This window comes from Asanoa iriomotensis (assembly GCF_016862515.1).
Lineage (GTDB): Bacteria > Actinomycetota > Actinomycetes > Mycobacteriales > Micromonosporaceae > Asanoa > Asanoa iriomotensis.
Window position 1 is genome coordinate 1 of the sequence record NZ_BONC01000022.1, and the last position, 109,433, is coordinate 109,433.

Annotated in this window: 95 protein-coding genes, 1 tRNA gene and 3 pseudogenes; 32 read left to right on the forward strand and 67 right to left on the reverse strand. The window is 71.4% G+C overall.

The genetic code is table 11. The features are described 5' to 3' along the window. Together Air01nite_RS17080 and Air01nite_RS17085 are read right to left on the reverse strand one after the other, a co-directional pair. On the reverse strand, nucleotides 1–603 hold a 603-nt coding region (locus tag Air01nite_RS17080; RefSeq protein WP_203703442.1), incomplete at its 3' end, for a recombinase family protein. 55 nt (nucleotides 604–658) lie between these two features. Further along, nucleotides 659–988, reverse strand: a pseudogene (locus Air01nite_RS17085) (SAM-dependent methyltransferase); the annotation flags it as partial. Between the two features lie 146 nt (nucleotides 989–1,134). Between Air01nite_RS17085 and Air01nite_RS17090 the strand changes: the two are divergent. Next, nucleotides 1,135–1,326: a hypothetical protein gene (locus tag Air01nite_RS17090; RefSeq protein ID WP_203703443.1), complete on the forward strand. Its 192-nt coding sequence runs from the start codon at nucleotides 1,135–1,137 to the stop codon at nucleotides 1,324–1,326. Nucleotides 1,327–1,377: 51 nt separating this feature from the next. On the opposite strand, the gene Air01nite_RS17095 is transcribed toward Air01nite_RS17090, so the two are convergent. Continuing rightward, nucleotides 1,378–1,451, reverse strand: a tRNA-Pro gene (locus Air01nite_RS17095). Nucleotides 1,452–1,568: 117 nt separating this feature from the next. Between Air01nite_RS17095 and Air01nite_RS17100 the strand changes: the two genes are divergently transcribed. Then, on the forward strand, nucleotides 1,569–2,459 hold the full coding sequence (locus Air01nite_RS17100; RefSeq protein ID WP_203703445.1) for a PLP-dependent cysteine synthase family protein: 891 nt from the start codon (nucleotides 1,569–1,571) through the stop codon (nucleotides 2,457–2,459). Between the two features lie 116 nt (nucleotides 2,460–2,575). Here the strand turns inward: Air01nite_RS17100 and Air01nite_RS17105 are convergent, their stop codons facing one another. Together Air01nite_RS17105 and Air01nite_RS17110 are read right to left on the reverse strand one after the other, a co-directional pair. Beyond that, nucleotides 2,576–3,910, reverse strand: a complete 1,335-nt coding sequence (locus Air01nite_RS17105; RefSeq protein WP_203703447.1) for a serine hydrolase — start codon at nucleotides 3,908–3,910, stop codon at nucleotides 2,576–2,578. Nucleotides 3,911–3,994: 84 nt separating this feature from the next. Beyond that, the gene (locus tag Air01nite_RS17110) at nucleotides 3,995–5,197 is read right to left on the reverse strand and encodes an acyltransferase family protein (protein ID WP_203703449.1); all 1,203 of its coding nucleotides are present in this window, start codon (nucleotides 5,195–5,197) and stop codon (nucleotides 3,995–3,997) included. Nucleotides 5,198–5,512: 315 nt separating this feature from the next. Here Air01nite_RS17110 and rho point away from each other — a divergent pair. After that, a pseudogene (gene rho / locus Air01nite_RS17115) lies at nucleotides 5,513–6,656 on the forward strand (transcription termination factor Rho); the annotation flags it as partial. Between the two features lie 89 nt (nucleotides 6,657–6,745). Here rho and Air01nite_RS17120 read toward each other — a convergent pair. Beyond that, a pseudogene (locus Air01nite_RS17120) lies at nucleotides 6,746–7,708 on the reverse strand (FAD-dependent oxidoreductase); the annotation flags it as partial. A 30-nt stretch (nucleotides 7,709–7,738) separates the two neighbouring features. Then, complete coding sequence (locus Air01nite_RS17125) at nucleotides 7,739–7,930, reverse strand: hypothetical protein (RefSeq protein ID WP_203703451.1); 192 nt, start codon at nucleotides 7,928–7,930, stop codon at nucleotides 7,739–7,741. 192 nt (nucleotides 7,931–8,122) lie between these two features. Here Air01nite_RS17125 and Air01nite_RS17130 point away from each other — a divergent pair, with 192 nt between their 5' ends. Then, nucleotides 8,123–9,580, forward strand: coding sequence for a vWA domain-containing protein (locus tag Air01nite_RS17130; RefSeq protein ID WP_203703453.1), 1,458 nt, complete (start codon nucleotides 8,123–8,125; stop codon nucleotides 9,578–9,580). A 95-nt stretch (nucleotides 9,581–9,675) separates the two neighbouring features. Here Air01nite_RS17130 and Air01nite_RS17135 read toward each other — a convergent pair whose 3' ends face one another. Further along, nucleotides 9,676–11,163: a vanadium-dependent haloperoxidase gene (locus tag Air01nite_RS17135; protein ID WP_203703455.1), complete on the reverse strand. Its 1,488-nt coding sequence runs from the start codon at nucleotides 11,161–11,163 to the stop codon at nucleotides 9,676–9,678. 224 nt (nucleotides 11,164–11,387) lie between these two features. Between Air01nite_RS17135 and Air01nite_RS17140 the strand changes: the two genes are divergently transcribed. Next, nucleotides 11,388–12,290 carry a hypothetical protein gene (locus tag Air01nite_RS17140; protein ID WP_203703457.1) on the forward strand — a complete coding sequence of 301 codons (903 nt, stop codon included), beginning with the start codon at nucleotides 11,388–11,390 and terminating at the stop codon, nucleotides 12,288–12,290. A 496-nt stretch (nucleotides 12,291–12,786) separates the two neighbouring features. On the opposite strand, the gene Air01nite_RS17145 is transcribed toward Air01nite_RS17140, so the two are convergent. Continuing rightward, complete coding sequence (locus Air01nite_RS17145; protein ID WP_203703459.1) at nucleotides 12,787–14,991, reverse strand: MMPL family transporter; 2,205 nt, start codon at nucleotides 14,989–14,991, stop codon at nucleotides 12,787–12,789. Between the two features lie 118 nt (nucleotides 14,992–15,109). Between Air01nite_RS17145 and sigJ the strand changes: the two genes are divergently transcribed. After that, nucleotides 15,110–16,111, forward strand: coding sequence for an RNA polymerase sigma factor SigJ (gene sigJ, locus Air01nite_RS17150; RefSeq protein ID WP_203703461.1), 1,002 nt, complete (start codon nucleotides 15,110–15,112; stop codon nucleotides 16,109–16,111). Here the strand turns inward: sigJ and Air01nite_RS17155 are convergent. From Air01nite_RS17155 to Air01nite_RS17210, 12 genes are all read right to left on the reverse strand, one after another. Beyond that, nucleotides 16,024–16,794 (reverse strand): transmembrane-type terpene cyclase, encoded by a 771-nt coding sequence (locus Air01nite_RS17155; RefSeq protein WP_203703462.1) that lies wholly within the window; start codon nucleotides 16,792–16,794, stop codon nucleotides 16,024–16,026. The two genes, sigJ and Air01nite_RS17155, sit on opposite strands and share 88 nt — an antisense overlap. A 33-nt stretch (nucleotides 16,795–16,827) precedes the next feature. Further along, nucleotides 16,828–18,414, reverse strand: a complete 1,587-nt coding sequence (locus Air01nite_RS17160) for a class I adenylate-forming enzyme family protein (protein WP_203703463.1) — start codon at nucleotides 18,412–18,414, stop codon at nucleotides 16,828–16,830. Between the two features lie 12 nt (nucleotides 18,415–18,426). Further along, nucleotides 18,427–19,407 (reverse strand): UbiA family prenyltransferase, encoded by a 981-nt coding sequence (locus tag Air01nite_RS17165; protein ID WP_203703464.1) that lies wholly within the window; start codon nucleotides 19,405–19,407, stop codon nucleotides 18,427–18,429. Between the two features lie 26 nt (nucleotides 19,408–19,433). Then, nucleotides 19,434–20,507 (reverse strand): polyprenyl synthetase family protein, encoded by a 1,074-nt coding sequence (locus tag Air01nite_RS17170; RefSeq protein WP_203703465.1) that lies wholly within the window; start codon nucleotides 20,505–20,507, stop codon nucleotides 19,434–19,436. 35 nt (nucleotides 20,508–20,542) lie between these two features. Then, complete coding sequence (locus Air01nite_RS17175; protein WP_203703466.1) at nucleotides 20,543–20,719, reverse strand: hypothetical protein; 177 nt, start codon at nucleotides 20,717–20,719, stop codon at nucleotides 20,543–20,545. Then, nucleotides 20,716–21,711, reverse strand: coding sequence for a ParB/RepB/Spo0J family partition protein (locus tag Air01nite_RS17180; protein WP_203703470.1), 996 nt, complete (start codon nucleotides 21,709–21,711; stop codon nucleotides 20,716–20,718). The genes Air01nite_RS17175 and Air01nite_RS17180 overlap by 4 nt, the downstream gene beginning before the upstream one ends. 150 nt (nucleotides 21,712–21,861) lie before the next feature. Further along, nucleotides 21,862–23,067, reverse strand: a complete 1,206-nt coding sequence (locus Air01nite_RS17185; protein WP_203703471.1) for a 3-deoxy-7-phosphoheptulonate synthase — start codon at nucleotides 23,065–23,067, stop codon at nucleotides 21,862–21,864. A gap of 40 nt (nucleotides 23,068–23,107) precedes the next feature. Next, entirely contained in the window at nucleotides 23,108–23,359 is a 252-nt protein-coding gene (locus tag Air01nite_RS17190; protein WP_203703480.1) for an acyl carrier protein, read from the reverse strand. Nucleotides 23,360–23,406: 47 nt separating this feature from the next. Then, nucleotides 23,407–24,420, reverse strand: a complete 1,014-nt coding sequence (locus Air01nite_RS17195; protein ID WP_203703481.1) for a beta-ketoacyl-ACP synthase III — start codon at nucleotides 24,418–24,420, stop codon at nucleotides 23,407–23,409. A 42-nt stretch (nucleotides 24,421–24,462) separates the two neighbouring features. Further along, a complete protein-coding gene (locus Air01nite_RS17200; RefSeq protein ID WP_203703482.1) occupies nucleotides 24,463–26,061 on the reverse strand; it encodes an FAD-dependent monooxygenase in 1,599 nt (532 codons plus the stop codon). Between the two features lie 62 nt (nucleotides 26,062–26,123). Beyond that, nucleotides 26,124–27,839 (reverse strand): solute symporter family protein, encoded by a 1,716-nt coding sequence (locus Air01nite_RS17205; RefSeq protein WP_203703483.1) that lies wholly within the window; start codon nucleotides 27,837–27,839, stop codon nucleotides 26,124–26,126. Continuing rightward, nucleotides 27,836–28,189, reverse strand: a complete 354-nt coding sequence (locus tag Air01nite_RS17210) for a DUF485 domain-containing protein (protein WP_203703484.1) — start codon at nucleotides 28,187–28,189, stop codon at nucleotides 27,836–27,838. The genes Air01nite_RS17205 and Air01nite_RS17210 overlap by 4 nt, the downstream gene beginning before the upstream one ends. 193 nt (nucleotides 28,190–28,382) lie before the next feature. On the opposite strand from Air01nite_RS17210, the gene Air01nite_RS17215 reads away from it, so the two are divergent. Continuing rightward, complete coding sequence (locus Air01nite_RS17215) at nucleotides 28,383–29,123, forward strand: DUF6081 family protein (RefSeq protein ID WP_203703485.1); 741 nt, start codon at nucleotides 28,383–28,385, stop codon at nucleotides 29,121–29,123. Here the strand turns inward: Air01nite_RS17215 and Air01nite_RS17220 are convergent. Beyond that, nucleotides 29,116–29,817 carry an SDR family NAD(P)-dependent oxidoreductase gene (locus tag Air01nite_RS17220; RefSeq protein WP_203703486.1) on the reverse strand — a complete coding sequence of 234 codons (702 nt, stop codon included), beginning with the start codon at nucleotides 29,815–29,817 and terminating at the stop codon, nucleotides 29,116–29,118. The genes Air01nite_RS17215 and Air01nite_RS17220 overlap by 8 nt on opposite strands. 200 nt (nucleotides 29,818–30,017) lie before the next feature. Between Air01nite_RS17220 and Air01nite_RS17225 the strand changes: the two genes are divergently transcribed. Next, complete coding sequence (locus Air01nite_RS17225; protein ID WP_203703487.1) at nucleotides 30,018–31,547, forward strand: DUF6851 domain-containing protein; 1,530 nt, start codon at nucleotides 30,018–30,020, stop codon at nucleotides 31,545–31,547. A gap of 23 nt (nucleotides 31,548–31,570) precedes the next feature. Here the strand turns inward: Air01nite_RS17225 and Air01nite_RS17230 are convergent, their stop codons facing one another. From Air01nite_RS17230 to Air01nite_RS17265, 8 genes are read right to left on the reverse strand one after another with little or no spacing between them, the layout of a single operon-like run. Continuing rightward, nucleotides 31,571–32,209, reverse strand: a complete 639-nt coding sequence (locus tag Air01nite_RS17230; protein ID WP_203703488.1) for an isochorismatase family protein — start codon at nucleotides 32,207–32,209, stop codon at nucleotides 31,571–31,573. Between the two features lie 28 nt (nucleotides 32,210–32,237). After that, on the reverse strand, nucleotides 32,238–33,023 hold the full coding sequence (locus Air01nite_RS17235; RefSeq protein WP_203703490.1) for a 2,3-dihydro-2,3-dihydroxybenzoate dehydrogenase: 786 nt from the start codon (nucleotides 33,021–33,023) through the stop codon (nucleotides 32,238–32,240). Beyond that, a complete protein-coding gene (locus Air01nite_RS17240) occupies nucleotides 33,023–34,213 on the reverse strand; it encodes an FAD-dependent monooxygenase (RefSeq protein WP_203703493.1) in 1,191 nt (396 codons plus the stop codon). Before Air01nite_RS17240 ends, Air01nite_RS17235 begins: the two co-directional genes overlap by 1 nt. Nucleotides 34,214–34,223: 10 nt before the next feature. Beyond that, the gene (locus Air01nite_RS17245; RefSeq protein ID WP_239090761.1) at nucleotides 34,224–35,531 is read right to left on the reverse strand and encodes a phenylacetate--CoA ligase family protein; all 1,308 of its coding nucleotides are present in this window, start codon (nucleotides 35,529–35,531) and stop codon (nucleotides 34,224–34,226) included. Beyond that, nucleotides 35,528–36,289 carry an amidohydrolase family protein gene (locus tag Air01nite_RS17250; RefSeq protein WP_239090762.1) on the reverse strand — a complete coding sequence of 254 codons (762 nt, stop codon included), beginning with the start codon at nucleotides 36,287–36,289 and terminating at the stop codon, nucleotides 35,528–35,530. The genes Air01nite_RS17245 and Air01nite_RS17250 overlap by 4 nt, the downstream gene beginning before the upstream one ends. A gap of 1 nt (nucleotide 36,290) precedes the next feature. Next, nucleotides 36,291–37,394: a 3-dehydroquinate synthase II gene (locus tag Air01nite_RS17255; RefSeq protein WP_203703494.1), complete on the reverse strand. Its 1,104-nt coding sequence runs from the start codon at nucleotides 37,392–37,394 to the stop codon at nucleotides 36,291–36,293. Between the two features lie 10 nt (nucleotides 37,395–37,404). Next, on the reverse strand, nucleotides 37,405–38,241 hold the full coding sequence (locus Air01nite_RS17260; RefSeq protein ID WP_203703495.1) for a 2-amino-3,7-dideoxy-D-threo-hept-6-ulosonate synthase: 837 nt from the start codon (nucleotides 38,239–38,241) through the stop codon (nucleotides 37,405–37,407). 15 nt (nucleotides 38,242–38,256) lie between these two features. Then, nucleotides 38,257–39,522, reverse strand: coding sequence for an aspartate kinase (locus tag Air01nite_RS17265; RefSeq protein WP_203703496.1), 1,266 nt, complete (start codon nucleotides 39,520–39,522; stop codon nucleotides 38,257–38,259). Between the two features lie 206 nt (nucleotides 39,523–39,728). On the opposite strand from Air01nite_RS17265, the gene Air01nite_RS17270 reads away from it, so the two are divergent. Continuing rightward, on the forward strand, nucleotides 39,729–41,741 hold the full coding sequence (locus Air01nite_RS17270) for an anthranilate synthase family protein (protein WP_203703498.1): 2,013 nt from the start codon (nucleotides 39,729–39,731) through the stop codon (nucleotides 41,739–41,741). Here the strand turns inward: Air01nite_RS17270 and Air01nite_RS17275 are convergent. Both Air01nite_RS17275 and Air01nite_RS17280 read right to left on the reverse strand, forming a co-directional pair. After that, nucleotides 41,647–42,309, reverse strand: a complete 663-nt coding sequence (locus tag Air01nite_RS17275) for a response regulator (RefSeq protein WP_203703499.1) — start codon at nucleotides 42,307–42,309, stop codon at nucleotides 41,647–41,649. The genes Air01nite_RS17270 and Air01nite_RS17275 overlap by 95 nt on opposite strands. Further along, nucleotides 42,306–43,436 carry a sensor histidine kinase gene (locus Air01nite_RS17280; protein WP_239090763.1) on the reverse strand — a complete coding sequence of 377 codons (1,131 nt, stop codon included), beginning with the start codon at nucleotides 43,434–43,436 and terminating at the stop codon, nucleotides 42,306–42,308. Before Air01nite_RS17280 ends, Air01nite_RS17275 begins: the two co-directional genes overlap by 4 nt. A 121-nt stretch (nucleotides 43,437–43,557) precedes the next feature. Here Air01nite_RS17280 and Air01nite_RS17285 point away from each other — a divergent pair, with 121 nt between their 5' ends. Next, the gene (locus Air01nite_RS17285) at nucleotides 43,558–44,010 is read left to right on the forward strand and encodes a DUF6069 family protein (protein ID WP_203703500.1); all 453 of its coding nucleotides are present in this window, start codon (nucleotides 43,558–43,560) and stop codon (nucleotides 44,008–44,010) included. Here the strand turns inward: Air01nite_RS17285 and Air01nite_RS17290 are convergent. The 8 genes from Air01nite_RS17290 to Air01nite_RS17325 all read right to left on the reverse strand — a co-directional run bounded on the left by Air01nite_RS17290 (nucleotide 44,007) and on the right by Air01nite_RS17325 (nucleotide 51,964). Next, the gene (locus Air01nite_RS17290; protein WP_203703501.1) at nucleotides 44,007–44,432 is read right to left on the reverse strand and encodes a DUF6220 domain-containing protein; all 426 of its coding nucleotides are present in this window, start codon (nucleotides 44,430–44,432) and stop codon (nucleotides 44,007–44,009) included. The two genes, Air01nite_RS17285 and Air01nite_RS17290, sit on opposite strands and share 4 nt — an antisense overlap. Nucleotides 44,433–44,541: 109 nt before the next feature. After that, on the reverse strand, nucleotides 44,542–45,414 hold the full coding sequence (locus Air01nite_RS17295) for an aromatic prenyltransferase (protein WP_203703503.1): 873 nt from the start codon (nucleotides 45,412–45,414) through the stop codon (nucleotides 44,542–44,544). A 31-nt stretch (nucleotides 45,415–45,445) separates the two neighbouring features. Continuing rightward, nucleotides 45,446–46,621 (reverse strand): hydroxymethylglutaryl-CoA synthase, encoded by a 1,176-nt coding sequence (locus Air01nite_RS17300; protein ID WP_203703505.1) that lies wholly within the window; start codon nucleotides 46,619–46,621, stop codon nucleotides 45,446–45,448. 2 nt (nucleotides 46,622–46,623) lie between these two features. Then, the gene (locus tag Air01nite_RS17305; protein ID WP_203703507.1) at nucleotides 46,624–47,694 is read right to left on the reverse strand and encodes a hydroxymethylglutaryl-coenzyme A reductase family protein; all 1,071 of its coding nucleotides are present in this window, start codon (nucleotides 47,692–47,694) and stop codon (nucleotides 46,624–46,626) included. Continuing rightward, nucleotides 47,691–48,803 carry a phosphomevalonate kinase gene (locus tag Air01nite_RS17310; protein ID WP_203703509.1) on the reverse strand — a complete coding sequence of 371 codons (1,113 nt, stop codon included), beginning with the start codon at nucleotides 48,801–48,803 and terminating at the stop codon, nucleotides 47,691–47,693. Before Air01nite_RS17310 ends, Air01nite_RS17305 begins: the two co-directional genes overlap by 4 nt. After that, complete coding sequence (gene mvaD / locus Air01nite_RS17315; protein WP_203703510.1) at nucleotides 48,800–49,801, reverse strand: diphosphomevalonate decarboxylase; 1,002 nt, start codon at nucleotides 49,799–49,801, stop codon at nucleotides 48,800–48,802. Before mvaD ends, Air01nite_RS17310 begins: the two co-directional genes overlap by 4 nt. Further along, nucleotides 49,791–50,876, reverse strand: coding sequence for a mevalonate kinase (gene mvk / locus Air01nite_RS17320; protein ID WP_203703512.1), 1,086 nt, complete (start codon nucleotides 50,874–50,876; stop codon nucleotides 49,791–49,793). Before mvk ends, mvaD begins: the two co-directional genes overlap by 11 nt. Then, entirely contained in the window at nucleotides 50,876–51,964 is a 1,089-nt protein-coding gene (locus Air01nite_RS17325) for a polyprenyl synthetase family protein (protein ID WP_203703514.1), read from the reverse strand. Before Air01nite_RS17325 ends, mvk begins: the two co-directional genes overlap by 1 nt. Before the next feature lie 237 nt (nucleotides 51,965–52,201). On the opposite strand from Air01nite_RS17325, the gene Air01nite_RS17330 reads away from it, so the two are divergent. After that, on the forward strand, nucleotides 52,202–54,586 hold the full coding sequence (locus tag Air01nite_RS17330) for a helix-turn-helix transcriptional regulator (protein ID WP_239090764.1): 2,385 nt from the start codon (nucleotides 52,202–52,204) through the stop codon (nucleotides 54,584–54,586). On the opposite strand, the gene Air01nite_RS17335 is transcribed toward Air01nite_RS17330, so the two are convergent. Beyond that, nucleotides 54,579–56,378 (reverse strand): LuxR C-terminal-related transcriptional regulator, encoded by a 1,800-nt coding sequence (locus Air01nite_RS17335; RefSeq protein WP_203703517.1) that lies wholly within the window; start codon nucleotides 56,376–56,378, stop codon nucleotides 54,579–54,581. The two genes, Air01nite_RS17330 and Air01nite_RS17335, sit on opposite strands and share 8 nt — an antisense overlap. Nucleotides 56,379–56,835: 457 nt before the next feature. Here Air01nite_RS17335 and Air01nite_RS17340 point away from each other — a divergent pair, with 457 nt between their 5' ends. Next, the gene (locus Air01nite_RS17340) at nucleotides 56,836–59,004 is read left to right on the forward strand and encodes an MMPL family transporter (protein ID WP_203703518.1); all 2,169 of its coding nucleotides are present in this window, start codon (nucleotides 56,836–56,838) and stop codon (nucleotides 59,002–59,004) included. Between the two features lie 193 nt (nucleotides 59,005–59,197). Next, a complete protein-coding gene (locus tag Air01nite_RS17345) occupies nucleotides 59,198–61,561 on the forward strand; it encodes an ATP-binding protein (RefSeq protein ID WP_203703519.1) in 2,364 nt (787 codons plus the stop codon). Here Air01nite_RS17345 and idi read toward each other — a convergent pair. From idi to Air01nite_RS17365, 4 genes are all read right to left on the reverse strand, one after another. Further along, nucleotides 61,558–62,133 (reverse strand): isopentenyl-diphosphate Delta-isomerase, encoded by a 576-nt coding sequence (gene idi / locus Air01nite_RS17350; protein WP_203703520.1) that lies wholly within the window; start codon nucleotides 62,131–62,133, stop codon nucleotides 61,558–61,560. The genes Air01nite_RS17345 and idi overlap by 4 nt on opposite strands. Next, a complete protein-coding gene (locus tag Air01nite_RS17355; protein WP_203703521.1) occupies nucleotides 62,130–62,882 on the reverse strand; it encodes a DUF3050 domain-containing protein in 753 nt (250 codons plus the stop codon). Before Air01nite_RS17355 ends, idi begins: the two co-directional genes overlap by 4 nt. Nucleotides 62,883–63,306: 424 nt before the next feature. After that, nucleotides 63,307–63,744 (reverse strand): aspartate 1-decarboxylase, encoded by a 438-nt coding sequence (gene panD, locus Air01nite_RS17360; RefSeq protein WP_203703522.1) that lies wholly within the window; start codon nucleotides 63,742–63,744, stop codon nucleotides 63,307–63,309. 122 nt (nucleotides 63,745–63,866) lie between these two features. After that, entirely contained in the window at nucleotides 63,867–65,288 is a 1,422-nt protein-coding gene (locus Air01nite_RS17365) for an FAD-binding oxidoreductase (RefSeq protein ID WP_203703523.1), read from the reverse strand. Nucleotides 65,289–65,416: 128 nt separating this feature from the next. On the opposite strand from Air01nite_RS17365, the gene Air01nite_RS17370 reads away from it, so the two are divergent. Both Air01nite_RS17370 and Air01nite_RS17375 read left to right on the forward strand, forming a co-directional pair. Then, nucleotides 65,417–67,270, forward strand: a complete 1,854-nt coding sequence (locus Air01nite_RS17370; protein ID WP_203703525.1) for an AfsR/SARP family transcriptional regulator — start codon at nucleotides 65,417–65,419, stop codon at nucleotides 67,268–67,270. A gap of 104 nt (nucleotides 67,271–67,374) precedes the next feature. Beyond that, nucleotides 67,375–70,104 (forward strand): ATP-binding protein, encoded by a 2,730-nt coding sequence (locus Air01nite_RS17375; protein ID WP_203703527.1) that lies wholly within the window; start codon nucleotides 67,375–67,377, stop codon nucleotides 70,102–70,104. Nucleotides 70,105–70,181: 77 nt separating this feature from the next. On the opposite strand, the gene Air01nite_RS17380 is transcribed toward Air01nite_RS17375, so the two are convergent. Further along, on the reverse strand, nucleotides 70,182–70,745 hold the full coding sequence (locus Air01nite_RS17380) for a ferritin-like domain-containing protein (RefSeq protein WP_203703529.1): 564 nt from the start codon (nucleotides 70,743–70,745) through the stop codon (nucleotides 70,182–70,184). Between the two features lie 184 nt (nucleotides 70,746–70,929). On the opposite strand from Air01nite_RS17380, the gene Air01nite_RS17385 reads away from it, so the two are divergent. The 5 genes from Air01nite_RS17385 to Air01nite_RS17405 all read left to right on the forward strand — a co-directional run bounded on the left by Air01nite_RS17385 (nucleotide 70,930) and on the right by Air01nite_RS17405 (nucleotide 74,342). Then, nucleotides 70,930–71,250, forward strand: coding sequence for a putative quinol monooxygenase (locus tag Air01nite_RS17385; RefSeq protein WP_203703531.1), 321 nt, complete (start codon nucleotides 70,930–70,932; stop codon nucleotides 71,248–71,250). Then, complete coding sequence (locus Air01nite_RS17390) at nucleotides 71,247–72,209, forward strand: alpha/beta hydrolase (RefSeq protein ID WP_203703532.1); 963 nt, start codon at nucleotides 71,247–71,249, stop codon at nucleotides 72,207–72,209. Before Air01nite_RS17385 ends, Air01nite_RS17390 begins: the two co-directional genes overlap by 4 nt. Nucleotides 72,210–72,502: 293 nt before the next feature. Beyond that, nucleotides 72,503–72,991 carry a class I SAM-dependent methyltransferase gene (locus Air01nite_RS41155; RefSeq protein WP_239090765.1) on the forward strand — a complete coding sequence of 163 codons (489 nt, stop codon included), beginning with the start codon at nucleotides 72,503–72,505 and terminating at the stop codon, nucleotides 72,989–72,991. A 16-nt stretch (nucleotides 72,992–73,007) separates the two neighbouring features. Next, a complete protein-coding gene (locus Air01nite_RS17400; protein ID WP_203703536.1) occupies nucleotides 73,008–73,403 on the forward strand; it encodes an ester cyclase in 396 nt (131 codons plus the stop codon). Between the two features lie 63 nt (nucleotides 73,404–73,466). Beyond that, nucleotides 73,467–74,342 carry an AraC family transcriptional regulator gene (locus Air01nite_RS17405; protein ID WP_203703538.1) on the forward strand — a complete coding sequence of 292 codons (876 nt, stop codon included), beginning with the start codon at nucleotides 73,467–73,469 and terminating at the stop codon, nucleotides 74,340–74,342. On the opposite strand, the gene Air01nite_RS17410 is transcribed toward Air01nite_RS17405, so the two are convergent. The 3 genes from Air01nite_RS17410 to Air01nite_RS17420 form a co-directional block, all read right to left on the reverse strand. Continuing rightward, nucleotides 74,263–75,348, reverse strand: coding sequence for an FUSC family protein (locus tag Air01nite_RS17410; RefSeq protein WP_203703540.1), 1,086 nt, complete (start codon nucleotides 75,346–75,348; stop codon nucleotides 74,263–74,265). The two genes, Air01nite_RS17405 and Air01nite_RS17410, sit on opposite strands and share 80 nt — an antisense overlap. Before the next feature lie 217 nt (nucleotides 75,349–75,565). Continuing rightward, complete coding sequence (locus Air01nite_RS17415; RefSeq protein WP_203703541.1) at nucleotides 75,566–76,051, reverse strand: hypothetical protein; 486 nt, start codon at nucleotides 76,049–76,051, stop codon at nucleotides 75,566–75,568. A 12-nt stretch (nucleotides 76,052–76,063) separates the two neighbouring features. Then, complete coding sequence (locus Air01nite_RS17420) at nucleotides 76,064–76,669, reverse strand: LysE family translocator (RefSeq protein ID WP_203703543.1); 606 nt, start codon at nucleotides 76,667–76,669, stop codon at nucleotides 76,064–76,066. 81 nt (nucleotides 76,670–76,750) lie between these two features. Here Air01nite_RS17420 and Air01nite_RS17425 point away from each other — a divergent pair, with 81 nt between their 5' ends. The 4 genes from Air01nite_RS17425 (at nucleotide 76,751) to Air01nite_RS17440 (ending at nucleotide 80,936) form a co-directional block, all read left to right on the forward strand. Next, nucleotides 76,751–77,212, forward strand: coding sequence for an Lrp/AsnC family transcriptional regulator (locus Air01nite_RS17425; RefSeq protein ID WP_203703545.1), 462 nt, complete (start codon nucleotides 76,751–76,753; stop codon nucleotides 77,210–77,212). 72 nt (nucleotides 77,213–77,284) lie between these two features. After that, nucleotides 77,285–78,958 carry a glucose-6-phosphate isomerase gene (pgi, locus tag Air01nite_RS17430; RefSeq protein WP_373310427.1) on the forward strand — a complete coding sequence of 558 codons (1,674 nt, stop codon included), beginning with the start codon at nucleotides 77,285–77,287 and terminating at the stop codon, nucleotides 78,956–78,958. A gap of 84 nt (nucleotides 78,959–79,042) precedes the next feature. Beyond that, entirely contained in the window at nucleotides 79,043–80,431 is a 1,389-nt protein-coding gene (gene zwf, locus Air01nite_RS17435) for a glucose-6-phosphate dehydrogenase (protein WP_203703547.1), read from the forward strand. Nucleotides 80,432–80,453: 22 nt separating this feature from the next. After that, entirely contained in the window at nucleotides 80,454–80,936 is a 483-nt protein-coding gene (locus Air01nite_RS17440; RefSeq protein ID WP_203703549.1) for an inorganic diphosphatase, read from the forward strand. 81 nt (nucleotides 80,937–81,017) lie between these two features. On the opposite strand, the gene Air01nite_RS17445 is transcribed toward Air01nite_RS17440, so the two are convergent. Then, nucleotides 81,018–81,770 (reverse strand): FadR/GntR family transcriptional regulator, encoded by a 753-nt coding sequence (locus tag Air01nite_RS17445; protein ID WP_239090766.1) that lies wholly within the window; start codon nucleotides 81,768–81,770, stop codon nucleotides 81,018–81,020. Between the two features lie 125 nt (nucleotides 81,771–81,895). On the opposite strand from Air01nite_RS17445, the gene Air01nite_RS17450 reads away from it, so the two are divergent. Beyond that, nucleotides 81,896–82,588, forward strand: coding sequence for a 4-carboxy-4-hydroxy-2-oxoadipate aldolase/oxaloacetate decarboxylase (locus tag Air01nite_RS17450; protein ID WP_203703550.1), 693 nt, complete (start codon nucleotides 81,896–81,898; stop codon nucleotides 82,586–82,588). Then, on the forward strand, nucleotides 82,585–83,643 hold the full coding sequence (locus Air01nite_RS17455) for an amidohydrolase family protein (protein ID WP_203703552.1): 1,059 nt from the start codon (nucleotides 82,585–82,587) through the stop codon (nucleotides 83,641–83,643). The genes Air01nite_RS17450 and Air01nite_RS17455 overlap by 4 nt, the downstream gene beginning before the upstream one ends. Before the next feature lie 126 nt (nucleotides 83,644–83,769). Here Air01nite_RS17455 and Air01nite_RS17460 read toward each other — a convergent pair whose 3' ends face one another. Genes Air01nite_RS17460 through Air01nite_RS17470 form a run of 3 tightly spaced genes read right to left on the reverse strand, consistent with a single transcriptional unit; the run spans nucleotide 83,770 to nucleotide 87,157 of the window. Continuing rightward, on the reverse strand, nucleotides 83,770–84,531 hold the full coding sequence (locus Air01nite_RS17460) for a 6-phosphogluconolactonase (RefSeq protein WP_203703553.1): 762 nt from the start codon (nucleotides 84,529–84,531) through the stop codon (nucleotides 83,770–83,772). Then, a complete protein-coding gene (locus tag Air01nite_RS17465) occupies nucleotides 84,528–86,030 on the reverse strand; it encodes an ethanolamine ammonia-lyase reactivating factor EutA (RefSeq protein ID WP_203703554.1) in 1,503 nt (500 codons plus the stop codon). Before Air01nite_RS17465 ends, Air01nite_RS17460 begins: the two co-directional genes overlap by 4 nt. Next, nucleotides 86,027–87,157 carry a cupin domain-containing protein gene (locus Air01nite_RS17470; RefSeq protein WP_203703555.1) on the reverse strand — a complete coding sequence of 377 codons (1,131 nt, stop codon included), beginning with the start codon at nucleotides 87,155–87,157 and terminating at the stop codon, nucleotides 86,027–86,029. Before Air01nite_RS17470 ends, Air01nite_RS17465 begins: the two co-directional genes overlap by 4 nt. A gap of 116 nt (nucleotides 87,158–87,273) precedes the next feature. Here Air01nite_RS17470 and Air01nite_RS17475 point away from each other — a divergent pair, with 116 nt between their 5' ends. Together Air01nite_RS17475 and Air01nite_RS17480 are read left to right on the forward strand one after the other, a co-directional pair. Next, the gene (locus tag Air01nite_RS17475; protein ID WP_239090767.1) at nucleotides 87,274–88,005 is read left to right on the forward strand and encodes a FadR/GntR family transcriptional regulator; all 732 of its coding nucleotides are present in this window, start codon (nucleotides 87,274–87,276) and stop codon (nucleotides 88,003–88,005) included. Nucleotides 88,006–88,065: 60 nt separating this feature from the next. Then, nucleotides 88,066–89,313 (forward strand): NAD(P)/FAD-dependent oxidoreductase, encoded by a 1,248-nt coding sequence (locus Air01nite_RS17480; RefSeq protein WP_203703556.1) that lies wholly within the window; start codon nucleotides 88,066–88,068, stop codon nucleotides 89,311–89,313. A gap of 421 nt (nucleotides 89,314–89,734) precedes the next feature. Here Air01nite_RS17480 and Air01nite_RS17485 read toward each other — a convergent pair whose 3' ends face one another. After that, entirely contained in the window at nucleotides 89,735–90,853 is a 1,119-nt protein-coding gene (locus Air01nite_RS17485; protein ID WP_203703557.1) for a zinc-dependent alcohol dehydrogenase, read from the reverse strand. An 83-nt stretch (nucleotides 90,854–90,936) separates the two neighbouring features. On the opposite strand from Air01nite_RS17485, the gene Air01nite_RS17490 reads away from it, so the two are divergent. After that, nucleotides 90,937–91,875: a substrate-binding domain-containing protein gene (locus Air01nite_RS17490; RefSeq protein WP_203703559.1), complete on the forward strand. Its 939-nt coding sequence runs from the start codon at nucleotides 90,937–90,939 to the stop codon at nucleotides 91,873–91,875. On the opposite strand, the gene Air01nite_RS17495 is transcribed toward Air01nite_RS17490, so the two are convergent. The 12 genes from Air01nite_RS17495 to Air01nite_RS17550 all read right to left on the reverse strand — a co-directional run bounded on the left by Air01nite_RS17495 (nucleotide 91,865) and on the right by Air01nite_RS17550 (nucleotide 104,515). Then, nucleotides 91,865–92,716, reverse strand: a complete 852-nt coding sequence (locus Air01nite_RS17495; protein ID WP_203703561.1) for an alpha/beta fold hydrolase — start codon at nucleotides 92,714–92,716, stop codon at nucleotides 91,865–91,867. The genes Air01nite_RS17490 and Air01nite_RS17495 overlap by 11 nt on opposite strands. Nucleotides 92,717–92,727: 11 nt before the next feature. Next, entirely contained in the window at nucleotides 92,728–93,558 is an 831-nt protein-coding gene (locus Air01nite_RS17500) for a 3-methyl-2-oxobutanoate hydroxymethyltransferase (protein ID WP_203703562.1), read from the reverse strand. Beyond that, nucleotides 93,555–94,037, reverse strand: a complete 483-nt coding sequence (locus Air01nite_RS17505) for a hypothetical protein (protein WP_203703563.1) — start codon at nucleotides 94,035–94,037, stop codon at nucleotides 93,555–93,557. Before Air01nite_RS17505 ends, Air01nite_RS17500 begins: the two co-directional genes overlap by 4 nt. Nucleotide 94,038: 1 nt before the next feature. Next, on the reverse strand, nucleotides 94,039–95,325 hold the full coding sequence (locus Air01nite_RS17510) for an aromatic ring-hydroxylating dioxygenase subunit alpha (RefSeq protein ID WP_203703564.1): 1,287 nt from the start codon (nucleotides 95,323–95,325) through the stop codon (nucleotides 94,039–94,041). A 24-nt stretch (nucleotides 95,326–95,349) separates the two neighbouring features. Further along, on the reverse strand, nucleotides 95,350–95,673 hold the full coding sequence (locus Air01nite_RS17515) for a 2Fe-2S iron-sulfur cluster-binding protein (protein ID WP_203703565.1): 324 nt from the start codon (nucleotides 95,671–95,673) through the stop codon (nucleotides 95,350–95,352). 15 nt (nucleotides 95,674–95,688) lie between these two features. Further along, complete coding sequence (locus Air01nite_RS17520) at nucleotides 95,689–96,735, reverse strand: cupin domain-containing protein (protein WP_203703566.1); 1,047 nt, start codon at nucleotides 96,733–96,735, stop codon at nucleotides 95,689–95,691. Between the two features lie 67 nt (nucleotides 96,736–96,802). Beyond that, nucleotides 96,803–98,044, reverse strand: a complete 1,242-nt coding sequence (locus tag Air01nite_RS17525) for an MFS transporter (protein ID WP_203703567.1) — start codon at nucleotides 98,042–98,044, stop codon at nucleotides 96,803–96,805. 1 nt (nucleotide 98,045) lies between these two features. Then, on the reverse strand, nucleotides 98,046–99,323 hold the full coding sequence (locus Air01nite_RS17530) for an MFS transporter (RefSeq protein WP_203703569.1): 1,278 nt from the start codon (nucleotides 99,321–99,323) through the stop codon (nucleotides 98,046–98,048). Between the two features lie 82 nt (nucleotides 99,324–99,405). After that, nucleotides 99,406–100,311 carry a TAXI family TRAP transporter solute-binding subunit gene (locus Air01nite_RS17535; RefSeq protein WP_203703570.1) on the reverse strand — a complete coding sequence of 302 codons (906 nt, stop codon included), beginning with the start codon at nucleotides 100,309–100,311 and terminating at the stop codon, nucleotides 99,406–99,408. A gap of 50 nt (nucleotides 100,312–100,361) precedes the next feature. Beyond that, entirely contained in the window at nucleotides 100,362–101,525 is a 1,164-nt protein-coding gene (locus Air01nite_RS17540) for an ABC transporter substrate-binding protein (protein WP_203703572.1), read from the reverse strand. Nucleotides 101,526–101,561: 36 nt separating this feature from the next. Further along, on the reverse strand, nucleotides 101,562–102,704 hold the full coding sequence (locus tag Air01nite_RS17545) for an ABC transporter ATP-binding protein (RefSeq protein WP_203703574.1): 1,143 nt from the start codon (nucleotides 102,702–102,704) through the stop codon (nucleotides 101,562–101,564). A 23-nt stretch (nucleotides 102,705–102,727) separates the two neighbouring features. Beyond that, complete coding sequence (locus Air01nite_RS17550) at nucleotides 102,728–104,515, reverse strand: ABC transporter permease (protein ID WP_203703576.1); 1,788 nt, start codon at nucleotides 104,513–104,515, stop codon at nucleotides 102,728–102,730. 229 nt (nucleotides 104,516–104,744) lie between these two features. On the opposite strand from Air01nite_RS17550, the gene Air01nite_RS17555 reads away from it, so the two are divergent. From Air01nite_RS17555 to Air01nite_RS17565, 3 genes are all read left to right on the forward strand, one after another. Further along, a complete protein-coding gene (locus Air01nite_RS17555) occupies nucleotides 104,745–105,620 on the forward strand; it encodes a phosphotransferase enzyme family protein (protein WP_239090768.1) in 876 nt (291 codons plus the stop codon). Between the two features lie 74 nt (nucleotides 105,621–105,694). After that, nucleotides 105,695–106,267: a hypothetical protein gene (locus tag Air01nite_RS17560; RefSeq protein WP_203703580.1), complete on the forward strand. Its 573-nt coding sequence runs from the start codon at nucleotides 105,695–105,697 to the stop codon at nucleotides 106,265–106,267. Between the two features lie 53 nt (nucleotides 106,268–106,320). Then, complete coding sequence (locus Air01nite_RS17565) at nucleotides 106,321–107,640, forward strand: hypothetical protein (RefSeq protein WP_203703582.1); 1,320 nt, start codon at nucleotides 106,321–106,323, stop codon at nucleotides 107,638–107,640. Here Air01nite_RS17565 and Air01nite_RS17570 read toward each other — a convergent pair. After that, on the reverse strand, nucleotides 107,633–109,433 hold a 1,801-nt coding region (locus tag Air01nite_RS17570), incomplete at its 5' end, for a galactose oxidase family protein (protein WP_203703584.1). The genes Air01nite_RS17565 and Air01nite_RS17570 overlap by 8 nt on opposite strands.

Below are 109,433 nucleotides of genomic sequence, written 5' to 3' on the forward strand. Positions count from 1 at the left end.
GTACAGGTCGTAGGCCCGCCCCACGCTCAAAAGGGACTCGCCGCTAGCGACACGTTCGTAGATGTCCACCACAGCAGCAGGGTCCTCACACCACGCCTGCTTGGCGTAACGCACACCTTCCGTCGCCCAGAAGGCGGGCAGCGGCCCATGATGCGCCTTGTTGTCGCGGATCATCATGATCCCGCGATACGTCGTCCGCTTGACCGTCTTGGACTTCTCCGCATTCGCGTGCTGCGCCACCAGCGTCACGACACGACCCGCGAAATCGGTCCGCCCGAACTGCGGCTCACTGATGGAGATCACGTCGCCGCCAGCGGAGCGGATAGCGAGCAGGATCTCAGCCTGAGCGTCCAAATCGTCCCGCCGGTCCAGCCGGGACGACTCGGTGACAATCACGGTAGAGTAGTCGCCACGCGCAATGTCCGCGATCATCTCACGCAACGCCGGTTCCTGCGTCCCATGACTCGCCGAGTAGCCATGAAGCCGGAACCACTTGACGATCGTGACACCGCGCTCAACGGCGTCACCCTCGATCACCTTGATCTGAGACGCCTCGTCCTGACTACCAGTGCTGACCCGCACGAACCCCGCGCCGAGTGCCACGCGTAGCTCCCTTCAGGAGACCTAGCCACGTGTGCATACTACCCGACAGGTATCGGTCGTTGTCGACGTAGACGATGCGCGCCTCCGGCGCGATCCGCTGTGCGACCTCGTGGGTGTTGTCGGCGGTCGGCAGGCCGGTGCCGACGTCGAGGAACTGGCGGATGCCGGCCTCACCGGCCATGAAGGTGACGGCACGACGCAAGAACGCCCGCGAAAACCGCGCCGCGTCGACGATGCCTGGAAAGACGGTGCGTACCTGGTCGCCGACGGCACGGTCGACGGCGAAGTTGTCCTTGCCGCCGAGCCAGTAGTTCCACACGCGCGCGGAGTGCGGCACCGAACTGTCAAGGCGGGGGCCGCTGTCAGCGGCCGCGTCGTTGGTCACATGCCCACGATAGTTGTTGCGCGACGTACGGAGTAGCCCGCTCCTCGCCGGCTCAAGAGTCCCAGCTGGACGGTCCACATGCGGCTGGCGCGGCCATACGTGCCCTGTCGCCGGTTCACGATCAGGCACCAGACCGCGCAGAGCGGGTGGACCGGCTGAAGGTCGACGGCTCCGAGGTCATCCCAAGCGCCGTCGCCGTTCAGCCAGGCGGGACCGTGCTCACGGGCGAAGCCGGATGGCGGCAGCCGAACGGCGGCGGCGGGTTCGTCGCCGATCCGCTGCGACCCGGCCGGGACCGGGCGGCGGTCGCGGGAGCAGAAGTCGCGGTCATGGAATAGAAGAAAATCGAAGCCCTGACCGCGTTTGCAATGGTCAGGGCTTCTTCGTTGTCGGGACGGCGGGATTCGAACCCACGACCCCTTGACCCCCAGTCAAGTGCGCTACCAAGCTGCGCCACGTCCCGTTGCCGGTCAGGGTGTTGCGACCCCCTCGGCAGCCGCTACAGAGTAGCGCATCGGGGGTGTCCGGCGTGCAGCGTGGTCCGTAGTGTCAGGCTCGGTCGGTGGGGCGGGAGGGGCTCATGGGCGGTTTGGACGCTATCGGGAACACGCCGCTCGTGGCGGTCGAGCTTGGCGGCGGGCCCGTGTGGGTCAAGGTCGAGGCCGCAAACCCGACCGGCTCGTACAAGGACCGCATGGCCCTGGCCATGATCGAGGCCGCCGAGCGGGACGGGCGGCTGCTGCCGGGGCAGACCGTGGTCGAGTACACCGGCGGCAGCACCGGGTCGTCGCTCGCCTTCGTCTGCGCCGTCAAGGGGTACCCGCTCAAGATCGTGTCGTCCGATGCCTTCGCGGCCGAGAAGATCAGGACCATGCGGGCGTTCGGGGCCGACGTCGAGCTGATCCACAGCCCGGACGGGATCACGCCGCGGCTCATCCCCGCGATGGTCGCGCGGGCTAAGGAGATCGCCGACGAGACCGGCGCGTTCTGGACCGATCAGTTCAACAACACCGACATGACCGACGGCTACCGGCGGATGGGCGAGGAGATCCTCGAGCAGGTGAAAAGCTTCGATTCATTCTGCGGGTACGTGGGCACCGCCGGCGCCTTCCTCGGTGTCACCCGGGCGATCAAGCAACGCCTGCCCGACCTCCACCGCGTCGCCGTCGAGCCGGCCGAGTCCGCCGTGCTCTCCGGCGGCGCCGCCGGCACCCACCACATCGAGGGCGGCGGCGTCGGTTACTGGCCGCCGCAGCTCACCCGTGACGACTTCGACGAGGTCGTCGCCATCCCCGACGCTGAGGCGTTCGCCTCCGCCCGCGAAGCCGCACGCCGACACGGCATCTTCAGCGGCCCCTCCACCGGCGCCAATCTCGCTGCGGCCCGGCAGGTCGCCGCCAGAGGCCGGAGCGTCGTCACGGTCCAGGTCGACAGCGGCCTCAAATACCTGACCGGCCCCCTCTACGCCTGAAGCGGGACCACCACCAGCACCGATTCGCCGGGTACCGCATCAGGCACCGCGGGCGAGCACAGCCACCGACAGCGGGGCCAGAGCCGAAGGGCTTCGACTCCACGCCGCAGCGTCGCTCAACAACCACCAGCGCGGAACAGCGTGCACGCGCGCCTGAGCCAGCAAGCCAACGCGGTGCTAGAGCCGGATCGCCTGAACAGAACGATCAACGACGCCCCGAACAGCACCAGGAAGCCGCCCGCGTACGACATCGGGAGTAGAGGACCGCCCGTGATCGGTAGTGCGCCCACCGGCGGCGGCTGCTCGATGTAGTCGTAGACCGCTCGCGCCAACTCACGCACCGTCGCCGCGCCCAACGGCTCCGGGCCCGCGGTCAGGAACGCGACCGCGATCTCCGTACCCGGGATGAGGTAGTAACCCACGTCGTGCGACACGTCGGTCAGCTCGCCGGTCTTGTGCGCGACCGGCACCCCCGACGGCAGCGCCGCGGGGATCTTGCCGTTCAGTGTCTGCTCGAGCATGAAGCTGAGCATCAGGTCGCGGTTCACGGGGCCGAGCACCTGGCCCGACCAGACCGCGCCCAGCAGCGAGATCACGTCGTCCGGGCTCGTGTAGTTCTCCGGCGGCGGCGTCGCGAGCATCTTGCGCCCGAGCACCGTCTCCCGTTGGTTCATCGAGTCGATCAGCGCGTTGAGCGGCGCGAAGCCGCCCAGATAGTCGATCAGCACGTTCGTCGCCGTGTTGTCGCTGTATTTGATCATGTACTGGGCCAGCCGGAACAGCGTCACCTCCTGCGGGAAGTCCTCGTGCTGCAACTCGCCGGTGCCGCCGACGACGTCAGAGGGCAACACCAACACCGTGTCCGGGTACGCGGCCTGCCCGCAGTCGATCCGGCGCATCAACTCGACCAGCACCCACAGCTTGATCACGCTCGCCGCCTTCGGGCGGAACCGGCCGGCAACCGACACCTGCTGCTCGCCGAACCGGCCCGACAGGTCGCGCACCGACACGCCCGCGGTGACCGGCGCGGCATCGACGATCGCCTGCAGCCGCGACGCCAACGGAAGCAGGCGCCGGCCCAAGGACGAGGAGACAGGCGGCTGCGGGCTGGTCACCGTCGGCCCGCTCAAGGTCCGCCGCCCGATCTCCAGGGTCCCCGTCGAACGACCGACCAACGGCACCCGATACCGGAACGACTGCCCTTCGAAGGTGATCCGCCCGACCGCGGCACCACCCGCCACGCGCATCCCGGGGTTGTAGACCCGCCCGGTGTCGACCGCGCACGACCGCCAACGGACCGTCCGCGCGCCCACGTCGACCGAGAAGATCCCGTCACCCGCCGGCATCCAGACGAGAGCCCCGGGCGCCGACCCAGGCGGACCGGCCAGTGCGGGCGAGGCGGGCGCGACCAGCAGGACGACCGCCATCAACGCCGCGTACCAACGCGCCATCCAGACCTCCCGAAGGTCCACACAACGTGCCCATGAGAACACGGAGCGTAGTTTCGGAAGGCGGCGGCACGCCGTCGAATTGAATCAATAGACCATAATGAGGTACGCCGTGAAGACCGCCGTCGCCGTGACGGCGAAGGCGCGGTGGCGCGCGGTGACCACCGTCGCCGGCCGCTCGAACCGGCGCACCAGCACGACCAGCAGGCCGAGCGCCACCGCCAGCACCGGGAACCAGGCGAACCGCTGTGCCACCCACCCGCCGGCCAGCGGCGCGTCGGTCAGCCCCGCGAACCGGCCCAGCGACGCCGCGAACGCCGACACGCCGACCAGCGCCGTCTGGTGCCAGCAGAAGATCGTCATCGCGCACAGGTTGAGCACCGCGACCACCGTCCACAGACCGCCGTGCCGGTGCAGCAGCCGGTCGAACCGGTCCCGCAGCAGGATCGCCGCGCCCGACTGGACGGCCGCGAGCGCCGGCACGAGCAGTGACGGCGGGTTCGAGTTGGACCGGCCCGCGCCCGGCACGGTCACCATGCTCGCCGGATAGCGAAAGACCACCAACAGCGCCACGAACAGCGCGGCGCCGCCGCCGAGCAGCCGCCACGCGGTGGCCCGGGTGATCCCGCCGCGCGCCCACGCCACGCCGAGCTGGTAGGTGAACATCCACGCGGGTACGACCGTCAGATAACCGGCCCAGTCCGGCACGAGGTGCAGCCCGTAGCGGGCGACGTCGACCACCGCGACCGCCCCCGCCATCGGCAGCGCCGCCGTCCAACCCCAGCGCCGGTCGAGCCGCATCGCCAGCGGTGTGAGCGCCGTCACCACCGCGTAGATGCCGATGAACCAGAACGGCTGCACCAGCAGCACCGCCCAGGTGCGCAACGTCGCCGGCGCCACACCGGCCAGCGCCGCCACCGGCAGGGCGGCGCTGACCAGCGCGACCGCGGCGACCACCGGCCACGCCAGCCGCAGGAGCCGCCGCCGCAACCAGGCCCGGTCGGTCCCTCCGCCGGCCCGCCAGCGGGTCAGGCTCTGGCCCGCCGCGTACCCGCCGACGAGAAAGAACAGGCCGAGCATCTGCAGCACCCAGCTCAGCGGCGCCAGCCAGGCGGCGACCCGCAGCGGGCTGTCGACGACCAGCCCTCCGTCGGGCCCGGGGCTGAGTCCTTCGACCAACCAGTGTCCACAGACGACACCGAGAATCGCCAATGCCCGCAAGCCGTCGATGGCCCGTTCCCGAGCGGGAAGAACAGTGGCGACCGGCGAGGGGGAAGTCGTCACGGTCATGGCATCGACGCTAGGTTTGGCGACACGCCGGCACGATCCGGTGGCCGTCCGGATCAACGGTGGTGCCAGCCCCACCCGTAGGGGATCTCCCCGGGGTGCTTGCAGTGGGTTGCGGCGGCGCGCTACCGTTCAGCCAGGCCGTTCCCCCGCGGATGCCGTGCAGCCTTCTGCTGCCCCCCGGGGAGGCCCATTCATGATCGAGGCACCGCCCGATTGACCAACCGCCCCGCATCAGCGAAGACGGGGACACCCATCAAGGAGACGCGCGTGCGCGCTACCCCCATCGATCCACAAGAGACACCCACCGGCCACGATCCCGTCGACGGGATCGTCGACCAGCGTGGCGACCAGTACTTCCTGCGTACCCAGGGCTATGCTCCCGGACCCAACGACGCCTACCTGCCGCCGCCGCTGGTCCGCCGGCTCGGCCTGCGCCCCGGCGACCGCGTCGTCGGCACCCTGCGCGCCGACGACAACCGCGACAGCCGCGGCAAGGCACAGCGCGGCAAGGCGAGCAAGGACCGGCCCCGCCCGGTCGACACCGTCGAGACCGTCAACGGCCGTGACCCGGAGCTGGCCCGCCGCCGCCCGGACTTCTACGACCTCACGCCCGTCCACCCGAGCGAGCGGCTGCGCCTCGAGACCGACCCCCGGGTGCTCACCACCCGCGTGATCGACCTCGTCATGCCGATCGGCAAGGGCCAGCGGGCGCTGATCGTCTCGCCGCCCAAGGCCGGCAAGACCCTGGTGCTCAAGGCGATCGCCCAGTCGGTCCTGCGCAACAACCCCGAGTGCCACGTGATGATGCTGCTCGTCGACGAGCGCCCCGAAGAGGTCACCGACATGCGCCGCTCGGTGCGCGGCGAGATCATCGCCTCGCCGTTCGACCGGCCGCCCCAGGACCACACCGCGACCGCCGAGCTGGCCATCGAGCGGGCCAAGCGCCTCGTCGAGCTCGGCCGCGACGTGGTCGTCGTGATGGACTCGCTGACCCGGCTCGGCCGCGCCTACAACAACACCGCTTCGGGCAACAACAGCCGTACCCTCTCCGGCGGTGTCGGCGCCTCTGCCCTCGCCCCGCCCAAGCGGCTGCTCGGCGCGGCCCGTGCCATCGACGGCGGCGGCTCGCTGACCATCATCGCGAGCGCGCTGATCGACACCGGCTCGCGTGGCGACACGCTGATCTACGAGGAGTTCAAGGGCACCGGCAACGCCGAGCTGACCCTCGACCGGGCCAGCGCCGACGGGCGGATCTTCCCAGCCGTCGACCTCAACGCGTCCAGCACCCGCAACGAGCACCTGCTGCTGCCGCCGGACGAGCTGGCCGCCGTGCACCTGCTGCGCCGCGCGCTGGCCGGCCGGGAGACCGCGCAGGCCCTACCGCAGTTGCTCGAACAGCTCACCCGCACCGGCAGCAACGCCGAGTTCCTGCTCCGCACCGCCGGCCACGCCCGGGTCGGCTAGCAAGGCCCGCAGGTCCCGCACCGCCGCCCGACCGGCGCGGTTGGCGCCGACCGTGCTCGCCGACGGGCCGTACCCCACGAGGTGGATCCGCGGGTCCGCGACCACCCGGGTGCCGTCCATCACGATGCCGCCGCCGGGCCCGCGCAGCCGCAGCGGCGCCAGGTGGTCCAGGGCGGCCCGCCAGCCGGTGGCCCAGAGGATGACGTCCACGGGCACATGAGTCCCGTCGGGCCGGACCACGCCGTCGGGCACGATCCGCGCGAACATGGGTCGGCGGACCAGCACGCCGCGCTCCCGCGCCGCCGCCAGCTCAGGAGTCCACGGCAGGTCGGTGACGCTGACCACACTGCGCGGCGGCAGCCCGGCCCGCACCCGCTCCTCGACCTTGGCGACCACCGCGCGGCCGTACTCCTCGTTGAACGGGCCTTCCCGGAAGACGGGCTCGCGCCGGGTGACCCAGATGGTCCGGGCGTTGGCGGCGATTTCCAGCAGGATCTGGACCGCCGAGGTCCCACCGCCGACCACCACCACCCGCTTGCCCGCGAACTCGGCCGGGCCGCGATAGTCGGCGGTGTGCAACTGCCGGCCCTGGAACGTCTCGGCGCCCGGGTAGTAAGGCAGGAACGGGCGCGTCCAGGTGCCCGTGGCGTTGATCAACGCCCGGGCTCGCCAGGTGCCGTGGTCGGTCTCGACGCGCAGCCGGCCGTCGGTCTCTCCTGACACGTCCGACACGGTCACCGGCCGGCGCACGTCGAGGCCGAACCTCTGCTCGAAGGCGGCGAAGTAGGCCGGCACGGCGTCGGCGGCCCGCTCCCGCGGATCCGGCGGGTCGAAGGGCATCCCGGGCAGGCCGAAGATCCCGTGCACGGTGGCCATCCGCAGGGTCGGCCAGCGGTGCTGCCACGCGCCGCCGGGCGCCGGGTTGGCGTCCAGTACGACGTGGGTCAGACCTGAACCCAGCAAGTGGTACGCGCTGGACAGGCCCGCCTGCCCAGCTCCGATGACGACGACGTCGGTATCCGGCACGTTCTCGTCAACAAGGCGCACCGCCTCCGGCCATCCCGTGCGGGGCGGATCTCACATTCGCGGGTCGCAGGGGTCGGTCTCGAGCGGGCCGATCGTGAGGGTGAGGCCGGCCGCGCCGCTGCCCGGAGTCACCTCGATCACCGGTGCGGGTGCCGGTGCGGGCCGGTGGGCGTGGGCGGACGACGCCACGAGAGTGCCCAGCGCGAGCAGGGCGGCGGCGACGACGGGTCCGGTTCGCCTCACGCGTCGCACCGTACCAACGCGGGTCAAGGTCTCGGCGCGGACGCGTAACGGTCTCGGCGGCGACTCGCCACGATCACGGAAGGACACGCCACGATCACGGTTGTCGCGCTTCGGCAACGGCTCGGCCACGACAGGAGCTTTGCGCGTACCCCGTCTGTCCAATGAAGAGGACATGAGAGCGGGGAGGAAACGATGAGGCGCACGATGGTACGCGTCGCGGCGGTTTCGATGCTGCTGGCTCTGGCCGGCTGCTCGGCCGGCGGCGGCGGTGACTCGACGAGCCGCGAGGCGTCGGCCCCGAACGCGGGCCTCGCACAGGGCGGCACCGACCGGAATCCGCTGGAGGATCCACAGTCGACATTCGCGGTCGACGTCGACACGGCCTCCTACGGCTACGCCCGTCGCGTGATCCAGGACGGCAACCTCCCGGACCCGACGATGGTCCGGCCGGAGGAGTTCGTCAACGCGTTCGACCAGGACTACCCGGAGCCGCGCGGGGACGGCTTCGCCGTGTTCGCGGACGGCTCCCGCCCGCCGGCCGCCCACCGCACCGACGGCGACGTGCGCCTGATGCGGGTGGGCCTGCAGACCCGCTCGGAGACCGCCGCGCGCCGACCGGACGCCTCGCTGACGTTCGTCGTCGACGTGTCGGGCTCGATGGCCGAGCCGGGCCGCTTGGACCTGGTCCGGGACGCGCTGCACACGCTGGTCGACGAGTTGCGCCCGACGGACGCGGTGGCGATCGTCGCCTTCAGCTCCGAGGCCCGCGTACTCCGTGACATGACCCGGGTTTCCGAGAAGGCCGACCTGCACGCGGCGATCGACCGGCTGCGCCCGGACGCGAGCACGAACCTCGCGGCGGGCCTGAACGTCGGCTACCGGGTGGCCCGCGACGGCTTCCGGGAGGGCACGTCCAACCGGGTGATCGTGCTCTCGGACGGCCTGGCCAACACCGGTTCGACCGACGCCGACACAATCTTGCGCCAGGTGCGCGAGGAGGCGGCGAAGGAGATCGCCCTGCTCGGCGTGGGTGTTGGGAGCGACTACGGCGACGCTTTGATGGAGCGGCTGGCGGACGGCGGCGACGGCTTCGCCGTCTACGTCAGCGAGCCGTCGCAGGCCCGGGACGTGTTCGTCAACAAGCTGCCGGCGACGCTCGAGGTGCGCGCGCTGGACGCGAAGGTCCAGGTGACGTTCGACTCGCGGACGGTCCGGGACTACCGCCTGATCGGGTACGAGAACCGCGCGGTGGCCGACGAGGACTTCCGCAACGACGCGGTCGACGGCGGCGAGGTGGGCCCGGGTCACAGCGTGACGGCCCTCTACGCGGTGCGCCTTGCCGGCGACGTCGACCTGGGCGCGCCGGTGGCCGCGGTGCGGGTTCGTTGGCTGGACCCGGCCACCCGCAACCCGGCGGAGGCCGCGCACACAGTCACGGTCTCGGACGTGGACCGCGGCTTCGAGGCTGCGGCGCCGCGCTTCACGGTCGACTACGTGGCGGCGTATCTGGCGGAGTCGCTGCGCGGCGGCGAGGACGCGATCCCACTCGCGGACCTACGGCGGATCGCGGACCGGGCCGCCGACCGCACCGAAGACCCCGCGGTCCGCGAGCTGGCCGACCTCGTCGACCGCGCCGACGAGCTCCGCTAGGACCCGTTCCCGCCTGGCCGCCGCTCTGGCGGCAGGCTGCCGATGGAGGGTCGGGGGAACGCTCCATCGGCAGCCTGGGTGTGGTGCGGCGGCGGTCAGCCCCCGTGCAGCTTGCGTTGGACGTAGTCGTAGGCCAGGTCGCCGACCCTCGTCCCGTAAGCTTCCGCGGCCTCGACCGACGACGGGAAGTTCTCGCCGCCCCAGACCCGGCTCTTGCCGCAGTCGTCCGCCCACGCCGTCAGGCTGGGCCACTGCAACGTCATGTCCGCGGCGGGGGTGGTGCCCGGCTCGACGAGTGACGAGCCCTTCAGGACCGGCGCGAAGATGCCCAGCGAGTCCGTGCCGATGAAGCGGCGTGCCTGCTGCGCGTACGAGAAGCACAGCGCGGCATGTGCCGACGGGTACTCAGGCGAACCGATCGACAGCGTGCTCAGGTAGCCCTGCCATTCGGCTCCCGTGATGTCGTTGACCGTGCCCTTGCCCGGGCCGCCCCACGCCGTCACCTTCTTGTCGTCGTAGAGGTGGCGGATGGCGCTGAACGGGCGCACCGAGTCGTACTTCCGCTTGTAGTACCACGACGCGATCGTGACATCGATTCCGGTGATCGCGCCCGTGACGACATAGTGGATGCTGTCCTCGGTGCTGAGGTTGCCGCCCACGACGATGCGGCCCGCGACGGCGCCGTACGGCCGCACCAGGTCGTCGAAGAGCTCCGCGCTCATCTTCTTGCGGTCGTCCAGGCCCGCCGACGCCGCGAGCACCTCGTCGGCCTGTGCCTTGTACGCCTTGCGGTTGAGGAAATAGTTGCTGTCCGTGGGTCGCGGCACCCGGAGCTGGTCGGGGCTCTGGAACGAGAACGGTTTCATCCGGCCGAACTGCGGCGTCGCGAAATCCTGGACCGTGTAGACGTCGCGCTTGCGCACCGTGTTCGGCTGCCAGCGGGACGGGTCGCGGAGCTGGTCCGCCGTGTTGACCGGCTGGTAGCCCGTGTAGTCCGCGTACGGCTGCTGGTTGTACCTGCGGCCGCCTTCGTCGCCGTAGCGGTTGCTGCCGTCGTGCTTTCGGGACGCGATCGCATTCTTCGCGGCGAGAATTCCGATGCCGCTCGGAGTGGTCGGGTCGGCGGCCGTGATGTCGGGGTCTAGACCCGCTACCGACATCATTTCCAGCCACGTCGCCTTGTATTGGGGAAATACGAAGTTGAGCGAGGTGAAAGCCGAATAGATGACCGCGATGTTCTTGTTTCTCGTCGTGTGCTCGGCCGCCGGACGGCGCCCGAGGTCCGAGAAGATGCCGACGGCGGTCGGGTGGTACGGCGACAGGGCATCGAACCACGGCATCTCGATCAGCAGCGCGCTGTCACCGCCGTACAACATGGGACGCCCGAAGTGCTCGTCGCGTGCGACGGTGTCGAACCGCGGGTAGATCAGTCCGATCAGGGCGTTCCCGTTGTCGAGGTCGAAGGTCGGCGCCGCCGGGGCTGCCTTGACGGCGCCTGACAGCGATGCCACCAGGGCCGCGGTCGCGGCGACGGCCGCCGCGGCGCGCAGGCGCCGGCGGCCGATCCGCCCCAGAATCGTCATCGGACGTTTCTCCTTTCGATCAGCCAGCCGCGAGGCGGCCGCGCTCCATCGCGCGCGATTTCGCGGATCAGAAGCGAGATTGGCGGATTGCAGGGAGATTAACCGGCGGGGTTTGCCGAGGTCCACTACTTGATCGAGTAGTCGATACTACCCGTGCCGACATTGCCGCGCGCAGATCGTCCAGGCAAGGATGGATCAAAGAAATCCAATATACGGAGGTAAATATGCGGACGGCAATCCGGGCCGCTGCCGCGCTCCTGGTGGCGGTCGCGGCGGGCGCCTTCGTCGCGCCGGCGGCGGCCCAAGCCGCCCCGGCGCGCACCGGCGATGCGCAGTGCGAGGTGGTCCCCGTCGTCGACGGCGCCGACACCTTCACCTCGCCCGCCTCGGTCGCGTCGGGGGTGCGCACCTTCCAGGTGACGACCGCGGACCCGACCGGCATCGTGCTGGGGCTGTTCCGGCTCGACGAGGGCGTCGACATCGACGACTTCGTGGGGCTGCTGCGGGTGGCCTTCGCCGGCCAGGGCCAGGAGCGGGTCGAGGCGGGCATCGCGGTCGACGCCCAGTCCACATTGCTCGGCGGAGTCGCCGCGATAGTGGGCCGCCCGGCAACGTTCACGCAGACGCTGGTGCCCGGCACGTACTACCTGATCAACTACCGGGACATCCTGGCCAACCCGAACGGCGCCGTCGGCTTCCGACCGCTGACCGCGACCACCCACTGGGCACCGTGCGCACCACCGGTGCCGCGCGCGACGGTCTCGATGATCGACACGCCCGACGGCCCGCGCTACCTGGCACCCACCACGATGCAGCAAGGGGCACCGATCCTGGTCGCCAACCTCTCGGGCCGGATCCAGGAGGCGGTGATCCGCCCGGTCGGACCCAACGTGACCGCCGCGGAGATCGCGCAGTTCTTCCAGGCGGTCGACAACGGTCAGCCGCCGCCGAGCTTGCCCTTCGTCGGCCTGCTGCCGCAGGGCATGCCGGTCATCGACTCACCGCTCGCGGCGATCATCCAGCCGAACTTGGCACCGGGCCGGTACGCCCTGCTCTCGTTCCTGCTCGACGACCAGGGCGTCCGCTACGCCGCACAGGGCACGGTCGTCGTCTTCGACGTCAACTGACCTGACACCACGAGCGCGGCGAGTTGTACGCAGATGCGTACAGCTCGCCGCGTTTCCGCGCACCAAGACCACCGCCGCGATCGGGACACCGGGCGGGTCCATCGCACACCGCGCGAACCTGCCGTGCAGCACCGCAATCGGCTCGGGGCTCGCGGCTCCCGACGGGCGGCTCCCGGCTCGCGGCCCGCGGCCCGCGGATCGCAGATCGCAGATCGCGGCCCCCACGGATCGCAGATCGCGGCCCTCACGGATCGCAGATCGCGGCCCTCACGGATCGCAGATCGCGGCCGCACGGGTCGCGGCCCGCACGGGTCGCGGCTCGCGGCTCGCGGCTCGCGGCTCGCCGCGATCATCCCGGCGAACTGGCGCCCAGACCGGGACGCCCTGCTCGACGACGAGGCGTGGGCTGCGCCGCAGACGGCATGGTCGTCTGACCTCATCCCACGAGCACGGCGAGCCGTACGCACATGCGTACAGCTCGCCGTATCGAAGTGGTTCAGCGCACCGACACCGCCGACGCGGTCGGGACGCCCGGCGGGTCGGTCTCGCGCAGGCCGAAGCGGCTGTGCAGGCGTTGCAACGGTGCCGGTGCCCACCAGGTCGCTCGGCCGCCGAGGCGCATCAGGGCCGGCAACAGAGCGCCGCGGATGAGGGTCGCGTCGATCAGGACCGCTAGGGGCAGGCCTATGCCGTACGCCTTGACGTAGGTGATGCCCGAGACCGTGAAGGCGAGGAACACGATCGAGATGACCAGGGCGGCCGCGGTCACCATGCGCCCGATGCGTTCCAGGCCCACCGCCACCGCCGTCGTGCCGGAGCCCGTCCGCTCGTACTCCTCGCGGATGCGCGACAGCATGAATACCTGGTAGTCCATCGCCAACCCGTACGAGAGGGCGAACAGCATCACCGGGATCGTCGACGCGATCGTGCCTGTGACCGTGAAGCCGCCGAACAGGCCCGCGAGGTTGCCGTCCTGGAAGATCCACACCAGTGCGCCGAAGGTGGCGGTCAGGCTCAGCGCGGACAGCAGCAGGGCCAGGAACGGCAGCAGGACGCTGCCGGTCAGCAGGAACAGCAGGATCACCATCGTGACGGCTACGAGGAGCAGCACCCACGGGAGCCGGTCGATCAGCACGTCGGTCGTGTCGACGCTGACCGCCGCGGCGCCGCCCACCAGGACCGGGAACGGTGCCGGCACCGCCCGCACCGCCTCGACCAGGTGCAGGGCGTCGTCCGCGTCCGCGGTGGACGGCACCACGGACAGGTAGACGCCGTCGCCGATCGCGAAACGCTGGTGCGTCGGTCCGGCCGGCGCGGCCACCGCGCCGTCGACGTAGCTGCCGCTGACCGTGTCCACCCGGCCGACGTTGGGCAGTTCCGAAAGCTGCGAGGCGTACGCGCCGACCGACGCGAACTCGGCCCGGGTCGCGACGACCTGCAGCGTGTTCAGCTCCGCGCCGTCGAAGTTCTGCCGGATCAGGGTCGTCACCTGCCGCGCCTGCGACGACTCCGGCATCGAGCGCTCGTCCGGCATCCCGAGGCGGATGCCCAGGAACGGCGCGCCGAGCAACAGCAGGAAGGCGATCACCAGGGTGGCGACCGGCAGCGGGCGGCGCATCACGAACGTCGCGAGGCGGTGCCAGAAACCCGAGTCGACGCCCCCGACGGACGCGCGCCGGCGGAACACCCGGCCACGCTCGATCCGCGGGCCGAGCACCGCGAGAAGTGCGGGCAGCACGGTGATCGAGCCGAGCGCCGACAGGATGGCGGTGATCATCGCGCCGTAGCCCATGCTGCGCACGGCCGGCAGCGGGATCAGCACCAGGCCGGACAGGACCAGGACGATGGTGACGGCCGAGAACACCACGGTGCGACCGGCGGTGACCATCGTCCGGCGGATCGCGTCCGGGGCGTCGCGACCACCCGAAAGCTCCTCCCGGTACCTGTTGATCATCAGGAGGCCGTAGTCGATGGCCAGACCGAGCCCGAGCAGCGTCACCACGCTGACCGCGAACACCGACAGGTCGGTCACCGAGGCGACCAGCCACAACACGCCGAGACCGACCAACATGGACACGAACGCCACCGACAGGGGTACGAGGGCCGCGACGATGGCGCCGAAGACGACGACCAGCACGATCATCGTGAGCGGGAACGCGAGCGCCTCGCCCTTGGCGCCGTCCGCCTGGCTGATCTCGGTCGTCTCCTTCCAGAACATCGCCGAGCCGCCCACCCGGACGTCGAGGCCGTCGTGGGCTCCCTCGTAGCGTGGCACCAGGTCGGCCAGCACCTTGTTGACGGTCGTCTCGTCACCCCGGACCGTGGCGCCGACCAGCGCCTTGGTGCCGTCATGGCTGCGCAACTGCGGCGGCCGCCCCGCAGTCCAGTAGGAGGTCACGTTGCCGACATCGGGCTCACCGGCGAGCCGCTCGCTCAGGGCACCACCCGCGCGCACCGCCGCGGCGTCGTCGACCCCCTGCGGCGCGCTGACCACCAACGTCAGGTTGGGCGGCCCCTGACCCGCGGCGTCCAGGACCGCCGCCGCCCGCCCGGACTCGGCACCCGCGTCGGCCAGACCGCCGGCGGTCAGCTTGTCGAACAGCGTCACGCTGGCCGCGCCGCCGGCCAGGGCCAGCAGGACGGCCAAGACCAGGACCGTCCGGCTATGCCGCAGCAACAGCCGCGACAGCTTCTCCAGCATGGGTCTCACTCCCTCGGGGTCGCTTTGTCTCGACGTGCCTACGATGTGGTGGATCGCCGCGGTGTGACATCCGCCCGCGAAATGCCTGGCACGTCACACCACGAAACGAGGAGTGGCCATGGGTGACGGTGCGACGGACGACGCGACCGCACTGTTCCTCGACGAACGCGACCTGCTCTTCTCTCTCGCGTACAACCTGCTCGGCAATGTCGCGGACAGCGAGGACGTCCTGCAGGACACCTGGGTCTCCTGGGCGTCCGCCCGGCGTGCGGAGGTCGCGAACCCACGCGCATACCTCGTCCGGATCGCCGTGAACGCCGCCCTGGCGCGGCTGCGCGACGCGCGGCGGTCCCGGGAACGCTACGTCGGTCCGTGGCTGCCCGAGCCGATCCTGACCGGCGCGCCCGCCACGGACCCCGCGGTCCGCGGTGAGTCGGTGTCCCTGGCGGTGATGGTCGTCCTGGAAACGCTGACGCCCTTGGAGCGGGCCGTGTTCGTCCTGCACGAGGCGTTCGGCTACCCCCACACGGAGATCGCCGACCTGCTCGGCCGGACCCCGGTGGCGATCCGCCAGCTCGCACACCGGGCACGCCGGCACGTGCGCGACCGCCGGCCGCGTCGCCCGGCGCGCCCGCAGCAGGTCCGGGCGGCCACCGAGCGCTTCCTCGACGCCGCCCTCGGCGGCGACGTCGACATGCTGCTGGAGGTGCTGGCCCCCGGCGTGCGGCTGTTGACCGACGGCGGCGGGCGCCGCCCCGCGGCGCTGCGGGTCATCGAGGGCCGGGCGAAGGTGGTGCGCCTGATCAGCCTGAACGTCGACGGCCTGCCGCCGCTGACGGTCAGGCCGGCGCACGTCAACGGCGACCCGGCGGCGCTGCTGTTCGCCGGTCACGACCTGTACGCGGTGCTGGTGCTCGAGCTGGCCACGGACAGCGACGAGGTGAGCGGGATCTACACGATCCTCAACCCGGACAAGCTCGCCGGAGTGGCCCGGGCGGCCGGGCCACTCCCCCACGACGAGCCGGGCGGCCGTCAAGCCGCCATCGCCCGCTCGCGACCCGCCGCCAGCAGCTCGGCCGGCGGGAACACCCGCGGGCGGTTGAGCGCCCACGGCGACTGACCTTCGGCCCGGATCTGCCGGTAGATCATCCTGATGTAGATCACGTCCAGGACGAAGATGATCACGAACCAGGACAGCACGAGGTGGCGGTCCGGGAAGATGATCAGCGTGTTGAGGCCGGCGAGGAGCGAGCCCATCATCTTGCAGATCCCGACGTAGAGCGACTGTCCCGCCGACGACCGCCGCTTGACCAGCGTCACGATGAACGCGGCGCTGATGCCGACGTTGAGCAGGCAGCCGCTGTACATGCCGAGGATGTCCCGGAACTCGCGCGCCGACAGGAACAGCTCGATCGCGGCGATCACGACCAGCGCCCAGAAGAGCTGTTTGAACAGCTTGCGGGGCAGCGACGGGAAGTCCTTGTGTCCCCAGAACATGATTTGGATGACGATGACGATGTCGATGAGGACCCAGGCGAAGTTGGCCGGCCGTTGCGCGGGCTCCTGGTCGATCACGATCGAGTGGACGAACTCCCACGCGAAGTTGATCGCGACGACCACGACCGGTATGCCGACGAACTTGTCCACGAACGCGCGCTGGATCGCCAGCCCATAGGCCAACGCCCAGAAGGTGCCAAGGCCGACGACGATGGTCCAGAACCAGAAGTTGCGGAAGTCGCGTGGCTCGGAGACCGCGGACGCCACGTCGGGCAGGTCGAAGATCGCCGGTGGAAGCCAGTCCATCGATAGCCTACTTTCGCCGAAGGGTTGGGGAGGTCAGGTCCACCGGCCGGTGCCGCTCGCCCGCGCGGTGCCGAGCACCTGCTCCTGCAGGGCGAGGCGGCGCACCTTCCAGGTGGCGGTGCGCGGCACGTCCGCCCACGGCACCAGGCGCGGCTCGGCCAGCTCGGGCAGGCCGGCGACGGCGCGGGCCCAGTCCTCGGGATCGAGCGTGCCGTCCCGCATGCACAGGACCGGCACCGGCGGCTGGCCCGGCTGGGCGAGCAGGGTGACGTCCACCGCCGCCGGCAGCCGGTCCAGCAGGACGTTCTCCAGCTCGATGCAGCTGTTGCCGGGCATCATGTCGACCTCGCGGTCGAGCAGCCGGATGCGCCCGAACCCGATCCGCTCCCCGAGGTCGCCGCTGTTCCACCATGGACCCTCGGACTTGGCCTCGTAGCGGTCACTCTCGCCGAGGTAGGCCAGGCACCGGGCACGGGTGTTCACCATCAACAGCCCCGGTTTGCCGCGCGGTTGCCGCCGCCCGGTCTCCGGGTCGACAACCCGCACGCGGACGCCCGCCGCCGGCCACCCGATGTTGGTCCGGTCCCCACGGGTGTCGCCGGCGCGCACCGTGCGCCGGGTGAACAGGTTGACGATGATGCCGGTGACCTCGGACTGCCCGAGTCCCCACCCCCACACCGGAAATCGGCGGCAGGACGCGTCGAGGAACGTGCGGACGGTGCGGGCGTGCACGGCGTCGAAGGTGGTGACGTAGAGCCGCGTCTGCGCGAACAGCTCCGGCCGCCGCGCCACGAGCTCCTCCCAGCGCTGGAACATGTTCGGCAGCGCTTCCATGATCGTGGGCCGGTGCTGGTCGACCATCCGCTCGACGGTCGCGAGCCCGGGGTCGGAGATCGCCACCACCTTGCGTGGCGCCATCTTGAGCTGCGAGGCGGTCCAGGCCATCACCCGGATGTGTGCGAACGAGACCGCGGCGGCCGTCACGTCGCTGTGCCGGGTGGTCAGGAACGGGATCGGGCACCGCTCCATCCGCGCCGGGAACCGCCCGATGGCCGTGTTGGCGGTGTGCAGCACCAGCTTGGGGACGCCGGTGGTGCCGGACGTGTGCGTGGAGATCATCGGCTCGTCGGCCCCGCCGATCCGCACCGGGGCTCGGCGGCCGTCACGCAGGTCGTCGAGGGACAACGTGCCGGCGACCGGCTCGCCCACCGCGATCGTCCGCACGTTCGGATCGGCGAGCGGGCCCGCGTCCAGCAGCAGCCGGCTGCCGGCGACCACGACCGCGGGCTGCGCACGCCGGATCAGCGCCCGCACCGTCTCCACCGACGCGATCGGGGCGAGCATCACCGGCAGCGCGCCGATCCGTGCCGCACCCGCCGCCAGCAACGGCATGTCGTAGTGGTTGTCCTTGGCGACCACCACGCGGTCGCCGGCGCGCAGCCCCGCCGCGTAGAGGCAGTCGGCGAGCCGGTCCACCGTCGTCGCGAGCGCCGCGCCGTCGTACACGGTGCCGGAATCGGGCGCGACGTCCAAAGGCCGATCCAGGTGTACGACGGTCTGCCGGCCACGTTCCGCGTGCCAGTGGAAGACATTGCCGATGTGGAAAGGGGAACGTCCCATGCCGAAAGCTCCTTATCCGGCGAACAGGTTGGCCACGGCGAGGCCGAGGAATCCGAGGTCGTAGGCCACGAACGCGGCGACCCGCGCGGTGCGCCAGCGGTCACGCGCGATCGCCAGGTAGAGCTGGGCGGCGTGCAGCGCGGTGGCCGGCACCAGGGCCGCGCCCGTCCACCAGGGCATCGTCGGCGACGTGGCGAGCGCGGCGATCGTCGTCACGGAGACGACCAGGTAGGCCACCAGCGCGCCCTTGACCACCCACATAGGCGCGGCGACGGGCAGCGTGCGCCGGCCGACCGCCGCGTCACCGTCGCGATCGCCCACATTGGAGCAGGAGACGAGCATGACCAGCCACAGGCCCATCAGCACGCCCTGCAGGACGCCGACCGACGTCCAGCGGCCCTCCACCGCGAGGTACGGGAACAGGAACCCGCCCACGGTGCCCACCCCGAGCAGGAGCTCCGAGCCGCCGAGACGATAGCTGAACCGCAGGCCCCCGGAGTACTGCGGACCCAGCACCGCACAGGCGACGAAGATGACCACGGCGGAGAGCGGCACGTCCCAACCGAGCGCGGCGAACGCCGCGACGCCGGTGACCGCGGCGAAGGCGCCGGCGACCACCGCGAAGACGACCGCCTGGCGTTCCGAGATGGCCCCGCTGAGCAGGGGCTTGCGGCGGATGTCCCGGCGGAACCCGGGTCGGGTGTAGTTCGCCGCGTCGCTGCCGTTGCGCAGCCCGACGAGATCGTCCACCGTGGCCGTCAGGGCCACGATGCCGGCCGACGACAGGAGGAACAGGGCCAGCGCGGGCACGGCGCCCGGCCGCGCGAGCGCCGCCGGGCTCACCAGCAGCGCGGCCAGCGTCCACGGAAAGAAGTGCAGGTAGACCGATACCTTCGAGATGCGGACCAGACCCACCACGGTCTGCCAGCGCGACGGGACGAGCCGGTCCGCGGCGAGCACGGGCAGCACGCTGCCCGGTTGATTTCCGCTCATGTTCCTGTCTCCCTCACGAGGGATCGTCAGCGGTCGCGGTAGGCGACCAGCCGGGCCATCTCGATCAGCTCTTCCCGCCAGCCCGCCGCCAGCGGTGCCTGGGCGATGGCCCGGCAGCCGTCGTCGACGAGCTGGTCGATGTGTCGTTCGATGTCGACCCGCACGCCGGTCTCGCGCAAGCGGCTGCGCAGCCGGCCCGCACCCGCGTCGCCCGCGCGGACCAGGTCACGGATGCCGAGGTCGCGTTGCATGGCCGCACCCAGCAGGAGGGTCATCTTGTGCTGGGCGAGGTCGAGCCCGTCCGGCTTGCCGCTGACCTGACCGTCGCCGAACGCGTCGATGAGGTCGTCGCGGAGCTGGAACGCCTCGCCGATCGCCGAGCCGTACGCCTCGAACGCGTCGCTCAGGTCGGGCCGGCCCGCGATCGCCGCGCCCAGCTCGAGCGGCCGGTGAATCGTGTAGCGGCCGGACTTCGTCACGGCGATCCACCGCGCCAACTGGGGGTCCACCGGGAACTCGGCGGCGGCCGCGACGTGGACGTCGACGAACTGCCCGACGATCAGCTCGGTCCGCAGCTCCGCCCAGAGCGCGTCGACCAGCGGCGGGGCGGCCGCCATGAACTGGTCGGCGTACACCAGGGCCAGATCACCGGCCAGGACGGCGACGCCCTCGCCGTAGCGGCGGTCCTCGCCGCGCCAGCCGCACAGCCGGTGGGTCGCCGAGTGCCGCTCGTGCACGGTGGGCACACCCCGCCGGCGGGTCGCGGCGTCCATGATGTCGTCGTGGATCAACGCGGCGGCGTGCAGCAGCTCCAACGCCACCGCCGCCCGCAGGACCCGATGGTCCTCCGGGTCGCCGCCCGCCGCCAGGTAGCCGCTGAGGCAGAACGCCGGGCGGACCCGCTTGCCGCCGGCACCGACGAGGTCGGCGACCGATCCGACGAGGTCCGCGGCCTGGCTGTACGCCTTGGACCGCCGTTCCCGCTCGGCCCGGAAGAACTCGTGCAGCCGCTTCTCCAGCAGCTCCATCAGGTGCCCGAGAAGTTTCCGGGGTGGCGCCGCCGGGGCGTTGTTGCCCGGCTTGGTATCTATCGTGGTCACGTAGTCTCCCCCGTGCTACGGATGCTGACGGCTGGCTACGAACGCTCGGTGCGTTCCACGCGCGGTGAGATCGGCACGGCGACGACGGCCGGCCATAGTGGACACAGTCCGACCAGGACCGACCCGTCGCCGACGACGATCAGGTTCCACGGCCGGTCCGGCGGGCGCGGCCGAGGAACCCGCTCGGCCGGCCCGTCCACCGTGGACGTCATTCCTGCTCCTCGAGCTCGTTCGCGAGCGCGAGCCAGGCTCCGGCGCACGACCGGGCGAGCTCCGCCACGGACTTGCGCCAATGGGGCGGCACGGCGCCGATGAGCTCACCCCACTGCGTGGGCTCGACGACGTGTGCGTCGACCCAGCGGACGAACGCGCGCCCGTTCTCGGCGTACTTCACCGCGGGATCCTTGATCAGGTTGCCCCGCACCGACGGCCACTGGACGTTCTGCCGCGCGCCGACCGTCCTGCCGCGCGGCTGCGTCCCGGTCTCGTCGCCCACCGGCGGCCGCCGGTCGGCGGGGCCGCGCTGGAGCGGCAGCACCGGGTCGTGGCCGGCCTGCAGGCGCGCCCGGACGTCCCGCGCCGTACCGACCGAGACGCCGGCCTCCTCGGCGATGGCCCGCAACGGCGCGTCGGGCTTCATGGCGATGACCGCGCTGGCCCGTCGCCGCCCCGACGATCCGTCGATCGGGCGGACGCGCCCGTCCCGGCCCACCCTGGCGCCGTCGAGCCCCGCGGGCAGCACCATGCGACGCCGGATCGAGCTCACCGTGGTGGGCGACAGTCCGGTCGCGGTGGCGACGGCCCGGTCCGACCACTGTGGATACAACTCGAGCACGCGGGTGGCGGCCGACTCCCGATCGGCCAACGAGAGCGGCAGGCCGTGCGTGATGTTGGCGCCGACCGAGTGCAGGAACGCCGCCGCGTCGTCGCCGTCGAAGAACGTGACGGGGATGGTCTCGTCGCCGCGGAGCTTCGCCGCGCGCAACCGGTGCATCCCGTCGATCACCCGCATCGTGCCGCGGTGCACGACGATCGGCGGCAGCTCCCGCACCGCCACCAGCAGCAGCACGTGCTCGGGATTCTCCCCGGCCAGCCGCGGCGAGTCGCCTGGTAACAACGACGACACCGAGACCCAGACGGGGTCATCCGGCGTACGCGCCAGGACTATGCTTTCTGCTTGCGGCTCCTCGACCTTGCTCGACATCCGGACACTCACCTATCAGTAGGTAGGGTTGGTGTATGGACGGCAGTCGATACTGCGGGCAGTGCAGCCTGCCTTCGGAATCATCGCCAGCGGGCCTCGCCAAGAGCAACACCGGCCGGGGTCGAGCGTGGGTAGTTGTGCACTACTCGATCAGGTAGTGCCCGACGACCAGGCCTCGATCAGGGTGGCGGCCTGCCGCGGGTTGAGCCGCGGGTCGCACAGCGACGTGTAGAAACGCTGGAGGTCGTCCTCGTCCTCCACCGGTCCACCGACGCATTCCGTCACGTCCTCCGCCGCGACCTCGATGTGCAGACCGGCGGCGCGCTGCCCGTGCGCGTCGAGGATCTCCCGGCACCGGACGGCCTCGGTGGTCATGTCGCCCAGGTAGCGGGTCTTCAGTCCGGTCGGCAGCTTCACCGTGTTGCCGTGCATGGGGTCGCTCAGCCAGATCGCCGGGTGCCCGGCGCCGGCCACGGCGCGGACGATCGGCGGCAGTGCCTCCGCGATCCGGTCCCGGCCCATCCGCACGATCAGGACGAGCCGACCGGGCTCGCGCCGCGGGTCGAGCGCCGCGCAGACCGCCAGGACCTCCTCGGGTTTCGCCCTCGGCCCGATCTTGCATCCGACCGGGTTGACCACGGACGCGAGCATGGCGATGTGCGCGCCGTCCGGCTGACGGGTGCGCTCGCCCACCCACGGCAGGTGGGTCGAGCCCAGGTAGCGATCGCCCGAGTCCGGCTCTCGCCGGATCAACCGGGACTCGTAGTCGACGACCAGCGCCTCGTGGCTCGACCACGGGCCGTCCGCCGGAACCGCGCGGCCGTCGCCCTGCCGGTAGGTCCGCACGACCCGCTGCACGAGGTCGCTGGCCTCGTACGCCCACACCATCCGGCGGGGATGGGACTTGCGCGTCTCCGACGTGCCGATGTCCGAATTGATCATGTGACCGCGGAACGACGGTATCCGCACGGCTTCGTACCATTCGGTGGCCGCGGACCGCGGTTTGGCGAACTGTCCACCCAGCCGGCCGACCCGGACGACGGTCCTGCCGCTGAGCGCGGCGAGCCGGTCGCCGAGCGAGTCGATGACCTTCAGCTTCTCCGACGTGTGCCGCGGCGTGCACTCGTAGAAGCTTTCGGCGCAGTCGCCGAGTTGGAGCAGGAGGGCGTCGGTGTTCGCCAACGCCTCCCGCAACTGCCGAATCTCCGTCGCCGGCACCAGCGCCGGCGCCGAGGCCAGGAAGCGACAGGCTTCGTCGTACGCGGGATGGTCACGCCATTCCGGTTGCTGGACCGCCGGCAGGGTCTCCCACGGCCCGAGTGCCACGAGGTCCGCGAACGAGCCGGGCTGCTGCATGTGTCCTCCAGGTCGGTGGCTCAGGACGCGCGAGCCTGGTTCAGGCTTGGACGCCTTTGGCCTCGAGCATCGCCACGGTGCCGGCGATGGTGGCGGCGTCGCGCATCTCCTCCTCGGTGACGAAGACGTCGTAGCGACCGCTCAGCGCGACGGCGACCTCGACCATGACGAGCGAGTCCAGGTCGAGGCTGTCGTAGGAGGTCTCGGCGGTGATGTCGTCCGGCGCTCCGTACTGGTCGGTCATCAGCTTCAGGAGATCGTCGGTCAGGGTCTGCCGGGTGCGCGTACTCATGTTCGGTCTGCCTCTCTGCTCGTTCCGAATGCGAAATGAATGAATGGTCAGACGACGTGCAGGTCAGGCCAGATCAGCGCCGCGGCACCCCAGGTCAGGCCGCCGCCGAACGCGGTCAGCAGGACCCGCGACCCCGGGGCCAGGGTGCCCGCGGCGGCGGCGTCGGACAGGGCGAGCGGAATCGACGCCGCCGAGGTGTTGCCGACCCGGTCGACGTTGACGACGGCCCGTTCCTCGGGCAGGCCCAGCCGCTGCGCCAGGGCCTTGAGGATCCGGATGTTCGCCTGGTGACCGACCAGGTGGTCGACGGACTCCGTCGGCCAGCCGATCCGGTCCAGCAGCGCGGACGCCGACCCGCCCATCCGGGTGACCGCCTCGGCGAACACCTTCGTGCCCTGCATGGTGAAGTAGCGGTCCCGCTGATCCGGCTCACCATTGGCCCGCTCGCGCGACCCGCCGCCCGGTATCAGGATCAGGTCCCGCCCCGACCCGTCGGAGCCGAGATCGACACCGAGCAGCACCCCGGCGCGGTCGGCGTCGGGCACGGCCGATAGCACGACCGCGCCGGCGCCGTCGCCGAAGATGACCGACGTCGTGCGGTCGGCCGGGTCGAGGATGGTCGAGTACGTCTCGGCCCCGATGACCAGCACCCGCCGCGCCTGTCCCGCGACGATCTGGGCCGACGCGGTGGCGAGGGCGTAGACGAACCCCGAACACACCGCGGCGATGTCGTACGCGGCGACGGTGCCGAGCCCCAGGCGCGCGGCGACCTGCGGTGCGGTGGCCGGGCAGGGGTGGTCGGGTGTCGTGGTCGCCAGCACGACCGCGTCCACGGCGCCCGGCGCCAGCGGCAGGTTCGCGGACTTCAGCGCCCGGTGTCCGGCCTCGACGGCGAGGTCGCCGGTGGCCACGCCGGGTGCCGCCCAGTGGCGGGTGCGGATCCCGGTCCGGGTGGTGATCCACTCCTCGGAGGTGTCGAAGGTGCCGGCGAGCTCTTCGTTGGTGACCCGGCGGGGCGGCAGGTAGCTGCCCAGACCGGCGAGTGCGGCGTAGCGCGTCATGCGAGGTGCCCCTCGGGTCGTGCGGATCAGGTCAACCGGCGCTCAGGAAGCACCGCGTACGCGCCGGACCACGGCGGCCGGGTCGGCACCCACCGCGTTCCCGCGCCAGGCGACGTGCTGATCGGGCCGCAGCAGGACCAGGTCGCGTTCCCATAGCCGACGCGCCCTGGCGTCGCGCACCACGGCGTGCTTCACCGGCGCGCCCTGGGCGGCGGCCGCCTCGAGCAGCGGTGCGGCACGCCCGTCGCCGGCGAAGTCGACGAGCGTGAAGGACTCGGCGAACAGGTCGTAGATCGAGCCGCCGCCGTCGAGCAGCACGCTGGGCGGGCGCCCGCCGGGCCACGTCGTCGGCGTGTACTCCGCCGGCGTCCACACGGGTTCCGGCGCGTCCTCGTGGCAGACGACGGGCGAGTCGTTGTGGCGGTACCCCAGCTCGATCCCGCGGTACTCGTTCTCGCCGCGCGACTCGGTGAGGAAGGATCCGACGGCAGCGGGCGCCGCGCCCTCGCGCAGCATCCGGCCCGCGGCCAGGTGCACGGACAGGTGCCGGTGCGAGGTGCGCAGGTTGCGCAGCCCCACCGGGCGGCGCTCCGCCTCGTAGCTGTCGAGCAGGCCCGGGCCGCCGTAGCCTCTGACCAGGCCGGCGACCTTCCAGGCGGCATCGACCGCGTCGCCGATCCCGGTGTTCATCCCGTAGGCGCCCGTCGGGAACATGCGGTGGGCGGAGTCGCCGGCGAGCAGCACCCGCCCGACCCGGTACCGGTCGGCGATCATGAAGCCGGGCCGCCAGCGTGAGGTCTGCAGCACCTTGTCGATCTTCAGGTCCACCCGCATCGTGTCGAGCAGGAACGCCGCTGGGTCGGCCGGCGGGGTGTCGAACTCCGCCGGCGCCAGCCCGTTGACGTGTGCGGTCCACGTGTCGACCTCGTCCTGCGCGATGATCACGTACCGGAAGGCGAAGTAGTGCCAGAACCGGCCGTGCCGGTGCAGCGTGCTCAGGTCGCGGCTCTTGAAGTGCACCATGAAGGCGCCCGGCAGGTCCGGGACGTCGAAGCTCTCCTCCCCGATGCCCAGCGCCCCGCGGACCCGGCTCGACGCGCCGTCGCAGCCGAGCACGTACCGGGACCGCAGCGGGAGCCGTTCGTCGGTGAGCACGTCGACCAGCTCGCTGGTCACCGTGTCGTCGTCCTGGGTGAGCGACTCGAACCGCAGCCCCGGTCGCAGGTCGACGAGCGGCTCGCGCCGGCAGTGTCCACGCAGGACCGGTTCCAGATCGACCTGGGAGATCCGCTGACCGGGCTCCACCGGCTGGGTGCCGTCGTCGTGCGTGGCGATCCGGGCGCGCTCCTCCGCCACCGAGGGCAGCTTCCAGGTGGTGATCGGGCCGCCCGCGAGACCCGTCGACCAGATCACGTCGGCCGGGTGCTCGGGCGCGACGCCGGCGGCACGGACGTCGTCCGCGATGCCGAGCTGCCGCAGGAACTCCATGCTGCGGGCGTTGACGTAGTCGAGCTTCGGGTGGTCCGAGGTCTCGAAACTCTGGTCGACGAGCACGCTCGGCACGCCGTGGCGGGCGAGCGCCAGAGCCGCGACCATGCCCACGGGGCCGGCGCCCACGATCAGAACAGGTACCGGATCCACTCTCGACCTCCCAGGGAGGTGTGGGACGGGAGCTCGCCCGCCCCACACCGTTCGCCGTTGGTTCAGTGCGTCTCGCTCAGGGTCCGGCCGGCCCGGTCGAGCCCGTTGAGGCTCGGGGTGGCGGCCTGCTCCGGCTCCTGCCGGGCGGGGACGGTGGCACCGGTCAGGGACCGGACCCGCATCTCCCTGAAGGCGGCGTCGTTGCGCTCCCGGCTGGTCACCGTGCCGATCCAGCCGAACAGGAAGCCGAGCGGGGCACCGAGCAGACCCGGTTCGAAGTCGACGAACTTGAAGTCGGCGTCCGGGAACAGCGCGGTGGGGTCGCCCGACACGCCGTTCGAGAACACGACCATGAACAGCGTCACGGCCAGGCCGCCGTACACCGTCCACATCAGACCCGAGGTGTTGTAGCGCCGCCAGAACAGCGAGTAGACCACCGCGGGCAGGACGCACGCGGCGCCCAGGTCGATCGACGTCGGGATGAAGATGTGGGTGAGCTGCGTCATCATCACCATGCCACCGACGAGGGAGGCGATGCCGATGATCAGCACGTTGCGGCGCATGTCCTTCAGCTCCGCCGGCCGGTCGTCCGGCCGGCCACGCGCGGCCCGCAGGTCCCGCGTGACGGAGGTGACCGCGTTGAGCAGGAGCACCGCGAAGATGGCGCCGACGGACAGCAGGGCGATCGCGCCGAGCGCGCCGGTCGCCCACGAGCCACCCAGCTCGTCCGTGATCTTGGGCAGGGTGATGTCGCGGTGGGCGGCCACCTTGCCGATGGCGTCACCACCGAGGATCGCCACGGCGCCCAGGCCGATGACCACCATGCACGCCCAGAACCCGATCGTGATGATCGCCGCCCAGCCGGCGGTCTGCCGCGCGGCGCGTCCGCTGCGGGCCATGAAGAACCGCATGAACAGGAAGGGCATCCCGATCGCGCCGACGGCGATGGCGAACGCCTTCGACAGGTGGACCCACGGGTCCTGGTCGGAGTTCACCGTGGCGCCCTCGCCGAACAGGCGACCGGTGGTCAGCAGCTCGCCGCGCGGGTTCGGTGCCGCGTTGGCCTCGGCGTCGTTGAGCAGGTCGAAGATGTTCAGCTTGTACCGCGCCAGGATCGCGATCGTCAGCACCGCGACGAACGCCATCATCAGCGAGACCTTGAGCACCAGCACCCGGGTGACGCCGGGCATGCCGCCGACGTAGACCGCCGCGATGGCGATCACGCCGACGATGCCGACCGTCAGGGCGACGACAGGCACGTCCACGGTCGGACTGGTGGTGAACATCCGGCTGGCGACGAAGCCCATCGAGCCCACCGCGATGACGTTGAACATGCCGAAGATGACCAGGGTGAGGACCGCCGACGCCATCCGCGCCGGACGTTCCCGGGCGCGGATCACGAACAGATCGCCGATCGTGTACGCGTTCAGGTTGCGCATCGGGCCGGCGTAGATCAGCACCGCGAGCACGGTGGACATCACGAACGCGGTCAACAGGAGAATGGCGTCGAAGCCGTTCAGCGCGACGTGCCCGACGATGATGATCACCGTGGAATACATGATGCCGCCCGCGACGTGCGCGAGGGCGTTCTGCCCCACGCCGATCCGCCGGCCGGCGAGCAGGTAGTCGGCCTGGTTGCGGATGCCGCCGCGGGCCGAGAACGCGAGTGCCAGTGCCGCGACCGCGAGCACGGCGAAGATTCCGACGGCGATCGGTGGCGCGGCCCAGGTGTTGTCGATCGGCGCCGGCGGCGGCGCCGCGAGGATGTCGGTCCTCATCGGAGACCTCCTTCCAGGTCGGCCCGGATCCGGTCGCTGACGGGATCCAGCCGCTTGCTGGCGAACCGCATGTAGGCCAGACAGACCACGCCCACCAGCACGAACGACAGCACCAGGAACAGGATGCCGACGTTGAGAGGACCACCGACTCCCTGCCGGAACACGCCGGGTGCGAAGGCCGCCAGCACGATGCCGGTGAACCACCACCCGTAGAAGAGGACGCTCGCCCAGACGATGAAGGTATTCGAGCGGCGTTGCAGCGCCTGGAACTGGGCGCTGTCGTACACCGCCGAATACTGGTCGCCGGCTGTCGTCGAGTCCCCCGTGTCCACGACCCCTCCGCTACCCATGACACCTCCTCTGCCCAGGACGCCAGGCCCCAGCCCGCGATCCTGTGAACGGCCCCTGACGGTAGGTACTGCGACAGTCTCGATCAGTGCGGCCCGCGCCCGGCATCGCCCATTCACGGTATGTAGGGACCACTGTGGAAAATGGCGCGGACGAGCGATGTCCGCGGCCCGGAGCGGGGTTGACCGTGGGTCCATGACGTCTGCACTGACGACCGGCGCGTGGACGTACGACGACTTCACCCGCGGCGAGCTCGATCCCGCCCGCTGGGCCGTCATGTCGATCACGGGGGCCGACGGCGGGACGCACCGGTACGAGGACCGCAACGCGCGCGTGCGCACGGGCGACGGGCGGCTCGAGCTGACCGTCAACCCGTTCAGCCGGTTCCACGACACCGACCCGCGACAGAACAACGCCAAGCAGATGTACCGCTCGGTGCGGCGCTTCGCCACACCGCCCGCCGGGCTGCTGACCGTCGAGGTCGAGATGGGCGTGCGGACCTACGGGCAGGTGCCGTACGACCTGCTCGACGCCTTCGGCACGGTGAACCTGTTCGACCTGGAGACCGGCGTGGTCCTCAACGCCGCCGCGACCAACGACACGGTCTACGCGGTGGTCGAACGGTTGGCGCTCCCCGGTGTCACCAGCCCGGACGAGCACTACATCCACCGGGTGGTGCTGGACGTGCCGACCGAGCCGGGGCGCCCGCACCACTACGCCATCTCGTACCGGGCCGGTGCCCGCGAGGTGGAGTTCCACGTCGACGGCCGGCTCACCTACTGGACCCGGCTGCCCGTGCCGGTCGGCGGCTTCAACGCCGGCATGGCGCTGTTCTCCGCCCGGGACCTGTCCCGTTACCCCCGCACGCAACGCGAGCGGGGGCAGGGCGCGTCCGCCTGGTGGGGGCCGTGGCGGATCACGACCGACGTCAGATGAAGGTCTCCCCGCCGTCGATGCTCAGGTTGACGCCGTTGACGGACGGGTTCTCCAGCAGGAACGTGATCGCCCCCGTGCAGTCCCGCATCGTGACCGGCCGCTTCGTGAGCGCCCGCGCCACCGCCGCGTCCCGGGCGGCCGGCTTGTCGCTCCAGAATGGAGTGTCGGCGACGATGCTCGGGTGCAGCGCGTTGACCCGGATCGGGGCCAGCTCCATCGCCAGCGTCCGGACCAGCGCGCCGATGCCGCCGTTGGCGGTCGTCACGGTCGTGGAGCCCGGATAGGGCCGGTGACTCGCGAGGCCGCCGATCAGCACGACGGCGCCGTGCTCCGGCATGCGCGGTGCGAGGACGGACAGGACGGTGGTGTAGCCGACGAGCTTGACGGTCAGCAGCCGGGCTGCGTCGGCGGGCCGGTAGTCGCGGACCCTGTTGTCGTCCCGGTCGAGGGCCGACAGCACGAGCCAGTCGACGCGATCCACGTCGGACAGTTCCCGCGCGGCCCGGTCGGGGTCCGCCAGGTCCAGCGCGAGCCCACGGGTCCGTCCGCCGATCTCGTCCGCGATCCGCTTGGTGCGTTCCTCGGTGCGGCCGGTGATGACCACGTCGTCTCCCCGGTCGGCGCACGACTGGGCGAAGTCGCGTCCGATGCCCGACGTGCCGCCGATGACGACGACGTGCCTGCGCTCGCGCATGGGATTTTCCTTTCGTCGGCCGTTCGCCGACCCTAGCCCCGCGTCGGAGCGGACGCGCACCCCGCGTTCGCGGTATTTCACGTGCCCGACGACGGATCATCGACTACTCGCGTAGGTAGTGGACGGACGCGAGATCCGGCGCGAATCCTGGCTCCCGGAACGCATTCGCGAACCGTGTCGAGAGCGAAGAGGACACCATCATGACCGCAACCGAAGGATTCTCACCAGATCGCAGGTCGCTGCTGCTCGGCGGGCTCGGCACGGCCTCGGCCGCCGTGCTGGGCTCCCTGGCGCACAGCGGCCCGGCCGGCGCCTCCCCCGCTGCAGCGGCTGCCGACTTCGACCTCGACACCGGCAACTTCATCATCGAGCTGATCAGCCCGTTCCAGCCCGCCTTCAACGTCATCGCCCCGATGGACGTGACCGTGCTCCACCGGTTCGTCCACCTGTCGGTCACGTCGTGGTTCGACGCGACCGCGCCGTACCACCCGACGCGGGTGGGTGTGCACTCCCGCCTCGGTCGCCGGCCCTCCAGCGAGGCCGCCACCAACCGGAACCGGACGATCGCCGCGCTGCACGCCAACTACCAGGTCGTGAAGGGCGTGGAGCCGCGGCGGGAGCCGGACTTCCGGGCGGTGATGACCTCCATCGGGCTGAACCCGGACGACGAGTCCGAGGATCGGACCAGCCCGGTGGGCATCGGCAACATCGCCGGCAAAGCGGTGGTCGCGGCCGCGCTGCGGGACGGGATGAACCAGCTCGGCGACACCGGCCGGCGGTACAACCCCAGGCCGTACGCCGACTACACCGGCTACCGGCCCGTCAACACCGCGTTCGAGCTGACGAACCCGTCGCGCTGGCAGCCCGGGCTCGGCCCGCACAGCCGCCGCCTGGGCGGCGGCGGTGGCGACCTGGGCATCTTCGTCGTCCAGCAGATGGCCACACCGCAGCTGCGGCTGGCCAAGGCGCACACCTTCACCGACCCGCGCCAGTTCACCCTCGCCCCGCCGGACCACTCCGACCACACGCGACCGCGGGACTACAAGCGCTCGGTGGACGAGATCCTGGAAGCCTCGGCCGGGTTGACCGACCGGCAGAAGGTGGCGGCGGAGTACTTCGACGACAAGACCATGGGCCTGGGTCAGTCGGTGGGCTTCGCGGCGATCGCCCACCTCGACCGCCTGACCCTGGACGAGATGATCGATCTCGGCTTCACCAGCTCGGTGGCGATCTGGGACGCCATGCTCGCCTGCTGGCACCAGAAGGTGCGGTACGACGCGGTGCGCCCGTTCAGCGCGGTCCGGCACGTGTACGGACGCCAGAAGGTGACCGCCTGGGGCGGCCCGGGCAAGGGCACGGTCGACGACATCCGCGCGGACGAGTGGTCGCCCTACCTGAACACCGGCGACCACCCCGACTACCCGTCCGGCTCCACCGTGCTCTGCTCCGCCGAGGCGCAGGCGACCCGGCGGTTCCTCGGTGACGACGTGCTGAACCTGCGGCACGTCGCGCCCGCCGGCTCGACCCTGAAGGAACCCGGCCGCAGCCCCGCCACCGACGTCGAGCTGTTCTATCCCACCTGGGACGCCTTCGTGAAGGACTGCGCCTACAGCCGCCTGTGGGGTGGGGTGCACTTCAAGAAGACGGTCGAGCGGTCGATCCCGTTCGGCGAGCAGTTCGGCGACCGCGCCTACGACTGGGTGCAGCGCTACATCAGAGGCCAGGCCTGACCCCGCGCGCCTGGAGAGCTGTCTCAGCTCTCCAGGTGCGCCAGCACCTCGGCCAGCGACAGCGGCACCGCGCAGCGGTCGGCGGCGTAGCGCAGCGCCATGAGGTGGTCGTCGAGCGAGAGGTCCGCCAGCGCGTCCGCCACCAGGAACGGCTGGATGTCCCGGCTGAACGCGTCGCACGCGGTGATCAGGCAGCCCATGTGCGCGTACACGCCGCAGACGACGAGTTGGTCGCGGCCGGCCCGCCGCAGGCGTTCCTCGAGGTCGCTGCGGAAGAACGCGCTGTAGCGCCACTTGGTCAGCACCGTGTCGCCCGGCGCGGGAGCCACGTCGTCCGCGATGCCGCGGTCGTCCTCCGCGACGCCCATGCCGGGACCCCAGAAGTCGTGCAGCAGTCCGCGGTCGGCACTGCTCATGCCACCGGGCTGCGCGGTGTAGAACACCGGCACCCCCGCCGCGCGGGCGCTCGCGAGCAGCCTCGTGACGTTGGCGACCAGGTCGGTCACCGGTGACTGTCCCGCCGGGAACGGGCGCAGGAAGTAGCGCTGCATGTCGTGCACCAGCACCGCCGCCCGGTTCGGACGGGGTCGCCACGGCACGGTCGGGCCGGGCAGGTCACCGCCGCGGGGCATGGGGTACGGCGCGATCGGGGCCATGGGCATGGTTCGCCTCCAGCTCGGTCCAGCGAGGTCAGACGTGCAGAGCGGCGCCGCCGTCCACGTACAGGTCGTGCATCGTGACGTGACCGGCCTGGTCGGAGACGAGGAACGCGACCGCCTCGGCCACGTCCCGCGGCTGGGCCACCTTGCGCAGCGGGATCCCGATCTTGTACGCGGCTGGCGTTCCCTCGATCACCTTCGTGAAGTCCGCGCCCTCGCCGACCATCGCGCGCAGCATCGGGGTGTCGGTCGAGCCGGGCGACACGACGTTGCACCGGATCCCGTAGTCCGCGAGCTCGAGCCCCAGGCACCGGGTGAACTGCGCCGAGGCGGCCTTCGAGGCGGCGTACGCGGCCATCTCCGTGCGCGGCACACCGGCGGCGTTGGACGCCACCGTCACGATCGAGCCGCGGCGGCGGCCGACCATCCGCCGGGCGACCGCGCGCGACACGAGGAACACCCCGCCGGCGTTGACCGAGAACGTGTCGCTCCACTGCCGGTCGGACAGCTCGACCACCCGGCCGGTGTGCAGCACGCCGGCGGCGTTGACGAGGATGCCGATCGGCCCCAGGTCGTCCTCGACGCGCGCCACGAGCGCGTCCACGGCGTCGCCGTCGCACACGTCGACCACGTACCCGCGGGCGGCCTCGCCTTCGGCTTCGAGCTTGGTCACCACGGTGGCGAGCGCCTCCGCGTTGCGGTCCACGGCGGCGACGGTCGCGCCGGCACCGGCCAGCACGCTCGCGACCGCGGCACCGATGCCCTGTGCCGCACCGGTGACCAGTGCGACCGTCGACTCGATTCCGGTCAGTTCCATCAGCTGCTCCCGACGGTCGTGGTGGCGTGGTCGGCGTCGTACGCGAAGAGCCATTCGTGCTGGTCCAGCCCGGAGGTGAGCTGGGCGGCGGTGTCGCGGCGGCGCTGCGCGTCCCCGTCGCCGAGGTGGAACGTCCGCGCGTTGGCCCGGGACCGGCGCTGGAGCTCGGTGACCCGGGGCAGCCGGACCTCCTCGTAGCGGCGCACGGCGGCGGCCAGACCGGCCGGGCCCGCCTCCGCCAGGCAGCGCGCGAGGACGACGGCGTCCTCGACCGCCTGGTTGGCGCCCTGCGCCTGGAACGGCAGCATCGGGTGCGCGGCGTCGCCGATGACGACCACGCGTCCCGCGCCGAGCCGGTTGATGCCGTCCCGGTCGTGCAGCGCCCACCGGCTGACCCGGTCGGCCGCCGCGATCAGCCGCGTGACGTCCGGATGCCAACCGGCGTACGCCGCCGCCAGCGCGGCGGGATCGCCCCGCGCCGTCCACGACTCCTCCCGCCAGTCGGCGGCCGGCACGGTCGCACCGAAGCTGACCTGCCGGCCGGCGGAGACCGGGTAGGACACGACGTGCTTGTCCGGCCCGAACCACAGCCGCACCGCGGGGTCGGCGAGCAGGAACGGCACCCGATGCGCCGGCACGAGTCCCCGGTAGATCGTCTGCCCCGAGTACCGCGGCGCGTCGGTCACGATCTGCTCGCGAACCACCGAGTGGATGCCGTCGGCGCCGACGACGAGGTCCGCCGCCACCGTCGCGCCGTCGGCCAGGTGCAGCCGGGCCTCGTCGCCGCCCTGCGTCACGGCCACCAGCCGCGCACCGAGGTGCACCCGGTCCGCGGCCACGACCGAGAGGAGGCCGGCCTGGAGGTCCGCGCGGTGCACGGTGTAGTAGGGCGCGCCGAAGCGGCGGTGACACACGTCGCCCAGCGGGGTGCGCTGCAGCAGCGTCGCGTCGTCGAAGCGCCGCATCTCGATCGCGCCGGGCGCGACCGCCACGGCGCGCAGGCGGTCGCGCAGGCCCAGCCGGTGCAGCAGCCGGGTCGCGTTCGGTGCGAGCTGCACGCCGGCACCCACCTCGGTCAGGTGCGGGGCCTGCTCGTAGACGTGGCAGTCGATCCCGGCCCGTCGAAGGGCGGCGGCGAGGACGAGGCCGGCGATCCCGGCCCCGACCACCGCTACCCGCAGCTGCGGCATGTCGTCTCCGTCAGTAGTAGAGGAGCGCTTTGCCCCAGTCCTCGCCGGGCCCGAACAGGCTGCGCGGCTTGACCACGTCCGGCATGCTGGTCAGCGCCTCGTGCGGGATCAGGGTGCCCGGAGCCAACCCGACGACCTCGCTGTCGACGCCGAAGACGTCCCGCACCTTGGCGGTCAGCTCGGCGACGGCCGCGGCCCGGTGCTCAGGGGCCACCTCGATCTCGATGCGCAGCACCGCCGGTTCCGCCCGCGCCCGCCAGAACACGACGCCGTGGGAGTCCGGCAGCGAGAACACGACCTCCTCCAGCCGGTGCTGGGTGACCGTGGCCGCGCCGACCGCGTAGCCGAAGGCCGCGCGCCCGAGGACCTGGACCGTCGGGAGGTTCCAGCCGCACGCGCAGTCGGCGTAGGAGACCGACACGTTGTCCTCGAGGTTGTAGCGCAGCAGCGGCATCGCCTCGCGGAACAGCGGAGTGACCACGAGCTGGCCCTCGCCCTCCACGTCGACCGTGCCGGTGCGCGGGTCGTAGACCTCGAACAGCGCGCGGTCGGCCCACAGGTGCATCCGGCCGTTCGGGCACTCCCCGGCGAGGCTCCCGGTCTCCGTCGATCCGTACTCCTCGATCACCGGGACTCCCCACAGCCGGCTGATCCTGGCCCGGCGGGCGTCGGTGAGCGGTTCACCGCCGACGAACAGCGCGCGCAGCGCGGGGAAGTCGGCGCCGGGCCGGTGCCCGGCGGCCGCCGCGGTGGCGGCCCAGATCAGGCATTCGGTCGGCACCGACCAGGTCAGGGTGACGCCGAGGTCGTGCATGACCCGGACCACGCGGGCGTACGGCATGGCCAGCGAGCGGTTGTCGCCGGGCACCACGGTGGCGCCGTGCAGCCGGCCGGCGGCGTGCGCGAGATGCCCGGTCAGCAGCAGCGCGTACGGCGTGCGCACGAGGAAGACGTCCGCGGCCGACATCCCGATCCACTTGCGGGCGAAGCGCTCCGCCAGGTCGACCCAGTCCTCCGCCGTGTAGTACGACGGTGTCGGCTGCCCGGCCGTGCCGCTCGACTCGTGATAGGTGGCGAGCCGCTCCTTGGGCACGGCCAGCATCCCGAAGGGGTAGTTGTCCCGCAGGTCCTGCTTGCTGGTCAGCGGCAGGCCGGCGAGGTCGGCGGCGGTCGTGGGCAGCGCCGTGGACGCGAGCGACCGGCGGTAGAAGGGCGAGCGGGACGCCCAGGTGATGGTCTGCGCGAGTTGCTTCTCCTGCAGGCGCCGCAGGTCCTCCGGCCCGTGCCACTGGCCGAGCTGGGGCAGGATCGAGGTCACCGGGGCTCCTCTCCGAGCAGTCGATGTGCGTTGTCCCAGGCGATCTGCCGCCACTGCTCGGCCGGCATCCGCAGGGCCTGGAACTTGGCCAGCTCCACGGTCGGATGTTGGAGCGGGTACTCCGAGCCGAACACCACCCGCTGCGCGCCGAGCCGGCTCACCGCCGCCTCGGCCACGCACGTGTAGCCGCCCGAGGTCTCCAGCAGGATGTTGGCCTCGTCGCGGATCAGGGTGAGCGCGTAGAGGTCGATGTTGCCGATCCCGCTGTGGCCCAGCACGAAGCGCACCGTCGGGTGCTGCCGCGCCAGGGTGACCAGGTCGGCGACGCCCGCACCCGGACGGTCCAGGCACACGACGTAGACCGGGTGGCCGAACTCCGCCGCGACGCCGACGAGCGCGGCGACGCGGGCGTCGGCCAGGCCGATGCCGTGCACCGCGGGCGAGATCTCCAACCCGCGGAACTCGCCGGCCCGGTCCTGGTAGGCCTGCGCCGGCCGGTGCGGGTTCGCGAAGAAGAACGGCACCAGCCGCCCGCCGGTGCCCGCGCAGGCGGCGAGCACCGCGTCGTTGTCGGCGTCGGTCTCGACGTGCCCGCCCAGGACGAGCTGGCGGGAGAGCCGGTCCAGGTCGATGGTGCCGCCCGCGCACACCACGGCCCGGTCGAGCCCACACTCATCCAATGTGGACAGCAGGCGCGCGCCGGCACCCGGCCTGGGTGCCAGGCGCACGTGGAAGTCCAGCACCGGTTGCGTGCTCACGTCACTTCTCGATGCAGAACTCGGCGATCGGGTAACCGACGTGGCGCTGCTCGACCGGCAAATAGCCGAGCACCTTCGCGCCCGGCGCCAGCTCCGTGACGTTGAGCACCGTGCCGCCCGGACCGAGCACCCGGACGTGCCAGTCGTCCTGGACGATGAGGTTCACCGTCACCCCCGAGGGCGAGACCGCGTCGATCGCGAGGAGCGGACGAGTCTCGATCTTGACCCGGCCGACCGTGACGACCCGCGCCTTGCCCTTCGCGTCGACGGCGAGCACCCGGCCGCCGGAGACGAGCTCGCTGAGGTAGTTGGTGCGCCCGTTGGCCGACAGCGTGTAGGAGTGCAGCGCGCCGGCGTTGACCCGGAACGGCCGGGTCGGCATGTACGGCAGGGGGTGGGTCTCGCTGCAGCACAGGATCATGCCGGTCGAGTGCGAGCCGACCAGGATGCCCTCGTCGAGCCCGAAGTTCGTGCAGGTGTCGACGCAGGCGCGTTCGCCCATGCCCACCCGCCGGATCCCGGTGACCTCCAGCTCCACCAGCGACAGGTCCGCCGCCGTGCTGACCGCGGCGGCCTTGAGCTCCGTCGCCGCGCCCACCGCCGCGGGTGCGAGCATCACACCGTCGGAGCCGTGCTCGAGGACGCCGAAGACGATCTGCGCCTCCTCGACGTCCGCCACCTGGGTGATGATGCTGCCGTCCGCGCCGGCGGCGGCCGCCAGCACGATCTCCAGCGGGATCTTGGTGGGGTCCCGGAAGTAGAGCAGGCTCCACTTCTCGTGGCGGGCGGCGCGGCACGCCTCCTCGAGGCTGTCGGCGTCGACGATCTCCACGTAGCGGCCGAACTCCTGGTCGGGGAACCGGCCGGCCAGCACGGCCGGGTCGCCGTGCCGGTCCGGCTCGACGATGACCAGGTCGGCGGGCTCCAGCTTCTCGGGCAGCGGCAGGTTCCGTGGGAACAGGACCTTCTTGACCGTGGGGGGAAGCGACTCCAGATCGGCCGGGTCGGCCGCCACGATGGCGTCCACCCGCTGATGGAGGGCCTCCTCGACGATGGCCTCCTTGGCACCGTCGACGTTACGGATGTCCAGCCAACACAGCTTCACAGGTCTCTCCTCAGCGGATGGTCGGGGACGTCAGGGCGAGGTGGTCTTCGATGTCGTACTGCCCGGGGACTTGTGCTGGTTCGTGCACCAGCCGCGCGATCCTGGCCGCCATCCGCCCCGGTTCGTCGGCCTGGAAGACGTTGCGTCCCATCGCCACCCCGGCGGCGCCGCCGCGCAGCGCGTCGCACACGTAGGCGAGCACCGCGTCCGCGTCGGCCGCGCGTGCGCCGCCGGCGACGATGACGGGGATCGGGCAGCCGCGAACCGCGTCGGCCATCCGTTCGGGCGTACCCGCATAGTCGATCTTCACGACGTCGGCGCCCAGGTCGGCCGCGAGCGTCGCGGCGTGCGCCAGCAACTCCGGCGCCCGCCCGTCGGCGATCTGCGGTCCGCGCGCGTAGACCATCGCGAGCAGCGGGACGTTCCAGCGGTCGCACTCCCCCGCGACGGCGGCCAGGTCGGCGACCTGCCGCGCCTCCTGCGGCGATCCGAGGTTGACGTGCACGCTGACCGCGTCGGCGCCCAGCCGCAGCGCTTCCTCGACGTCCGCGACCAGGTACTTCGCGTTCGGATCCGGCGCGTGCCGGGTGCTCGCGGACAGGTGCACGATCAGCGACATGTCGCCGAACCAGCGGTGGTCGACGTGCCGGAGGCTGCCCTTGTGGAGCACCACGGCGTCGATGCCGCTGCCGGCCAGCTCGCCGAGGAGGGAGTTCAGCAGATCCGAGCCCAGCGGCCCGTCGGTGACGGAGTGGTCGAGCGGGACGACGACCAGCCGCCCGTCTCCGTGGCGGAACAGGCGCCGCAGGCGCAGGGCCCGGGCGAACGAGGCGTTGAGTACGGCCATGGTGTGCTGCCTCTCTCAAGCGGTGGCGGAGACGAGATCCGTCGGCTCGTGCCGGTCGAGGTGGAACTCGCGGTGCAGGGTCTCGACGGCGTCGGCCGTGCGTTCCCGGGGCACGATCACGGAGATCCGCATCTGCGACGTGGAGATCCAGCTCGTCGGGATCCCGGCGGTGGCCAGCGCCGCCATGAGCCGGGCCGTGTACTCGGGACGGCTCAGCAGCCCCATGCCGACCACCGAGACCTTGCCGACGTTCTCGTCGAAGTGGACGCCGCCGCCGAAGCCGGCGGTCAGCTCGTGCAACGCGGTCCGGACCGCGTCGGCCTGGCTGCGCTTGACGGTGAACCCCATCCGGAACTCACTCTCGTACTGCCCGGACCGGGCCACCAGGTCCACCACCGTCCCGCTGGCGGCGAGCACCGCGAACACGTCGGGCGCCAGGTCCCGGCGGATCTCGCGGCAGTGCACCAGCACGCGCGCGACGTCGGTGTCGTGGGTCACCGCCACCACGGCCCGCCGTGTCTCCAGTGGACGGACGTCCTCCCGGTCCACGACGGTCGTTCCCGGCGCCTGCGACGACGCGTTGAGGACACGCACTTCGACCCCTTCCATCGCGGCGAGCTCGATGCACCTGGTGTGCAGGACCCGCGCGCCGGCGAACGCCATCTCCGCCATGACGCCGGGATGCACCCACGGCAGGAGCCGCGCCGCGGGCAGGATGCGCGGATCGGCGCTGAACACCCCGTCCACGTCGGTGTAGATCTCGCAGGCCGACGCCCGCAGCCGCGCCGCCAGCGCCACCGCGGTCGTGTCGGAGCCGCCGCGCCCCAGGGTGGCGATGTCGCCCCTGCGGTCGACGCCCTGGAATCCCGTGACCACCGCGACCTTGCCGGCGTCCAGCGCCTCCCGCACGCGCACCGCCTCGATGCGGGAGATGAGCGCGTCGCCGTGGCGGTCCGTGGTGTGTATCCCCGCCTGGGGCCCGGTCAGCGAGACGGCGGGCACGCCGAGCCCGTCGAGCGCGAGGGCCATCAGCGCCGCCGACTCGGCCTCGCCGACCGCCAGGAGCTGGTCCAGCTCGCGCGACGAATCCACCGCACCGACGTCGGCCGCCAGTCGCAGCAGGTCGTCCGTGCGGCTGCCGCGCGCCGAGACGACCACGGCGACCCGCGTGCCGCGCCGCCACGCCTGTGCCGTGCGGGTGGCGGCACGACGGACGTGGTCGAGCGTGCGCAGCGAAGTGCCGCCGTATTTCTGCACCAACACATTCACGGTCGTTTTCACCGCCTCCCCGAAGTGGTACGCGGTCGACAGTAAATGCGGCTTCGACCGTCCGGCTACGACGCGGACGGGTGGTGCCGGCTATTCAGCGGTTTACGCCACACGGCCGCGTTAACGCGAATACGGGATGGTGCTTTCACGTCATGTGCGGACGCCTTTCGCCACCGCAGTATCGGGATGCGACCGAATCTCGTGCGAGGGGAAGCGACATGGACTGTACGGATTCGCGCACGGCTGACGCACTGGCGGGGCTCGGAACCGACGGGCGCGGCTTCGCCCTGGTCTACCGGCCGAGCGCGGGCCCGGGCGCCGGCGTGACGGTCCTGACCGGAGACGTGTCGTGTGTGGACAGTCTCGCCGACCTGCCGTTGCCCGGCGAGCCCGCCGACGGGGCGGCGCACGACCTGCTCGTGGCCGTCCCGTACCGGCAGATCACCGAACGCGGCTACGACTGCCACGACGACGGCGCACCGCTGCTGGCGATGCGGGTGCACGGGCAGGCCGAGCTGACCCGCGGGCAGGCGCTCGCGTTTCTGCCGGACGACGACGTACCGGTGTCGGGCGCGGGTTTCGACATCAGCGACGAGGACTACGCGGCGATCGTCAAGCGGGTCGTCGCGGACGAGATCGGGCAGGGCGCCGGGTCGAACTTCGTCATCCGGCGCTCCTACGTCGCCCGGCTGGACGACTACTCGGTCCGCGCGGAGCTCGCCATCTTCCGCCGGCTGCTGGCCGGCGAGGCCGGGTCCTACTGGACGTTCCTGTTCCACACCGGCGCGGGGACCTTCGTCGGTGCGTCGCCGGAGCGGCACGTCAGCATGGTCGACGGCACCGTCTCGATGAACCCCATCAGCGGGACCTACCGGCACCCGCCCGCCGGACCGGAGATCTCCGGGCTCCTGGAGTTCCTGAACGACCCGAAAGAGGCGAACGAGCTCTTCATGGTCGTCGACGAGGAACTGAAGATGATGGCCCGCATGTGCGCGGTCGGCGGCCAGGTGCACGGTCCGTTCCTCAAGGAGATGGCGCGCCTGACCCATTCCGAGTACGTCCTCACCGGCCGCAGCGACCTCGACGTGCGCGAGGTGCTGCGGGAGACGTTGCTCGCACCGACCGTCTCCGGCAGTCCGCTGGAGAACGCGTTCCGGGTCATCACCCGCCACGAGGCGACGGGTCGCGGCTACTACGGCGGCGTCCTCGCGCTGGTCGGCCGCGACGCCGGCGGCGGCCGCACCCTGGACTCCGCGATCATGATCCGGACCGCCGAGATCGGCGGTGACGGCACGCTGCGGCTGGGCGTCGGCGCCACGCTGGTCCGCGACTCGAACCCGGAGTCCGAGGTGGCCGAGACGCGGGCCAAGGCGGCGGGCATGCTGGCGGCTCTCGGCCTCGGTGCCGCGCCCTCTGCCGGCGCGCCCGTCACCGAGGCACGGATCTCACCTGCCGAGCATCCGCTGGTACGCGTCGCGCTGGAGACCCGCAACGCCACGCTGTCCCGCTTCTGGCTGGACGGCGCGCACCGGCGAGCCCCGGTGCCGGAGCTGGCGGGCCGCCACGTGCTCGTGGTCGACAACGAGGACCTGTTCATGGGGATGCTCGGCCACCAACTGCGCGCGCTCGGCCTGCGGACGACGCTCACGCGGTTCGACGACCCGCTGTTCCCGCAGGGCTACGACCTGGTCATCGTCGGCCCCGGCCCGGGCGACCCGGGCGACGTGACCGACCCGCGGATGGCGACGCTCCGCTCACTGACCCGTGAGCTGCTCGCCGGCACCGTGCCGTTCCTGTCGATCTGCCTCGGGCACCAGATCCTCGCCGCCGAGCTGGGCTTCGACGTGGTCCGGCGCGGGGCACCCAACCAGGGCGTCCAGAAGCGGGTCGACCTGTTCGGCCGGCCGGAGCTCGTGGGTTTCTACAACACCTACGCCGCGCGGTCGGCACACGACGTCGTGCGCCACGGTCAGCGCGGACCCGTCGAGATCAGCCGCAACCCGGAGACCGGGGAGGTGCACGCCCTGCGCGGCGCGGGCTTCCGGTCGGTGCAGTTCCACCTCGAGTCGATCCTCACCCAGCACGGACCGCGGATCCTCGGTGACCTGCTCGTCTCGCTGCTCGGGGACGCCGAGGTCAGCGCATCCTGGGAGCGACCAGTCCGGACTCGTACGCGAAGACCACGAGCTGAGCACGGTCCCGCGCCCGCACCTTCGTCATGGCACGGTTGATGTGGGTCTTGGCGGTCAGCGGGCTGATCACCATGTGGTCGGCGATCTCCTCGTTGGACAGGCCCTGCGCCGCCAGCGCGACGGCCTCACGCTCGCGGTTGGTCAGCTCGTCCATCCCCGAACCGGGCTCGACGCCCAGCGGTTGGGCGACGTACCGGCTGATCAGCATCCTGGTGATGGACGGTGCGAGCAGCGCGTCGCCGCGCGCGGCGACGCGCACGGAGTGCAGCAGGTCCTCCGGCTCGATGTCCTTGACCAGGAACCCGGCGGCGCCGGCGCGCAGTGCGTGGAACACATATTCGTCGAACCCGTAGTTGGTCAGGATGACGACGCGGACACCCGCGAGGTCGGGGTCGGCGGCGATCCGCCGGGTCGTCTCGATGCCGTCCATCACCGGCATCTGGATGTCGACGAGCGCGAGGTCGGGCTGGTGCTCCCGGGCGAGGGACAGGCCCTCCTTGCCGTTGGCGCCCTCGGCCACCACCGTGATGTCGTCCTCCGCGTCGAGCAGCGTGCGGAAGCCGTTGCGCAGGAGCGGCTGGTCGTCGAGCAGCATGATGCGGATCATGAGATCTGTGCCACCGGGAGCTCGGCCTGGACGGTGAACCCGCCCTCGTGCCGGGGTTCCGCCCGCAGGCGGCCGCCGAGAGCGGTGACGCGTTCGCGCATGCCCACCAGCCCGACCCCGGGCGTCGCGGCGGAGCCCGGCTTGGCCGTGCCGTCGTCGTCGACCCGGATGGTGAGCCCGTCGGGCAGGTAGGCGATCCGGATCGACGCCGTGGCCGAGCCGGAGTGCCGAGCGGTGTTGGTCAGCGACTCCTGGATGATCCGGTAGGCGGTGCGGTCGACGGCGTCGGGCACGCCCTGCCGGTCACCCTCGACGGTCAGCGTGGTGGTCAGCCCGATGCCGCGCGCACCCGCCAGGAGCTCCGGGAGGTGGTCGAGCCCGTGTGCGGGCGACTCGTTCTCGTCGCGGAGCGTCTCCAGCGTCGCCCGCAGCTCCCGGCTCGCCTCGCGGCTCGCCTGCTGGATCGCGAGCAGGGACTCCGCGACCTCCTCACCGCGCTTGCGGGCGATGTGGACCGCGACCTCGGACTGCACCTTGATGATCGAGATCTGATGGGTGAGCGAGTCGTGCAGCTCCCGCGCGATGTGCAACCGCTCCTGGGTGGCGCGGAGCCGCGCCGTCTCCTCGCGGGTGCGCTCCGCCTCGTCGGCCCGCCGCTCCGCCAGCCGCAGCGCCTCACCCGCGGCGGCGGCAGCCACCAACCAGGCGATCTCGAGGACCTGGCGCGCCTGGGCGAGCGCCTCGGCGGCGGGGCCGTCGAGGGGCGACGCCATGATCGCCAGCGGCAGACAGACGAGCATGACCAGGCTCGCCACCAGGGAGACGATCCGGTGGCCGGCCCGGACGGCGGCATAGACCGCCCACAGGTAGCCGGCGGCGGGCACGTCGAAGCCGATCGCGTTGTAGCCCAGCACGCACAGACCCGTGACGACCAGGACGGGGATCGGCGCCCACCGGCTGATGCCCAGGGCGAGGCCGCTGATCACCAACAGGACGTAGCCGAGCACGTCGAGGTCGGTGCCGGGGTGGTCGGAGGCCAGCGCGACGATCAACAGCGCCGTCGCGATGCAGATCGCGACGGCCCAACTCCGCAGCCGAACCCGAACAGTGGACATGGCCGTCCTCATGGTGGCACTTTAGCGGCACCGGGCCGCACGGGAATCCTGCCTGCGAAGGAATGCCGACTACTGCATCCACAGTAGTCCGTGCACGCTTCTGGGGAATCCTGCTGAAATCTACAATAGACACATGGCCGCGGTAGCACCGGAATCCCCGTCCTCGCCCCGGTTCGCCCGGGCCCTACGCACCGGCCCTGTGTGGTTGGTCGGCATCCTGGCCACCCTGGCCGCCGCCGTCGTGACGGAGGCGTTCACGCTCGTCGCCCGCGCCGCCGGCGTCCCGATGGACGCGGCCGGCGTCTGGGAAGATCACGCTCAGCACATTCCCGTCGGCTACATCGCCCGCAGCGTGGTGCTCTGGTCGATCGGCGGGATCGTCCTCGCTGCCGCGCTGGACCGCTGGGCCAAGCGGCCCGTGCGCACCTTCGTCGTCGCCACGGTCGCGTTCACCGTCCTGTCGCTCGCCGCACCCGCCCTGGCCCGGGACACCGCCGTGTCCACCCAGATCGTGCTGGCCGCGGCGCACGTGCTGGCCGGCACCGTGGTCATCACCGTCCTGGCGAAGCGGCTGGCGGGGCGCTAGCGGGTGGCCGCCGGCGCGCTGTGCGCCGGGGCCGGCGCCGCGCGCGATGCCACCAGGACGCTGCGGAGCACCGCCATGATGATCAGACCGTTGACCGCGTGGAGGCCGAACGCGAACTGCCCGGCGGCCGTGGTCGTGCCCTCGTCGCCGAACCCCTTGGCGATGACCGCGATCACGGGCTGCAGGAGCGCGAGGCCGGCGACCAGGCCGGACAGGCCGATGACGCGACCCGGCATCCGGGCCACGGCCGCGGCCAGCGTCAGCACGATCGCCAGGGCCACGGTGAGATAACCGAGCGAACGGTGCGGCTTGAACGCCTCGTCGACCGGCGCGTCGTCGAACGCGCCGCTGCCGGCCAGGAAGAACTGCACGACGACGACGACCATCAACAACGCCGCAAGTCCAGCGAACGCTTTACGCATGGGAGAGCCCTTTCGGGTCGAATGGTATCGTGCCGACGATATTTCCATTAATGGTGGCCGGTGTCCACGACTGCGTTTGCAGTAGTGGGTCTTCATCCGCAGTAGGCGATCAGATGAAATTCACCGCGTTGGGCTTCCATTTATAGTGCGACTCGAGCTTGTAGTACTCACCGCGCGGGGTCAGCGCGACGCCGTACACGAATTTGCGGTCGTCGCCGCCGTAGGGGACGCTGCGCACGAACTTCTCGATCTCGGGTTCGACGGGAACGGGGAGTTTCGTCAGGTCGGTGGTGGCGGCGGCATAGCAGATGCGTTCGATTTTCGGCGAGTCCCAACCGAGCGTCACGTAGAGCCCGAACGCCTTCTCACCGAGTTTGAGCATCTGCTCGCTGGGCGTCGCCATTCCGATTTCCCGGAGGGTCGACAGAATCGTGTCCGGCGCGAAGCTCTCGGCCGGCACCTCGTTGAAGTAGACGTTCACGGTCCGGTTGGCATAGTCGATGCCCAGCACGCCGACCCGGTCGTCCAGGCCGTGGCGCGCGAAGAACCCGACGTTCTCGGCGAGGCTGCGCGGCATCGACGGTATGTCGGCGAGCTTCGACGCCTCCTGCAGGTCGTCCGGTGTGAACGCGCCGTAGATCTTCTTGAACCCGCCGACGACGCCGAAGTCGATGCCGTGGCTCTCGACGAAACACCGGTCGTGGATGTCCGCGAGCAGGGTGCCGACCGGGTGGTCCGTCTTCGGGGTGAGGCCGTGCGACAGGGCGACGGCGTACGGGTCCCGGACGTCCGGGTGGGTCCTGAAGCGACAGTCCAACTCCCCCGCGTGCCGCAGCGCGGTGGCCACCCGGAACGCGACCACGGCGGCGGGATGCGAGAACGCGTCCTCGTACGTCGACAGGATGGGCCAGACCGTGTCCCGGTGGCAGGCCACGTCCAGCAGCCGGGCCGACTCCTCGACGGTGGCGTACAGCTCCGCCATTTCCGATGTTCCTGACATCACCCCTCCAGGGCTATCGCGGCTCGTAGATGCGCTTGTGGCCGGACAGGCCGGCCAACCGGAACGGCCCCGTGGTCTCGTGCGGCACGGGGTGGTGCCCCCCGTCCGCCGGAAACGCGTGCTCGTGGATCTCGCGGTACCGGGCGTAGTCGATGTCGTGTCGCCGGCTGACCACCGCGCGGTGCGCCGCGGACCGCAGGTGCGCCCGGTAGCCCGGCACCACCCGGCCGGCGAAGAACTCGGCGACGGCGCCGGACCCGTAGCTCAGGAACCCGATCGCCTGTTCGGAGAGGTCGTCGGCGTTGTCGAGCAGCGCCGCCAGCGCCAGGAACAGCGAAGCGGTGTAGCTGTTGCCGATCACGGCGTTGTACGCCGTCGTGTGCCCGACCGCGTGGGCGACGGCGGCGTCGTCGACCTCCCGGCCGCAGCAGTTGAGCAGGTGGTGGTGCGCCTTGTGGGCCATCCGCGTGAAGGGCTGGTGGTAGCAGAAGGCGCGGAACGCGCCGAGCGGGTGACCGCCGCGCTCGGTGTAGTCCTTCCACGTGCCCTCCACCGCCTGCAGGTAGGCGGAGATGGACTCGCGCCCGTCGACCAGCGCGGTCGTGCGGTAGTTCGGCCGCCAGAAGTCCATGACGTCGGCGGTGAACAGGCCCGACGGGTCCTCGACCCGCAGCACCGCGGGTGCGGCGCTGACCAGCATCGCCACCGCCGCGGCGCCCTGGGTCGCCTCGCCGGCGCTGCCGAGGTCGTACCTCGAGACGTCGCTGGCGATCACGAGGACCTGCTCGGCGGGGTCACGATGGACGAGGCTGATCGCGAACTGCAGACCGGCCGCGCCGCCGTAGCAGGCCTGCTTGAGCTCGACCACCCGGGTCGCCGAGGGCAGCCCGAGCAACGAATGGACGTGGATGCCGGCCGCCTTCGCCTGGTCGACGGCCGTCTCGGTGGCGAAGACGACCGTGCGGATCCGGTCGGCGCCGTGCCGCTCGACGATGGGCGCGGCGGCGGTGGCCGCCATCGTCACGATGTCCTCGTCGAGGGCGGGCACGCTCATCGAGAGCTGGCCGATGCCCCGCTCGTACTTGCCGACGGGCGCACCGTTCTGCGCGGCCAGCGTCGCGTGTGTCAGCACGTACTCTGTCGATGCGATCGAAAGGTCGTGAATTCCGATGGCGATCTCGCCGGGCATCGCTAGCCTCCGATCTTCGCGGATGTGTCGGCACGCTCCAGCCGGACGTGCGCGCGCATGAGTTCCCCCGGATTCGTCTGTGCGGCGAGCAGGGACAACTCCCCGCACAACACGGTCGCGGCGGCGATCACCGCGAGCCGGCGCGCGTTCTCACCGGGTTCGCGGACGTCCCGGCAGCCGAGCCGGGTCAGGTTCTCCTCGACGAAGTCGAGTCCCTTGCCGTTGCCGACGCTCCCGACGATCAGGTTCGGCACGGTGCAGGAGAAGTAGAGGTCGCCGTCGCGGTCCTCGGCGACGGTGACGCCCTGTGAGCCTTCGACGATGTTGGCCGCGTCCTGGCCCGTGGCCAGGTAGAACCCGAGCAGCATGTTCGCGTAGTGGGCGTTGGCCGAGCGGATGCCGCCGGCCAGCAGCGTGCCGATCATGTTCTTGTGTACGTTGAGCGTGGCGATCGCGGCCGCCGTGGTGTGCAGCCGCCGGTGCACGATCTCCCGCGGCACCAGCAGCTCGGTGACCACGTTCTTGCCCCGGCCGAGGATGCCGTTGACGGCCGTCGCCTTCTTGTCGGTGCAGTAGTTTCCCGAGATCGAGCCGTACGAGACTCCCGGAACCGTCCGCAGGATGTGGTTCAGCAGCGCGTCGGCGGCCAGCGTCGCCATGTTGTGCCCCGAGGCGTCCCCGGTGCCGAAGTCGAACCGGAGGAACAGCAGGTTCGCCGTGATCTCGTGGTGGAACCCGATCAGCTCGACGAACCTGCCGCAGCCGCGCACGATCTCGCGCAGTTCGTCCAGCCGCGCGTCGACCTCCAGCGCGGCGGAGTACGCGGTCTGCGCGTCGGTCGCCCGGACGAGGACCGAGCGGGTCATCCGCTCGTCGACGAGGGTCGCGACGATGCCCGGCTCGACCATCATGGAGATCCGTGCGCCACGGCCGACCGACGGCCACAACGGCGACTCGTAGGTGGCCAGCGGCACCTCGGTCTCGGTCGTCGCCACGTTTCCGGAGACGCGCAGCGGTCCGACCCACTTCATGGGTACGCCGGCCACCGCGGTCGTGTCCTGGTCGTTGCTCATGCTTCGCTCCCGTTCGTGGGCTGGACGCGGACCGGCACGGGCAGCACCCCGGCCGCGGCCCACGTCTCCCGTAGCCGTGCGATGTCCTTCGTCGCCGCCGGGTCCAGCAGGGCGATGCCGCAGTCGCCTCCGCCGGCGCCCGACGGTTTGGCCGCGCCGCCGACGGCCTCGGCCGCGTCGCAGAGCGCGGTGAGCCTGGTGGTGAAGATGCCGAGGCCGACCTCGTCGTCCAGGTCGGCGAGCACCTGGCGGGCGCCGCGCACCTGGCGCAGCAGCCCGTCGTCGTCGCCCTCGTCGAGAGCGCGGATCGCCGCCCGCACCCGCGCGCCGCTCCGCTCCAGGAAACGCCGGTGCGCCGTGCCGCCCCGCCAGGCCCGCGCGTCGAGGCGGCCGGCGAGCACGGACGTGTGCGCCGGGTCTCCGGTCCAGCCGACCTCGAGCGCGAGGGCGCGCGGCGGTCGCAGCGTGCGCACCCCGAAGCCCGGCCACCGCGCCCGCAGGGTCCGCCCGACGCCGTCGCGCCGGGCCATCTCACGCACGGCGGCGCGGTCGGGCGCCTGGTAGGCGATCCAGCCGCCCCAGGCGCTGGCCGCGAGGTCGCCGCCGGAACCGCCGGCGTCGCGGCGCACCGCCGCCAGCATCGCCAACCGGAAGCGCTCCTCGGGCGTCAGGCCCAGGCCGGCGTAGGCCGCGACCGCGGCCACGGTGGCCACGGTCACGGCGCCGCTGGAGCCCAGCCCGAACTTGGTGCCGTCGCGGTGCAGGCGGCTGCTGATCGAGACGTGCATCGCCGGCGGGGACTGGCCGCGCTCGGTCAACAGCGCGTCGACCACCTCGATCGCCGACACGACGTGGCCGAGGCTGTCCCGTGCCCGCTTCTGGTCGCCGACCTCGACTCCCTCGAGACCGCCGTCGCGTCGCCGCAGCCGCGTCGGTCCCGGGCACAGATCGGACTCGACGCGTACGCCGGTGTCGCCGGTGGGGGACACGGTGACCGTCACGTGCCGGTCGACGGCGACCAGGAGCGCCGGATGACCCGGTTCCAGGACCGCGTACTCGCCGGCGACGAACAGCTTGCCGGGTGCCCGCCGGCTGACGGTGCCGGTCACGGCCCGTCTCCCGACCGGAGCGCGGCCCCGGGCCCGCGCCGGGCGATGACCACCGTGCAGCCCGGCGCGGCCTCACCCATGGTCGCGGCGACCCGCGCCGCGTCGGCGGGGTGGCAGAGCACCTTCACGTTCGGCCCGGCATCCATCGTCGCGTACGCCGGCACCCCGTCGGCCCGCAACCGCAGGACGCCGTCGAGCACGGCGACGGTGGCGGGTGACAGGTAGCGCACCGCCGGGCGGGCGGCGAGCATCGTGGCGTGCATGCCGAAGGCGTTCCGCTCGGCGATCTCACCGACCGCGTCGAGGTCGCCGCGGTTCAGCGCCGCCCGCATGTCCGCCAGGTCGGTCGTGCCCGCCCGCGCCCATGGCCAGTAGAGCGGCGAGGTCTCGACCGTGCGCCGCATCGCCGTGCGGCTGGACACCGCTTTCGGGCCCGCGTTGACCACCGCGATCACCAGCGCCGGGTCGAAGTCCGGCACCGGCACCGGTTCCGCGTAGGAGTTGAGGTCCGCGTCCGCGGCGTCGCCCCGGCGCGCGTACAGGATGGCGAAGTCGCCGAAGATCGAGCGGGCCGCCGACGCGGATCCGCGCCGGGCCAGGCGCGACAACGCGGTGGGGTCGAGGTCGAGGCCGTACGCCGCGGCGGCGGCGACGGCCAGGGCCGCGAACCCGCTCGCCGACGAGGCGAGGCCGGCCCCGGTGGGCACGGCGTTGCGGGTGTCCACAGTGGCGCGTTCCGGGCGGCCCGCCGTCTTGCGCACCAGGTCCAGGAACTCCGTGATCCGCAGCCGCTGCTCGCCCTCGGCGGTCGCGCCGTCGAAGGTGACCGTGTCCGTCGGCTCGCCGGGGGTGACCCGCACGGTGGTCACGGTCGGGAACACGTCCAACGTCATCGAGAGGCTGTCGACGTTGGGGATCACGAGCTTCTCGTCGCGCTTGCCCCAGTATTTGACCAGCGCGATGTTGGGGTGGGCGACCGCGGTGTGGTCAGGTGCCATGGATCGCGAACCTCCCCACCGGTACGACCCAGGTGCGGGTGGCGCCGGCCGACCTCAGGTGCGCGGCGACCGCGGCCGCGCCGGGCGGATCGGCCGCCAGCGCGATGATGCAGCCGCCCAGCCCGCCGCCGCTGACCTTGGCGCCCAGACCGCCGGCCGCGAGGGCCGCGTCGACCATCGTGTCGATGCGATCCGTGCTGATCCCGACCTCGCGCAGCAGCCGATGGTTCTCGGTCAGGCGCGCGCCGAGGTCGTCGACCCGGCCACGGCCCAGGTCGTACAACGCCGCGTTCGTCAGTCGCGACACCTGGCGCACGAACGCGTCCAGCCGCTCCGGTGCGCCCTCGAACCCGCGCCGCACCAGCTCCACGGCGTCCCTGGTCCGGCCGCTCACACCGCTGTCCGCGATGACGAACAGGGCGTCGAAGCCCCAGGGCCGGCGTGCGCCCGGGCCCCGCCCGGTCCATCGTGGATGGTCATGGTGGACCGCCGCCGTCATCGCGACGGGCAGTTCGCGCGCCACGCCGTCCCGGAACCAGATGGGCGAGGTCGCGCCGGTGGAGAGCGCGTCGATGCCGCTCGCCCGGCCGTGCGCCATCGTCTCCGAGACCTGGACGAGGTCGAACACCGTGCGGGCGTCGAGCGTGCGGCCGAAGAGGTCCGCCAGCGCGAGCACGGCCGCCCGCGCGCAGGCGGCGCTCGATCCGAGCCCGGCGCCCCGGGGCACCGCCGACTCGACGAGCACGTCGACGGACATCGGTTCCGTCACGGCGGCGCGCTCCTTGAACGCCGACACGAGCCCGCGCAGGTCGTCCGACCCGAACGGTGTCGACGACCCGCCGTCGGATCCGGTGACGGCGAAGGAGACGCGGTCGGTGCCGTCGGCCCGGTCCGGACGCCGGGTCGCCGTGGCGGTCGCCGCGAGCTGGGGCAGCGGGATGGCCAGCGCCGGCGCGCCGTACACGACCGCGTGCTCACCGAGCAGGATGGCCTTGCCGTGCGCGCGGCCGACGCCCTCGGCCCGCGGCTCGTCCGCCGCGGGCCCGCGGACAGTGAAGGTGAGCGGGTTCGCCATCACTGCGTCCGCTGCGTCGCTCGGATCGCCATCTCGGCGAGTTGGTGTTTGGCGTACGCGGTGGCGGTGCTCGCCGCCAGGGCGAGCATGGCCCGCTCCGCCCGGTGCGCGATCTCCTGCTCGATCCGCTCCACGGCGCCGACGTCGACGAGGATGGCGCGGACCCGGGCCAGATCGGCATCGGACAGCTCCCGGCCGATGGTCGCCCGGACGAACCGTGCCGCGGCGGGGTCGTGCTCGTCGCCGAGCTTGAGGGCCGTGGCGAGCAGGACCGTGCGCTTGCCCTCGCGCAGGTCGTCACCCGACGGCTTGCCGGTCACGGCCGGGTCCCCGAACACGCCCAAGAGGTCGTCACGGAGCTGGAACGCGACACCGATGTCCGCGCCGAACGCCCGGTAGGCGGCGACGAGGTCGGCGTCCGCGCCGGCGATCGCGGCGCCGAAGTGCAGCGGGCGTTCGACGGTGTACGAGGCCGTCTTGTACCGGATGACGCGCAGCGCGCGGTCGACGTCCTCGTCGCCGCTCATCTGGGTGATCAGGTCGTGGAGCTGGCCGTACATGACCTCGGTGCGGACGGCGGACCACACCGGGGAGATCCGGGTGTGCGCGTCCTCCGGCAGCCCGGACGAGCGGACCAGGACGTCGGCCCAGATCAGCGCGAGGTCGCCGATCAGGATGGCGGTGCCGTTGCCGAAGGACTCGGGGTCTCCCGAGAAGCCCCGCGCCCGGTGCCGCTCCGCGTAGGTCACGTGCGCGGCCGGGTGACCGCGGCGGGTCCGGGACGCGTCGATGATGTCGTCGTGGATCAGTCCCGACGCGTGCAGCAGCTCGAAGCCCGCGCACGCCGTCAGCACTGCGGCCGCCACCGGGGCCTCCGGGTCGCCGCCGGCACCGAGCCAACCCAGCCACGCGAAGGCGGGCCGGATGCGCTTGCCGCCGCGCAGCACATAGCTCTCGAGCTCCGCCACGGTCGCGGCGAAGTCCTCTCCGAATGCGTCAGCTTCCGCGCGGCGCGCGGTGAAGAAGTCCCGCATCGCGACGTCGACAGCGGCGGCTCCCATAGCCGCACCGAGATAGCTGACGGTCATTGTCTTTTCCCCCGCCGGACTGCCCAATTGTGGTTCGGCATGGCACGACGGTAAGCGCCGGTCGGGGCCGTGCCCACTACTCGCGCGAGTAGTGCGGGCTAGCACCGGCATCCCCGCCGCACCGCCCCGGATGCACGTATAACTGAGTGGACCCGTGCGCCGCGCCGTTCAACTGACGGGTCTGGACAGTTGAACACGCCCGTCGGACGACTCTCCAGAGAAACGCGGGGTGGCACCATGAATGCCTTGGTGGGACGTGATCACATTCTGTCCTCATTGGCCGGACAATTGGAAGCCACCCGGCACGGAGCCGGCGGTTGTGTGGTGGTCGACGGGCCGTTCGGCGTCGGCAAGACCCATGTGTTGAAGGCCGCCGGGATCGAGGGGGCCGAACGCGGCCTGACCGTGGTCGCGGGCCGGACCAGCATCACGGACCAGCCGATCCCCATCCACCTGCTGATCAGTTTCCTGCGGCACGCGACCGCCGACCGCGCCGACCTCGACGACCTGGTGCGCCCGGGCCGGAACCCGTTCTGGCTGATGGACCGCGTCGGCGAACTGGCGGCCGTCGCGGCACGCCGCCACCCGCTCGTGGTCGTCCTCGACGACGCCCAGCGCATCGACGACGTCAGCGCACTGGCGTTGCGCGCGCTCGTGCAGTCGCTGGCCTCGTCGCCGGTGCTCTGGCTGCTCGCCCGGCGACCGGCCCGCACCGAGCCGCTCACCCAGTCGGTCTTCGAGTGGTTGATCGACAACGCGGCCACGCGCGTCACGCTCGGGCCGCTCGAGGACGAGGCCGTCGCCGACCTGTGCGCGTCCTTCCTCGGCGCCAGGCCGGACGCCTCCGTGCTCGGCTGGGCCGCCCGCTGCGGCGGCAACCCGCGGCTGATGGAGAACGTCTTCAGCGCCCTCATCAAGGCCGGACAGATGATCATCACCGACGGCGCGGCCTCCGTGGTGGCGGAGCGCCTGCCCGACGGCGTGCGCACGATGGTGCACGACCTCCTGGACGGGTTCTCGCCCGCGGTCCGCCAACTCCTCGTCGCCGGCGGCCGGATCGGGGCCGCCTTCACGGCCGAGGAGGCGGCGGCAGAACTGGGCGACCCGTCCCTCGACCTGTCCTCGGCCGTCGACGAAGCCGTGCGGGTGGGCCTGGTCCGGCGCGACGGCGCTGCCCTCACGTTCCACCACGAGGTGATCGGGGAGGCGCTCCGGCCCGCGGTGTCGTCACCCGCTCCCCTGCCGCGGCCGTCCCCACCCACGACGGCCGCCTGCGGCTGCGCGGACCTGACGACGGAGGCCATCTCCCTGGTGGCGCGCGACGAGGATGGTCCACGCGCACTCGCCCGTGCCCTGCGACTGCTCGCCGGCGCGGGCCGCGGCGCGCAGGCCCACCGCCTCGCGGACCTCGCCCTGCGTACCGGCTTCGAGGCGGCGGCCGAGGCGCGCCTGGTTCTCGACCTGGTGCCCGGGCTGCGGGACGCCGACGGTCACGGCATGGCGGCGACGTTGCTGACGCGGACGTTGGCGCGGCCGGACATCTGCGAGCTGGACCGGGCCAAGCTCAACCGGGCCCTCGCGGAGACACCGCACGCCGGCCGGGCCAGCTGGGACGGCGGGCGGCACTCCTGCGAGCGACCACTGTGGACGTGGCTGGTCCGGGCCCTGGTCGCCGCCGACCAGTTCGAGGAGGCGACGGCCGTCCTCGACGCGGTCCGGCGGGAGGCGAACGAGCGGGGCACCACGGTGTCGGCCGCCCTGTGGCACGGCCACCGGGCCGACCTGTTGCTCGCTCTCGGGCAGCTCGACGAGGCGCGGACGGCAGCCGGCGCGGCGGTCCGGCTGGCCGACCGGTCGGCACCGGCCGACTCCGTGCCGGCCCGCCTCGTCCTGGCCGGCCTCAGCCTGCACGACGGCGACCTGGTCTCCGCCGGCGACCAGCTCCGCGGCGTCGAACAGGGCGGCGGCGTGGCGACGGCGGACAGGGCGCGCCTCGACTGGACCCTCGCGCGGTTCCACGCCGCCGGCGGTCGCCCGTCGACGATGGTCTTCGACGATCCGCTGCTGTTCACCGAGACGCCGACGGCGGCAGCGGCGCTGGTCCGGCAGGCGAAGGAGCTCGGGCTCCGCACGGAGGCGCAGGCGGCGGCCGACGTAGCCGCACAGGTCGCGCGGCGCAATCCCGCTGTGCAGTCGTTGGCCGCCGGTGCCGCGCACGCCGACGGCGTCCTGCGCGACGACCCGGCCGCCCTGCACCGCGCGGCGGACCTCTACCGGCTCGCCGGGCGTCCGCTGGCGGCGGGCGCCGGACTCGACGACGCGGCGCGGGTGGCCCGCGGCGGCGGGGTGCGACTCCTCGGGACGAAGCGTCCCGACGCGCACAGCGTGCGCCGGCTCGGTCCGGAACGGCCGAAGTCAGGCTGGGAGAGCCTGACCACCGCGGAGCTGAGGGTCGTGCGCGCGATCGTCGACGGCAGGACGAACAGGGAAGCCGCGAGCATGCTGTTCCTGTCGCCCCATACCGTCGACACCCATCTGCGGCGGGTCTTCTCGAAGCTCGCGATCAAGAGCCGCGTGGAACTGACCAAGAGCTTCATCGCGTACGAAGCGCGGGTCAGCTAGCCGCACCGTGCGCGTGCGCCGATCGGTATTGCGCGTCGTCCTCCATCGAGTAGATCGCGGCCGTGCCGGTGTAGGTCGCCGCGCCACGGACGAGCTCGACCCGCGTGCCGATGCCCAGCTTCTTGTAGATCTTTCTCAGGTGGTAGTTGACCGTGTGCTGCGACAGGTGCACCTGCTTGGCGATCTGCCGGTTGGTCAGGCCCACGCTCACCAGGTAGGCGATGCGCTGCTCCATGTCGGACAGCGTCGACCAGCAGGCGGCCAGTGGCGAGCCGGCGGCCTCGGAGTACGGCCCGGCGGCCTGCCGGCCATCCACCGGGGCCTTGGCCGCGTAGAGCTTGGCGAGCTCCTCGGTCGCCAACGCCACCGAGATCGGGTCGGGCGACTGCACGATGATCAGCGACAACGCCGCCGGAGCGCTGTTGGCCAGCGCGTTGGCGTGCATGGCGGTCAGCCCGACGATCGAGACACCGGGGTTGTCGCGCGCGAGACCGTCCACCGTCTCCAGCACGCTTCGCTCGAGTCGCGAATCGCCGACGTCACGCGCGAGCAGCACCAGGAATGCGGCGGCACTCGGCACCTCGATGTAGAGACTGCGCAACGTCGCGAGACAGCGGTATCTGTCGGACAACAGTTGGGCGCCCGCGTGGGGTCCCGCTTTCTTGACCGCGATGAGCACATCGGTCCACGCGTATTGCGCGGAATCCAATGCCGCGTGGCCCGCCAGGCCCTCCTGCGCCAGTTTGGAATATCCTTCGGCCCTGGGCAGGTCGCCCATATAGAACGAGGCGATGCTGAGCACGGAGAAGGCCAACGGCCGGAGCATCGGAACCGCGTCGCGCCCTATCGCGGCGGTCGCCGACGCCGCCTCACGGCGCGCGTCTCCGATGCGGCCGGCTTGGAGATAAAGCCGCGACCTCATCACCGCGGGCGCGGCCGTCCAGACCGGCTCGGGAAGTGCGCGCAATCCGTCCTCGACGTCACCGATCAGCGATTCGGCTTTGTCGAACTCGCGGAGATTGGCGAACTTGCCGGCCAGCGGAAGCTGGAAATGCAGCCGCCACACCGGATCGACGCCTTCGCTGGAGCGCACGGCGGAGCGCCCCAGGCTGATGCCCTCGGCCAGCCGTCCCGCGCGCCAGCGCAGGTTGGACCGGGTGGTGAGTGCCATGGCCGCAGCGATGTCGCCCGGTCGGCTGCCGCGCTCCCCCAGGATCCTCGCCGCGACCCGCTCGGCTTCGTCGGCGTCGAACAGCGAGTAGCCAAGCAGCAGCGACGCTTCCGCATCGAGCCGGGCGGCGGGCGAACTGGCCGGGTTCGCCAGCACCTCGCGCGCGACGCGGACACCGGCGGCCGCGTCGCCGCCGATCACCAGGCTGTGCGCGGGCGAGCACGATCCGCCGGCGGGTGCTCTGACCTGGGTGGACGCCGGGCTCGGGCGCTCGCTTTGCCATGGAACCTGGTCGTCCTTGTGCTCGTGCAACCCGATCGCCTCGCGCCGCAGCGTGTCGCGGACCGGCGCGGGCATGGAGTCGATGGTCCCCTGGAGGAGAAAATCGCTCCTGAACGCCAACCGGTGCGCCGCGGCGACGATGAACCCGGCGGCCATCGCCTCTTCCAGCGGCGAGAGCAACGTGGCGGCCGGTCGGTCGAGCATTCTGCAGACGTCCTCCAGCAGAAAGGACCGTCCCAACGCGGCCGCGACCTTCAGAAAGTGCTGACAGCCCGCGCTCAGCACATTCAGTCGCCGCAGGGTCGCCCGGTCCCCGTCGTCGAGCGACCCGCCCGACACCGCCGCCCTGCCATTTGTTACATTACTTTCGGTCGATTCTGGAATTCCATTCTCCGACGCGCGTCCCGTTGTCATAATCCCCCCGAGATTATGCGCCATACTCTTACTGGACAGCCCCCGAATTTGATCATCGTAGCACAGGTGTTGTCGGCCATCTATCTCGAAGTTGCCAGTCCACGGCCTGGCTGTTGTCAGGATTCACGGCGAGGCCGTAGAATGCCGGTCAGCCTCTGCCGATATCGGACAGAAGCAAGCAATTGCCATCATCGATTCCCCACCCCCATCTGCGTGTGACGCCGGTTACTCTATTCGACGTCTATAGAGCGCGGTCTACAACAGATGGAGTACCGCGCCCACAGTAGTCGATGGCACAAATTGTCTTCATCCGTATGGCGACGTGGGCAAGAACCGTCACGAGCATTGAGTCGTTGGGTTCAATGACGCGTGAGGAGAAGAGATGCCTACCGAGACCCGCCGCACGGACGGGGCCTTGGCGGCGCTGGCCCGGTTCTGTTTCCGGCGACGCCGCCTGGTCCTCCTGACCTGGGTCGTCGGCGTGCTGGCGCTGGCGTTCCTCGGCTTCCGCTTCGGCGCCCCCTCCGACAACGCCTACTCCGGTGGCGACTCCCACTCGGCCAAGGCGCAGGCGCTGATCGAGCAGCACTTTCCCGACCGGCAGGGCGACACCCTCACGCTCGCGATCAAGACGACGAACGGCATCGACGACCCCGCCACCCGGCAACGGATCGAGCGGGTCATCGCCGACCTGACGGCCTCACCCGTCACGGGACCGGTGACCTCGCCCTACGAGGATCCGACCCTGGTGACGCAGGATCGCCGGATAGCCCGGACAACCGTCCCGCTGACCGACATGGACGTGCCGAAGGCCGAGGTCAAGCCGCTCGTCGACATCGTCAAGGACGCGTCCGGCGACGGCCTGACGCTGGGGCTCGGCGGTGACAAGGCCGAGAAGGCGGAGACACCGCCGCAGGGTCCGGCCGAGGCGGTCGGCCTGCTCACCGCCGCGGTGATCCTGTTCATCGCGTTCGGTTCGCTGGTCGCGATGGGCCTGCCGCTCGTCGTCGGCCTGATGGCGGTCCTCGGCGGCATCGGCGTGATGAAGCTCGTCGGCCATCTCGCTCCCTCGCCCGACTTCACCGTGCTCGTCGCCGTCCTGATCGGGCTCGGCGTCGGCATCGACTACGCCCTGTTCATCCTGACCCGCTACCGCGACAGCCTGCACGAGGGCGACGACCCCGAGCGCGCGACGGTCAAGGCCATCGCCACCGCGGGCCACGCGGTCCTGTTCGCGGGTACGACCGTCGTCATCGCCCTGCTGGGCCTGATCGCCATGGGACAGCGGATGATGACCGGTGTCGCGATCGGCGCGTCGACGGCCGTCCTCGTCACGATGATCGCCGCGGTGACGCTCCTGCCGGCGTTCCTCGGCTTCATCGGCCGCCGGATCGACTCCCTGCGCCTCCCCCGCCGCACTCCCCGCGCGAGCGCCGCCCCGTCGGCGGACCGCCGGACGCTGGCCGAACGGTGGGCGGGCGTGGTGCAGCGCCGGCCCCTGGTCGCCGCACTGCTCGCCGGCGCGATCCTGCTCGTCCTCGCCTCGCCGGCGTTGTCGATGCGGTTGAGCCTGCCGGACGCCAGCGTGCAGCCGCACGACCGCAGCAGCTACACCTCGCACCAGATCCTCTCCGAGGGATTCGGTCCCGGTTACGGCGCGCCGATGGTCTTCGCGGCCAGGGTCGACTCGCCCTCCACCGACCTGGGTCCCGTCGTCGAAGCGGTCCGGAGCACCGACGGCATCGCGTTCACCACGCCACCCGCGGTCAGCCAGGACGGTCAGGCCGCCATGTTCATGGCCTTCCCGAAGACCGGCTACCAGGACGAGGCGACCACGGACCTGGTGCACGAGCTCCGCGACGACGTGCTGCCCGGCGCGGCCGGCGGCACCGAGGTCTTCCTGGGCGGCCCGAACGCCGGCGCGATCGACTTCGCCGAGGAGACCAGCTCCCGCCTGCCCCTGATGATCACGGTCGTGATCGTGCTGTCGCTGCTCCTGCTGGTGCTGCTCGTCCGGTCGGTGACGATCGCGCTGCAGGCGGCCGTGATGAACCTGCTCTCGATCGGCGCGGCGTACGGCGTACTCGTGGCAATCGTCCAATGGGGATGGTTGGGCTCGGCTCTTGGCTTCCCCACTGAGATGCCGATCACGACCTGGGTTCCGATGATGATGTTCCCGCTGCTGTTCGGCCTCTCGATGGACTACGAGGTCTTCCTGATCTCGCGGATCCGCGAGGAGTACGAACGCACCGGCGACACCCGCCTGGCCGTCACCCGCGGCTTGGCCAAGACCGCGAAGGTGATCACCGCCGCCGCGGCCATCATGATCGCCATCTTCACGACGGCCGTGCTCGGCCCCGACGTATCCGTGAAGCAGATCGGTCTCGGCATGGCGATCGCGGTGCTCGTCGACGCCACCATCATCCGGATGATCCTCGTGCCGGCGGTCATGGAACTCTGCGGCGACGCCAACTGGTGGATGCCCGGACGCCGGTCACGGAAGATCGCCTCGGCACCCCCGGCCGAGGTCGAGGAAGCGGCAAGAGTCTGACCCTTCCTCGAGGAGGAGCGCGGGGGGTCCCCCTGGCCATTGTCCCTGGCCGTTGTCCCCGCGCTCCTTTTCGATGTCCGGACTACAAGCCCGGGTAGTGGTCAACTACCCGGGCTGCTCGTTGATCCCCGTTACTCCTTCTGGCGATGATGCCTAGGGTGGCGTTCGCATCCGCGCGAGGGAAGGGGTATGTATGCGGCCCGCAGCCGTGACGGTCCGGGCGTTGGGTGCGGTGGAGGCGACGGTCGCCGGCCGGCTCGTCGACCTCGGCACGCCGAAACAACGGGCGCTGCTCGCGCTGCTGGTCGCTCGGCTCGGCCAGCCGGTGACGGTCGAGATGATGCAGGACGCGTTGTGGTCGGGCGACCCGCCACCGTCGGCGGCCGCTTCGCTGCACGCGTACGTGGCCAACCTGCGCCGGGTGCTCGAGCCTGGACGCGCGCCCCGGACCCCGGCGACCGTCCTGCGCACCTGTCCGCGGGGGTACGTGCTGGACAGGAGCGCCGTCGACGTCGACGCCGACCGGTTCGGCGAGCATGCCGCGGCCGGCTGGCAGGCGTGGGATCGCGGGGAGCCGGGGCAGGCGCTGACCGCGTTCGAGGCCGGGCTGGCGCTGTGGCGTGGGCAGGCCTATGTCGAGGCGGTGCATGCTCCCGACGTGGTGCCGGAGGTGGCCCGGCTGGAGGAGCTGCGGCTGTCGGTCGTCGAAGCGCGCTGTGCGGCGCTGCTCGCGGTCGGTGCGCACCAGTCGGTGGCGGAGCTGGAAGCCCTGGCGAAGGCCCATCCGCTGCGCGAGCGCGGGATGGAGCTGTTGAGCCTGGCCCTGTACCGGGCCGGGCGGCAGGCCGAGGCCCTGGACGTGCTGCGGACCCTCCAACGGCGACTCGCCGACGAGCTCGGCATCGATCCCGGACCCTCGCTGCGGCACCTCGAGCGCGAGATCCTCAACCAGTCGCCGGCGCTGGACCGCGACCCGGCCGTCCGGACCACGAGCCCGGTCGCCGCACCCGCCGCGCCGCGGACGGACGACGGGGTCTTCGTGGGCCGCGTCGGGGCGCTTCGGCATCTCGAGGTGGCACTCGCCGACGCGGCGGTCGGGCGGGGACGGGTGGTCGCCGTGTCCGGCGAGCCGGGGATCGGTAAGACCCGGTTGCTGCGGCGGTTCGCCGACCGGGCGGCAGCGGAGGTGCTCTGGGTCAACTGTCCCGAGCACGCCGACGCGCCGCCGCTGTGGCCGTGGGAGCAGATCCTGCGGGCAGCGGGTGGCCACCGCTTCGACGCGGCCGCAGGCACGACGGTGCGGCGGTTCGACGCGATCGTCCACCACCTGACGGAGGCCGCACGGGCGGCGCCGCTGGTCGTCGTCCTCGACCACGTGCACCGCGCGGACCCGGATTCCCTCCGGCTCCTCGCGCACCTGGCGGAGTCGGTGCCGGCGAGCCGGCTGCTGCTGGCCGTCTCCTACCGGTCGGGCGAGGCGGAGCCCCTCGCCGAGGCCATGGCGGCGCTGGCCCGCACGGGGATGACGCGGATCGAGCTGCGTGGCCTGAGCGCGCGGGAAACCCGGATGCTGGCGAGCACGATCCTGCGTCGCGACGTCAGCGTGCCGGTCGCCGAGGCGCTGCGCGCCCGCTCCGACGGCAATCCGTTCTTCCTGCGCGAGCTGGTCACGTCCCGGGAAGAACACCCGGACCAGGCGCATCCGGTGCCGCCAGCGGTGCGCGAGGTCGTGACGCGGCGGGTCGCCCGGTTGCCCCGCACCGCCGCCGACTTCCTGGCCGTGGCCGCGGTCGCCGGCCGGGGGTTCGACATCGAGGTGACCGCCGAAGCCGCCTCGATCGAGCTCGAGGCGGCTCTGGAGGCCGTCGACGCCGCGGTCGCGGCGGGCCTGATCGTCGAGGACCCGCGGCGACTGGGTTGGTTCCGCTTCAACCATGCGCTGGTCGCCGAGACGCTGTACGAGCGGACCGGGCGACTGCGCCGGGCCCGCCTGCACCGGCGGATCGGCGCGGCGGCGGCCCGCGCGTGGGCGGGCGCCTCCGACCTCGCCGCCGAGGTCGCCCGGCATTGGCTGCTCTGCGCCGAGCTGGACCCGGGCACGGCCGCCGTGGCCTCGACACACGCCGCCGCGGCGGCACGCGTCGCCGACACCCGGCACGCCTTCGACGACGCCGTCGACTTATGGCGGCAGGCCCTGGTCGCCGCAGACCTCGCAGCGGACCTGGACACGTACCCGCTGCTGATCGGTCTGGGCACGTCGCTGTGCCGCGGGGGCCAAGCCCGCGACGGGCTCTCCGTCTTCGTCCAGGCGATGGACGCCGCCGGGCAGCCGGATTCCGGACGGCTGGTGGACGCGGCGACCACCGCGCTGCGCGAGTCGGTCCCGTACCCGGTCGACTACACAAGGCTGGTCCTCGTGCTCGAACGCGCGTTGCCGCGGATGACCGAACCCGCGCAGCGCTCGTCGGCGCTCGCCTGCCTCAGCGCCGCCCGCCGCCGCGACGCTGCGGGGCTCGGCGTCGACCACCTCGAGCCGCACCTGTACGCGGCCTCCTAACGGTCGGCCGCGAGGGCGGCGGCCTCCGGCAGGCGGCCGGCGGCTTCGGTCGCGACGGCGAGCACGCCGCTCAGCCAAGGGGAATACCGGTCCGGGTGCTCGGCGAGGTCCGCGCGCAGCCGTTCCGCCGGCACGAGACGGACGTCGGCGACCTCGGCCGGATCGAGCCGCAGCGGCAGGTCAGCGGGCACCCGACCTATCACGACGTGGTCGTACTCGTGCTCGACCCGACCCGTCCGCGGATCCTCCGCCCGATAGGGATACACCCCGGCCGCGTGCAGTGGCACGCCTTCCACGCCGAGCTCCTCGATCAGCCGCCGGGCGGCGGCGTCGTGCACGCTCTGGCCCGGGGCCGGGTGACCGCAACACGCGTTGGCCCAGCGCCCGGCGAACCGGGTCTTCACCGCGGCGCGCTGCTGCACCAGAACGCGCCCGCGATCGTCCAGCAGCACCACGGAGAACGCCCGATGCAGCCGGCCGGGCGCGGCGTGCGCCTCGGCGACCGTGCAGGAACCGATGGCGACACCGTCCGCGTCGACCAGCTCCACCAACTGCGCTTCGCGGGTCGTCACGCGTCGAACTCCGCGAGCACGCCGTCCCAGAGGGCCGTGCGGGCGCGGATCGCCGCCACACTCACCTCGGCGGCCTCGGCCTCGCGCACCGGGTCACCGTCGCACATCGACGCGAGCAGCCGCAGCGCGAGGGGTCCGTGCTCGTCGTGGTCCAGGGCGATGTGCCGGTCCAGGTAGTGCCGGAACACCGGCGCGTTGGCGAGCACGTCGTCCACATTGGCGCGTACGGCCGAGAACACGTCGGGCAGCAGGTTCTCCCGACCGTGGCAGAACGACGAGGCCACCTCGTGCGGTGCGCCGTTCATCGCCACGTCGAGGGTGTGACCGACGAAGGCTCGCACACTCGGGGGGATGTCGGCGTCCTTGAGCGCCGCCAGGGGCGCGAGTCCACTGTCGAGCGCGGCGAGGAACCCGTCGATCGGTCGCGCGTCGGCGCCGATCTCGTCCATCGCCCTGCGGTAGAGCTCGAAGTGGCTGACGTACCCGCCGCCGATGTCCTCGTCGGTCTCCTCCGCCAGCACGATCTCCATGATGAACCTGCCGTGGTCGGCACGCCCGCGCGGCCGCCACGGCAGGGTCACGGTCGTCACCTCCGCCTGGAGGCGCTTGAGGAGAGTGAAGAAGTCCCACACCGCGAACACGTGGTGCTTCATGAAGATCCGCAGCCGCTCCTCGGTGGTGATCTGCGAGTAGAGAGGATGGCCGATCAGCTCGACACGTGCTGTGTCGAATACCGCGGGCGCAGTCACCTTGTCCTCCTCGACGCTCGGAGTTTCACGGGTTGCTCACGAGCATCGACGACCGCGGTTGCGGACCACTGTGCGGCGGGTTGGCGCCGGCTTGGCTACGGGACCCGCGTCTTGGCGCCGACTTGGTGCGGTCTCAGAGCACGGGGCCGACGACCCACCGCCGCCTCAGCCCATCCGGACCAACGACCCGCCGCGGCCTCAGCCCACCCGGACCAACGACCCGCCGCCACCTCAGCCCACCGAGCCAGCGACGTGGCAGCGTCTCAGCCCGCCGGGCCGACGACCCGCCGCCGCCTCAACCCACCGGACCAACGGACCGGCGCGGTCTCAGCCCACCGGACCAACGACCTGGCGCCGTCTCAGCGCGCCGGGCCAACGGACCGGCGCGGTCTCAGCCCATCGGGTGAGACGACCTGGCGCCGTCTCAGCGCGCCGGGCCTACGGCCTCGCCCGCGACCTGGTCGCCGGGGACGAGGCCGTACCCGTCGGGGACCTTGGCCGGGTCGGCGCCCGTGTCCACGATCTTGTTGCGGTCGTCCACGAAGACCACCCGCGGGGTGAAGCCGCGGGCCTCGGCGTCCGGCAGCCAGGCGTAGGCGACCAGGATGACCTTGTCGCCCGGGCTGATCAGGCGGGCGGCCGCGCCGTTGATGCCGATGACGCCCGAGTCGCGCGGGCCTTCGATGACATAGGTGGTCAGGCGCGCGCCGTTGTCGATGTCGAGGACGTCCACCCGCTCGCCGGGCAGCAGGTCCGCCGCCTCCATCAGGTCCGCGCTGATCGTGACCGAGCCCACATAGTGCAGGTCGGCCTGCGTCACCGTGGCGCGGTGGATCTTGGACTTCATCATCGACCTGAACACGGTGCGGACCTCTCCCAAGGCTCGGGGCAGCGCTCGTAAGAACACGTCATCCTCCGCCACCATTTCCGGCGCCGGACGCCGGCGTGTGCGGGCAGTGACATCCCGCACACGGCCTCAGCGCCTCAGTGCGCCGGTGCGCCGCTCAGGTCGAAGCGACCGTTCGGGTCCCAGTGCCGCTTCAGCGCCACCAGGCGGGCATGGACGTCGGCCGGGTACGCCGTCGCCCGGTGTTCGACCCGGCCGTCGCCCGGGGTGAGAAAGTTGCCGAAGGTCAGTCCGGTTGTCCAGTTATCCAATTCCGACAGGATGCGCTCCTGGTAGGCGGTGTGTGCCGCCGCCTCGTCGGCCGCCGCGACGCTGGCCATGAAGAGCAGGAACGGCGCGTCCCGGTTCGCGACCGCGTTCGGCTCGCGCGGGGCCCTGCGCAGCGCGCCCGCCAGGTGCCGGATCTCGACGAGGGTCACCGGGACCGCGGCGTTGTCGACGGCCACGTCGACCAGCCGGTCCACCGCCTCGGGCGACAGGTCGGACAGCAGCGCGGATCGCTCGTACACCGGCAGCGGGTCGACCGGGTCGGAATGGATCGCCGCGACCGCCGGATAGGGCAGCTCCCCGACCGCGTCGATGATCGCCGGAGCCGCGGCCCGCACCGGAGCCAGCAGGCGCGCGCCGTCCTCGGCCGAGCCGAGATAAGCGACCCGCACGTGGACGACCAGACGACCACGCAACGGCTCCGGCACCGGCCCGGCCGGCGGCATGCGCAGGATGGCGATGGACGAGCTGAGCTCGTCCGGGGTCGAGTCGATCCAAGCCCGCCAGGCGTGCAGCACGGCCCCCGCCCGCTCGCCCGGGAAGAAGATCCCGCCGCCGTACAACTGGGTCAATGGAAAGAGCCGGAACTCGATGGCGGTAACGACGCCGAATCCGCTCTTGCCGCCCCGCAGCCCCCAAAACAGGTCGGGTTCGGACGCGGCGGTGACCGTGCGGGCGACGCCGTCCGCGGTGACGAGGTCGATCGAGACGACGTTGTCCGCGGCATATCCCCGCGTGCGCCCGAGCACCGGGCTCAGGCCACCGCCCAGCGTGTAGCCGACGACGCCGACGGTCGGCGACGAGCCGTTCGCCGCGGCAAGGCCGTGCTCGGCCGCCGCGTCGATCACCTGCTGCCAGCGCACGCCGGCGCCGACCCGGGCGGTGCGGCCCTGCGGGTCGACCGTGACGTCGGTCATCCGCGCAGTGCTGATCAGCACTCCGCCGTCGGCGGCCGCGGCGGGCCCGTGTCCGGTCGCCTGGACCACCACGCGCAGGTCGTGGTCGTTGGCGAACCGCACCGCGACGGCGACGTCGGCGGCGGTGGCCGCGGCGACGATCACGGCCGGCCGGTGCTGGACCGTGACGTTGTAGCCGCTGCGGGCGGTGTCGTAGCCCTCGTCGCCGGGCAGGAACACGGCGCCGCCCTCGGACAGCCGCGCGGCCAGCACCGTGGTCGCCGCCGTCGCGACGGTGTCGTGCGAGGTCAGGGTGTGAAAACGTGAAATGGTCATGCCGACAACCGAACGCGCCCCGGGTCAGCGCGTGATCGCCGGCCGATTGACGTCCGATTGACGACCGCGGCTCGGCGGCGCGGATCTTCGGCGGCTAGCTTTGATGCGAGCTAGCGGTTGGGGGGACGATGTCGACGCGGCCCGACGTACGGTTCGGTGTCCTCGGTCCGGTGCGGATGTGGCACGGCGAACGGCCGGTGGCGATGGGGTCACCGCAACAGACGGTGGTGCTGTCGGTGCTGCTGTTGCGGGACGGCCAGCCGGCGACGACGGCCGAGCTGACCAGCGCCATCTGGGACGACGAGCCGCCGCGGGCGGCGACCAGCACCATCCGCACCTACGTGTCCCGGCTGCGCCGCGCCCTCGAGGGCAGCACGGCGGAGATCAACACCATCGGCGACGGGTACGCGCTGCGCGTGCCGGACACCTCCGTCGACGTGACGCTGTTCCACCATCGCACCGCACGCGCCCGCGACCTGCTGCACGGTGGGGACGCCGCCGGTGCCGTGGCCGTCCTCGACGAGGCACTGCGGTTGTGGCGCGGGCCGGCGCTGGCCGGCCTGGCCGGACGGTTCGCCGACGCCCAGCGGACGCGGCTGGAGGAAGCCCGGCTCGCCGCCGACGAGCTGCGGTTGGCCGCGCTTCTCGACGCGTACCCGAATCAGCACCCGGCCGTCGTCCCAGACCTGACCGCGATGGTCGACGCCTATCCCCTGCGCGAAGGGCCGCGGCTGCTGCTGATGCGGGCCCTGTCCGGCAGCGGCCGCCAGGCCGACGCGCTCGCGGTCTATCGCGACGGCCGCACCCGGCTGCACGACGACCTCGGCCTCGAACCCGGCCCGGCACTGCGGCGGCTCCACGAGCAGATCCTGCGCGGCGAGCCGACGTCCTCTTCGGACCATCGCGCCCCAATCTCAGGACCGACCCGGCTCCCGCGCGACCTGCCCGACTTCACCGGCCGCGATGCCGAGCTCGCCGAGATTCGCGCCGGCCTGCTCGACGGTGCCGGCTTCGTCGGCATCGCGGGGCTGGACGGCCTCGGTCGCACCGCCACCGCCGTCCACGCCGCCCACCTGCTGCGGGACCGGTACGCCGGCGGCCAGCTCTACGCCGACATCGGCACCTCCCCGGACCTCGCCGACATCCTCGGCGGCTGGCTGCTCGCCTACGACGTGCCGCGCGCCGACCTGCCGGCGTCCGTCGAGGGCCGGCTCGCCGCGCTGCACCACGCCACGGCTGGCCGGCCGCTGCTGATCGTGCTCGACAACGTCGACGATCCCGCGCCGCTGGAGCCGCTCCTGCACACCAGGCCCGCCGGTGGCCTGGTCATCACCAGCCGGCGCCGCCTCACCTCGGTGCCCGCCGCCTGGATCACCCTGGCCGGGCTGCGCCTCGACGACTCCGTCCGGCTGCTCGAACGGATCGCGGGCGCGCGGCGCGTCGCCACCGACCTCGACGCGGCCCACCGGCTCGCGCGGCTGGCCGCCGGCTGGCCGCTGCCGTTGCGCCTGCTCGCCGGCCGGTTGCGCGACCGTTCGATGTGGAGCATCGCGGCCATCGCGACGCAGCTCGAACGCGAGCTGCACAACGTCACCGGCGTGCTGCACGACGAGTGTGTGGCGGCCGAGGCACCACTGACCCGCGCCTACCACCGGCTGCCGCCGACCCAGGCCCGGGCGCTGCGCCTGGCCGGTACCATCGAGCAGGGCGAGTTCACCACGCAGGACCTGGCCGCCCTGCTCGCCCTGCCCGACGCCGCCACGTGGAGCGCGATCGACCCGCTGGTGGAACTCGGCCTGGTCGACGAGACCGGCACACCGCACCGCTACTGCCTCCACCCGATCATCCGGGCGTTCGCCCGCCGGCTCGCGCACGAGGTCGAAGGCACCGCCGGGGTGGCCGCGGCGCGTGACCGGCTCGCCGCCCTGCGCGCCGGCGCCGACCTGGCGGCGCTCGAAAGCGCGCTGTCACCCACCAGGTAGCTTGACCGATTCTCGCGGGCCGTTGCCTGATCCTGGCGTTCTCGCGCTGGAGGCGCCCGCGCCCTTGGAGATCCATTGCCGGCGGGGATAGCGTCTGCCGGCAAATGGCCAACCTCGAACTGTTCGGACGCGCCGCCGAGCTCGCGCAGCTGCGCGGGTTCCTCGACGGTGCGCGGCAACGCGGCGGAGCCCGCGTCGTCTGGGGTGACCCGGGCGTCGGCAAGTCGTCGCTGCTCGCCGCCGCGGCTGAGCGCGCCGTGCTCGCGGAGATGCGGGTGCTACGCGCCTCGGGGTCCGAGTTCGAGGCCGACGTCAGCTACTCCTGCCTGAACCAGCTGTTCCTTCCCCTGCTGCCCGACCTCGAACGCCTGCCGCCGGGTCCGCGGGAGGCGCTCACGGTGGCGCTCGGCTTCGGCGCCGGTGCGGCACCCGACGCCCTGCTCGTCTGCAACGCCGCGCTCGCGCTCGTCAAGGCGGTCGCGGACGACGTGCCGCTCGTGCTGCTCGTCGACGACGTCCACTGGATCGACCGGGCGAGCGCGGTGGTGCTCGGGTTCGTCGCCCGCCGGCTGGACGGCACGCGCGCGGGCCTGTTGGCATCGGCCCGCACCGGCGCGACGACGTTCCTCGACCCGCGCGGGCTCGGCGAACTGGTCGTGGGACCGCTGGACGACGAGGCCGCCGGGCAGCTCGTACACGCGCGGTTTCCGCAGTTGCCACCGCGGACCCGGCAGCGGCTGCTGGACCTCGCGCAAGGCAATCCGCTCGCGTTGACCGAGCTGCCGCCGAGCCTGCTCGGCTCGGCCCGGCCGGCGGCGGCGCCCGAAGTCGTGCCGCTCAGCGACCGGCTGCAGGCCATGTTCGCCTCCCGGATCGCCGACCTGCCCGAGGCGACCCGCCGGCTGCTGCTGCTCGCCACCTTCGAGAGCACCGGCGACGTCGGCGTGCTCCGGGCGGCGGCCGGCGACGAGCTCGACGACCTCGCACCGGCCGAGCGGTTGCGACTGGTGCGTGTGGACGATGCCGCCGCGCGGATCGCCTTCCGCCATCCCCTGATCCGCTCCGCGATCGTGGCACTGTCCACACACGAGGAACGTCGGCGCGCGCACATCGCGCTCGCCGAAGCCCTGCGCGGTGACCACGAACGGCGGGCCTGGCATCTGGCGGCGGCCGCCGTCGGGCCGGACGAGAGCGTGGCGCGGTTGCTCGAGGAGGCGGCACACCGGGTCATGCTGCGCGGCGACGCGCTGGCCGCCATCGCCGCGCTGGTCCGCGCCGGGGAGCTGAGCGAGACCAGCGCGGATCGCGGCCGCCGGCTCGCCGAGGCCGCCTACGTCGGGGCGGAGGCCAGCGGCATCACCGACGACGCGCGGTCGTTGCTCGTCGACGCGCGCCGCGCGGCACCGGACGCCGGTTCGCTGCACGCCGCCAACGCCGCGGCCTTCCTCATGCTCAACGGGGAGGGTGACGTCGACACCGCGCACCGCCTGCTGGTCGGTGCCATCGAGACGGGCGACCACGGTTACCGCGCCGACGAGCCGGCCCTCGTCGAGGCGATGCACACGCTGCTGCTGTTGAGCTGGTACGGCAGCGCGCCCGAGTACTGGCAGCCGTTCTACCGCGCCCTCGACCGGATGCGCCCGGCGCCGCCCGACGTGCTGGCGCTGGCGAGCCGCACGTTCGCCGACCCGGTGCGCACGGCGGTGGCCGCCAAACCGTCGGCCGAGGCGATCCTGCGCACGCTGCCCGACGAGGCAGACCCGACGCGAATCATGCGGATCGGCACGGCGTCGGTCTATCTGGACCGCCTGGCCGACAGCCGCGAGCCGTCGTGGCGCCTGGTGGTGCACGGCCGCGAGGGCGGCCCGCCGCGCCGCCACCTCGGTGCGCTCATGCACCTGTGCCTCGACGACTTCCTCACCGGGCGCTGGGACGAGGCGGAGGAGCTCGCGTACGAGGGTCAGCGCGTCAGCGACACCAACGGTTTCCCGTTCTTCGCCTGGTACTTCCGGTACAACAGGGCGATCGTGGCCGCCGGCCGGGGGCGTTTCGACGAGGCGTACGCGCTGGCCGACGAGATCACCCACTGGGCGCTGCCGAGGGGTGTCGCCGCCGCGGCGTTGTTCGCACACCACCCGCGCGCACTGGCGGCCCTCGGTCAGGGCGACTACGGCGCCGCGTTCGCGCACGCGGCCGCGATGAGCCCGCCCGGCGTGCTCGCCTCGCACGTACCCCACTGCACCTGGGTGATGTTCGACCTGGTCGAGGCGGCGGTCCGGATCGGCCGGCTGGCCGACGCACGGGCACACGTCGAGGCGATGCGGACCGCCGGCGTGGCCGGCCTGTCGACGCGAATGGCCCTGATCCAGGCCGGCGCGGACCTGCTCGTCGACGACCAGGGGGCCGCGGACCGGTTGGAAGCGCTGCCGGCCGAGCGGTGGCTGTTCGACATCTCGCGGATCAGACTCGTGTACGGCGAGCGGCTGCGCCGCTCCGGTGCCACCACGCGCGCCCGCGACCAGTTACTGGCGGCGCGCGACGGCTTCGCGGCGATGGGCGCGGCACCCTGGCTCGAGCGCACGGACACGGAACTGCGCGCGGCGGGTCACCGCGTTCCGGACGCGGCCGCCGGCGACCTGTCGACGTTGACGGCGCAGGAGCTACGGATCGCGCAACTCGCCGCCGGCGGGCTGACCAACAAACAGATCGGCGAGCGACTGTTTCTCTCGCATCGCACGGTCGGCGCGCACCTCTACCGGATCTTCCCCAAGCTGGGGGTCGCGTCGCGGGCCGGGCTCAGAGATGCCCTGTCACGCTCGCAGCCTCCGCGCTGAGGCCATCGGCCCGGTTCTACTTGTCCGCCTGCACGCTCCCGCAGACCGCGCGTGGTTGGGTCGCGTCGGGGGCCGGGCTAGAGATGCCCTGTCGCACTTGCAGCCTCCGCGCTGAGGCCGTCGGCCTGGTCCTCCTTGTTCGTGAGCAGCCGCTCCAGCAGGCCGCGGGTGGTGGGGTCGTCGTCCGCGAGCCAGCGCACCGCCTCTTGAAGGGTCTGCACGAGGATCCGGGCGCCCACGAGGTCCTGGGTCACGATGCCGGACAGGTCGGCGTCCGGGAACGCGCGGAAGCTGACCCTCGATCGGGCGGCGAGGTGCTCGGGGTCGTACTCGGCCGCGAAGCCCAACTGACCGACCCGGCCTGCGAGCAGCCGGGCGGCGGCGCGGTCGTCGTCGGCGCAGGCGCGCAGGAAGGCCGCGAGCGTCCCGTGTGACGGCGCCCGGACCACGGAGGCGTGCTGATCGAACTGCAGCGACGAGACGACCAGGGTGGCCAGCAGGGCGTTGAGCAGGTCCGCCACCGAGGTCAGCTCCGCGCGGTTCGACGGCGTGACCGGCCCGTCGTCCAGGTCGAAGAGGGCGCGGTCCCGCGCCTCACGCCGGCGCAGCATGGGCTGCTCGTGCCCCGGAAGCCTCGTCACGCGTCCGATCGTCCGCCGGGTCGCGCTGGCGCGGCATCTGTCAAATGACCTAACCCTTATTTCTTACGTCGTGGCTTAGGTCATTCCCCCGGATTCGGGCAGTCGAGTGACAGATGTGCGGCCGCCGCGCCGCATCGACAGTGGATCGAGATCGAGATCGCCCACTGTCGAAGGAGCTGACGAAATGCCCGTCGGACACGGATTCCACGCCACGATGACCGCTCTTCCCGGTAAGGGCGACGAGGTCGTCGACCTGTTGCTCCACGCACCGTCGCTGTCCAACCAGGACTGTGTCGTGTTCCTGGTCGGCCGCTCGGCCGCCGACCCCGACGTCGTACACGTCACCGAAGGGTGGGTCAGCCGGGAGGCGCACGGCGCCTTCTTCGACAGCGCGCCCGCCCAGTCGTTCGTCGCCAGGTTGCAGCCGCTGCTGACCGGCGAGGCGACGTACTCGGACGAGGTGCCGGTCGGCGGCAAGCCGGCGTTCACCGGACCACTGACATGACGACGCCGCGACCCGCCATCGACCCCGAGCTCCAGGCCCTGCTGGCCGGCACGCCGCTGCTGACCGAGCTGAGCGCCGAGCTGTTGCCGCAACTGCGGCAACTGGCGGCCACGCCGCTGGAGCCGCACCTCGCGACCCGCACGGTCGACCGCCAGGACGCCACCGCCACGGCCGCCGACGGCGCGCCCGTACCCCTGACGATCCTGCGCCCGTCTGCCGCTGCCGGTCCGGCGCCCTGCGTCTACTGGATCCACGGCGGCGGCATGATCATGGGTGACCGGTTCTCCCAGATCGACATCCCGCTGGAATGGCTCGACCGCTTCGGCGCCGTCGTCGTCACCGTCGACTACCGGCTGGCGCCGGAGGTCACCGGCACGACCATCGTCGACGACTGCTACCAGGGCCTGCGCTGGGTGGCGGAGCACGCCGCGGAGATCGACGTCGACCCGGCGCGCATCGTCGTGGCGGGCGCGAGCGCCGGCGGCGGTCTGGCGGCCGGCATCACCCTGCTGGCTCGGGACCGCGGCGGGCCGGCCGTCGCGGCGCAGGTGCTGATCTGCCCGATGCTCGACCACCGCAACGTCACCACGTCGAGCCACCAGTACGCCGGTGAGCCGGGTGTCTGGACCCGCGAGATGAACGAGTTCGCCTGGGCGTCGGTCCTGGGCGGGCACGGGGTGCCGGCCTACGTCTCCCCCGCGATCGCCGGCGACCTGTCGGGGCTCCCGACCACGTACGTCGACGCGGGCTCGGCCGAGGTCTTCCGCGGCGAGGACGTCACCTACGCGAGCCGCATCTGGGCCGCCGGCGGCCAGGCCGAGGTGCACGTCTGGGCCGGCGGCTTCCACGGCTTCGACGCCCTGCACCCGCAGGCACGGATCTCGGCCGCCGCACGCCGGGCCCGCACCGACTGGCTGGCCCGTGTCCTGGAGCCGGCGTCTACCTCGCAGCGTCGATGAAAGGACTGTCCATGTCATTCCTGCAGGAATTCCTCCGCAGTCCCTTCACCGTCGGCGCGGTCGCACCCAGCGGCGCGGCGCTCGCCCGAGCGACCACCGCCGTAGTGCCCCGGGCAGCCGAGCCCGTGACGCCCCGGGTGGGCAGGATCGCGGTCCCCGGGGCAGACGAGCCGGTGGTTTCGCAGGCCGGTGGGTCCGTTGGACACAAGGCCGGCAGGACCGCGGTCCCCGGGAGAGGCGAGCCCGTAACGTCCCGAGCCGGCGCGCTCGTGGTGCCGGGAACCGACGAGCCTGTGGTCGTCGAGCTTGGCGCCGGCACCGGCGCCTTCACCGGCCCGATCCAGCAACGCCTGGGCGGCCGGGGCCGGCACATCGCCGTCGAGATCAACGAACGGTTCGCGGTGCGGCTCGCTACCCGGTACCCCACCGTCGATGTCGCTCTGGCCGACGCCGCCGAACTCGAGGACATCCTCGCCGCCCGCGGGCTGTCCCACGCCGATGTGATCGTCAGCGGGCTGCCGTGGGCCGCGTTCGCCGAGAGCCAACAGCGCGACGTTCTGTCCGCCGCGGTCCGGTCCCTGGCACCGGACGGGGTGTTCACCACCTTCGCCTACGTCCACGCGCGGTGGGCGCCGCCGGCCCGCCGGCTGCGCGACGCCTTGGAGAACCGGTTCGACGAGGTCGTGCTCGGCCGGACCGTCTGGGCCAACCTGCCACCGGCGCTGGTCTACCACTGCCGGCGCCCGAACAAGCCCGTCCGGCACCTGCCGGCCGCCCGTTAGAGAGAAGGGGATAACCATGTCCGAGGAGAACAAGAATATCGTTCGCCGTTACTTCGAGGAGTTGGATCGCTGCAAGGCGACCCCGGAGGAGTGGTGCACGCCGGACTTCGCGTTCCACGCCGCCGGCTTTCCGACGATGGACCTGGCGGCGGTGAAGCAGTTCACCGACGGCTTCTTCGCCGGCATGGCCGACCTGCGGCACCCGCTGGAGGAGCTGATCGCCGAGGGTGACAAGGTCGCCCTGCGGTGCCGGTACGAGGGCACCCACACGGGCGAACTGCTGGGCGTGCCCGCCAGCGGGCAGACCGTGTGCGCGGTCGGCATCGGTGTCATGCGCATCGCCGACGGCAAGGTCGCCGAGTTCTGGGTCTCGCCGGACCGCGCCACCATCCTGCGGCAGATCGGCGCCTAAAGCTGATCACTGTGTGGCGCATCGGCCGCTGGGCCGATGCGCCACAGGTGGTTCAATCTCCGGATGTCCGTCGACGAGCTGCGGGACCTGCTGGCCCGCCACGCCCGGCCCGACCTGCGGACCGCCATCGACGGCGTGCAGATCATGCGGGCCGACCGGCCCTTTCCGCCCGCCCCGGCCACGTACGGCAAGGTGCTGGTCGTCATCGGCCAGGGCACCAAACGCTGCGGCCTCGGCGACCGGGTCTACGACTACGGGCCCGGGCAGTACCTGGTCGCTTCCGTCGAGCTGCCGGTGACCAGCCATTTCATCGAGGCCAGCCCGGACCGGCCGGGTCTGGGCGTCGGGATCGGCATCGACCCACGCGCGGTCGCCGACCTGCTGCTGGAGGCGCCGGGCACACCGAACGACCGGCCGGCTCCGGCGATCGCCGTGAGCACCGCGCCGGCCAGCCTGCTCGACGCCGTCGTCCGGCTGCTCCGCCTGCTCGACGAGCCCGCCGACCTGCCGGTGCTCGCCCCGCTGGTCACACGCGAGATCCTGTGGCGCCTGGTCACCGGCGAGCAGGGCGCGACCGTCCGCCAGCTCGGCCTGCCGGACAGCAGCATCAGCCACGTCGCCCGCACGGTCCGGTGGATCCGCGACCACTACGCCGAGAGCTTCCGGGTCGAGGACCTGGCCCAGCTCGCCGGCCTGAGCGTGTCCGCCCTGCACCGCAACTTCCAGGCGGTGACGTCGATGAGCCCGATCCAGTTCCAGAAGCAGATCCGGCTGCAACAGGCCCGCCTGCACCTGGCCGCCGACCCCACCGACATCGCCGGCGTCAGCCGCCGCGTCGGCTACGACAGCCCGTCCCAGTTCAGCCGCGACTACCGCCGCCAGTTCGGGGTCCCGCCGAGCCAGGACGCCGTCGGCCCAGCAGCGCGGCGAATGCCATGACGAGCACGCTGAGCCCCGCGCCGCACACCGTCCAGAGAACGCGGTAGCCGACCGCGCTGTTGTTCGACGACCGCGGGAGGTCCAACAGGATCAGGACCCCGGCCGCGACGGCGGCGCTGTAGAACGCGTAGTTCCAGAATCGAACGGCAATCCCGTGCATCAGCAGGACGAGCGCGACGATCTCCAGTGCGTGTTGGACCGCAACGCGGTGCAATCCCTGTTCGCTCGAGGGAATCAGCAGCAGCAATGCCGCCGCGCCGGCGCCGATCAGTGCGCCTGACAGGCGTTGCACGGCCACCAGCGTGGTCTGCGCGAGGCTTGTCTGCATCGCGGCCAGGGCCGCGATCGGCAGCCAGTATCCGTGCGAAAGGTCAAAGCCGAACGCGATGGCGACGGCACCCCCGATGACCACCGCGCGGACGGTGGCGAACAGCACCACGGGTCGCGTCAGCTTTCGCCCGGTGGTGTCGCCGGGCATCGCGGGGAACGGCTGCGGCCTTTTCTCGCGTCCCAGCATGAGCCATCCGGCGAACGTCACCGCGATCCACAGAGCCGAACCACCGAGCCAGGAGACCACCTGAGCCCAGATGTGGCTCGTCACGTTCGGCTGTTGGTCGAGACTGAATCCCAACCCGAGGCCGATGATGAACCAGACGTTCAGCAGCGTCCCGGCTACGTACCGGTGCACGCCGAAGACAACCGCCAATCCGGCGAGCAGCGTGACGGCGAACGCGACGACGGTCAGCAAGCCCCAGCCGCTCCCGCTGACACCGAACGCCAATGCGGTGACGCCGGCGCCGATCAACGAAAATAGGCCGAGATGCGACGCGCGGTACCCGAAACGGCCGCCCGGGTCGGCCAATCCCGCGAAGAGCGAGCCGAACACCGCGGTGAGCAGATACTCCTCGTGACCGATCGACAGGAAAACGACCAGCGGCACCAGCACGACGTCCAGGAACAGCACGCCCTGCGCCCAGTAGATCATGCCAGGGTTGAGCGCGAACACCTTTGACAGCCAATGGCCAAGCTCCCCTGTCCGAACGCGAGGTTGCTCTCGGGCACCTGCCACGCACACAACGTAACCGCCCAGCTTCCACCGGCCGGGGGATCCGACGGCGACACGCTCGCGGATAGTCAAACGGGTGTGCAGGCCCCGGGTCGAACGGGGCGTTGGCTTGCCGGAGATCGGCGACCCCGACGCGGGCAACGCCTCGGCGGATCTCCTACGGGGTGGGACACGGTGACTGACACTTCCGGTAGACGAACCGGTCGTTGGCGTCGGGGTCTCCGATGTAGAAGGTCAGCACGGTCTCCGTGCTGTCCTGCTCCGACCGCATCTGCAGGCCGGTACTCGACGGGCGACCGGCGAGCTCCCGCACGTGCAGCTCGACCGAGACCTCCGGGCCCGACGGTGCTCCCAGCGGCGGCGACAGCGCCCACCAACCCGAGGCCGGCAGCGGATCGGTCTCCGGGTCGAACCCGGGCGGCAACACACCCTCGAACGAGGGAAGCTCGTGATAGGGCAGGTTGGTCGCGGTGAACCCACCACCCGCTTCGAAGACGATCACCGAACCGGCGACATCCTGCCAACTGCCGGTGAGCGCGGCCTCGGTCATCTCGACCCGTTCTGCCGCTCGCGACGCCCCGCCCGCGAAGCAGCCGGCGAGCACCGCGGCGCTGAGCGCGAGCGCCAACCAGGAGCGTCCCATTCCGCCGCCAGCCTAGGCGATCCGTTCGACGAGCAGGGCCGCGCCGACGACGAACATCGCGGCGCCGGAGATGCGGACGACCAGCCGCGCCGTCGCCGGGCGGCCGCGCAGGGCCGTCCGGGCCACCGAGCCGACGCCGAGATAGAACACCGTGCAGGTCGCCGTGAACACCAGGCCGAGCAACGCGAGCTGCCCGGCCACGGGCCAACTACCGTGCCGGTCCGCGAACTGCGGCAGAAGGGCGACGAACAGCAACAGGCCCTTGGGGTTCAGCGCGCTGACCCCGATGCCACGCAGCAGGACGTTGCCGCGGACGGCGGTGTCCGCGGCGGGCGCAGAGGACCGCCGGATCGCCGTCGTCGCCCCGTGCCACATCAGATAGCAGCCGCCCACGACCGTGAGGGCGGTCAGCACAGCCGGTGAGGCGGCCACCGTCGCCCCGACGCCGAGCGCGACCGCACCCGTCAACATCCCGTAGCCGATCGTGAGGCCGCCGACCGCGGGCACGACCGACCGGCCGCTGCCACCGACGCTCAACGTGAACGCCCAGTCCGGGCCCGGCACGACGATCAGCAGGAGGGCGACGGCCCAGAAGGCGACGATCGTCTGTGCGGCCATGCCGGCAAACTATCGCCGACCGTACACACAATGGTTCCAAGCTCTTCCGGCCCAGGTCACGATCCTGGAAGAATCTTCGCGATGGACGCGATCGACCGGAAGATCCTTGCTCTGTTGCAGATGGACGGCCGCCTGACCGTGACCGAGCTGGCCACCCGCGTCGGGCTGAGCGTCTCGCCCTGCCACCGCCGGCTGCGCGAGTTGGAACGCACCGGCGTCATCCGCGGCTACCGCGCGCTCGTCGACCCCACCGCGGTCGGCCTCACGTTTCAGGCGCTCGTCTTCGTCACCATGCGGCAGGAGGACCGCGCGACCCTGCTGGGCTTCGAGGCCGCCGTCGCCGCCGTGCCGCAGGTCGTCCAGGCCCAGCGCCTGTTCGGCGACCCGGACTACCTGCTGCGCGTCGTCACCGCCGACCTCGCGGCGTACCAGCGGCTGGAGGACGACGTCCTGTCCGCCCTGCCCGGCGTGCAGCGGCTGAACTCCACACTGGTCATGAAGCAGGTCGTCGACGACCGGCCGCTGCCCCACCCGCGCGGCTAGCGCGATCTACCTCACGCACGACCCACGACGAATCGCGCCCGGCGGCCGGGGCACCCCGGTACCATCTGGCACTTGGACCAGGACCTCCCTGAGCCGAGCCAACCGATCGGGGCGACCATGCCGACCACGCCGCGCAGCGACCTACCTTCCTGGCAGGCACTCGCGACCCACCACGCGGAGATCAGCGGCCGGCACCTGCGGGACCTGTTCGCCGACGATCCGGGTCGGGGCGAGCGGCTGACCGCGGAGGCCGCGGGCCTCTACCTCGACTACTCGAAGAACCGGATCACCGACGAGACGGTACGGCTGCTGCTGGGGCTGGCCCGCGAGTGCGAGCTGGAACAGCGCCGCGACCTGATGTTCTCGGGTGCCCGCGTCAACACCTCCGAGCACCGGTCCGTGCTGCACGTGGCACTGCGCATGCCGAAGGGCAGCACGCTGGTCGTCGACGGGGTCGATGTGGTGGCGCAGGTGCACGAGGTGCTCGACCGGATGGCGGCGTTCGCGCAGCGGATCCGGTCCGGCGAGTGGCGCGGCCACACCGGTAAGCGCATCCGCACCATCGTCAACGTCGGCATCGGCGGCTCGGACCTCGGCCCGGTGATGGCGTACGAGGCGCTGCGCCACTACACCGACCGCGACCTGACGTTCCGGTTCGTGTCCAACGTGGACTCCACCGACTTCGTCGAGGCGACCCGGGACCTGTCGGCCGACGAGACCCTGTTCGTCATCTCGTCCAAGACGTTCGGCACGCTGGAGACGCTGACCAACGCCCACTCCGCCCGCGACTGGGTGATCGGGCAGCTCGGCGACGAGGCGGCGATCGCCAAGCACTTCGTCGCGGTGTCCACCAACGCGCAGCGCGTCGCGGAGTTCGGCATCGACACGGCCAACATGTTCGGGTTCTGGGACTGGGTCGGCGGCCGCTACTCGATGGACTCGGCGATCGGGCTGTCCACAATGGTGGCCATCGGCCCGGAGCGGTTCGGGGAGCTGCTGGCCGGGTTCCACGAGATGGACGAGCACTTCCGCACGGCACCGCTGGAGGAGAACCTGCCGGCGCTGATGGGCCTGCTCACCGTGTGGTACGTCAACTTCTTCGGCGCGCAGAGCATCGGCGTGATGCCGTACGAGCAATATCTGAAAAGGTTTCCGGCCTATCTGCAACAGCTCACGATGGAGTCCAACGGCAAGCACGTCACCCGCGACGGGGATCCCATCGGGTACGACACCGGCCCGGTCTACTGGGGTGAGCCCGGCACCAACGGCCAGCACAGCTTCTATCAGCTCATCCACCAGGGCACCCGGCTCATCCCGGTCGATCTGATCGGCTTCGGGCAGACCCTCAACCCGCTGGGCGACCACCACGACCTCCTGATGTCCAATGTCTTCGCCCAGGCGCAGGCGCTGGCGTTCGGCAAGACCGAGGCGGAGGTCCGCGCCGAGGGCACGGCCGACGACGTGGTGCCGCACCGCGTGATGGAGGGCAACCGGCCGACCAACGTGCTGCTCGCCGACCGGCTCACGCCCCGGCTGCTCGGCGCCCTCGTGGCGCTCTACGAGCACAGCGTGTTCACCCAGGGGACGATCTGGGACATCGACTCGTTCGACCAGTGGGGCGTCGAGCTCGGGAAGGCCCTGGCCGCCAAGATCATCCCGGAGCTGACCAGCGGCCCCGAGCCGGAGCTGGGCCACGACTCGTCCACCAACGCGCTGATCCGCCGCTACCGGGGCATGCGAGGCTGACCTTCGTCGCCGAACTGCCGCCGTGAGCGGGCCGGCGGCGCGAGAATGGGATGACTCGGCCTTCGGCGACGGGGGGGATGGCGCGTGGTCATCGCAGCGGAGCGGTGGGCGGCCGACGCCCTGGTGTTCTTCGGCGCCACCGGCGACCTCGCGTACAAGCAGATCTTTCCTGCCCTGGCCGGTCTCGTCTCCCACAGCAAGCTCGACCTGCCGGTGATCGGGGTGGCCAAGAGCGGTTGGGACCGCACGCAGTTGGTGCAGCGGGCCCAGGAGAGCCTGGCTGCGGCCGGCATCACCGACGCGGACACGGTGCGGCGGCTCGGCGACAAGCTCCGCTACGTGGACGGCGACTACGCCGACCCCGCCACGTTCGAGGCGCTCCGCACCGAGCTGGGTTCGGCCAAGGCGCCCCTGTTCTATCTCGCCATCCCACCGGCGCTGTTCGGGACGGTGGTGACGGCGCTGGGCGATTCGAGCTGTGCGCGGGACGGCCGCGTCGTCGTGGAGAAGCCGTTCGGCCACGACCTGGCCTCGGCGCGCGAGCTGAACGCGGTGCTGCACAAGGTCTTCGCCGAGGACGCGATCTACCGCATCGACCATTTCCTCGGCAAGGAGGCCGTGCTCGGCCTGCTGTACTTCCGCTTCGCCAACGCGCTGCTCGAACCGTTCTGGAACCGGCACTACATCGACTCGGTGCAGATCACGATGGCGGAGGATTTCGGGGTCGCGGGGCGGGGCGCGTTCTACGACCAGACCGGCACGGTGCGCGACGTGGTGCAGAACCACCTGCTCCAGGTGCTGAGCCTGTTAGCGATGGAACCACCTGCCGGGTACGGCCACGAGGACGTACGCGACGAGAAGATCAAGGTGTTCCGGGCCATCCCGCCTCTGCGCCGGCACGACGTGGTCCGGGGCCAGTTCGCCGGCTACCTCGACGAGAAGGGCGTCGCGGCCGGATCCACGGTGGAGACGTTCGTGGCCCTGCGCGCCCACGTCGACACCTGGCGGTGGGCCGGCGTGCCGTTCTTCATCCGGGCCGGCAAGAAGCTGCCCGTGACGGCCACCGAGGTGCTGATCCGCCTGCGCCGGCCGCCGGCGACGCTGGCCGCCACGGACCGCCACCACCCGCCCAACTACGTGCGGTTCCGGCTGAGCCCGGAGGGCATGATCTCGATGGGCGTCACCGTCCGCAAGCCGGGCCAGACGATGAGCGGCACCGACGTCGAACTGGCGGCGCTGGACCGGCCCGCGGAGGCCGACATGCCGCCGTACGAACGGCTTCTGGGCGATGCCCTGGCCGGCGACGCCATGCTGTTCGCCACGGAGGCCGGCGTGGAGGCGGCGTGGGCGGTCGTCGACCCGGTGCTGGAGGACCAGACCGCGCCCCTGCCCTACCGTCCCGGGACCTGGGGGCCGGAACCGGCACAGAGCCTCATGGCCAGCCACGACGGATGGCACGACCCCGCGCGGTAACGTCGGCTGGGGAGGTCACCGAATGGACTTCGACATGATCGTCGAGATTCCCGCCGGATCTCGCAACAAGTACGAGATGGACCAGCGGCTCGGCCGGATCCGGCTCGACCGCACGCTGTTCACCGCCACGGCCTATCCGGCCGACTACGGCTTCGTACCCGACACGCTCGCGGAGGACGGCGACCCGCTCGACGCCATGGTGCTGCTCGACGCGCCGACCTTCCCGGGCTGCCAGATCCGGGTCCGGCCGGTGGCGGTGTTCTGGATGCGCGACGAGCGTGGCCCGGACGCGAAGGTCCTTTGTGTCCCGGCGGGCGACCAGCGCTACGACCACATCACCGACCTGCCGGACCTCGGACAGTTCCTGCAGGCGGAAATCGGCCATTTCTTCGACGTCTACAAACAGCTGGAACCCGGCAAGGAATCCGAGGTACGTGGCTGGCAACCGCGCGCCGAAGCCGAGGCCACCATCCGCGACGCGTTCGCCCGCGGTGCGCGGCAGTAGCGCGGATGGACGCTGGATGGTTGCTGCCGTGTGGAGATGGGCCGGCTGCGGCCGGGGTCCTAGCGTCCTGACCGACGGACGCTAGGACGAACGGCGTACGCGGTCGGCCGTGCGCTTCAGGTGTTTGCTCATGATGGCGGTCGCCTTGTCGGCGTCGCGGGCGGCGATGGCGTCGATGAAGGCCGCGTGCTCCTGTGCGCCGCGGTGGCCCATCAGCGGGGCCGCCACCTTCGCCTCCGACAGGGACATCAGCAGCGGGCCGTGGAACGACTGGACCAGCATCTCGATCGCCGGGTTGTGGGTGCAGGCCGCCACTCGGGCGTGGAAGTCAGCCGACATCGACATGTCGTACTCCCCGCGGTCCAGGGCCGCCTGGTGAACCTTGACCATCTCGCGCAGGGCGGCGATGTCCTCGTCGGTGGCGCGGTCGACCAGCAGCGGGATGATGCCCAGCTCGAAGACCTGGCGCGCCTCCGTCACGTCCGCCGCCGTCAGGGGTGAGAGGTTGAGCAGGTCGGCCAGGCCCTCGCCGATCTGCTGCGACGTCGGCGACGTGACGAACGCGCCGCCGCGGGCGCCGACCCGGATGTCGACCAGGCCGTTGGCCTCGAGGACCCGCAGCGCCTCGCGGACCGTGACCCGGCTCACGCCGAACCGCTCGCACAGCTCACGCTCGCTCGGCAGGCGGTCACCTGGGCGCAGCCGGCCCTGCCTCAGCAGCAGCTTGATCTGGTCGACGATGACGTGGGACACCCGATTGAGCGAGACGGCCTTGAACATGTCGGCGTCGTCGCCGACGCGAGCGGCGGGCGGCGGAGTCTTGGCGGCTGCCATCGGCTCTTCCCTCGGGACAGTGGGGACTAAAGAAATGATGTCATACCACTCTACCAAACGCCGCTACTGCGGGTTACAGTTGCGATCCAAGTGATAAATGTTAGACCATTTAACCCTGGAGTGACATGGCGGTCGTCGTACGTACCATCCGCCGCGCCGACCGGTCCGCTGTGGACGCGCTCGCCGGGTTCGGCGTGGCCACCATCCACGAGGCGCAGGGACGCACCGGTCTGCTCGACGTGCGGCTGCGGCCGATCTTCCCGGGCGCGCGGCTGTGCGGCACCGCCGTGACCGTGAGCGTACCGCCGGGCGATAACTGGATGATCCATGTAGCGATGGAACAGTGCCGCGACGGCGACGTCCTCGTGGTCGCGCCCACCTCGCCGTCGGACGCCGGCTACTTCGGCGACCTGCTCGCCACGTCGGCGGCGGCCCGCGGCGTGCGCGGTCTCGTCATCGACGCGGGCTGCCGCGACGTGGCCGACCTGACGGGGATGGGCTTCCCGGTCTGGACCCGCTGGGTCTCGGCCACCGGCACGGTGAAGGAGACGCTCGGCGACGTCAACGTCCCGGTCGTCTGCGCGGGCCAGCTCGTGACACCGGGCGACGTGATCGCCGCGGACGACGACGGCGTGGTGGTCGTGCCGCGGGCGACCGTCGCGGACGTGGTCGCGGCGTCGGCGGCCCGCGAGGAGAAGGAGGCCGCGTCGCGGGCCCGCTACCGGGCCGGAGAGCTGAGCCTCGACGTCAACGACATGCGCGACCGCCTGGCCCGCAAGGGTCTGCGCTACATCGACCAGGAGCCGGACGCGGAATGATCATCGACTGCCACGGTCACTACACGACCGCGCCGGGCGCCCATCAGGCCTACCGCGACGCGCTCTTCGGCGGCGAGCGGCCCACGCCGGCACGGATCGGCGACGACGAGATCCGCGAAACCATCGCGGGTACGCAGGGCCGGCTGCTCCACGAACGCGGCACCGACCTGATGGTCTTTTCGCCACAGGCCTCCGCCATGGGGCACGACACGACCGACCAGGCCGTCGCGTCCGTCTGGGCGCGCGCCTGCAACGACCTGCTGCACCGCGTCGTCGCGCTCCACCCGACCCGGTTCGCGGGCGCCTGCCAGCTTCCGCAGACGCCGGCCAGTGGCCTTGACGAGTCGGTCCGCGAGCTGCGCCGGTGCGTCGAGGAGCTCGGCTTCGTGGCCTGCAACCTCAACCCGGACCCGTCCGGCGGGCACTGGTCCGGAAAGCCGCTGACGGACCGGTTCTGGTATCCGCTGTACGAGGCGCTGGTGGAGCTTGACGTCCCGGCGATGGTGCACGTCTCGGCGTCGTGCAACCCCAACGCGCACACGTTGGGCGCCCACTACCTCAACGCCGACACTGCCGCCTTCATGCAGCTCGTCCAAGGCGACCTGTTCCGGGACTTCCCCACCCTGCGCCTGGTGATCCCGCACGGCGGTGGCGCGGTGCCGTACCACTGGGGGCGCTTCCGCGGCCTGGCCGACCGGCTCGGGCGGCCGCCGCTGGCCGAGCACGTGATGCGCAACGTCTACTTCGACACGTGCGTCTACCACCAGGCCGGCATCGACCTGCTCTATCGGGTCGTCGATGTCGACAACATCCTGTTCGCGTCGGAGCTGCACGGCGCCGTCCGCGGCGTGGACCCGGAGACCGGGCACGCGTGGGACGACACCCGGCGCTACGTCGACAACGTCCGTCTGTCCGAGGAGGACCGGGCGAAGACGTTCGAGGGCAACGCCTGCCGGGTCTACCCGCGGCTCGCAGCCCGGTTGACGGCGGTCGCGACGATCGACGAGCCCGGGACAACGCCCGCCCGGTCTACCCGCGTCCCACCGGCCGGCTAACCGCGGTCGCGAAGACCGACGAGCCCGCGACAACGCCCGCCCGGTCTACCCGCGTCCCACCGCCCGGCTAACCGCGGTCGCGAAGACCGACGAGCCCGCGACAACGCCCGCCGGGTCTACCCGCGGCTAGCGGCGGTTGCCAAGGTCGACGAGCCCGGCTGAGTCCGGGTCCAGGAACAGCGTCGCGTGAGCCGCGCGGCGCAGGATCGTGGCTGGGCATGCAGGCGAGATGTCGGCCGTCAGGCTGTCCCGGACTGCGTGGGCCTTGCGCGCCTCGGGCACGACGACCTGCACCCGGGAGGCCGCCAACAGCGCCGGGATCGTCAACGAGATCGCCGAGCGGGGCACGTCGTCCGCGGTCGCGAAGTGGCCCTCGCCGACCTGCTGGGCGATCGACGCGTCGGTCAGCGTCACCTGCCGCACCCACCGGTCGTCGTCGAAATCGGCGTCATGCGGCTCGTTGAAGGCCAGATGGCCGTTCTCGCCGATGCCCATGCACGTCAGGTCGATCGGCGCGGCGCGCAGCAGGTGTTCGTATCGGTCGCACTCGTCCGCCGCTATTGCGTCACCGTCGATGTAGTGCACGGCCCGCGGCCGGAACGGAGCCGCGACGTGGTCGCGGATCCAGCGCCGGAACGAGGCCGGGTGGTCCGGACCGATGCCGATGTACTCGTCCATGTGGAAGACGGTCACGGCGGACCACGGGATCTCCTCGGCTGCCAGCCGCCGCACGAACGCAAGCTGCGAGTTCCCGGTGGCCATGACGACCCGGGCGGCGCCGGTGCGCGCCACCGCCGATCGCAGGGCCGTCGCGGTGAACGCCGCCGCGGCCCGCGCCAGCTCCGCCTCGCTCGCCGCGACCCGCACGGCCGGATACTCGCCGGTCACCGCGGGGGTGCTGCCGGATCGGGCGGGCCGAAGACCAGCGACTTGATCGTCACCGGGACGGTGCCGGACGGTTGGCGGACCCGGCCGAGGTCGACGTAGTCGAAGTCCCGCAACAGCACCCCGTCGAGGACAACCAGATCATTGGGTATGCCCAACTCGTCGCGAAGGATCAGTCCGAGCGTGCGGGCTACATCGCTGTCGAGTACCAGGTAGAACGGTCGATCCGCGTGCGCGGTCAGACCTTTCACCACGGCCTCGGCGAGAGCGCGCAGCCGTGGGTACTCCGGCGGGCCCGACCAGGGCAGCGCGAGCGCGAACTCGCCGGCGCCGAAGCGGTCCACGTGCCGGGCGATCTCCGCACCCACCGACACCGCGTCGACGTCGTCGGCCAGGTCGTAGGCCGGCTGCACGACGGGCAGGTTCCGCCTCGGCAGGGTCCGTTCCGGCGCGCTGATGTAACTGGTGATCCCGCTGAGCTGCACCGAATATTGCGACGCGCCCAGCACCGTCGCCCGGATCCGTTCCGCCGACGGCAGCACCGGCGCCGGCAGCTCGCCGCGCTCGGCCGCGGCCCGCAACTCGCGGCCCAACGGCCGGCCGAGGTCGCCGAAGTCGCGGGTCTCCACACCGGACACGTACTCGGAGACACCGCCGGAGAACATCACGCCGTCGAGCCCGGCGAGGTCCCCGATCGGCTCGGTCAGCCACAGCCGCGTTGCCTCCGATGTGGACTCGCCACGCAGGACGGCGCCTAGCTCGCCCGCCATCACCCGCGCGATGTCGGTCAGAACCGGCTCGGCGATCGCGCCGCCCAGCGACAGCGTGTGCCCCGCCCGGGCCGCGTGCCGTTGGCCGCCCGGCTCCAGCCGGGTCACCACCCCACCGTCGGCGGCGACGAGGCGCCCGCCGACGTGGAAGGCCGCCGTCGACACGATCCGGCCGCGTTCGACGAGCGAGAGCTTCGTCGTCCCCCCGCCGATGTCCACGTTGAGGATCCGCGAACCGGCCGCGTGGGACGCCCGCACCGCGCCGGACCCGTACGCGGCGAGCATCGCCTCCATGTGGTGCCCGGCGGACGCGCAGACGAGGTCGCCCGCGCGCTCGCTGATCACCTCGGCGATCGCCGCCGCGTTCCGGCGCCGCAACGCCTCACCCGTGAGGATCACGACGCCGGTGTCGACGTCGTCCGGGGTGCTCCGCGCGCCCGCGTACGCGTCGTCGAGGATCCGCCCCAGCGCGACCGCGTCGATCAGCGTGCCGTCGGTGTAGGGGGTGAACCGCACGCCCGACTCGAACAGCGTCTCGCTGCGTACGACGACGTAGCGGCTCGTCAGGTCCTCGCCGAGGCGGCGCAGGTGGAGCCGCGAGAACGCCACCTGCGTGCCGGAGGACCCGATGTCGATGCCGACGCTGTGCAGGACGATGTTGTCCTGCTGCCAGAGCGGGTTCTCCTCGAGCGGGAGCTCCGGACCGTCGTCGTGCTCGTCGTCGACCGTCACGACAAGGGCGGCAGATCTTCGAGCTCGGCGGCGTACGCGTCGTTCATGGCTGGTGTGAGGCCCTTCTCGGCCAGCGCCTTGGCGAACGTCTCGCGCACGATCGGCGCCTCGTCGGCGTAGTCGATCTGGTCACCGCCGATGCGCCGGCTGATCCACGCCTTCGGCACGCCCTGCTCGTTGCGGATCGACACGCCCTCGTGCTTGAAGGCGAGGTAGCGGGCCGGGGTGTCGCCGGTGTTGAAGTGCTGGTGGTACCACATGTTCGGCGGCACGATCAGGGTGCCGGGCTGCCAGTCGTAGCGCCGTGGCTGCTCGCCCTCGGGCCACATCAGGCTGAAGCCCTGCCCGCTGAGGATGATCACGTGGGCGCCCGGACCGTGCCGGTGACCCTTCTTGTACGTCGCCACCGGGAACTGGGAGATGTGGCTGTTCATCGAGCCCTTGGCCATCATGAACCGGATGTGGCCGCCGCCCGCGCCGCGTTCCTTGGCCTGGTTGAGCCCGAGGCTGACCGCGTCCGCGACGAAGTTGGTGCGCAGCAGCAGGCCCTCGCGGTCGTCCTTGTCGGCGAAGTAGTCCGGCTCGCCGGCGAACCGGCCGACGAAGTCGTGCGCGGTGCCGAAGACGAACTCCGGCTCGTCGTAGAGGTTGATGACCGGCGGCATGTTGGTCGACGCCACGAACCGCGCCGCGGTCGTGCCGGAGCCGTTGAAGTGCTGGTGCCAGGCGTTGAGCGGGATCGCGAACAGCGAGCCCGGCCCCCACTCGAAGCTGACCTTGGCACCGGCGTCGTTCCAGACGGTCGTCGACCCGTTGCCGGCCAGCACGAGGATCATCTCCTCGAACAGCTGGCGCTGCGGTGCGAGCTTGCCGCCGGCCGGGATCTCCGCGACGTAGCAGTCGTTGGAGGTGCGCGACGCCTCGTGGTTGATGAACACGCCGCGGCCGCCGCGCCGCTCCCAGGGCCGGAGCTCGACCGTGTTGAGGTCGGGGACGTACTGGGCCGAGATGATGTCGAGTCCCTCGGAACGCACCCAACGGACGTAGGGCGAATCCTTCTCCCGCTCGAACTTTTTCGCCATGCTCTCCGAGACGAGTGCGTCCTTGGCCACGGACTCCCCTTCCACGCAGTTGGCGTAATGGTATTACCAAAGTAAGGGATGTCAAGCGCGTGGTGCCCCACCGACCGGCGCCGGATCCCCTACCATCGATCGATTGGGTACTCGCCTGAGGAGAGTGGAGCGTGGCGACAACCGAGGAAGTCGGCACCATGTTCAGCCGCGTCAACGTCGACCGCGTTTCCCTGGTCATCGTCGACCAGATCAAGGGGCTGATCCGCGAGGGCAAGCTACGTCCGGGCGACCGCCTACCGACCGAGCGTGAGCTGTGTCAGCGCTTCGGCGTCAGCCGGGTGCCGGTGCGCGAGGCACTGCGGGTGCTCGAGGCCACCGGGCTCGCCACCGTCCGGGTCGGCGCGCGCGGCGGCGGCTACCTGACCTCGCCGACCGCGGAGCGGCTCGGCGAGGGCCTGTCCGACCTGCTCAGCCTCTCCCCGCTGACGGCCGCGAACGTCACCGAGGCGCGCATGATCGTGGAGCTCGGCATCCTCCCCCTGGTCGTCGAGCGCGCCACCGCCGACGACATCACCGAGCTGTACGACCTCATCGAGGCCGGCGGCACGGCGCTGCAGGACGGCACGTACACCATGGAGATGTCGGCCGCCTTCCACATCCGGGTCGCCGACAGCGCCCACAACCCGGCGATCAGCATGCTCGTGCGGGGCTTCCACGGCCCGCTGCTGATGTCGCTCGAGAAGGCCATGGAGATCGCGCCCGCGATGGGCCGGCTGGGCATCGACGAGCACCTGAAGCTGGTCGACGCCATCCGGTTCCGGGACCTGGCAGCGGCGGAGACGGTCCTGCGGGAGCACCTGCACCGGACCGCGCGTCGCGTCGAACACACTCGTTTGGACTAACCAATAGCTCATTTGCTACTCTCGCTGGGCGGGTCACGCCGATCCGTCCAGGAGGGGCACATGGGCACGCTCATCGTCGGTGCGGGGCAGGCCGGCGTGCAGGTCGCGGCCTCATTGCGCGAGAACGGCTACACCGCGCCGATCACGCTGCTGGGTGCCGAGCCGCACCCGCCGTACGAACGGCCGCCGCTGTCGAAGCAGTTCGCCGGCCCGCTCGACATCGAGCGGCTGCGGCTGCGCGCGCCGAGTTTCTACGCCGACGCCGACATCGACCTCGTGACGTCGCAGCGGGTCACCCACGTGCGGCTGCCCGACGGCACGGGCCGGACCGGCGTCGCCACGACGGAGGCCGGGCTGCGGGTCGGCTTCGACACGCTCGTGCTGGCCGTAGGCGGGCGGCCGCGGGCGCTGGCGGTGCCGGGCGTCGACCTTGCCGGCGTCGGCTACCTCCGCGGCCTCGACGAGGCGGTCCGGCTGCGCGAGCAGGCTGCCGGGGTTGCGCGGGTCGTCGTCGTGGGCGGCGGTTTCGTCGGCCTGGAGGTCGCCGCGGGCCTGCGCAAGCTGGGCAAGGACGTCACGGTCGTAGAGACGGCCGACCGCCTGCTCGCCCGTGCGGTCGCTCCGGTCGTCTCGGAGTTCTACCGCGCGGCACACGAACGCCGCGGCGTCCGGGTCGTGCTCGGTGCGCGCGTCACGGCTTTCACGGGTGCCGGCTCGGTGACAGGTGTACGCCTCGCGGACGGCCGGGTCATCCCCGCCGACCTGGTCCTCGTCGGCATCGGCATGGAGCCACGCACGGAGCTGGCCACGACCCTGGGCCTCGCCTGCGCGGGCGGCGGCGTCCTGGTCGACGCGCAGGGCCGCACGAGCCACCCCGCCGTGTACGCGGTCGGCGACTGCACGGCGTTCCCCAACGCCGACGGCGGCTACGTCCGCGTCGAGTCGGTGCAGAACGCGCTCGCCAAGGCCCGCGCGACCGCCCGCGCGATCGCCGGCCGGGAGCCGCAGCCCGAGCCGGTGCCGTGGTTCTGGTCCGACCAGGACGACATCAAGCTGCAGATCGCGGGCATCGGCACGGGCTACGACACGCTGATCGTCCGCGGCGACCCGGAACGGGAGCGGTTTTCCGTGCTGTACCTGGGCGGCGGCGAACTGCTGGCGGTCGACGCGGTGAACTCGCCCCGCGACTACCTGGTGGTGCGCAAGGCCCTCGCGACCCGGACGACCGTCGACCCGACCCTGGCCGCCGACGCGGATGTCGACCTGCGCAGAGCCCTCGGCTCGTTCACCGCGTCCGCAGCGCGCTGAATCGTCAGGTCGGACAACAGGACCCCAGCCAAGACGGCTGTCGACATCGCAGTGACCGCGACACCGCCGGCACGCACCGACTCGCCACGCCGGCCACACACCGAACCAGACCAGGCCGCCAACAACACCCCAGCCCACACGCCGACCAACACCGCACTGCGCCCGGCACCGCCGGCACGCATTGACCCGCCACGCTAGCCACACAACGAATCAGGCCAGGGCCGGCAACAGCTCCTCAGCCCACACGTCGATCGACATCGCACTCACGCCGCGCCACCGGCACGCACCAAAAGTCGGCCACGCCGCCACATACCGAACCAGACCAGGGCTGCCAACAGCACCCCATTTCATACGCGGTCGACACCAGACTGGCCCCGACGCAACCCGGCTGGACCGACTTGCGGCGCCGCGACGCACCGAGTTAGCTCAGGTCGGGCATCAGCGAGATGTGGATGGCGTCCTCGTCCGTCTCGCCCGCCAGTACGCGGATCGCGTGGTCGACCTGGTCGAGGCCGTAGCGGTGGGTCGCGAGCCTCTCCAGCGGGAACCGCCGCGACGCGAGCTGTTCCAACGCCAGCTCGCACGCCCGGTAGGAGTGGCCGCGGGCGCTCTTGATGGTGATCGCCTTCTCGGTGAGCAGCTTGACCGGGAAGTCGGGGAACGCGGCGAGCTCGCCCTGGATCAGCAGGACGCCCTCGCGCCGCTTGAGCACCTGGATGCCGAGCAGCACGGGCGCGGTGCCGGCACGCGACGTGCAGTCGAGCACGAAGTCGACCCCGCGACCTCCGGTGATCTCCCGCACGCGTTCCAGCGGATCCTCCGAGACGACGTCGACGACGTGGTCGGCGCCGAGCTCGCGGGCCAGGTCGAGCCGCGGCTTGTCGCGGGTGGTGCCGGTGACGATGATCTGGGCCGCACCGGCCTGTTTCGCGGCGACCACCTGGGAAAGGCCCTGCTGCCCCGGCCCCTGGATCAGCACGGTGCTGCTGTAGCCGACGCCCGCGGCGAGCAGCGCCCACTCGATCCCGTTGGACAGCGGCGTCACCAGGCCGGCCAGCTCCGGCGTGACGCCGGCGGGGACCTTGTGCAGGACCGCGTTCCAGGGCAGGTACATGTAGTCGGCGAAGCCGCCCCAGAACGTGCCCGGGTTCGCGGCCGAGGTGTAGCCGTAGCGCCGGGCGTCCGGGTTCGTGCGCCAGTCGGTCGCCTCGCAGTGCCGGTACTCGCCGATCCGGCACCACTCGCAGTGAAAACAGCCGACGTAGTGCTCGACGAAGACGCGGTCGCCCTCGCGCAGGTTGTGCCGGCGTTGGAAGGCGCGGCCCGCCCGGGCGATCACGCCGACGTTCTCGTGGCCCATGATGACCGGGCCGTGGATCATGCTCGGCGGGTTGGCGTAGATCTTCACGTCGGTGCCGCAGATGCCGGCGACCTCCACCCGCATCAGCGCCGAGTCGTCGTCGAGCTCGGGCAGCGGAAGCTCCCGCATCTCGGTCCTACCCGCCGCGACCCGCACCGCCGCACGCACCAGCTCGGGCATGACCACAACTCCTCAATAGATAAAATGGTCAGCCCAATATACCCTAGGCGCAGTCATACGACCGATCAGGAGGCATGCGGGCAATGGCGCAGCTGCTGGTGACCGTCACGCGTACCCAGGGAAACAACCGGGCATTGAAGTCCGGCGCGGTCTCACCCGCCGGCTACCCGCTGACCTTCAACGAGGTGCCGGTCCTGGTCGACGCGTTCCGCCGGATGGTCCGCGAGCGGGCGTACGACGTCAGCGAGATGGCCCTGACCACCTACCTGTGCGCCCGCGCGCACGGCGTCGCCTTCACCGCGCTGCCGGTCTTCCTGGTCCGCGGCTTCCACCACGGCGCGATCGTGGTGCGGGCCGACGGCGAGATCACCAAGCCCGGCCAGCTCGCGGGCCGCCGGGTCGGCGTCAACCGGGGCTACACCGTCACCACCGGCGTGTGGGCCCGTGCGATCCTCGCCCTCGAACACGGGCTCGACCTCGACTCGGTGACCTGGGTGCCCTCCGGCGACGAGCACGTGCAGGCCTACCGCCCGCCCGCGAACGTCGTGCCCGCCGACCCGGGCCGGACGCTCGCCCAACTGCTGCGCGACGGCGACGTGGACGCGGTGATCGGCACCCCGGTCGACGGCCCCGACGTCGTGCCGCTGATCCCCGCCCCGGAGGAGGCGGGGTTCGCCGCCCTGCACGGTCGCGGCCTCTACCCGATCAACCACCTCGTGGTCGTCCGCGACGACGTGCTCGCCGCCAACCCGGGCGTCGCGGCGGCGGTGTTCGAGGCCTTCGCCGAGTCCAAGCGCCGCTACGTCGCCGGCCTGCGGCTGGGCGCGGTCAACGACGCGACCGACCGGATGTACGCACGGGTCATGGCCGAGACCGGCGCGGACCCGCTGCCGTACGGCATCGAGCCCAACCGCCGGATCCTGGAGCTGCTCGTCGATCAGGCCGTCGCACAGCACATCCTGCGCGAACCGGTCGACGTCGACGCGATGTTCGCGCCGTCCACCGTGGACCTCACCGGATAGCGCGGAGGAACTCCACGATGCGGGCCGGCGCCGACGACTCGGTCTGCTCGGCCACCGGCACGTCCCAAAAGTCGTTGACCGGCAGGCACTCCTGCAGATACCGGGCCGCCGACGGCGCGTGCGAGGTGTCCTGGCCGGGCACGATCAGCGCCGGCACGTCGAGGGCGAGCAGGTCCTCGGGCTCCGGCCCGGGCACGGTGTCCCGGTCGAAGAGCAGCCGCGCGGTCCCGGAGACGATCGCGGCATAGCGGGCCGGGTCGACCGCGGCGTAGGCATCGGCGAACGCGGCGTCGTGTCGCAGGGGCGCCGCCCACGGACCGACCCGGGCGTCCTTGCTGAAGCCGTCCGAAGTGGACCGGGCCAGCGCGACGACGGCGCCCAGACCGTGCGCGGCGGCGAACGCGAGATGGGTGACGAACCGCTCGTGCTGCTTCATCCGGTAGCGCACGCCGCCGGCTGGCGAGTAAAGCACCATGCTGCGCACCCGCCCGGGATGGGCGACGGCCGTCGCCGCCACGGTCGAACACCCGACGCAGCCGCCCATCAGGTGAGCGGACTCGATCCGCAAATGGTCGAGCAGCCCCACCGCCTGGGCGACGTAGGACGCCCACGTGAGCCGCTCGACCCGGCCGCCGGACCCGCCGGACTCCCGCCGGTCGAACCGGACGCAGGTGTACTCCTTGCTCAGGTGCGCGACCAGGTTGAGCCGGCGGTAGACGCCGACGGTCTCCCACGCCTCCAGGTGCGAGTCGAAGCCGCCGGGCGAGAACATCAGCAGGGCCGGGCCGGTGCCGGTGACCTCGTAGCGGGTGGTGATGCCGTCGATGACCGCGGTGGGCATGAGCGAGGTTCCTATTCGGACGGTGGTACGGGGATCCCGCCGCGGATCTGGCGGCCGGCGCGCACGTCGGCGGCGTACGCGCGCAGTGCCTCGTAGCTGATCCGGGCGACGTTGGCGTAGGTGTCGGGCTCCTTGTCGACGTTCGTGGCCGCGTACCCGATGGCGGCGGTGGCCATCCGGATGCGCCCGTCGAGCCACGGCCCGCCGCCGAAACCGCCGAGGACCGGCACGTCGACGGCCGCCACGACGGCTGGGCCGACGACCGACCCCGAGTTGGTGAAGTTGAGCAGGGAAGCGCCCGCCGCGACCAGCTCCCGCGCCTGCTCCACCAGCTCCCGCGTCATCGCGGCGGGCACCTGCGCGCCGGCCGCCGCGCGGTAGCTGACCCCGTGCCGCAGCGCGGTCTGCGGGGTCAGGCCGAACTGGGCGAAGACCGGGATCCCGGCCCGCGCGATGGCCCGCACCGCCTCCGGGAAGTCGGGCGCGCCGTCGACCTTCACGAGGTCGACACCGGCCTCCTTCACGAGGCGCACCGCGGCGCGCACCGCGCTGTCGACGCCCTCCTGCAAAGGCCCGTACGGGAAGTCGCAACTGAGCAGCGCCCGGCTGACACCGCGCCGCACGGCCTTCGCGACCACCAGGAGCTCGTCGAGCGTCACCTCGAACGGGCTCGCGTGGCCCCACAGGTTGACGCCGACGGTGTCGCCGACCGAGACGATGTCCGCGCCGGCCCGGTCCGCGATCCGCGCCATCTGGTAGTCCCAGGCCACGACGCACACGCTCTTGCGCCCGTCGGCCTTCATCGCCTGGACGTCGGCCAGGCTCACCCGTTCGCCACTCATGCCCGGATCGCCCGCAGCAGCTCGACCAGGTCCTCGACGTCGGCGGGGACCATCAGCACCCGGGCGTACGGCCGCAGCGCCGCGAGCGCGTCGCGGGTCTCGTCGTCGTCGAGCACCAGGCCGGCGGTCATCACGCCGCGGACGGTGCAGGACGCGCCGATCGTGGCGGCGGCCGAAGCGCCATCGGCGGTGCCGGCGACCATCACGACCGCGTCGACGCCGTCCAGTTCCGGTGCCAGCGGCACGGACTCGCCGGAACCCACCCGTTCGAGGTGCAACCCGTCGGGCGACCCGAGCAGGTAGAACCGCGAGTGGTGCCAGGCGTGCCCGGCGACGGCCCGCACGGCGGACGCGGCGACGTCGTCGAGGGCGACGACCCGGGTCGCGCGGGACGGCACGAGCGGGTAGCCGATCCGGAACCGCGCCTCGGCGGCCGTGGCCGCGCGGGCGCAGCTGTTGAGCAGGACGGGGCGGGCCATCTCAGACCGTCGTCTGCGCCACGCCCGGGCGCGCGACCACCGCGTCGCGTACACCGTCCAGCATGGACTGGTCTGCCGGCAGCACGATCGAGGCGGACCGGATCCGCTGGTGCTCCGGCGCGAGGCCCGGCGGCGGCGTGCCCTGTTCCGCCAGCGCGAGGGCCGCCTTGCGCAGCCGCTGCCGCGCCTTGATGATGCCCGCGTCGGTGGCCACGAGCCGCTCCTTGGTGCGGTCGACGATCGGGCCCATGCTCTCCTGCAGCGAGGAGTCCTGGATCGCGATGCCCTTGATGCCGGAGTACATCTCGCCCCGGCGCTGCGCGTCGCGGTCCATCAGGTAGTCGTTGTCCTTGTTGGCCACCGGCCGGTACGTGCCGGGGATGTTCTCGTTGTGCACCCCGAGGCCCGCCTTCATCGCGTCGACCTCGGCCGTGGTCAGCGCGCGCACAGGGTGGTAGTCGAACGTGTAGACCCAGCAGTTCTCGTCGTCGATCGGCACCCAGAAGTGGCCGTGCACCGGGTGGTCGCCGCGCGGCGGGACCATCGTGAAGTTGGGCATCACCCACGGCGTGACCCGCCAGTAGTAGTGGCCCTCCTCGGCGTTGCGCCGGGCGCCGATCAGCAGCCCACCCTCGTTCTCGGCTACTTCGAAGAATGGTTTGACATCATTCTTGTTGTACTCGTTGCCCTTCGAACCCTTGAACAACGGATCGGTGTTGAGGTTGCCGGAGTGCAGGAATGTCACGTGGCTGGAGTCGATGCCGCCCTCCAGCGCCTGCAGCCAGTTGCACTCCTGCCAGCGCTTGGACGTGTAGGTCTGCTCGCCGGGTACGCGGACGAACTCCCACTCCGGCAGCGGCGGCTGGTGCTCCGGGTCGCCCAGATAGGTCCAGAGGACGTCGCCGACCTTCACCAGCGGGTACGAACGCAGCTTGACGTTGGCCGCGAAGTTGCCGGTCTCGGGCTCCGACGGCACCTCGACGCACTGTCCGGTGTAGTCGTACTTCCAGCCGTGGTACGCGCAGCGCAGGCCGGAGTCCTCGTTGCGGCCGAACCAGAGCGAGACGCCGCGGTGGGCGCAGAACTCGTCGACGAGCCCGTACCGGCCCTGTGAGTCGCGGAAGGCGACGAGGCGCTCGGAGAGGATCTTGACGCGGACCGGCGCGCAGTCGTCGTCGGGCAGCTCCTCGGCCAGCAGCGCCGGCATCCAGTACCGGCGGAACAGGTCGCCCATGCGGGTGCCCGGACCGGTCTGCGTCAGCAGCTCGTTGATCTCAGTTCTGAGCAAGGTGTTCCTGTCCTCTCAGGGTTATCAGACCTGCTCGGGCGGGACGTCGAGGACGATCCCGTCGAGCTCGGTGGTCAACGGGATCTGACAGGCGAGCCGGCTGCCGGCCCGCCTGTCGTCGACCCCGAGATCGAGCAGGTCGTCCTCCATGTCGCCCGGTGCGCCCACGCCCGCGCGGAACTCCTCGCGGACCCAGACGTGACACGTTCCACATGAGACGTTGCCGCCGCACTCGCCGATGATGCCCGGGATGCCGTTTCGCACCGCGGCGGACATGGCGCTCTCCCCCACGGCGGCGTCGACGACCCGCTCCACGCCGGCGGTGTCGACGTACACGACTTTCGGCACGATCGGGCTCCCGGCTCAGCGCGCGGCGACCGGCTGCGCCGCGGCCGCCGTGACCGGGGTCTTCGAGGCTTCCGCGAAGTAGTGGACGCGGTCGTAGCCCAGGTGCTTGAACAACCGGTTCTGCGACGAGAGCAGCCGCAGCGGGCGGCCGTCCGACGAGAAGTGCTGCGCGATCGTGTTCTGCGGGATGTAGAGGGTGTCGCCCTTCTTGATCTCGTGGCGGGTCGGCTCGAGCGCGATGTGGCCGTAGTACTTCTCGGCGATCTCGGCCGCGACCTCCCAGTGCAGCGAGTAGCCGCCGCCCTCGAGGACGTACATGACCTCGTCGGCCATCTTCCAGTACTTGCCGGAGTTGCCGCCCGCGGGAATGTCGAGCTCGTAGACGTCGACGCTGAACTGGCGGTGGTCGTCCTGCTGGTAGCTGTTGATGACCCGGACCCGGCCCAGCGGGGTGTCCTCCCAGACGGTGTCCTCGGGCGTGATGACCTTCTTGCGGTCGACCACGTCGGGCGTCCAGATCTGCGACCAGTCGATCCGCTCGCCGAACTCGTCGGGCCGGTCGATCGGGCCGCCGCGGCCCTGCTGGATCATGCCCATGAACATCCAGGTGCACTTGGCCTTCATGACGATCGCGAGCGCGGTCTCGTCGTACGGGTTGAAGTGCCGGTGCACCGAGTCGGTGTGCACGAAGACGAGGTCGTCCTTCTTCCAGTCGTAGCGCTGGTCGTCGTGGATCTCGTAACCGGCGCCCTCGAGGATGTAGAAGGCCGCCTCGTTCTGGTGACCGTGGCCTCGGTTGGAGCTGTGCGGCGCGAGCTCGACGAAGTGCACCTGCAGGGTCTGGGTCAGGAACTCGTCGTCACCCGGCCCGATCCGCCACCAGCCGCGGTTCTTCGAGTTGGCCTTCTCCTCGGGTGTGCCCGAGTGACCCACCGAACCGTCGTCGACGACGACGGTCTCGTCGCGCACGCGGTCCACCGCCAGTTGAGCCTGTCGGATGTGGTCGAGGCTGTAGGTCGGCGACGACATGCCGCGAACGAACACGCGCTCGCTCTTACCCATTGGTACCTCCGCAAGTTGGCTATTGGTATGACCATAATTCCGAATACCGTTTACAGCAAGACCAGGGTTAGCCAGGTGCCCGGGCCGCCTCCCGCCGGGCGCCGTCGTAGGACGTGACGGCGTTCGGGCGCACCAGGAACGACGCCGAGAACGCGAACGTCACCAGGCCGCCGACGGCGAGGCCGCCCGCCGGGCCGAGCGCCGAGGCGAGGGCGCCGAGCACCACCTGGCCGAGCGACGGGCCGCCGTTGGAGGCCACCTGGTAGAGCGAGGAGACCCGGCCGCGCAGGTGGTCCGGCGTGTCGAGCTGCACCGCCGACTGCCGGATCGTCGTGGCCACCGCGTCGCACCAGCCGAGGGCCAGCGCGAGCAACAGCGCGAGCCAGATGACCGGCGCCTGTCCGAAGAGGACGACCACGACGCCGTACGACATCGTCGTGGCCACCGCGATCATGCCCTGGCGGCGCCCGCGCTTGACGATGCGGAACACCGTCCAGGTCGCCAGCAGCGCGCCCGCGCTCGGCGCCGCCGCCAGGATGCCGTAGCCGGTCGGGCCCACGTGGAACACGTCGGTCGCCAGCGCCGGCAGCACGACGCGGTACGCGCCGAACAGCGACAGCGCCACGTCGAGCGCGATGAGCTGCACGAGCAGTGGGCGCGAGGTGACGTATCGCGCGCCCTCGCGCAGCTCGGTGAAGAACGGCGCCTCGACCGGTCGGCCCGGCAGCGGCGCGGTCCGCACGAAGAACAGCAGGACGACGAGGACGGCGTACGTGGCGACGTCGAACAGGTAGACCCAACCGGGTCCGCCGACCGCGATCAGCACGCCGCCGAGCGCCGGGCCGACGAGCACGGCCAGCTCCCGCGACGGGTTCACCAGCGCTACCGCCTCCGGCAGCTGGTCGCGTGACACCAATGCCGGCAGGAGCGCGATCCGGGCGGGCTTGTCGAACGTGGCCGCGGCGGTGATCAGGAGGACGCTGGCCAGGATGTGCCACACCCGCACCTCGCCGGCGAAGGTGAGCACCGCGAGCGCGAGCGCGCCTAGCAGCGAGAACGCCTGGCTCGCCTGGAGCAGCCGCCGGCGGTCGAGCCGGTCGGCCCACACGCCGCCCAGCGGGCTGAGCACGATCACGCCGAGGCCCTGCGCGAGCCCCACCAGACCCGTGATCGAGATCGAGCCGGACAGCGCGTACACGTGGTAGAGGCACGCGGCCTGGGTGGCCCGGGTGCCGAGCTGCGAGACGACCACGCCGACCCAGTAGAAGGCGAAGTCCCGGTTACGCAGCAGCCGGCCGAGATCATTCATCTCAGGTCCTCCCGCCCACCATCGACGGGACCTCGCGGACGGCGGCGCGGTCGCGGAACAGGGCCGGTGCGGCCAGGGCCGCGGCGACCACCGCGGTCAGCGCGGCTACCTCCATGCCGGCCCGGGCGCCGAGTGCCTCGCACACCCAGCCCAGCAGTGGGCCGCCGAACGGGGTGCTGCCCACGAAGACCAGCCCGTGTACCGCCAGGACGCGGCCGTGCATCTCCTCCGGTGAGTTCAGCATCAGCAGGACCCGGCCCGCCGTGTTGACGCAGATGTTGGCGAAGCCGAGGCCGACCATCGCGAGGTAGGCGACGTAGATCGACGGCGCGATGCCGACGATCAGGTTGGCGGCCGCGAGCGCGCAGGTGGCGAGCAGCATGAAGCGGCCGTTCATCGAGTCGCGCGAGGCGACCCAGAGCGCACCGGCGACGGCGCCGACGCCCATGCTGGCCGTCAGGTAGCCGTACTGCTCCGGTCCGCCGTGGAACGTCTCGCTCGACAGCAGCGGCAGGACGATGCGGAAGTTCTGCCCGAATACCGCGACGATCAGGATGATGATCATGCAGCCGCGCAGGCGTGGGTTTTTCAGGATGTAGCGGACGCCGTCGAACGACTTGACCCGGCCCTTGGGCCGCGCGCGTTCCTGCATCTCGCCGGGTCGCATCTTGACCAGCCCGATGATGACGGCCACGAACGAGACGGCGTTGATGAGGAACGCGGGGCCGACGCCGGCGGCGGCGATCAGGACGCCCGCGATCGCCGGCCCGACCAGGCGGCCCGTGTTGTGGATCGTCGAGTTGAGCGACTGGGCGTTGACGTACGAGTCGCGGGGCACGACGTCGCCGACGAACGACTGCCGGGCCGGGAAGTCCACGACGCTGACCAGGCCGAGCAGCAGCGTGACCAGGTAGACCAGGCTCAGCGACACGGAGTCGGTGACCACGAGCAGGCCGAGCGCGAGCGCCAGCAGCGCCTGCCCGATCTGCGTGCCGATCAAGATCTTGCGGCGGTCGAACCGGTCCGCGATGCTGCCGCCGACGATGCCGAACAGCAGCATCGGCCCGAACTGCAACGCGGCCGCGATGCCCAGCGCGACGCCGTCGCCGGTCAGCGAGTAGACCAGCCAGTCCTGTGCCACCCGCTGCATCCAGGTGCCGACGACCGACACGGTGTTGCCGATGAAGAACAGCCGGTAGTTGCGGACCCGCAGCGAGCGGAACGTGGTGTCGGCCAGGCGGCGGGGGCGCTCGCGGAGAGCCCGGACCAGCGCTTTCATGGTTTCGCCGGGTACGCTGCGCGGACGGTGGTGGGGCACCCGTCATGTGCCCCACCACCGCTGCCGCCGGCGGTCAGCCGGCTCAGAGCAGTCCCGCTTCCTTGTAGTAGCGCTCGGCGCCCGCGTGCAGCTGCAGCGGCGAGGTCTTCACCACCGCGGCCGGGTCCCAGGCCATGTGCACGGCCTGGTTGAAGAACAGGTCCCGGTTGCTGTCGTAGAGCTTGGTCAGGTCGTACACGAACTCCTCGTCCGTGTCCGCCGGCAGGTAGATCAGGATGCCGTCGTGCCGGTTCAGCGCCTTGACCGGCTTGTCCACCCCGCGCAGGAAGTGGAACGGCACCTCGCCGGTGCCGCCGTGCCCGTTGGCCGCCAGCTGCGCGAGCAGCTCGTCGTCGAAGTCGAAGAACCGCAGGTTCAGCAGCACCGAGGCGTCGATCCAGTGCTTGGTGACGGCGCTGCGTCCCATGTAGAGGTTCGCCAGGATGACGTCGATGTCACCGGCGCGGAAGTCGCCCTGACCGATCTTGCGTACGCTGCCGCCCTTGGCCTCTACTGCTTCTTTGGTCAGTCCGTAGTACTCCATCACCTGTTTCGGCACGACGGAGGCGATGCTCTCCAGGTCGTGGGTCAGCAGCCGGACCGGGTAGTCGGACTGCGCGATCTGGTGGAGGCTGGTGAAGCCGAGCTCGTGCCGGGCCGCGGCGACCAGCCACGACGGGCGGCGGACGCGGCCGATCGCCCGCAGCTCCGCGAACGTCTCACCCTGGTAGAGGTGCTCGCCCGCGATCGCCCAGCCGATCGTCTGCGGGACGCTGGCGCCCAGGTCGGCCTTGCCGCCCCCGACGTACCGCGGGTTGTTGGTCGAACCCGACGCGCTGAGCACCTCGACCTCGTAGCCCAGCGGCTCGAGCAGCCGGCGGGTGATGTCGCCCAGCACCCACCACGGCTCTCCGACCGCACTGCCCGCGAACTTCAGACTCTTCGACATGGATCTCCTGTCAACGTGTGGAACGTGAACTGCCGCATGTGGACGGACGACTACTTGGACAGCGGCTTCTTGCCGGTCTGCCGGATGACGCTCTCCCAGAGGTCCTCCCACTTCTTGACCGCGTCGGGGTCGTTGATGAGGTCGGTGGAGACCGGGATCGCCTTGATGTTCGGGTCGAGGCCGCCCTCGATCGGGAGCACCGTGGTGCGGTTCATCGAGACGCTCAACTTCGCGTGCTCCATCGAGAGGGTCCAGTCGATGTAGAGCAGCGCGCCGGGCAGGTTGTCGGCCGTGATCGGGATCGCGTCGCCGCCGGGGCGCACGACGATCGGCTCGACCGGCTTGGGGTCCTTCCAGGCGATCGGGGCGCCCTTGTTGACGTTGCTCTGGACGCTGTGCTGGTAGCCGTCCGCGATGATGTCGAACTCGCCCGCGGCCAGGAGCTGGACCATCAGCGTGTGGCCGTCGGTGGGGATCATCTTCGACGCGGCGTTGCGGAACAGGTCGATCGCCTGTTCCTCGGTCATACCTTTCTCCTTGACGAAGTAGTCCTTGACCAGCGTCGCGAACCAGACGTAGTCACCGACGTCGACCGCCACGGCCTTGGGGTGGGCGAGCACCTCCTCCCACGTCGTCGGCACGTCGCCGCCCTTGACCTGCTTGGTGTTCCACGCGGCGACGAAGACGTTGACCGTGTCGCTGGCGAAGTACTTGGACAGCTTGGCGCTGTCCGGGATCGCGTCGAGGTTCGGCGAGTTCAGCGGCAGCAGCCAGCCCTCGCGTTCCATCGGTGCGACCTCGGTCGCGTCGGCGATGAACACGTCGGTGCCGGCGTGGCAGGCCTTGATCTCCTCGACCAGCCTGGCCCGGCCGGAGTCGGCGTCGGCCGACTGCAGCTCGACCTCGACGCCGGTGGCCTTGGTGAACGCCGGGTACGTGATCTTCGCGTCGTCGGGGTTCGTGGATGCGGTGATGGTGACCGGGCCCTTGTCCTTGGCCAGCTCCTTCAGCTTCGCGGTGCGCTGGTCCATCGACAGGCCCTCGAGCTGGCCGTAGATGTCGTCCAGCTCCTTGGCGGTCTTGGCGAAGCAGTCGTCGCCGCCGCCCGCGGAGCTCTCGGCCGTGGCCGTCGGCGAACCGCCGCAGGCCGAGAGGGCTAGGCAGGCGACCGTGGCCACGGCCGCCGTGGATCTCCAGAACTTGGCTGTCCTCATGTGGTTCCTACCTCCGGGGGTGATGTCAGGGGGCCGTCAGGCCGGCAGCAGGGAACAGTGTTCGGAAGGAAAGGTCAGGTGCACCGCGCTGTCGCGGGAGAACCTGATCGAGGGGTTGCAGCGGGTACGGACGGTGAAGTCGCCCACCGAGACGAGGTGGTCGACGGCGTCCCCGAGGAACGCGCGGTTCGCGATGGTGCCGTTCCAGACGCCCGGGGCACTGGTGCTCGCCTCGCCCTCGGCGACCTGGATGTGCTCGGGCCGGACGGAGACGATGACCTGCGCGCCGGTCGCGAGGTCGCCGGGCGACCGCGCCGCGAGCCGGCCCTGCGGCGTCGTGACCACGTAGCGGTCCCCTTCGCGGGACTCGACCTCGCCGGCGATCAGGTTCGTGGTGCCGACGAAGTCCGCCACGAACCGCGACCGGGGGTTGTTGTAGATGTCGGTCGGCCGGCCCATCTGCTCGACCTTGCCGTTGGACATGACGGCGATGACGTCGGACATCGCCAGCGCCTCGACCTGGTCGTGCGTCACGTAGACCGTGGTGACGCCGAGGTCGCGCTGGAGCCGCTTGAGCTCGAACCGCATGTCCTCGCGCAACTTCGCGTCCAGGTTGGACAGTGGTTCGTCGAGCAGCAGCAGCGGGGGCTGCATCACCAGCGCGCGGGCCAGCGCGAGGCGCTGCTGCTGGCCGCCGGAGAGGTCGGTCGCCGGGCGGGTGGCCAGGTGGTCGAGCTGCACCACGGCGAGCGCCCGGTCGGCCCGCTCGGTGATCTCCTTGCGCGACAGGCGGTCCTTGCCACGGCGGGCGCGCAGCGGGAAGGAGACGTTCTTGCGCACGTTCATGTGGGGCCAGATGGCGTACGACTGGAAGACCATCCCGAGGCCGCGCTGGTTCGCCGGCAGCCGGACGCCCTTGCTCGACGAGAACAGCACGCGCTCCCCGACGGCGATCTCACCCTGGTTGGGGTGCTCGAGCCCGGCGACGCAGCGCAAGGTGGTGGTCTTGCCGCAGCCGGACGGCCCGAGCAGGGTGAGCAGCCGGCCCGGCTCGACCGACAGGGAGACGTCGTCGACCGCGCGGACGACGTCCTCGGCCTCGCCCTTGCTGCTCTTGAACGTCTTGACCAGACCCTCGACGGCCAGGCGGCCGTCCTTGACCGTGACCTGGGTGCTCATGCGGGATCCCATCCTGTGAGTGGTCATTTCAGGCCGACGCCGATGTTCGCGCCGAGCTTGCGGGCGATCAGGACGAGGACCATCAGGACCCCGACCATCACCATCCCGAAGGCGGCGATCTCGGTGAACGAGCCGTCGGACCACATCTCCCAGATGCGGACCGAGATGACCTCGTTGCCGGGCGAGTAGAGGAGCAGGGAGGCGGACAGCTCGCGGATCAGGCCGACGACGAGGTAGATCCAGCCGCCCAGCAGGCCGGGGAAGAGCAAGGGCAGGGTGACCCAGCGGAACGTCTGCCACCACGTGGCGCCGCTGGTGTTCGCGGACTCCTCCAGCTCGCCGCCGATCTGGTACATCGAGGCGCTGGCGTACCGCATGCCGATCGGGATGCTCTTGGTGAAGTAGGCGATCAGCAGGATCCACCAGGTCGCGTAGATCGGCAGCGGGAAGCGCAGGTAGACGTAGAGCAGCGAGACGCCGAGCACCAGACCGGGGATCATCAGCGGCAGGAACGTCAGGCTGTCGAGGATGTTGCGGCCAAAGAGGTTGGTCCGGATGACCACCCAGGCGACGACCGCGACCAGGAACATCACGCAGGTCGCCGCGGTCAGCGAGAGCGAGAACGAGTTGACGATCGCGTTGACGGACGGGCCGTCGCTGACCAGGTCGCGGTAGTTGTCGAGCGTGAGCGCGCTGAGGCTCGCCCGGGACGGCACCTGGTAGTACGGCTGCAGCGAGGCGTAGATGAGCGTCAGCAGCGGCAGCACCACGGCGATCGCGAAGTAGAGCAGCAGGCCGGTGAGCACGAACGGCTTGGCCTTGCCGAGCTCCATCGGCCGGGGCCGGAAACCCTTGCCGGAGACCGTCTGGAAGGCGCGCGACTTGCGCTGCAGGCGCGACTGCCAGAGCACGCCGGCGGCCGCGATCACCAGCAGGGTGGTGGCGATGGCGCCGGCCTCACCGGTGCGCGGCGGGAAGTGGCCGAGCGCCTCCCAGATCCGCGAGGTGAGCACCCACTCGTTGACCGGGATGCCGAGCAGCGCCGGCACCTCGAAGGACTCCAGGCCGCTGACCAACATGATCAGGGCGCAGGTGTAGAGGGCGGGGCGGACCAGCGGGAGGGTCACCGTGCGGACGGTGCGCCAGAGGGAGGCGCCGCTCATCAGCGCGGACTCCTCGAGCGCGGGGTCCATCGAGCGGAAGGCGGCGTACATCAGGAGGAAGACCAGCGGTGTCGAGCCCAGTCCCTCGACGAAGATCATGCCGCCGATGGAGTAGATGTTGATCGCCCCGGCGCCGAAGATCGGCTCGAGCCAGGAGTTGATGATCCCGATCCGCGGGCTCAGCAGGAAGATCCAGGCGATCGTGTTGAGGATGCCGGGGACGACCAGCGGGATGAGCGCGGTGGCGAAGATCAGACCTTTGAACGGGATATCGGTTCGCACCGTGAGGTAGGCGAGTGTCGTGCCGATCGTCACCGAGAGGACCGTCGACCCGATCGCGTACATCAGGGTGTTGCGCCACATCTCCGTGAGGCCGACCGCCGAGTACGCCTCCTCGAAGAAGCGGAACGTGATGGTGCGGCCGTCGTAGAAGGTCCCGTAGAGCAGGTAGAGCAGCGGCACCAGGACGAAGTAGGCGACCAGCAGCACGCACACGAGCACGATCAGGTTGCTCGGGCGGAGCAGGTTGCGCAGCATCCCGGAGCCGATGCGGACCCGGCGCCAGCGGGCCGGGTCCGGGCCGATCCGGGGCGGTTCGCCCGGCTCGGTCGGCCCGACCGGCGGTAGTTGTTGGAGGGTCTCCGTCATCGCCGACCGCCGCCCGGGCAGATCGTGATGCGTGTTTCCGTTCTGTCCCCGTCGGCCTGCCTGGCACCCATCGAAATGCCCCCTGTTGCGCTGTGTGGGACCGGGGGCGACGGCCCTGACCTGGACGGTCACCCCGGCGATGATGTGCCTGGACGGTACTAGCTAAATGACTTTTGGTCTAACCTTTAGTTCCTACCTATATCATTCCGTTATCTCAAAGGACTTGGTCTTGACACACCCCCGCACCTGGCTCACAGTCGTCCAGTGCGGGACGGGTAACGAGCTCATCGCATGGGTCGAGGCACGGCTGGGCGCCCGCGTGGCGGCGGCGCGTTCGCTGCACGGCGGCGAGAGTCCGTGGTGGCTCGACCTGACGGCCGCAGACGGGTCGGCATTCTCGGCCGTCCTGCGGACACCGAGCAGCCGGATCACGCCCGAGCAGATCGCGACCAACGTCGCCGCGCTCACCGTCGCGGCCGCACACGGCCTGCCAGCCCCACGCCTGCTCGCGGCCGACACCCACCGCAGCGTGGAGACCGTCCTGCCCGGCACGAGCACCTGGCCCGACGCGCCGAACGTCGCACTGCTCCGCGCGGCCGGCGCCGCGATCGCCCGGGTGCACACCGTCGCCATCGACCCGCGACCACAGCTCCCGTCACGGCCGCGGCCGATCGCGGTAGACGACTTCGCCGACGACCGCCGGACCGGCCGGATGCCGACCACCACGCTGCTCCACCTCGCCGACGAACGGGTACGGGCGATCACGGCGCCGACCGAACCGGCCGTCTTCGTGCACGGCGACGTCTGGCCCGGCAACACGCTGATCGCCGGCGACCGGATACGCGCCCTGATCGACTGGAAGACCGCCGGCGTCGGCAACCCCGGCGTCGACCTCGGCGAGCTGCGCAAGCAGGTCGCGATCCTGTACGACGACGACGCACCCGGCCACGTGCTGGCGGGCTGGGAACGCGCCGCCGGACGAAGGGCCGGCGACATCCCCTACTGGGACGCCGTGGCCGCGCTCAACACCCCCACCGAGCTGTACAGCCCCCACGCCACCCGCCGGCGGGACACGTTCCTGGGCGCCGCGATCGCACGGTTGTGACGGGGAGCCGACTGATCCGTGGCGACCGCACCGTCGATGCCTACCGTGGCGGACACATCGGACGGAGGACGCCCATGCGACTGACACCCATGCTCGCCACGCTCGTCGCGGCCGCGGCACTCGCCGGGTGCGCCGGCAGCCCGCCGGCCGCCACCGACCCGGCGCCGACCGCACCACCCGCCCAGACCGCGACGGCCGCGGAGACAGCGGCGGCCGCGAGCCCGGTCGCCGGCTGCGAGTTCCACCGGCTCGAGGACGCCGCCGCAGTCCTGAACGTGCCGATGAACCCGGTGCCCAAGACCGACGAGGTCGAGCCAGGCTCGACCGCCAACAAGTTCCTGTCCTGCGTCTACTGGAGCGCCGACGGCACCCGCTACGCCAACATCGGCCACCGCGCGGCCCTCACCGCAGCCGGCGCCGCCGACACCAGGTCGCAGTTCGCCAACCAGCGCACGGCCGACGCGGTCGGCATCCCGGGTCTGGGCGACGACGCCTACTGGGACACCCCGAACGGCCAGATCCTGGTCCTGGTCGGTGACGACCTGCTGCTCGTCTCCACCGGCGTCAAGGACGCGCCGGCCGAGGCCCGCAGCAGGGACGACACCACCAAGCTGGCGACGTTGGTGGTGCGGCACCTGCCGAGATGACGTGAGTACCCGGGCCCATGCCGCCCGCACCACCCCGCCGGCATCCTGTCCGGATGCGGGGGAAGCTTCTGTTCGTCCAGCTCGGCGCCCTGTGGCTGCTCGGCGGCCTGCTCATGCCGGCCGCGGTGGGGGCACTGGTCGTCCTGCTCCTGGGCGGCGAGGTCGCCGTCGGCGTCGGGCTAGTGGTCGCATTGGTGCTGCTCGTCGGCTACCTGTTCGCGGTCGTCACGGTCACGGCCGGCGCCACCCGGCTCGGCGCGACGCTCCCGGGCCGGCTGCTCTGGGTGGTCCTCGTCCTGCTCGGCGGCACGCTGCTGTGGTCGCAGGGATGGGCCCTCGCCGACGCCGCCGAACTCGACATCAGCGAAAACCCGTGGTTGACCGCGGTCTTCGGCGGGCTGGCATATGCGCTCACAGCCGGATTCCTGCTGCGCGGCCGGCGGCTCAACCTCGCCGCCGTGGCGGCCTTCCTCGCGCTGACAATCGGCGGGCTGGCGGCGTTGCGCGCGTCCGGCCCCGACGAGCTCGAAGAACGGATCGCGTCAGCCGGAATCAACCCCGGCCTGGTCTACGTCGTCGAGGTCCCCGACTACTCACCCAGCGACCACGCGTTCGGCGACCGGCTCGGCACCGGCGCGTTCCTGCCGACCGACCGCACGGCCATCCCACCGCTCCAGTACGTGAACGTCGTCGGCTACGGCCCCGGCTACCACCGGGCCGACGGCGGCCCCGGCTGCGGCCCGACCGTCACCGACTCCCCGTTGTCGATCGCCGAGTGCACGCCCGAACCGGACGGCACCGTCTACCGCCGCGGCGTCGTCGAACACGGCTACCAGGTCACCGTCGGCGACTCGACGGTTGTCGTCTCCGGCTCCCACGCGGTCGACCGCACCCTGCTCCGGGCCGCGGCCCGCTCAGCCCGTGCGGGCACCGCCAAGGACCTGCCCGACTTCCCCGGTGGCGGCCCGTTCTTCGTCGCCGACGTGGCCGGGTTCCGCGCACAGCCGCTCGGCATCCCGCCGGGCGTGCAGTACCTGCGCGCCGACCACACCAGCGGTGACCAGAGCGTGCGGATCATCGTCTCGGCCGCGCCGGCCGCGCAGGGCGACCCCTGTTTCATCTCGACCTGCGAACCAGACGGGCTCGACCTGACCTACCTGCGCCGCGACGACACGCACGGCTACACGCACCGCCACGGCGACGTCCTGGTCACCGTGGAGGGCGGCGTCTCCGTCGACCGCGCGCTGCTGCGGAGCACGGCGCTGGCGGCCCGCCCCGCCACCGACGCCGAGCTCCTGCACGCCCTGCCCGCAGCGCCGCCGCGCGACCGCTTCGACCGGCTGCGCGGCTGGCTGCGCGCGAACGTCAGTTGATGCGGATGAACTTGGCCACGCTCGGGGTGCCAGCGGCGTCGAGGGCGAACAGCAGGTAGTCGCCGGGCAGGACGACGCCACGGTCCGCCGGGATCGACAGCGTGTGCGTCGTGCCGCTGACGGCCGTCGGGGTGAGCGGGATCCGCCGCTGGTCGGTGTTGACGGTGTGGGTCACGGCCGAGGTGCGCACCAGCGCGAACCGCGGCACCGCCGCGCCCGTCGTCACCGAGATCGACGTGCCGGGGCGGGCCGTCGCCGGCGCCGCCGTGATGGTCGGTCGGGTCCGCGCCGAGCCGTCGGCGTTCAACAGATAGGGCGGCGTGAAGATCTGGCCGCTGGCGTGGTTGGTGGCGCAGGTGCCGCAGAGCCCGCCGCCGCCGGAGAACACGCGGCCGTCGGGCAGCAGCAGCGCCACGCTGTGGTAGGTGCGCGGCTCCACCTCGGGCGCCAGCACCGTGAAGTCGCCCGTCGCCGGGTCCCACAGCTCCGGGCTCGCGGCGGCGCCCGTGTCGGTGAACGGCTGCGGATGCTGCTGCCCGCCGATCGCCAGCACCGTGCCGTCGGGCAGGACCACGCCGTTGCCGAACGCCCGCGCGTACGCCATGTCGCCGACCCGCGTCGTGACCACCGGCTGGCCGCGGCCGGCCCTGATGTCCACTGTGTACGCCCGCCGGGTGGCCTGCGTGTTGGTGACGGTGCCTGCGTCCTGGTAGGCCGTGGCGCCGCCGAACGTCAGAATCCTGTTGACGTCGTACATGACCGCGTTGCCGTTCATCGCGTCGGCGCTGTCGGCGCGGTTGCCGGCGCTCGTGATGGTGCCGGCACCGCTCGTGGTGATCCAGTTCATCCGCTTGCTCGGGCCGGCGTGGAAGACCGCTCCCCCGGAGACCGCGAACAGCCAGGCGTGGTTGTCGGATCGGTAGACGCCGCCCGGGTCGGCGGTGAGGATCGGGGTGGCCGAGACACCGGTCAGCTTGGACCACGTGCCGGTCGTGCCGCTCGGCGTGAAGACCTCGCCGTTCTTGTTGCCGGCCGAGTCCCGCCACGAGCCGCCGAGGGTGAACACGCGCCCGTCGGAGAGCAGCGTCGTGGTCTGGTAGGCCCGCGGGATCTGCATCAGCGGAGCCTTGGTCCACGTGTTGGTCGCCGGGTTGTAGATGGTGGTCGCACCGTCGGTGCTGCCGCCGTTGATGAGCACCCGGCCGTCGGCCAGCACGGCGAGCCCGGTGCAGAACATCTGGTGCTGGACCTTGACGGTCGAGGGCGCGCCGACCACGCCGGTGCCGAGGTCCAGGATGGACACGATCGTCGTGGCGGCGTATTTGTCGAAGCTCATGTCGCCGACGGCGGCGAAGGTGAGCAGCTTGTTGTTGGTCAGCAGCACGGCGGAGACCGGCACCGCGGGGAAGCCGATCGTCGCGCCCCATCGGCCACCGGCACCCGCTGCGGGTGCCGGGCCGTGTATCTCGATCTCGGCCGCCGACGACCACGGGCCACGGTTGCCCGCTTCGGTGAGACCGGTCAACCGCACGTAACGCGCGTTGACCGCCGGGAAGGCGATGGTCTTCGCCGCCTTGTCGTCGGCCCACGCGCCGCCCGCCACCACCGTCGTCCAGACCGTGCCGTCGGCGCTGACCGCGAGGTCGAAGCGGCCGATGTTGCCGTTCTTGGACGCGTCGGCGCGCGGCAGGTAGCTGAGGCCGGAGATCCGCTTCGAGGCCTTCATGTCGACGGTGATCCAGTGCGGCAGCGGCTTGGCCGGCGAGAACTGCGAGTGCCAGATCGTCGTGGCG

Coding starts and splice junctions, on each gene's coding strand:
- Air01nite_RS17100 (WP_203703445.1), top strand. CDS start 1,569: ATGGGCGGTTTGGACGCTATCGGGAACACGCCGCTCGTGGCGGTCGAG.
- Air01nite_RS17105 (WP_203703447.1), bottom strand. CDS start 3,910: ATGGCGCGTTGGTACGCGGCGTTGATGGCGGTCGTCCTGCTGGTCGCG.
- Air01nite_RS17110 (WP_203703449.1), bottom strand. CDS start 5,197: ATGACCGTGACGACTTCCCCCTCGCCGGTCGCCACTGTTCTTCCCGCT.
- Air01nite_RS17130 (WP_203703453.1), top strand. CDS start 8,123: ATGAGGCGCACGATGGTACGCGTCGCGGCGGTTTCGATGCTGCTGGCT.
- Air01nite_RS17135 (WP_203703455.1), bottom strand. CDS start 11,163: ATGACGATTCTGGGGCGGATCGGCCGCCGGCGCCTGCGCGCCGCGGCG.
- Air01nite_RS17140 (WP_203703457.1), top strand. CDS start 11,388: ATGCGGACGGCAATCCGGGCCGCTGCCGCGCTCCTGGTGGCGGTCGCG.
- Air01nite_RS17145 (WP_203703459.1), bottom strand. CDS start 14,991: ATGCTGGAGAAGCTGTCGCGGCTGTTGCTGCGGCATAGCCGGACGGTC.
- sigJ (WP_203703461.1), top strand. CDS start 15,110: ATGGGTGACGGTGCGACGGACGACGCGACCGCACTGTTCCTCGACGAA.
- Air01nite_RS17155 (WP_203703462.1), bottom strand. CDS start 16,794: ATGGACTGGCTTCCACCGGCGATCTTCGACCTGCCCGACGTGGCGTCC.
- Air01nite_RS17160 (WP_203703463.1), bottom strand. CDS start 18,414: ATGGGACGTTCCCCTTTCCACATCGGCAATGTCTTCCACTGGCACGCG.
- Air01nite_RS17165 (WP_203703464.1), bottom strand. CDS start 19,407: ATGAGCGGAAATCAACCGGGCAGCGTGCTGCCCGTGCTCGCCGCGGAC.
- Air01nite_RS17175 (WP_203703466.1), bottom strand. CDS start 20,719: ATGACGTCCACGGTGGACGGGCCGGCCGAGCGGGTTCCTCGGCCGCGC.
- Air01nite_RS17180 (WP_203703470.1), bottom strand. CDS start 21,711: ATGTCGAGCAAGGTCGAGGAGCCGCAAGCAGAAAGCATAGTCCTGGCG.
- Air01nite_RS17185 (WP_203703471.1), bottom strand. CDS start 23,067: ATGCAGCAGCCCGGCTCGTTCGCGGACCTCGTGGCACTCGGGCCGTGG.
- Air01nite_RS17190 (WP_203703480.1), bottom strand. CDS start 23,359: ATGAGTACGCGCACCCGGCAGACCCTGACCGACGATCTCCTGAAGCTG.
- Air01nite_RS17195 (WP_203703481.1), bottom strand. CDS start 24,420: ATGACGCGCTACGCCGCACTCGCCGGTCTGGGCAGCTACCTGCCGCCC.
- Air01nite_RS17205 (WP_203703483.1), bottom strand. CDS start 27,839: ATGAGGACCGACATCCTCGCGGCGCCGCCGCCGGCGCCGATCGACAAC.
- Air01nite_RS17210 (WP_203703484.1), bottom strand. CDS start 28,189: ATGGGTAGCGGAGGGGTCGTGGACACGGGGGACTCGACGACAGCCGGC.
- Air01nite_RS17215 (WP_203703485.1), top strand. CDS start 28,383: ATGACGTCTGCACTGACGACCGGCGCGTGGACGTACGACGACTTCACC.
- Air01nite_RS17220 (WP_203703486.1), bottom strand. CDS start 29,817: ATGCGCGAGCGCAGGCACGTCGTCGTCATCGGCGGCACGTCGGGCATC.
- Air01nite_RS17225 (WP_203703487.1), top strand. CDS start 30,018: ATGACCGCAACCGAAGGATTCTCACCAGATCGCAGGTCGCTGCTGCTC.
- Air01nite_RS17230 (WP_203703488.1), bottom strand. CDS start 32,209: ATGCCCATGGCCCCGATCGCGCCGTACCCCATGCCCCGCGGCGGTGAC.
- Air01nite_RS17235 (WP_203703490.1), bottom strand. CDS start 33,023: ATGGAACTGACCGGAATCGAGTCGACGGTCGCACTGGTCACCGGTGCG.
- Air01nite_RS17240 (WP_203703493.1), bottom strand. CDS start 34,213: ATGCCGCAGCTGCGGGTAGCGGTGGTCGGGGCCGGGATCGCCGGCCTC.
- Air01nite_RS17260 (WP_203703495.1), bottom strand. CDS start 38,241: ATGGCCGTACTCAACGCCTCGTTCGCCCGGGCCCTGCGCCTGCGGCGC.
- Air01nite_RS17270 (WP_203703498.1), top strand. CDS start 39,729: ATGGACTGTACGGATTCGCGCACGGCTGACGCACTGGCGGGGCTCGGA.
- Air01nite_RS17275 (WP_203703499.1), bottom strand. CDS start 42,309: ATGATCCGCATCATGCTGCTCGACGACCAGCCGCTCCTGCGCAACGGC.
- Air01nite_RS17280 (WP_239090763.1), bottom strand. CDS start 43,436: ATGAGGACGGCCATGTCCACTGTTCGGGTTCGGCTGCGGAGTTGGGCC.
- Air01nite_RS17285 (WP_203703500.1), top strand. CDS start 43,558: ATGGCCGCGGTAGCACCGGAATCCCCGTCCTCGCCCCGGTTCGCCCGG.
- Air01nite_RS17290 (WP_203703501.1), bottom strand. CDS start 44,432: ATGCGTAAAGCGTTCGCTGGACTTGCGGCGTTGTTGATGGTCGTCGTC.
- Air01nite_RS17295 (WP_203703503.1), bottom strand. CDS start 45,414: ATGGCGGAGCTGTACGCCACCGTCGAGGAGTCGGCCCGGCTGCTGGAC.
- Air01nite_RS17300 (WP_203703505.1), bottom strand. CDS start 46,621: ATGCCCGGCGAGATCGCCATCGGAATTCACGACCTTTCGATCGCATCG.
- Air01nite_RS17305 (WP_203703507.1), bottom strand. CDS start 47,694: ATGAGCAACGACCAGGACACGACCGCGGTGGCCGGCGTACCCATGAAG.
- mvaD (WP_203703510.1), bottom strand. CDS start 49,801: ATGGCACCTGACCACACCGCGGTCGCCCACCCCAACATCGCGCTGGTC.
- mvk (WP_203703512.1), bottom strand. CDS start 50,876: ATGGCGAACCCGCTCACCTTCACTGTCCGCGGGCCCGCGGCGGACGAG.
- Air01nite_RS17325 (WP_203703514.1), bottom strand. CDS start 51,964: ATGACCGTCAGCTATCTCGGTGCGGCTATGGGAGCCGCCGCTGTCGAC.
- Air01nite_RS17330 (WP_239090764.1), top strand. CDS start 52,202: ATGAATGCCTTGGTGGGACGTGATCACATTCTGTCCTCATTGGCCGGA.
- Air01nite_RS17340 (WP_203703518.1), top strand. CDS start 56,836: ATGCCTACCGAGACCCGCCGCACGGACGGGGCCTTGGCGGCGCTGGCC.
- Air01nite_RS17345 (WP_203703519.1), top strand. CDS start 59,198: ATGCGGCCCGCAGCCGTGACGGTCCGGGCGTTGGGTGCGGTGGAGGCG.
- Air01nite_RS17365 (WP_203703523.1), bottom strand. CDS start 65,288: ATGACCATTTCACGTTTTCACACCCTGACCTCGCACGACACCGTCGCG.
- Air01nite_RS17370 (WP_203703525.1), top strand. CDS start 65,417: ATGTCGACGCGGCCCGACGTACGGTTCGGTGTCCTCGGTCCGGTGCGG.
- Air01nite_RS17375 (WP_203703527.1), top strand. CDS start 67,375: ATGGCCAACCTCGAACTGTTCGGACGCGCCGCCGAGCTCGCGCAGCTG.
- Air01nite_RS17385 (WP_203703531.1), top strand. CDS start 70,930: ATGCCCGTCGGACACGGATTCCACGCCACGATGACCGCTCTTCCCGGT.
- Air01nite_RS17390 (WP_203703532.1), top strand. CDS start 71,247: ATGACGACGCCGCGACCCGCCATCGACCCCGAGCTCCAGGCCCTGCTG.
- Air01nite_RS17400 (WP_203703536.1), top strand. CDS start 73,008: ATGTCCGAGGAGAACAAGAATATCGTTCGCCGTTACTTCGAGGAGTTG.
- Air01nite_RS17405 (WP_203703538.1), top strand. CDS start 73,467: ATGTCCGTCGACGAGCTGCGGGACCTGCTGGCCCGCCACGCCCGGCCC.
- Air01nite_RS17415 (WP_203703541.1), bottom strand. CDS start 76,051: ATGGGACGCTCCTGGTTGGCGCTCGCGCTCAGCGCCGCGGTGCTCGCC.
- Air01nite_RS17420 (WP_203703543.1), bottom strand. CDS start 76,669: ATGGCCGCACAGACGATCGTCGCCTTCTGGGCCGTCGCCCTCCTGCTG.
- Air01nite_RS17425 (WP_203703545.1), top strand. CDS start 76,751: ATGGACGCGATCGACCGGAAGATCCTTGCTCTGTTGCAGATGGACGGC.
- Air01nite_RS17440 (WP_203703549.1), top strand. CDS start 80,454: ATGGACTTCGACATGATCGTCGAGATTCCCGCCGGATCTCGCAACAAG.
- Air01nite_RS17445 (WP_239090766.1), bottom strand. CDS start 81,770: ATGGCAGCCGCCAAGACTCCGCCGCCCGCCGCTCGCGTCGGCGACGAC.
- Air01nite_RS17450 (WP_203703550.1), top strand. CDS start 81,896: ATGGCGGTCGTCGTACGTACCATCCGCCGCGCCGACCGGTCCGCTGTG.
- Air01nite_RS17455 (WP_203703552.1), top strand. CDS start 82,585: ATGATCATCGACTGCCACGGTCACTACACGACCGCGCCGGGCGCCCAT.
- Air01nite_RS17480 (WP_203703556.1), top strand. CDS start 88,066: ATGGGCACGCTCATCGTCGGTGCGGGGCAGGCCGGCGTGCAGGTCGCG.
- Air01nite_RS17485 (WP_203703557.1), bottom strand. CDS start 90,853: ATGCCCGAGCTGGTGCGTGCGGCGGTGCGGGTCGCGGCGGGTAGGACC.
- Air01nite_RS17490 (WP_203703559.1), top strand. CDS start 90,937: ATGGCGCAGCTGCTGGTGACCGTCACGCGTACCCAGGGAAACAACCGG.
- Air01nite_RS17495 (WP_203703561.1), bottom strand. CDS start 92,716: ATGCCCACCGCGGTCATCGACGGCATCACCACCCGCTACGAGGTCACC.
- Air01nite_RS17500 (WP_203703562.1), bottom strand. CDS start 93,558: ATGAGTGGCGAACGGGTGAGCCTGGCCGACGTCCAGGCGATGAAGGCC.
- Air01nite_RS17505 (WP_203703563.1), bottom strand. CDS start 94,037: ATGGCCCGCCCCGTCCTGCTCAACAGCTGCGCCCGCGCGGCCACGGCC.
- Air01nite_RS17520 (WP_203703566.1), bottom strand. CDS start 96,735: ATGGGTAAGAGCGAGCGCGTGTTCGTTCGCGGCATGTCGTCGCCGACC.
- Air01nite_RS17525 (WP_203703567.1), bottom strand. CDS start 98,044: ATGAATGATCTCGGCCGGCTGCTGCGTAACCGGGACTTCGCCTTCTAC.
- Air01nite_RS17530 (WP_203703569.1), bottom strand. CDS start 99,323: ATGAAAGCGCTGGTCCGGGCTCTCCGCGAGCGCCCCCGCCGCCTGGCC.
- Air01nite_RS17535 (WP_203703570.1), bottom strand. CDS start 100,311: ATGTCGAAGAGTCTGAAGTTCGCGGGCAGTGCGGTCGGAGAGCCGTGG.
- Air01nite_RS17540 (WP_203703572.1), bottom strand. CDS start 101,525: ATGAGGACAGCCAAGTTCTGGAGATCCACGGCGGCCGTGGCCACGGTC.
- Air01nite_RS17545 (WP_203703574.1), bottom strand. CDS start 102,704: ATGAGCACCCAGGTCACGGTCAAGGACGGCCGCCTGGCCGTCGAGGGT.
- Air01nite_RS17550 (WP_203703576.1), bottom strand. CDS start 104,515: ATGACGGAGACCCTCCAACAACTACCGCCGGTCGGGCCGACCGAGCCG.
- Air01nite_RS17560 (WP_203703580.1), top strand. CDS start 105,695: ATGCGACTGACACCCATGCTCGCCACGCTCGTCGCGGCCGCGGCACTC.
- Air01nite_RS17565 (WP_203703582.1), top strand. CDS start 106,321: ATGCGGGGGAAGCTTCTGTTCGTCCAGCTCGGCGCCCTGTGGCTGCTC.